The sequence below is a fragment of the Streptomyces sp. NPDC096310 genome (assembly GCF_044763125.1).
In the GTDB taxonomy this organism is placed as follows: domain Bacteria; phylum Actinomycetota; class Actinomycetes; order Streptomycetales; family Streptomycetaceae; genus Streptomyces.
Genome location: NZ_JBIWFO010000005.1, coordinates 170328 through 285670, shown reverse-complemented (window position 1 = coordinate 285670; position 115343 = coordinate 170328). Strand labels below are relative to the sequence as shown.

Sequence of the window (115343 nt, the reverse complement as noted above, 5' to 3'; positions counted from 1 at the left end):
CGGGCAACGGCGCGAACTGGCTGTTCACCGAACCGGGCCAGGAGTACCTGTGGCTCGGCCTGCCGATCGTCCTGGGCGCGCTGGTGCACGACATCGGTGACGCGCTGACCGTGTCGGGCTGCCCGATCCTGTGGCCCATACCGCTCGGCCGCAAGCGCTGGTACCCGATAGGCCCGCCGAAGGCGATCCGCTTCCGCGCCGGCGCCTGGGTGGAGGTGAAGGTGCTGATGCCCGTCTTCATGCTGCTCGGCGGGGTCGGCGCCGTGTTCGCCCTCAATCTGGTCTGAGCGGCCGGACCGCGGCGCCGGACCCGCGCGCGGACCGCTCAGGCGCGGCGCGCGGCCCACACGGCGCGTTCGGTACGGACCATGAGGTCGTCGCGGCGCAGGATGCTGCGGGGGCTGTCGGTGTCGAGCAGGTCGTCGAGTGCGGTCAGGTCCTCGGCGGCGAGGGTGGGGGCGGCGCCGCCGCGCAGCCGCTTCAGGCTGCTGAGCGCGTACGGGCCGACCTTCTCGTTCCGCGAGCCGTCGATGTCCACGGTGATCGTGCGCTCGCCCTCGACGCTGAATCCGGCGGCGGCGAGCTTGGGCCCCCAGTCGGCCCCCCGGTGCGGTACGTGCTCGGCGTGGAGGTGCGCGAGGGCGGCGTGGCAGCGCTCCTCAAGACCGGGCCGCTCCACCGGGGCGTTCGCGGGCAGGAAGCGCGGGAAGTCGGCCAGTTCGACGACGGCGAACAGACCACCGGGCGCGAGCAGGCCGTGGACCTCGCGCAGGGCCCGGTCGGGGTCGGCCATGTGGTGCATCGAGGCCGACGCCCACACCAGCTCGGGCCGGCCCAGTCCGGGCCACTCCGCGTCGAGATCGGCGGCCACCGTACGGACGCGATCGGCCAGACCAAGCGCCTCGGCCTTCTCCCGCAGACGGCGCAGATGGCCGGCCGAGGCGTCGACGGCGGTCACCTCCGCCTCGGGGAAGCGCGCGAGCAGGGCGAAGGTGCCGGTGCCGGTCCCGCATCCGAGGTCGACGACATGGCGCGGCGCCCGCTCGACCGGCAGCCAGGCGGTGACGGAAGCGATGTGCTCGGCGAGCACATCGGCGTCCAGGTCGAGGGTTTCCGCCTGGTCGGCGTCGGCCTGAGCGATCTCGGAGCTGGGGGTGTGCGGGAGAACGGGGCGCGCGTCATCGTGTGCCGCGTGCGACGCGGAGGCGTGAGTCATGACCGTCACGCTAGGAGGATCATGCCGTCGCGGCACCATCGTTCCCCGTATGCGCAAGGCGATGGCCCGTAGACCTGCCGAACGCGCAAGCAGCCGCCCTCGCGCGCCAGGCCCGACCGCTGTCTCAGGCGTCGTCCCCGCGCTGATGACCGCGGCGGGCGTCGCGGTCGAAGACGCCCAGGACCTCGCAGGGGCCGCCCTCCGCGCCGATGGCGTGCGGCAGCATCGTGGGGAACTCCGCCGCCTGGTTCGCCTCCACCCGGATCCGCCGGTTGCCCAGCAGCAGGACCGCGGTGCCGGACAGCACCACGAGCCATTCGCGGCCCGGATGGGCGCGCATGCGCGTGGGGCTGTCGGGCGGCGGGTTCGTCACACGCTGCCGTATGACGCTCATCCCGGACCACCCCTTCATGGGCCAGCGCATCTGCCCACGGGCTCCGTCGATCATCGGGCTGATGACCACATCGTCGGTGGCCGTCTCCACGAGCTGGTCCAGCGAGGTGTCCAGGGCCCGGGCGAGGGTGACGAGCTGGTCCAGGGCCAGTCGGCGCCGGCCGGTCTCGATACGGCTGAGCGTGGACTGGCTGAGCTGGGCACGGCCGGCCAGTTCCTCCAGGGACCAGCCCTGCGCCAGGCGCAGGGCCCGGATCCGTTTGCGCACCAGACTGTCCAGCTCGCCGTCCTCTTGCGTCATGGGCAGCATCGTATGCCTTGTCCGCAAGGCGTACGACGCCGGAGGCCGCCCCGACCGGGCGGCGGCGGTACGCGGAAAACGGCGAGGCGCCGGGGACCGCATCACGCGCTGTCCCCGGCGCCTCGTGCTTGTCGAAGGGCTGCCGTCAGTTCCGTCCTTCCGTCTCAGCCCTTCCGTCAGCCGTGCCAGGAGCGCCACAGCGCCGCGTACGCGCCGTCCGCCTCCACCAGTTCGTCATGGCTGCCCTGTTCGCTGATCCGGCCCTCCTCGACCACCACGATCACATCCGCGTCGTGCGCGGTGTGCAGCCGGTGGGCGATCGCGATGACCGTACGGCCCTCCAGCACCCGGGCCAGTGAACGCTCCAGATGGCGGGCCGCGCGCGGGTCCAGCAGCGAGGTCGCCTCGTCAAGCACCAGCGTGTGCGGATCCGCCAGCACCAGCCGGGCCAGCGCTATCTGCTGCGCCTGGGCGGGCGTCAGCGCCGTACCGCCGGAGCCGACCTCGGTGTCCAGCCCCTTGTCCAGCGCCCGCGCCCAGCCGTCCGCGTCGACCGCCGTGAGCGCGGCCCACAGCGACTCGTCCGCCGCGCCCGTACGGGCCAGCAGCAGATTGTCGCGCAGCGACCCCACGAAGACGTGGTGTTCCTGGTTGACCAGCACCACCTGTTCCCGCACCCGTTCGGCGGGCATCCGGGACAGCTCCGCGCCGCCCAGCGCGATCCGGCCCTGCCGCGGCCCGTAGATGCCCGCGAGCAGCCGCCCCAGCGTCGACTTCCCGGCGCCCGAGGGGCCGACCAGCGCCAGCCGGGTGCCGGGGCTGACGTCCAGCGTCACCCGGTGCAGTACGTCGATGCCCTCGCGGTAGCCGAAGTGCACCCGGTCGGCGGTGACGTCGCGGCCCTCGGGCACGACCGACGCGTCACCGGCGGCGGACTCGATGTCCCGTACGCCGACCAGCCGGGCGATCGACACCTGGGCCACCTGGAGCTCGTCGTACCAGCGCAGGATCAGTCCGACCGGGTCCACCAGCATCTGGGCGAAGAGCGCGCCGGTCGTGAGCTGTCCGACGGTGAGCCATCCCTGGAGGACGAAGACGCCGCCCAGCACCAGCGAGGCCAGGAAGATCGTCACATGGGTGAGGTTGATGACCGGGAACAGCACCGACCGCAGATACAGCGTGTACCTCTCCCACGCGGTCCATTCCCGTATCCGCTGCTCCGAGAGCGCCACGCGGCGCCCGCCGAGGCGGTGCGCCTCCACGGTCCGCCCCGCGTCGACGGTCTCGGCGAGCACCGCCGCGACCGCCGCGTATCCGGCGGCCTCCGAACGGTACGCCGAGGGCGCCCGCCGGAAGTACCAGCGGCAGCCGACGATCAGCAGCGGCAGCGCCACCAGCACCGCGAGCGCCAGCGGCGGCGCGGTCGCCGTCAGGGCGCCGAGCAGCAGGATCACCCACACGACGCCGATCGCGAGCTGTGGCACCGCCTCGCGCATCGCGTTCGCCAGCCGGTCGATGTCCGTGGTGATCCGGGAGAGCAGATCGCCCGTTCCCGCCCGCTCCAGCACGCCGGGCGGCAGCCCGACGGCCCGGACGAGGAAGTCCTCGCGCAGATCCGCCAGCATCTCCTCACCGAGCATCGCCCCGCGCAGCCGCACCATCCGGACGAACACCGTCTGGACGACCAGCGCGATCACGAACACCGTGACGACGCGCTCCAGGCGCAGGTCGCGCACGCCGCTCGACAGGTCCTCGACGATGGTGCCGAGGAGATACGGGCCGACCATCGAGGCGATCACCGAGACGGCGTTGACCGTGACGAGCACGATGAACGCCGTACGGTGCCGTCGCAGCAGCTCGCTCACATACGTCCGTACGGTCGCCGGTGTCCCGACGGGCAGGGTGGTCGCCGACTCCGGGGCCGCCGGGTCGTACGCCGGGGGCGCCAAGCCGATCACGCTGATTCCTCCATGTCGTTCGTGGTCCCGGCCAGTTGTGCCGCGACGGATGCCCTGACCTGTTCCGCTTCGCCTGCTCGTGCTCCTGCCCCTGCTCCCGCTCCTGCTCCGGCGGGGGCTTCCGGGCCGTTCGGCTTCCCGTCGGCCGCCGCCGTGTCGTCCGTCTCGCGGGTGACGACCGCCCGGTAGCCGGAGTCGCCGCCCAGCAGCTCCCGGTGCGTCCCCACGGCCACGGCCTCGCCCTCGTGGACGAAGACGACACGGTCCGCGTGGTCCAGCAGCAGCGGCGAGGAGGCGAACACCACCGTCGTACGACCGGCGCGCAGCTCCTTCACCCCGCGCGCGATCCGCGCCTCCGTATGCGAGTCGACGGCGGACGTCGGCTCGTCGAGCACCAGCACCTCCGGGTCGGTGACCAGCGAACGGGCCAGAGCCAGCCGCTGCCGCTGCCCGCCGGAGAGCGAGCGCCCGCGTTCGGTGATCCGGGAACGCAGCGGATCCCCGCTGCCGTCCACCGACGCCTGGACGAGCGCGTTCAGTACGTCCCCGCACTGCGCGGCGGCCAGCGCCGCGGCCGGGGCGACACCGCCGGAGGCCGGGATGTCCAGCAGTTCCGTCAGCGTCCCGGAGAGCAGCACCGGATCCTTGTCCTGTACGAGAACGCTCGCCCGCGCCGAGTCCAGCGGGAGATCGTCCAGCGCCACCCCGCCGAGCAGCACGGACGGGCTCTTCTCCGCCTCGGCCGCATGGCCGCCCAGTCGCTCGGCCAGCCGTCCCGCCGCGTCCGGGTCCCCGCACACCACGGCCGTCATCAGCCCGGACGGGGCGAGCAGACCGGTGGCGGGGTCGTACAGATCGCCCGTCGGCCGGGCGTCGTCGAGCCCGCCGCGCTCGTTCTCGTACGCCGTGCGCTCCAGGGACAGCACCCGGGCCGCGCGCTTCGCCGAGGGCCGGGAGAAGGAGTACGCCATGGCGATCTCCTCGAAGTGCCGCAGAGGGAAGAGCATCAGCGTCACCGCGCTGTAGACGGTCACCAGCCCCCCGACCTCGATCCGTCCGTCCAGGGCGAGCCGGGCCCCGTACCAGACGACCGTGACCAGCAGGACGCCAGGCAGCAGCACCTGGATCGCCGAGATCAGGGCCCACATACGGGCGCTGCGTACGGCGGCCTCGCGGACCTCCTGCGAGGCGGTGCGGTAGCGGCCGAGGAACAGCTCCTCGCCGCCGATACCGCGCAGCACCCGTAGCCCGGCGACGGTGTCGGACGCCAGCTCGGTGGCCCTTCCCGCCTTCTCGCGCTGGATGTCGGCGCGCTGGGTGGTCCGGGGGAGCAGCGGCAGTACGGACAGGGCGAGCACCGGCACGCCGACGGCGACGAGCACGCCCAGCTCCGGCAGGTACAGGACCAGGCCGACACAGATCAGGGCGATGGCGATGACGGCGGCCAGGAAGCGCGAGAGCGCCTCCACGAACCATCCGATCTTCTCGACGTCGCCGGTGGAGACCGCCACCACCTCACCGGCGGCGACCCTACGGGTCAGCGCGGAGCCCAGCTCGGCGGTCTTGCGCGCCAGCAGTTGCTGGAGGCGGGCGGCGGCCGTGATCCAGTTGGTGGTGGCGGTGCGGTGGAGCATGGTGTCGCCGACGGTGATGGCCAGGCCGAACAGGGCGATCAGACCGCCGGCCAGCGCGAGCCGGCCCCCGGAGCGGTCGATGACCGCCTGGACGGCGACTCCGGCGCCGACGGGCAGTCCGGCGATGCCCAGTTGGTGCAGCAGGCCCCAGGAGAGCGACTTGAGCTGTCCGCCCAACTGATTGCGCCCGAGCCACAACAGGAACCGGGGGCCTGACCGGACATCGGGAATCCCCGGATCGGGATACGGAAGGTCGCGAATCTGCATGATGTCCCATGACTCGTGGATGGCTCAAACCGTGCAAGGTTCGCGGTTTTCGAAGGCCCGAGGCAATGGGTTTTCCACGGGGGAGGCCGGTTCAGGCCGCGCGCCCGCGCTCAGCAGGGGCGCGCGGAGTCCCCGTCGACGAGGGTCGAGAGCAGCCCCCCGAGCACCTCGCGCTGCTCGGCGGTCAGCGGCGCCAGGACGTCCTCCGCCGCGGACCGGCGCGCGCCGCGCAGCGTGCGCAGCGTCGCACGGCCGGTGTCGGTCAGCTCGATACGGATCACCCGGCGGTTGGTCGCGTCGGGGGCGCGGCGCACCCAGCCGCTCGCCTCCAGGCTGTCGACCAGGGTGGTCACGGCGCGGGGCACCACTTCGAGCCGGGCGGCCAGATCGGTCATCCGCGGGGGTGTGTCGTAGAGCGTGAGGGCGCGCAGCAGCCGCGCCTGGGCCGGGGTGATGCCGATCGGTTCGAGCTGCTGCTTCTGGATGCGGTGGAGCCGCCGGGTCAGCCGCAGAAGCTGCTCGGCCAGCATGCCGTCGACATCGGGGGTGCTCATACCCGGAATATTATCAGGACCAAGGTGATTGTGAGCATAGGTAACAGTGAGCTGGGGTCGGTAAAGTTGCCCCGTCCCGCCTCTCCGGAGCCGGACCGCCCGAGCGTGTCGAACCCTTTCGCTCATCGAAGGAGCCCATGAAACCCGAACCATCCACCTGGACACCCCCGTCCCGCCCCGCCTCGGAAGCCTCCGACCGGCCGGACCGGCCGGGTCCGCCGGGGCCGGACCAGAAGCCGCAGCCGGGGCCGGAGCAGCCTGCCCAGCTACGGCGGATCTTCGGCCTGTTCCGCCCCTACCGCGGCCGGCTCGCCCTCGTCGGCCTGCTTGTCGCGGCATCGTCGCTGGTCACGGTCGCCTCACCGTTCATGCTGCGCGAAATCCTCGACACGGCGATCCCGCAGGGCCGTACCGGCCTGCTGAGTCTGCTCGCCCTCGGCATGATCCTCACGGCGGTCGTCAACAGCATCTTCGGCGTGCTCCAGACACTGATCTCGACGACCGTCGGCCAGCGGGTCATGCACGATCTGCGCACCGGCGTCTACAGCCGTCTCCAGAGCATGCCGCTCGCCTTCTTCACCCGGACCAGGACCGGAGAGGTCCAGTCGCGCATCGCCAACGACATCGGCGGTATGCAGGCGACGGTGACCTCCACCGCGACCTCGCTGGTCTCCAACCTCACGGCCGTGATCGCCTCGGTCGTCGCGATGCTCGCCCTGGACTGGCGGCTCACCGCCGTCTCGATGGTGCTGCTCCCCGTCTTCGTCTGGATCAGCCGCAAGGTCGGCCGCGAGCGCAAGAGGATCACCACCGAGCGCCAGCGGCAGATGGCCACCATGGCCGCGACCGTCACCGAATCGCTCTCCGTGAGCGGCATACTTCTCGGCCGCACGATGGGCCGCGCCGACTCGCTCACGCGCTCCTTCTCCGACGAGTCCGAGCGTCTGGTCGATCTGGAGGTCCGCTCCAACATGGCGGGCCGCTGGCGGATGTCGACCATCGGCATCGTCATGGCCGCCATGCCCGCCGTCATCTACTGGGCCGCGGGCATCGCGCTCGGCGCGGGCGGCACCCCCGTCTCCATCGGGACGCTCGTCGCCTTCGTCTCGCTCCAGCAGGGGCTCTTCCGGCCCGCCGTGAGCCTGCTCTCCACCGGCGTGGACATGCAGACCTCCCTCGCGCTCTTCCAGCGCATCTTCGAGTACCTGGACCTCCCCGTCGACATCACCGAGCCCGAGCGGCCGGTCAGGCTGGAGCGGATCCGCGGCGAAGTCCGCTTCGACGGCGTCGACTTCAGCTACGACGACAAGGACAGGCAGACCCTCAGCGGGATCGATCTGACGGTCCCGTCCGGCGGCAGCCTCGCCGTCGTCGGCCCCACGGGCTCCGGCAAGTCGACCCTCAGCTATCTCGTCCCCCGGCTGTACGACGTGACGGGCGGCCGGGTCCTCCTCGACGGGGTCGACGTCCGCGATCTGGACTTCGACACCCTCGCCCGGGCCGTCGGCGTCGTCTCCCAGGAGACCTATCTCTTCCACGCCTCGGTCGCCGACAACCTGCGCTTCGCCAAGCCGGACGCCACGGACGAGGAGATGCGGACGGCAGCGGAAGCCGCCCAGATCCACGACCACATCGCCTCGCTGCCCGACGGCTACGACACCCTGGTCGGCGAGCGCGGATACCGCTTCTCCGGCGGCGAGAAACAGCGCCTCGCGATCGCCAGGACCATCCTGCGCGACCCGCCCGTCCTCATCCTGGACGAGGCGACCAGCGCGCTGGACACTCGTACGGAACACGCGGTGCAGCAGGCGATCGACGCGCTCTCCGAAGGCCGTACGACCATCACCATCGCGCACCGGCTCTCCACGGTCAGGGACGCGGACCAGATCGTCGTCCTCCACGCGGGCGCCATCGCCGAACGGGGTACGCACGAGGAACTGCTCCGGCGGGACGGCCGCTACGCCGCACTCGTCCGCAGGGACGAGCGCCCCGCGCACGCGGACGAGCCCGCTGCCGACGATCTCGCACCGGCACCGGCACCGGCACCGGCACCGGCACCGGTGGCTCTCGACGTCCGGTGAACACGGCAGTGCCGCCGCTCCCTGGGACGGGAAGCGACGGCACCGCGTTCGGTGAAGGTGTGTCAGACGAGCCAACCCACGAAGTGGACGATGCCGGCGAGCAGGTTGGTGATGACGTTCATCGAGATGGTTCTCCTTGTACGTGACGCAACTGCGGGACAGCGCGCTTCACGGTCTGCAGCCCGTCGAACGCGCACCGTAAGCATCACCTGTCACATGGTCACACCGTACGGAAATCCGGTGCGATCACACGTTCCGGCGAGCGTTCGATCCTGTGTTCGTGCGTTCCTTCGGTGATGTCCGCCGACCGGGCGTCCGGCCGAACGCGTGCCATCCGTGTCGTCCTGCCCGAGATGCCGGAATCGTTGATCACTCCGGGTTAGCGTGCCCATATGATGAACGAGCCTCCGGTGGCACGCCCCGGGCGCGGCACCCGCCTGACCCGCCGTGGCCGGCTGGTGCTGATCGTCGGCGCCGCCCTGGTGGCCACGGCCGCGGTACTGGTACCGATGGCCCTGCTGAGCGGCGAGGACGAGACCACCCGGCGCGCGACCTCCCTGGTCGTCCCCGAAGGGCGGCGCGCGACCCAGATCTACGCGTCGGTCGACCGCGCGCTACATGTGCCCGAGGGCACCACCGGGAAGGCGGTCGCCGGTGCCCGGCTCCAACTGCCCGAGGCCGCCCGGTCCAACCCGGAGGGCTATCTCTTCCCGGCGACGTACCCGATCGTCCCCTCGACCACTCCGGCCGGACTGCTCGACTACATGGTCAGGACCGCGAACCAGCGGTTCGGCGGTGACCGGACCACCGCCGGCGCCCGCGCCCACGGGGTGTCGGCCTATCAGACGGTCACCATCGCCAGCATCGTCCAGGCGGAGGCGGCCACGACGGCGGACATGGCCCGGGTCGCCAGGGTCGTGCACAACCGGCTCGCCCTCGGCATGCCGCTCCAGATGGACTCGACGCTCAACTACGCGCTGAACCGCTCCACACTGGACACCACCCACGCCGACACCAGGGCGAAGAGCCCGTACAACACCTACGCACACAAGGGACTGCCGCCCACGCCGATCGGGAACCCGGGGGAGGAGGCGGTGCGCGCGGCGGTCAGCCCCGCGCCCGGGGACTGGCTGTACTTCGTCACGGTGAAGCCCGGCGACACCCGCTTCACGAACCGGTACGCCGAACACCGCGAGAACGTCGAGGAGTTCAACAGGCACCGCGCGAGCGCCTCGTAGGAAGAGCGGCCAGCCCTTCTCACGCGCGCACGGCCGCCGCCGGCTCGTCCCCCGCCACTGCCTCGCCCGCCGCCGTCCCCGCGCCGGGTGTACGCGCCAGCAGCCGCCCGATCTCCCGTACGGCCGCGCGACCGGCGCGATTGGCGCCGATCGTGGAGGCGGAGGGCCCGTACCCGACGAGATGGACCCGTTCGTCCCGGACGGCGCGCGTCCCCTCGATCCGGACCCCGCCGCCCCGCTCCCGCAGCCCCAGTGGCGCGAGATGGTCGATCGCGGGCCGGAACCCGGTCGCCCAGAGGATCACATCGGCGTCCACCGTCCGGCCGTCGTCCCAGGCCACGCCGGTCGGGGTGATCCGGTCGAACATCGGCAGCCGGTCCAGCACCCCCTCCGCGCGCGCCCGCGCCACGGCCTCGGTCACCGGCAGCCCGGTGACCGAGACCACGCTCCGCGGCGGCAGCCCCTGGCGCACCCGCTCCTCGACCAGTGCCACCGCCTCCCGTCCCCACTCCTCGGTGAACGGGCCCTCGCGGAAGACCGGCGGGCGGCGCGTCACCCAGGTCGTCCCCGCCGCGACCCGCGCGATCTCCATCAGATGCTGGGTGCCGGAGGCCCCGCCGCCGACCACGACCACCCGCAGCCCCGCGAACTCCTCGGGCCCCGGATAGTTCGCCGTGTGCAACTGGCGCCCCCGGAAGGTCTCCTGGCCCCGGTAGCGCGGCCAGAACGGGCGGTCCCAGGTGCCGGTGGCGTTGATCAGCGCCCGGGCCGACCAGGTCCCCTCCGAGGTCTCCACCCGCAGCCGCCCGCCGGCGCCCTCCCGTACCGCGTGGACATCGACCGGCCGGTGGACCCGCAGGCCGAAGCGCCGCTCGTACGCCGTGAAGTAGCCGCCGATCACCTCGGACGACGGCCGGCCGTCGTCGTCAGGACCGGTGACCAACTCCATACCGGGCAGCGCGTGCATGCCGTGGACCTTGCCGTACGTGAGCGACGGCCAGCGGAACTGCCAGGCGCCGCCGGGGCGCGGGGCATGGTCCAGGACGACGAACCCGCGGTCCGGTTCCAGCCCCGAGCGCCGCAGATGGTAGGCGCCGGACAGGCCCGCCTGTCCGGCGCCTACGACCACCACGTCGATGTCATGTACCCCGAAGTCGTTCACGGTTCTACCAACAGTCGGGGTGCCGGCAATCTTCCCGCGCGCGAGGGCCCCGTGCGCCCGCGCCCTCGCGTCCGCGAGGGTTCAGCGGCCCCCGGCCAGCAGCAGCGGCGCACCGCCCCCGCCCCCGGGCGCCTGTGTGCCGCCCGCCCCCGCCACCCCGAGCCGCGGGGACGCCGGAACCCGCGCGAGCAGCCCGCGCTCCGCCAGCACCGGCGTCACGCCCTCCCCGAACCAGTACGCCTCCTCCAGATGCGGGTAACCCGAGAGCACGAAGTGCTCGATGCCCAGCTCGTGGTACTCCTCGATCCGGTCCGCGACCTCGGCATGGCTGCCCACCAGCGCGGTGCCCGCCCCGCCCCGTACCAGACCCACCCCCGCCCACAGGTTGGGCGAGATCTCCAGATCGTCGCGGGAGCCGCCGTGCAGGGCGAGCATCCGCTGCTGGCCCACCGACTCGCTCCGGCCCAGCGCCCGCTGGGCCGCGGCCACCGTCCCGGGGTCGAGATCGTCCAGCAGCCGGCCGGCCGTGGCCCAGGCGTCATGCGCGGAGTCCCGCGAGATGGTGTGCATCCGGATACCGAACCGGACCGTACGGCCGCGCTCCTCGGCGAGCGAACGGATCCAGTCGATCTTCTCCTTCACCTGGGCCGGCGGCTCGCCCCAGGTCAGATAGACATCCGCGTGCTCCGCCGCGACCGGTCCCGCCGCCGCCGACGAACCTCCGAAGAAGATCTCCGGCAGCGGGTCCGGCGGCAGGGCGGTCAGCCCGCCCTCCACCTGGAAGTGCTCCCCGTCGAAGTCGTACGGACGGCCCTGCCACGCGCCCCGCACCACCGACAGGAACTCCGCCGTCCGCGCATACCGCCGGTCGTGGTCGAGATGGTCACCGAAACGCCGCTGCTCCGTGGCGTCGCCGCCGGTCACCACGTTGAGCAGCAGCCTGCCCCGGGTGATGCGCTGGTACGTCGCCGCCATCTGCGCCGCCAGCACCGGCGAGATCAGCCCCGGCCGGAAGGCGACCAGGAACTTCAGCCGCTCCGTCTGCTGCGCGAGCGCCATCGTCGTCAGCCAGGCGTCCTCGCACCAGGTGCCGGTCGGTGTCAGTACCGCCTCGAAGCCGAGATGCTCGGCGGCCTTGGCGATCTGCCCCAGATACTCGATGTCGGGCGCCCTGACCCCGCTCACCGGGGTGATCCTCGACCGCTTGATGCCGCCGTCGGTGTACGCGTGACGGTCCACCAGGGTGCGCCCGTCGCCGCCGGTCGGCAGGAACCAGTGCAGATGAACACTCATCGGGAAGAAACCTTTCCGTAGCTGTGTGCGGGCGAGGTCGACGGCGGCAGATCCTTGTTGAAGCGGTCGTCCACGTAGTCGGCGAAGTCGAAGCGGCGGGGGATGAGCTCCAGTTCGGCGAAGGTGTCGGCGATCTTCTGCTCGGAGGCGATCGCGGCCGCGTCCAGCGCCACCGGGACCCGCGTCCCCCAGGTCAGCTTCACCGCGTCCAGGGCCACGTCGTACGGCAGCCCGGTGTCCTTCGCCCAGACCTTCGCCCACGTCTCCGGATGGTGATGGACCCAGTCCTGGGCCCGGCGAAGCCGGTCGATGAAGTCACCGAGCGCCGCCGACTTCGCCTTGTCCTTGAGCGCGGCGTCCGAGGCGACCTGGAAGTTGAGCCCGTTGACCACCCCCTGACCATGCGTCAGCACCCGTCCCTGTCCGGCACGGAGCACCTGTGAGGTGTACGGGTCCCATACGGCCCAGGCGTCGACCCTGCCCCCGGCGAACGCGGCCAGCGCGTCGGCCGGCTGCAACAGGGTGACCTTGATGTCCTTGAGGGTGAGGCCGGCGCGCCGGAGCGAGGCGATCAACTGGTAGTGCGCCGAGCTGCCCTGGGCGACCGCCACCGTCTTTCCTCGCAGCTCCGCCGTCTTCCGCAGCTTCGAGTCCTTCGGTACGAGAATGGCCTCGCCCCGGGAGTCACCATGTGTGGCGCCCACCACCGTGATCTTCGACTTGGCACCGGCGGCGAACACCGGCGGGGTGTTGCCGACCGAACCGGTGTCCACGGCGCCGGCGTTGACCGCTTCGAGCATCGGCGGCCCGGAGGTGAACGTCGACCACTTCACCTGGTAGGGGAGGTCGTCGAGTTCACCGGCGGCCCGCAGAACGGCCTCGGCGCCGCCCTTCTGATCACCGACGCGGAGGGTCACCGGTCCCTTCCCGTCGGTGGAGCCGCCCGCCCCGCCGGAGTCGTCGGCGGACGAAGCGCCGGAGCAGGCGGTGAACAGCAGAGCCAGGGGCAACAGGACGGCGGGCAGAAGACGTTTCATGAGAGGTCTCTCAACGTGGGTGGAGCGGAGAGGAGTTACGGTCGCGACGCAGCCGGGGCAAGGACGCCGGCGGGTCGCCGGCGTCATCGATGCCCCACGTCATCGACCCCCAACTCGGCCAGCAGCCGGGCGCGGAGAGCCGCGAAGCCGGGATCGCCCACGGAACGCGGCCGGTCCAGCGCGACCGGTGTCTCGTAGGCGATGGCACCGTCCCGCATCACCAGCGCCCGGTCCGCGAGCAGCAGAGCCTCCTCCACATCGTGGGTGACGAGCAGCACCGCGCAGCCGCGCCGCTGCCACAACTCGGCGACCAGCCGCTGCGCCGTGAGCCGGGTCAGCGCGTCCAGCGCCCCGAACGGCTCGTCGAGCAGCAGCAGATCGGGTTCCCGTACCAGCGCCCTGGCGAGCGAGGCGCGCTGGGCCTCGCCGCCCGAGAGCGTCTTCGGCCAGGCGCCCGACCGGTGGCCCAGCCCGACCTCCGCCAACGCGCTCTCGGCCACGGCCCGTTCGGGCTTGCCGTCCAGACCGAGCAGCACATTGCGCCAGACCCGCTTCCACGGCATCAGCCGCGGCGCCTGGAACGCGACGGCCCGCCGCTTCGGTACGAGCACGGTGCCCTCGATCTCCCGGTCGAGCCCGGCCAGGACCCGCAGCAAGGTCGACTTGCCGCAGCCGCTGCGGCCCAGCAGCGCGGTGAACTCCCCTGGCCGCAGGGTCAGATCGAGCCGGTCGATCACCGGACGCCCGCCGAAGGACCGGGTCAGCCCCTCGACCCGTACCGCCGCCGCGCCGTCGAGTTCCGGCGCGCTTCTCACTGGCCCGTGAAGTTCGGTCGCCATTGCAGCAGCAGCCTTTCGAGAGTACGGACGACGGCATCGGCGACCAGCCCGAGCAGCGCGTAGACGACCAGGCAGACCACGATGACGTCGGTACGGAAGAAGTCCCTGGCCTGGTTCATCAGGAAGCCGATACCGGCGTCCGCGTTGATCGATTCCCCGAAGACCAGGGCGAGCCAGGCGGTGGCGAGTGAGTACCGCAGACCGGTCATCGCGCCGGGCAGCGCCCCCGGCAGGACCACATGCCGGATCAGCCCCCAGTGGCCCAGCCCCAACGACCGGCCCGCTTCGACGAGTTGTTCGTCGACGCCACGGATCCCGGCGTACACGTTGAGATAGAGATGGAAGGCGACCCCGAGCGAGATGAGCGCGATCTTGGGCGCCTCGCCGATGCCGAGCCAGATGATGAACAGCGGGATCAGCCCGACCCAGGGGACGGTGCGCAGCATCTGCACCGTCGCGTCGACCAGATCCTCACCGAGCCGGGAGAGCCCCGACACCAGGGCGAGGCAGACGCCTATCACCCCGCCGAGCAGCAGCCCGGCGGCGACACGCTGGAGCGAGACCCCCATGGCGGCGGGCAGGGTGCCGTCGGCGATCAGATCACCGGCGGCCCGGGCGATGGTGCCCGGCGAGGCGAGGATGTCACGGTGCAGCACCCCCGCCGCGCTGAGCGCCTGCCAGCAGACCAGAAGCAGCACAGGGCCGACCGTGCGGCGCAGCCACCGAGGGGCGGCGCGCAGCCGTGAGCCGCGCGCGGAGACCGGTGTCACGGCCTCCAGAACAGGGGAGGGGTGGGTGGATTCAGGGGATATGTCGGGCGGGGCGTGGCCGAGTGTCATGGAGGCTCCACGGACAGCGACAGAGTACGGGAGGGGGGAGGCGTCAGGACCCCGCCCCGGCGTCCGCGCACGGTGGTGCTACGGCACGGTCAGCCGGGTACAACGGGGTGGTGGGGAGACGCGGGGCCCGGGAAAGGCGGGCGCCGTAAGCCGGAAAGTGCTCAGCGGCCGCGACAACACGCGGCGGAGGCCACCCGCAGCAGGTCGATGTGACCGCGCGTGGTGAGCAGAGCTGATCGCGTCATGGCCCAGAACGTAGCGAGACTTTCCGGACCCGGTCAATGCCGTCTCGCCACACGGATGCGCGTTCTCGCCCGGCGGTCGGCAGGATGGGGGTATGGCTCACGCGTTCACCACCAAGGTCCTGCGTCTCACCACCGGTACCGAGGAGACGGTCACCGACCTGACCCACGCCTGCGCGGAATTCCTCCGGGAGACGGCGGCGGGCAGGGACGGCCTCCTGAACATCTTCGTGCCGCACGCCACCGCGGGGGTGGCGGTCATCGAGACAGGCGCGGGCAGCGACGACGACCTGCTCGCGTCCCTGCGCACCCTGCTCCCCGCCGACGACCGCTGGCACCACCGCCACGGCACCCCGGGCCACGGCAGGGACCATGTCCTCCCCGCCCTCGTACCGCCCCACGCGACGCTGCCGGTGGTCGCGGGCCGGCTGGAACTGGGTACCTGGCAGTCGGTCTGCCTGGTCGACACGAACAGGGACAACCCCGGCCGTCAGGTACGTCTGAGCTTCCTCGGGTAGCGCGTTGCCCCGGTAGGAGTGTGCGGGGGGAGTCCGGCCGCGCCGAATGAGCGGCGCGCGTGGATGCGGCGCGGCGCTGCTTCGTCGTCTGCGGCACGGGAGAAGCCCCGGGCCCCCTGTTCGTCACCCTCTTTGCTCCGCCGTACCGCCTTGCGGCTAGTTTGGGTGCAGGACAGGTACGCAGGCCCGTGGCGACAGAGGTGCACGGGGAACGAGAGGTCGGGAAGAGTGTCGCTGCGCGGAGGTGATCCCACCGAGATCGGCGGTTACCCGCTGGAGGCGCGGCTCGGCTCGGGGGGAATGGGCACGGTTTTTCTGGCCCGCACGAGCTCGGGGCGGCCTGTCGCGATCAAACTCATCCACCAGCAGTTCGCGGGGGACGACGAGTTCCGCATCCGTTTCCGGCAGGAGGTGGCGGCGGCGCGGCGCGTGAGCGGAGCGTTCACCGCCGCCGTGGTCGATGCCGCCCCCGAGGCGGAGCAGCCGTGGATGGCGACGACCTATATCGAGGGGCAGACGCTCGCCCAGCGCATCGCGACGCAAGGCCCGCTGGACGGAGCGGAGCTGAAGATGCTCGCCATCGGGCTGGCGGAGGCGCTGCGCGACATCCACCGGGTGGGGGTCGTCCACCGTGACCTGAAGCCCTCGAACGTCGTGCTCTCGCCCGAGGGCCCGCGCGTCATCGACTTCGGCATTTCGCGCGCCGTGGATCAGCAGACGCTGACGATGACGGGGCGGGTCATCGGTACGCCGCCCTTCATGTCGCCGGAGCAGTTGCAGGCGCCGCGTGGTGTGGGGCCGCGGTCCGATGTCTTCTCGCTGGGGACGCTGCTGGTGTACGCGGCGACGGGCCACGGGCCCTTCGACGCGGACAGCCCCTACCTGACGGCGTATCAGGTGGTGCACGAGGAGCCTTCGCTGGATGCCGTGCCGGAGGCGTTGCGCACGGTCGTCGAGTCGTGCCTGGCCAAGGAGCCGGAGGGGCGCCCCTCGGCGGACGAACTCCTCGTACTGCTGCGGGACCTGCCGACCGACCTCGGCGGGACCGACGGGCATGGGCAGGGCGCGGGCCGCACCCGCGACATGGACACCCAGCATCACTTCGCGGCGCGGGCCACCCCGGCGCCGACCGCCCCGGCCGGCGCCGATACAAGGAGTACCGATACAAGGAGTACCGATACAGGGAGTACCGGCACAGGGAGTACCGGCGCTCCCCTCGGCCGTCGTCTGCGTCGCCGATGGCGTCCCGTGCTCGCGACCGCGCTCGCGGTGGCCGCGATCGGCGGGGGAGTCGCCGCGCTGACGACAGGCGGATTCGGGACGGACAGCGGCGGACGCGAGAACAACAGCGTCGCGGCGCCGAGTGCCCCGCTTCAGGACGGCTTCGGGCCGTGGCTCAAGACGGTGCGGGGCGGTCGCGAGGACATCCCCGACGAGCTGCGTTGCGTCGCGCGCGGCGACGCGCTGTTCTGCGGGGGCGGCGGTGTTGTCGCGACCCGTATCAGGGTCCTGGACGGCTCGCGGGTGTGGACGGCGAAGAGTCCGGGCGTCCCCGTCCAGGGCATGCACCTGGTCGGCGCCACCGACGACACGGTGCTCGGTTACCGCTTCGCCGCCCAGGACGCCCCGCAGGACCCTTCCAGCGAGGTGGTGGCCATCGACGCGAGCAGTGGCCGGGAGCTGTGGTCCGTGCCGTCCGGCGCCCAGTCGAAGGCCGTCACGGGGCGGAGCCAGGACGCCGTTGTGGTCGGCTCCACCGTGGTGACGGTCGACGCCTCCAACTCCCGCTTCGAGGCCCGGGACGCGCACAGCGGTACGATCGCCTGGAGGACGGGGTTCCCGGCAGGCAGGCAGTGCGCTCCCGTCCCGGTGGGCCCGCGGCTCCTCGCGATGTGCGCGACGAATGCGGAGGTGGACGCCTCAGAGGTGCGCCACCCCACCCTGTACACGGTTGACCGTGCCTCGGGGACACTGGGCAGGCCCATCGCGGTTGACGGCCCCGCCGTGGCGATGGGCGTCGCCAACGGCAGGCTCGTACTCTTCCAGGCGCGCATGGAGGGAACGGCGCTCGCCGGCTACGACGGGGTGGCGCGGGTCGACCCGGCCTCGCGGAAGGTCACGTACTCCCGGCTGGCCAAGACATACCCGGGGACGCCCGGCATGGCGGACGGCGCCCTCTACGTGAGCCGGCAGACCGGTCTCGTCACAGCCATCGACCCGGCGACAGGCCGGGAGAAGTGGTCCCGGCAGACGGGCGTGGAAGGCGCGTCCGGTCCCGTGGCGGGAGCCGGCGCACTGTATTTCAGCTCGGCCACCGGCCGGGTGGTCGCGCTGTCGCCGTACGACGGCACATCCCTGTGGACAACGGATCCGCAGGCCGATGGTTTGACGGGCGAGCAGGGCGCGAGCCCGCGCGTGACCGTCGCGGGGCGTGCGGTGATCGTGGCCGCGGCCAAGAACACACTCTTCGCCTTCGACACGCAGAACCCGCCGAAGTCGGGCTGACCCTGGGGAGTGTGCCGCGCTCGGCCCGCACCCGGAGTCCGGGCAACAGGCCCTGGCCGAGGCTGCTTTCGCCCTCCTGATGGAATCCGCCACAACGCGTTCCGCGCCGTGCGTGAAGAATTTCCCCGCCGGACCCCTTCTGTTGGTCGTGCCTGGTTACTTTCAACCTCGCTGGTCTGGCGCAGGAGAGGTACGTCCATGAGCACCCCGGTGTACCGCACCTCAACTCGGCAGACCATGGCTGCCCTGAGTCCGACACGGCAGAGCCGGGAGGGTAGCCGGGCCGGGAGTCCGTCCGAAAACTCGGCGGAGCGCGCCTTCCTCGACATGCAGTCCGGCGCCGGCAACCGGGCCACGACCGCGGCGGTCCAGCGCGCCAGGGGCACGGCGAAGGGGAAGGCACCCGAGAACGGCAAGGCGTCCACCGGGTCGAAGAGTTATCGCGACCGGATCGCCGGGGTCCTCGACAAGCTCAAGAAGAATCTCGAATTCATCGACACCTTCGTCAAGGGCGTCCATGTCCCCGCCAACGCGGGCTTCTCCCAGCAAGCCTCCGCCACGGCCGATGACGCTCTCAAACACTCCGCCGCCTCCTCGGGGACCGCCGCCGCGTCGGAGAACCTCGTCACGGAGACCACCGGCGCCATGCTCAGTGGCATGGAGGCGGCCAAAGCCAAGAAGGACGCCAAGAAGCACCAGAGCGGGGCCGCCTTCCACGGAGCGGACAAGAAGGCCAACACCAAAACCGCCGACGCGGTCATCGGCGCCGCCGGCGCGGGAAGCTACGCCCTCGGTATCGCCAAGGAGCTGACGAAAGCGCAGAAGGCGGCGTACGCCATGACAGCGTCCGAGGCGAGCGGTATCGGCTCCAGTGCCGTCGGCGCGGTGAAGGGCGCCCGTGCGGCGGGCCGCTTCGGTCTGACGGCCCGCAAGTACCGTGCCCTGAAAGGGCTCGGGAAGACCGACCGTGTCGAAGAGGAGGCACTGGCCCGGCTGGACCAGGCGCGGCAGGACGCGGAATGGGCCGCGGCCGAAGCGTACGTCGCGCTGGATGCCCACTGGGGCCACGACGGCGAGGACCGGCTGGAGCGTGTTTCCGAGGCCATCGACGCGGCCTGGGCAGCGATGGGTGACGCCCGTGACGCGGCCAGAGACGTCCGGCGCGCCGAAGACGTGAACACGATGGACACGGTGCACACGTACGCGCTCGGCAAGCAGCGCAACAAGATGGGCAAGCAGGCGCTCACGGCCGTGGGCGAGTCCACCAAGGCCGCGGGCGGCATCGTGACGGCGGTCGCCGCCACAGCGGGAGGGGCCGGACTGGCGAGCAACCCGGTCGGCTGGGGCCTCGCCGCCGGTGCGGCCGGCCTCATCCTCGGCGTCACCGCCTACAAGGCGGGCCGCGCGGGGAAGAAGCGCTACGACGGGGCCCGCCACCCCGAACGCTGGGCGGAGGACGAGACCCGGGCGGAGCCCGCCTCCCGCGAGGACGCGCTGAAGGAGGCCCTGAAGTTCTGGAAGAAGGTGGAGAACGGCGAACGCCAGGCCATGGCCCGTAAACTCTACGGACTGGCGGCGGGCGCGGACATCAGCGGGAGCGGCAGCACATCGGCCGAAATGCGCAACTCGGCCAGAGCACTTCTCACCGCTCTCAAATCAGGCCCCGCCAGCCACCGACTGTCCCCGGAGGAGTGGGCGGACTCCCTCAACGACCCGGCAAAGAGCGCCGCTTGGGTCAAGGAGATAGCAGAACAGTTGTCCTCGGCCTGACCGGGAGGCACTACGGCGTCGCGTCACGTCGCGCTGCCTGTCACGTCAAGGGGGACGCGTGCGTTTCTACGAGGCGGAGAGTGTGGTGCGGGTGCCGCGGCGCCACACGTCACGCAGGTTGAGGGTGTCGCCGATCGCGGTGGTGGGGTCGCCGTCCACGAGCAGCAGGTCGGCCCGCAGGCCCTCGGCGATGCGGCCGCGGTCCTCCAGGCCGAAGCGGCGTGCCGGGGTGAGGGTCGCCGCGCGCAGGGCCTGGACCGGGGTGAGGCCGGCCTGGACGAGATACCGGAGTTCCTGGTGGACGCTGGCCCCGTGGACCATACCGCCCAGGAACGGGAGGGGAAGGGGGGCCGCGTCGGTGCCCGCCATCAGGTCGACACCGGCGTCGTGCAGGGCCTTGACCGAGGCCAGGACATCGTCCAGTTTGCCTTCCGGGTAACGGTTGTAGCTGCTGTTCAGGGTGTTCGTCCATGCCTCGTCGAGGCGTGAACCGACGCGTGGGTCCTCGGCGAGGGACGAGCCCGTGATGCCCGTCATGGAGGCGTTCAGGACGACGCAGGGGATGACGAACGCGCCGGATCCGGCGATGAGGTCGATGATCTCGGCGGTGTGCGGCTGATCCATGAACAGGTGGGCGAAGCCGTCGATGCCGGCCTCGATCGCCATCCGTGTCGCGTCGACGGTCAGGGTGTGGGCGACGGTGAGCATCCCGTGGCGGTGGGCCTCGGCCACACCGGCGGTCAGGGTCGCCTGGTCGAGCATGGGCAGACCGGGGTGGCCCTCGACGGTGCCGTCGTCGACCATGAACTTGATGTAGTCCGAGCCCGCCGCGACGAGTTGGGGGATGAAGGCGACCGCTTCCTCCGGGGTGGTGGAGAACGGCATCAGAGGCATCTCCCGCCGACCGGGGCGATCGTCCTGGTCGTCCGGTCCGCCATGGCCCCCCGGGCTGAAATCCTTGGGCATGAGTTCGCTGGGGTGGCCCCCGGGAGGAGTGATGCCGAACCCGGCGGAGCGGACGTCCGCGAGGGAGTCGTTCTCGGTGATGTGCGCGCGGCCGGGCCTGGTGTTCATGCCCTGCATCTCCAGTTCGGTGGTGATCCCGAACCGCAGCGCCAGTGCGAGCGCCTCGTCGGAGGTGTGCACATGGGCGTCGAACAGACCGGGCAGCAGCGTTCCGCCCCTGGCGTCGACGAGGGTGGCCCCGGCGGGCGGTTCACCTCCGACGGCCGCGATCCGCGTGCCGTTCAGCACGACGGTGGTGTCCCGCAGTACGTGCTCACCGTCGAACACACGGCCGTTGATGATGGCTGTGATCATGACTCTCTCTTCTCCGGGCGGGCCTGTCGCTCCGCTGGTGCCGAGTTCTCCCCACCGCGATCGCCACATTAATGCAACTTGCAATTCCATGCACATCGACATACATCTGTGGTCTGCAGATGTATGCGATAAGCTGCGAGGGTGACCAACTCGGACGCCTCGATGCCACAGGGCCAGGCCCTCCTGGACGCTGTCGGTACGGCATTCGCCCGGCTGAGACGCCGCACCATGCAGGCCCCGGTCGACCCTCCGGTGGGGCCCAAGGACCTCAAGCGCAACCTGGTCCTCAACATCGTCGACGAGGCGGCCGAGGCGGACACGGAGATGACGGTCGGCGGACTCGCCGACCACCTCCTGGTGGACCCGTCGGTGGCCAGCCGTATGGTGAGCGACTGCATTTCCCATGGTTACCTGGTCCGCGCCGCCTCGCAGCGGGACGGCCGCCGTACCGTGCTCCACCTCACCGAAGAAGGCACGGCGCTCCTCCACCGCTTCCGCCACCAGCAGCGGCAGGCGTTCGAGTACATCACCCGCGACTGGCCCGACGCCGAGCGACTCGAATTCGCGCGTCTCCTCCTCAAGTACGCGGACTCCACCGCCCGGCTGCCGGCCCCGGGCACCGTCAACGGCCCCCCGCCGCGCGACCTCTAAGGACGTCGCGCGACCGGGCCCGCGGCCGTACGGGGGTCAGCCTCGGCGGCCGGGGAGCATGGCCAGCGCCTGGGAGCGCTGTGCCACGAGGTCGTCGTACGTGCCGTCCCGCTCGGCCCAGCGGTGCATGAGGACCCGCTCGACCAGGATCTCGTCAGGGGTGGGGTTCTGGGAGAGCAACCCCATGACCTCGGTGGCGAAGTCGTCGAGCGGCAGCGCGTGCGGGTTCACCTTCTCCTGCCCTGCCGTGGCGACGGCCGGCGGAACGAGTTCGACGACACCGACGCCGGTGCCGGCGAGCTGCGCCCGCAGCGCCTCGGAGTAGGCGTGCACCGCGGCTTTCGAGGCGGCGTAGGTGGGCATGGGCGGGAACGGCAGGAAGGCGATACCCGAGGTGACGGTGACGAAAGTGCCGGCGCCGCGCCGGACCAGGTGTGGGGTGAAGGCGTCGATGACCCGGATGGTGCCGACCAGATTGGTGTCGATCGTCGTCCGCGCCGCCTCGAAGTGCCCCGCGGGGTCGCGCAGGTCCTCCAGGAGCATGACACCCGACATGGTCACCACGGTGTCCAGCCCGGGGTACCGGGCGAGTACGGCGTCGCGGGCACGTGTGACGGAGGCGCCGTCGGTGACATCGATGCCGAATGTGCCGATGCCTTCGTCGGAGAGTTCGGAGAGTTCGGAGAGTTCGGAGGGGTCGGAGGGGTCGGCGAGCGCCTGTGCGCTGCGACCTCCGACGGCCACGGTGCTGCCCGCCGCGGCGAACCGCCGGGCCAGTTCCCGGCCGATGCCGGACGTTCCACCGACGATGAGAACGGTGCGGTTGGAGAGATCCATGAGGTCTTCCCTTCAGCTCGGGGCGCCGACGGCGTTCAGCCCGTGGCGCCGGTCAACGATGATCTCTGTCCTTCTCGAACAGCGATGCCACGAACAGCGATGCCACAAGTCTTGACGGAAACTGCCGGGTGTGGCAGGGCCCCCGTCTTCCCTGGTCCTGACAGGGCCCCCGCTGAGCGGGGCGTACCGCATTACCGTGGCGGTATGAAGGACGAGGAATCCGACCACCGGCTCGGCGGCTACCTCCGCGCCCGGCGTGAGCTGGTCTCCCCGGAGCAGGCGGGGCTCCCGCCCGGCGCCAACCGCCGCGTACCCGGCCTGCGCCGTGAGGAGGTCGCCCTGCTCGCCGGCATCAGCGCCGATTACTACCTGCGCCTGGAGCGGGGCCGCGACAAGAACCCTTCGCCGCAGGTCCTCGAATCACTCGCGCGTGTCCTGCGCCTCGACGACGTCGAGCGGACGTATCTGCTCGGCCTCGCGGCGGCACGCCCCAGGGCACCGCGCCGCAAGCGCCCCGAACACGTACCGGCACGGGTGCACCAGCTCCTCGCCCATCTGGGGATTCCCGCGTTCGTCGAGGGCCGCGCCTTCGACGTCCTCGCCTCCAACGCCATGGCCGTCGCGCTCTCCCCGCGCTTGCGGCCCGGCCAGAACCGGCTCCGTTCCTTCTTCCTCGACCCCGAGGAACAAGCCTTCCACGAGGACTGGGCGAAAGGCGCCGCCGGCTTCATCGCCACACTGCGCACCACCATCGGGGACGACACCGACAACCTCCGGTTCGTCGAACTCGTCGGAGAGCTCGCGCTGTCCAGCCAGCGGTTCCGTACCCTGTGGGCCCGGCACGACGTGCGCGGCCTCGAAGGAGGCACCACCACCGTCCACCACCCCGTGGTCGGTGAACTGCGTCTCCACCGGGACAAACTCCCCGTCGACGACGTCATCCTGGTCGTCTACTACCCCGACAAGGGCAGCGACAGCGACGAGAAGCTGCAACTCCTCGCCGCGCTCTCGCAGACCGAACCCACCGACACGGCACACGGCAGACCGGCCGATACCCCGCATCCGAAGACTCCCTGACGAACACCGTCCGAGGGGCGGGGGCGGTTATGGTGGGGCCGGGCGGGTTGTGCGGCCGTCCTTCCCCGAGCCGCACCTTCCCCGAGCCGCACCTCCCCGTGCGGTCGCGGCCGTCGCCGGGAGCGGGGCGGCGAGGGCGAGGGCCGTACCGACCACTGCGAGTCCCACGGCCCGGTCACGAAGGCGCCGGATCGGGGGAGCGGCTGTCTCGGACATATGAAGATGTCTCCTCGGCTGGAGCACGCGGTGGACGGGGTGTCAGTTCGACCCACAAGAGCGGGGAACCCGTCTGTTCGGTTGCCTTGTCGATGATCTGTGACACCAGTGTGCGGATCCGCGATGTCCGTGACCGCCCGCGCCTGGACGCCCCCGCGCATTCCGACGCCGACCGTGCCTCAGGGGGCGGAGCGCTCGGTTTCCCGGGCGGGCAGGCGGGGCCAGGGCCTGCCGGTGAGTCGTTCGATGTCCGTGTTGAACTGCTGGAGGTCGTCGAGGAAGCGGCTGAGGCGTTCGGAGGGCCAGTCCGTGACCACGTCGGCCAGTCCCTTGACGACGCGGTCCCGGTCGGCGGCGACACGGTCCCTGCCGTGCTCGGTGATACGGAACTTACGGGCCACACCTCCGGCGGGGTCCAGCATGCGTTCGACCAGTCCGTCCTTGAGCAGGGCGGCGGTCTGCCGGGTGAAGGTGGAGGCGGCCAGTCCGAAGGCGTCGACGAAGTCGGCGACGGACATGGGGCCCTGCGTTTCGAGCCGGTTCAGCAGCACGTAGGCGCTGCGGTCGAGGGCGTCGCCGCCGTGCAGACGGCGGGGCGCCGTCATCTCGCGGTGCCGCGTGAGGATCAGCAGCTCCCGTTCGAGGCGCTCCCCGGCCTGTTCGGCATCCATGTCAACCGCCTTCGACTTCCGTAGGGACGCGTCCACAATACGCCACGAAGTGCACCATGCATTCCGCATGCATGCTGCACTTGTTGTGCATTATGCATTGCATGTGTAGCGTGCATTTTTATGAAGGCTTCCGCACCCGCGGCGCGCTCCGGCGCGGTCGTCGCCACCCTGGCCGCGGCGGGCATCGTGGCGTCCCTGATGGGGACGCTGATGATCCCGCTGATCGGTGAACTCCCGGGGCTGCTGCACACGTCCGCCTCCAGCGCCTCGTGGGTGATCACGGCGCCCCTGCTCACGGGGGCCGTCGCGACCCCGGTCTTCGGGCGCCTGGGCGACCTCTACGGCAAGCGCCGTCTGCTGCTGATCTGTGTGGCCCTGCTCGTCGCCGGGTCCCTGGTCTGTGCCCTGACCAGCTCCCTGATCCCCATGGTGGCGGGGCGGGCCGTGCAGGGCATCGGCATGGGCATCGTCCCGCTCGGGATCAGCACCATGCGCGATGTCGTGGCGCCCGAGCGGGTGGGCACGGCGGTGGCGCTCATGAGCGCGTCTCTGGGGATCGGCGGCGCGCTCGGACTGCCCCTGTCGGCGGCTGTCGCCCAGAACTTCGACTGGCACGCGCTGTTCTGGGGGTCGGCCGCCGTCAGCGCCCTGACCGGCCTCGCCGTCGCACGCCAGGTGCCGTACGTACCACCGGCCGCGCGCGGCCGTTTCGACATGCCGGGCGCACTCGGGCTCGCCGTCGGCCTCGTCTGCCTGCTGCTCGCCGTGTCCAAGGGCGCCACATGGGGCTGGACCAGTGCGACGACCGGGGGTTTGTTCGCGGCGGCCGTCGTCGTCCTCCTCGGCTGGGGACGGTTCGAACTGCGTACCGCCGACCCGCTGGTCGACCTGCGGGCCACGGCCCGTCGCCGAGTCCTGCTGACCAACCTGGCCTCGATCATGATCGGCTTCGCGATGTTCGCGCAGTCCCTCGTCGCGCCCCAGCTTCTGCAACTGCCCACGTCGCTCGGTTACGGCCTGGGCCGGTCCATGCTCGCGGCCGGACTGTGGATGATGCCCACCGGGCTTGTCATGATGGCCTTCTCCCCGCTCGGCGCCAAGCTGTCCGCCCGCTCGGGACCGCGGACCTCGCTGCTGACCGGGGCCCTGGTCGTCGCCTTCGGTTACGCCCTCGCGCCGCCCCTGATGGGCTCGGTCCCCGGCGTCGTGATCTTCGGTTGCGTCGTCAGTGTCGGTGTGGCCTTCGCATACGGTGCGATGCCCGCGCTCATCATGGCGAGCGTGCCCCGCTCCGAGACCGCGGCGGCCAACGGTTTCAACGCCCTGATGCGTTCCGTCGGGCTCTCGGTGTCCAGTGCCGTCACCGGTGTCGTCCTGGCCCGGATGAGCCATGACGTCGGCGGCCACGCCGTGCCCACGCAGGACGGCTTCCGTGCCGCCGTCCTCATCGGCGGCGGTGTCGCCCTGGCCGCGGCCCTCCTGACGCTCGCCATACCCCGCGACGCCCCGACTCCCGCCGGTCCGCCGCCTGCGGAGCCCGGCGCGAGCGGCCCCGTACACCCGCCCGGTCACGCCGACCGTGCGAGCGGAAAGGAGGGACCACCCGCAGGACCGAGCCGGACGACGGCATAGGCCGTCCGGCGGCGAGAACACCACCGTTGACGAGGGAGCTCCCCCATGAGCCAGAGCCAGAGCGAACCGACCGTGCGCTACCCCCTGCCCGTCGACGGAGCGCTGGAGGCGCCCGCCGACTGGGACCGTCTGCGCCGGCAATGCCCGGTCGCCGGCGTCGAGTTGCCCAGCGGCGACAGCGCGACGCTCCTCACCCGGCATCAGGATGTCAAAGCCCTGCTGGCCGACGCCCGCTTCGTCCGCCCCACCGCCGCCGACAACGCGGCCCGTCTCTCCTCCGAGGGAGGAGGCGGGGCCGCGGTCACCAACGGCGACAGCGCCCTCTCCCTGCCCACCAAGGGCGAACCGCACCAGCGGTGGCGGCGCCGGGTCAGCAAGTGGTTCACCGCCAAGCGCATGACAGCGCTGCGGCCCGGGATGACCGCCACGGCCGACCAGCTCATCGACGACATGGTCGCGCACGGCCACCCCGCCGACCTCAAGGCACACGTGGGTTTCCTCCTGCCCGTGTACGTCATCTGCGACATGCTCGGTGTGCCCGCCGCCGACCGGGACCGCTTCTCCCACTGGTCCGACGCGATGCTCAGCATCACCCGCTTCTCCCAGGCGGAGATCGAGACCGCGCACACCGAATTCGTCCGGTACATGTCCGAGCACATCACCGCCAAGCGGCAGAGCCCGGCCGACGATCTGCTCAGCATGATGATCAAGGAGAGCGAGGGGGAGGGAGAGGGGCTCTCCGACTCCGAACTCGTGGCCACCGGCATGGGCCTGCTGGTCGCCGGACACGAGACCACCGCCAACATGATCGGCAAAATGCTGGCCATGCTGCTGGCGGACCGCAGCCGCTGGGAACAACTCCTGGCCGACCCCGCGCTCGTACGTACCGCCGTCGAAGAAGCGCTCCGCTTCGACACCAACCTCGGCTTCGGCCTCCGGCGTTACCTCAGCGAGGACTACGAGGTCGGCGGAGAGACGGTCCCGCGGGGCACCACCGTGATCTGCAGCATGCCGGCGGCCAACCGGGACGCGGACGTCTTCGACGACGCCGAGGAGATGAACCTCGCCCGCACCCCCAACCCCCACCTGATCTTCGGCGCCGGCCCGCACTCCTGTCTCGGGCAGGCGCTGGCCCGTACCGAACTCCAGGTCGTCCTGGAGGCGCTGCTGCGCAAACTGCCCACCCTCGAACTGGCAGTGCCCACCGAGGAGTTGGAGCGGGTGGAGGGGCTCCTGGTGGGCGGGCTGCGCCAGGTGCCCGTCCGCTGGTGACCCACCGGCCCACCACCACCGTCGAAGAAAAAGGGAGCCCTCGTGAAGATCACCGTCGATGAGGACAAGTGCTGCGGCGCCGGACAGTGTGTGCTCGTCGCCCCGGAGGTGTTCGACCAGCGGGACGACGACGGAGTCGTCATCCTCCTCACCCCCGAACCCGACCCGGTGGAGCACGCCGCGGTCCGCGAAGCCGCCGCCGTATGCCCGGCCGCCGCGATCGCCGTCAGCGACGGGACGTGAGCACCGCACCCTCCGTCGGGCGGAATACTCCGGTGGTATGAGCGAACGAGGAATGCAGGAGCTGGCGCTGCTGCTGCTGACGGCGCTGGCGAACGCCCCTCGGCACGGGTACGCCGCGGCCCAGGAGGTCAAGGCCATCACCGACGGGCGGGTGACACCGCGCACCGGGGCCCTCTACGGGGCACTGGACCGACTGCTGGCGGAGGGTCTGATCCAGGTGGAGCGTGAGGAGGTGGTGGACGGCCGGGCCCGTCGTGTCTTCGCCCTCGCCCCCGCCGGACGCGAGCGGCTGGAGGCGGAGGCGGAGCGGCTGGCCGCCACCGCCCGGGAGGTCAGGCGGCGGCTGGCGGACGGCGCGGCGGCGCCGGCGTGAGCAAGGCCCTCGTCCGGCTGTATCCGGCCGCGTACCGGGCCGCCCACGGGCGGGAAATCCTCGCTGTGCACCGGGAGATGACGGCGGACCTGTCGCGTCAGGCCCGGCTGCGCGCGGACGCCGACCTGGCCGCGCACGCCCTGCGGGTTCGGCTGGGTCTCGACCCGGCGTCGCCCGCGGGGCGCTTCTTCGCCCTGGCCGCGCCGTTCGCGCTGGCGGCCGCCGCGGTGGACAGCGGTCTGTCTCTGACACGCTGGTACGCCGGGCTCGTGCTCTCACCGGCCCCGGTACGGATCCAGCTCGCCACCATGCACGGTCCGTGGATCTGCCGTTCATCCTGTCCCACCCCGCGGCGGTGCTGCCGCTGATGCGCCGTCCCTTCGTACCGGCGGCTCTGGTCGCGGGCGCCATGGCGCCCGACGTTCCGTACTTCCTGGCCGCCCTCGGCGTCGCCGAGACCAGCGCCCAGGACTGGTACGGGCCCCTCCTCAACGCCACGCGGAGCCACACGCCCGGCGCGGGCACACTGGTCGCCCTGGCCTGGGCCCTCGGTCTGGTCGCCGCCGGCCGGCTGCTGCGCGCGCCGCTCGCCGCCCTGCTCCCGGCCGGCCTCCGCCTGGCGGAGGCCGAGCGGACGAACGGCGCGCGGGCCAGGGCCCGGTACACCCTGTGGCTGCTGGTCTCCGCCCTGATCGGAATCGCCTCCCACGTGGCGTGGGACTCCTTCACCCATGGCGACGGCCTCCTGGTCACCCATGTGCCGGCGCTGCGCGCCCCGGTCGTGGGCGGACTGACCGCCGCCCGGCTGCTCCAGTACGCGAGCACCGCCTTCGGGCTGGCGGCCCTCGGCCGGCACCTCTGGCGGCGCCGGGGTCGTCCGCGGGCCCACGGCGACGACAACGGCGCCGTAGCCCGCCCGCGTTCCGTCGTGTGATGGGGTGTGGTGTCTCTGCTGATCGCGGCGCCCCTGCTGAGCGGCGCCGTCCACGCCCGTGAGGACTTCCACGCCCACCGTCAGGTGACCGAGGTGGACTACAGCCGGCCGGCCACCGTCGACCTGGGTGACGGCGCGAGCGAGACCAGCTATCCCTCCAGGACGGTCCCGGCTCCGTGGGGGACCCTCGCCGAAGGCGTGCTCACCGGTGCCGCCAAGAGAGCGGGTGCCTCGTTCGCGGTCGTCCTGCTCGTGCACTCCGTCCTGTGGCAGATCGGCGCCGTCCCGCGCCGACCGACGACGGGGCCGGCCGGTGTTTCATTCCCCGAGGAGCGGAAAGCCGACGCGGACACCCTTCCCACGAAAGGAGACACGCGATGAGCACGATCACCGAATCCGTGGACGTCGAGGTCCCGGTCCGTACCGCGTACAACCAGTGGACACAATTCGAGGAATTCCCGAGTTTCATGGAGGGGGTGGAGCAGGTCACCCAGCTCGACGGCCGCCACAATCACTGGGTCATGAGTGTCTCGGGTGCCCGCAGGGAGTTCGACACGGAAATCGTCGATCAACTCCCGGACGAGCGCGTCGCCTGGCGCACCGTCTCCGGAGAGGTGAAGCAGGAGGGCGTCGTCACCTTCGAGGAGTTGGACGACACCCGCACGCGGGTCCATCTCGCAATGATCGTCGAGCCCTCCGGCCTCGCGGAGAAGGCCGCCGACGCGGTCGGCATCATCGACCGCCGGGCCAAGGGCGACCTGCGGCGCTTCAAGCATTTCATCGAGGGGCGCGGCGGCGAGAGCGGTGCCTGGCGTGGCCATATCCCTCCGGTATGACCGGACCCCACGGTCCTGATCCGGCAGGGGAGACCCCGGCCGTGTAGGGCCGGGAATGCGGGGAACCCGAATATCAGGAGGTACTGATATGGTCCCGCTGCTTTTGGTTTTGCTTCTCGCTCTGGTTCTTTTCGGGGCGGGGTTCGCGGTGAAGGTTCTCTGGTGGATCGCCCTGATCGTACTGGTCCTGTGGCTGCTCGGATTTGTCGCACGCGGCGCCGGACCCGCCGGGGGCAGGTCACGCTGGTACCGGTGGTAGCCGTATCACCGGAGGAAGACACAGAACATTCGGAACCACACGGAACACTGAAGACGGCGAAGGGGCGGCGGAGACTCTCCGCCGCCCCTTCGCCGTTCCGGCACCTCCGGTCGTGAGGGCCCGCGCCTCGCACGGACCTGGAGGGGGGCGGGCGCCGGGAGGCCGACGCCGGGAACAACCTCCCGGAGTACGGACGGGGAAGCGGGGTACTCGCCCCTCGGCCGTACCTGCCTCCGGCCCACGACGAAGGGATTCCGTCTCATGCTCATGGCCCACCCCGCGGTGTTGCGCGACCTCATCGAGCAGTACGAGGCGTTGACGGTGCTGCAGGCAGAACAGGGCGGCGCGGAGGCTCGCCTGCGGATGGAGAACGTCGCCTACACGCTGTGCGTGGCGACGGGAACACGGGACGTGGACGCCGCGCTGATCGCGGCCCGGTTCCGGCTGCCGGGAGCGCGCGTGGAGGACGATTCCGTCCTCACTCCCTGACCGCGAAACGCGCTGAGTCCCGGGCCATGTCGTCGTACTCGCCGGGGGCGGGGGTAGAGGGCCGGTGGAACGCCCTTCCGAAGGACGTCATTTGGCAATTTCGGGGTTTGCCGACGCTCGGCTTATGATCTTGGTCATGACTTCGCAAACCGCCGAGAAGAGCCCGTCCCGTAAGCAGAAGCTCCAGGAGAAGCAGCGTCGCCAGCTAGCGGTGGTGGACACCGTCGACAAGGCCGAGGCCAAACTGCGCAAGGCCGAGGCGGAGCTGGCCGAGGCCGTGGCGGAAGCAGTCGAGGTCTTCGGCGGCGAACTGGAGGCCTCCGACGAACTCGAACTGTCGGTCGAGGCGATCCGTCACTTCCTCGACATCGCCGAGGGCGGCGCGGACGGCGATGATTCCGAGGACGCCGGGGAGGGCGCCGAGAGCGCTTCGGCCGGCAACTCGGCCAGGGCCGGGGCGAAGAGCAAGGCGGAGCCGAAGGCCGACGCCTCGGCCGCCGCTCAGGAGGAGGAGCGGGAGCAGGAACCCGCGATCGCCTAGGCTTGTCGTTCGGGTCTTGCTGGGCTCAGCCGGATCCAAACGAAAAACCCTGGTCCCGAGCCCGCGATCCCTTGATCACGGACCCGGGGGCCGCCTGGAAACGGAGCCGGTCGACGTGCACCCGTCGGCCGGCTTTCCCGTGCCCGGGCCAGGAGCGTACCCGCGCCTACTCCGCCGCGACGCCGCTCACGACGACGTACCGGCCCCGCACCGTCGTCCCGTCCGGGAGGCTCCACCCCGCGGTGACATGCCCGAGGGGTTCGGGCGCGCCGGCGGGGGTGTCCTGGTCGGCCAGAAGCGTCCGGTTGACGCGGAGGGTCAGCAGCCGGCCCGGTTCGTCGCCGGAGGCCGCGTCCGGCGCACCGGCGGGAGCCGTCCGTACGAGGAGATCGGTGCCGTCCGGCCCGTCACTCGCCGTCAGGGACGCGAACGCTCCCGTACGGCCGGCCGCCGCGAAGTGGCTGACGACGGACGGGTCAGGGGTGTCGCTGAGGCTCTGGGCCTGCGGCTCCGCGGCGCCGTCGAGCAGGGCGAGGAGCTGCGCGACGAGCACCGGGTCATGGACCCCGTCGTAGATCCAGCGCCGTCCCAGCACCCCGTGTTCGCTGGTCCCGACGAGCGCGTCGTCGGCCCCGTCGAGCGGCGCTCCCCGGTAGCTGAGCGGCACGTGGTACGTGAGCGGCCGGTCGCCCGACACATCGGTGACCGCCATGAACTCCATCCCCACCTCCCCCCGCGGATCGTCGAGCCGGAACCCACCATCGCGGCTCAGCTCCGGGACGCGCTCCCCACCGCGGAACCAGGGCCGCGTGGGAAGCCAGGAGCCGAGCAGCTCCAGCTTGGTGGGGGTCAGTGTGGTGCGGTGGACAACTGCCATGCGTCTGGACACCTTTCGCGTGTGCCACGTTCCGTGCCGGGGGCCGTGGGCCGTGGCCCGGTCGGTGCCATCCTGTCACCGGACTGCCCGCCGCGCACCGCTCTGACGTGCGACAACACCCTTCCTCTTCTCTTCTTCGTTGCGCGGCCCCCGATGGATTGGTCCGGCCGAAATTTATTTTGAGGAGGTCCGATCCGGCTACGACCCAGCCCTGCCATGGCTTCTTGCCCTCAGTGGGCTCCCGGCGCCCCGAAGTGCCGTGAACGAGACCGAACAAGACCGGGATCGCGCACGTAAGCACGTACAGCAAGCCGGAACGGCCCTGATGACGGATGAAGGACGGACTCGATGACCGCAATCACCAGAAGCGGGCGTACGTGGCGAGGACGCGGGAGCGTCGCGCTGCTCGCCTGTGGTGCGCTGGCCGCCGGCGGGGTCACCGCCACCGGCGTGGCCGCGCTGGTGCCACAGACCGCACACGCCTCCAGCCACCGCGAAGCGCCCCTGATCTCCGGGCAGCCCCAGTTCGACAACACGGACCTCTACGCGTTCGTCAGCCCGGACCACCCCGACACGACGACCATCGTCGCCAACGTCCTCCCCTTCCAGGAACCGGCGGGCGGACCGAACTTCTTCACGTTCGCCACCGACGCCCGCTACGAGATCCACATCGACAGCAACGGGGACGCCCAGGACGACCTCCTCTACCGGTTCACGTTCAAGGACCACCGCAAGAACGAGAACACCTTCCTCTACAACACCGGTGTCGTGGGGAGCCTGGACTCCCCGGAGCTCAACTTCACGCAGACCTACGACATAGAACTGCTGCGACTGGAGCACAAGAAGGTCGTCTCCCACCACAAGGTCGCCGAGAACCTGCCGGTCGCCCCGTCGAACGTCGGCAAGGCGTCGATGCCCGACTACCAGAAGCTCCGCGACCAGGCGGTGACGAAGGTCGCCGGCGGGATCAAGGCCTTCGCCGGCCAGGCCGACGACCCGTTCTTCGCCGATCTGCGGGTCTTCGACCTGCTGTACGGCGGTGACCTGTCGGAGGTCGGCAACGACACCCTCAAGGGCTACAACGTCAACTCGATCGCTCTCCAGGTCCCGAACTCCTACCTCCGCGAGTCGGAGGAGCAGCCGATCGTCGGCATCTACTCGACCACCGAGCGCCAGAACGCCTCGGGGGAGTGGACCCGGGTGTCGCGGCTCGGCATGCCGCTGGTCAACGAGGTCGTCAACCCGGTCAAGGACAAGGACAAGTTCAACGCCTCCTCGCCGGAGGACGACGGCGACTTCCTGAAGAACGTCACCGAGCCGGAGCTGCCCAAGCTCATCGAGGCGATCTACGACATCAAGGCCCCGGCGGAGCCGCGCGACGACCTCGTCTCGGTCTTCCTCACCGGTGTGAAGGACCTCAACCAGCCGCCGAAGGTCACCCCCTCGGAGATGCTGCGCCTCAACACCTCGATCAAGCCGGTCGCGAAGCCGAAGCGGCTGGGTGTGCTGGACGGTGACAACGCGGGCTTCCCCAACGGGCGCCGGCTGACGGACGATGTGCTGGACATCGCGCTCCAGGTCGTCGAGGGCGAACTCGTCGGCGCGAAGAACGACTTGGGTGACGCGGTCGACGCCAACGACAAGGAGTTCGACAAGAACTTCCCGTACGTCGGGCTCCCCAAGGCCGGTTCCGACGTCGACGCCACCGACGTGGCCACCAAGGGCGCGGCGACCGGGCTGACCGGCGGTATGTCCTCGCTCACCGCGTCGTGGTCCACCACCACGGTGATGCTCGTCTCCGCCGGAGCGGGCGCCGTCGTCGCCCTGCTGATCGGCCTCGGCGCGACATGGATACGGGCTCGCCGCTCACGCCCGTCCTGGGTCGGCTGACGCCGGCTCCGGTACGGAGAGCGGGGCTTGACCGGCCCCTGTGACCGGCCCGGCGGCGTCATCCGTCCCCCACGGGTTCCGCCGGGCCACCACCACCGTGAACCACTGCCACCGCGACCCACCACCACCGCGACCCACCACCACTACCACCGTGAACCACCGCCACCGCGACCCACCACCACCGCGACCCACCCACCACCCCCACCGAGAGATCCGAGGAAGGCGAGAGCGATGCTCGTACGGAAGCCGCAGTTCGCGCGACGGCGTGCGCGCGAGGGCGAGGTCGGGGCCGAGGGGGAGCGGACGACCACGGACACGGGACGCCGACGCCACATCCTCACCGTCACGGCCGCCGCCCTGGTGCTCACCGCGACCTCGGTGGCGTTCGGCGCGGTCGGCGAGGAGGACCGGAGCGTACGGAGCGCCCCCGCACTCGCGGCGAGCGCCCCCGTCGAACGGCTCACCTCGGGGGACCTCGCCCAGGGCATCGACTCCCTCCAGAAACACCTCAAGGCGCAGCCCAAGGACGCCACCGGCTGGGCGACCCTGGGCGCGGCCTATGTCGAACAGGCCAGGACCAGCGGCGATCCCACGCGCTACCCGCAGGCGGAGAAGGCGTTCGGACGCTCCCTCGCGCTGCGCCCCGCCGACGAGAACGACGCCGCACTCGCCGGGCGTTCGGCGCTGGCCGCCGCACGGCACGACTTCCCCGCCGCGCTGAACCAGGCGGACCGGGCGCTGCGCGTCAACCCGTACAGCGAACGCGCGCTCTCCACCCGGGTCGACGCGCTGGTCGAACTCGGCCGCTACGACGAGGCGTCGAAGGCCGTGGAACTCGCCGACCGACGCCGTCCCGGCCTCCCCGTCTTCACCCGGTACGCGTACGTACGGGAACTGCGCGGCGACGTCAAGGGCGCGCGCGAGGTGCTGCTGCGGGCGCTGAACTCGGCCTCCAGCACCGCCGACGTCGCGTACGTCGCCACCACGCTCGGCCAACTCGCCTGGAGCCAGGGGCAGTACGCCGACGCGCTGGACCACTACGCGACCGCGCTGCGCGCCGACCCGCGGTATGTGCCCGCGCTGGAGGGGCGCGGCCGGACCCGTGCCGCGCAGGGCAGGACCGAGGAGGCGCGCAGCGATCTCGAAGAGGTCGTACGCCGCTACCCCCTGCCGGGCCAGCTCGCCGCGCTCGGCGAGCTGTACGAGGCGTCCGGGCAGCGTGAGAAGGCCGAGGAACAGTACGAACTCATCGGCACCTGGACCAGGTTGGCCCGCGCCAACGGGGTCGCCACCGACCTGGAGTCCGCGCTCGTCGAGGCCGACCACGGCGACGCCGGACAGGCGCTCGAAGCGGCGCGCGCCGAGTGGTCCCGCCGCGAGAGCGTCCACACCGCGGACGCGCTCGCCTGGGCGCTCCACGCGGACGGCAAGGACCGCGAGGCGCTGACGTACGCGAAGAAGGCGACCGCCGCGTCGCCCGGCTACCGCAACGCCTCGTTCCTCCACCACCGCGGCATGATCGAGCGGGCCCTCGGTGACGACAAGGCCGCGCGCCGCTCCCTGACCGCCGCGCTCGACCTGAACCCGGGCTTCTCGCCCACCGGCGCGCGCGAGGCCACCGCCGCGCTGTCCGCGCTCACCGGATCCGGACCCCGGGAGGACTCATGACGGGACGGCGTACGAGCGGGCGGCGGGTACGGCGGCGTACCACCGCCACCGCGCTCGCCACCCTCGCGGCGGGCGCGGCGCTCGCGCTGCTGCCCGCCCAGGCCGCGCAGGCGCACCCGCTCGGGAACTTCACCGTCAGCCAGTACGACGGGCTGGTCGTCGCCCCGGGCACCCTGCGCGTGGACCATGTGGAGGACCTGGCGGAGATCCCGGCCGCGCAGGAACGCGGTCGCATCGACACCGACGGGAACGACGAGCTGGACACCGCCGAACTCGCCGCGTGGGCCGCGGAGCGGTGTGCCACGGCCGCCTCCGGCGCCCGGCTGCGGGTGGGGGAGGGCGGCGGAGCGCCCGCCCCCGTCACGGCGGGCGCCGCGAAGGCGCGGGAGCACCCGGGGCAGGCGGGGCTGCGGACGCTCCGTGTGACCTGCGCGCTGACGGCGCCGCTGCCGGACGACGCTCCGCAGCGGATCGCGTACCACCCGGCGGGCGTCGCGACCGGTGCCGGCTGGCGGGAGATCACCGCGCGGGGCGACCGGATGACGCTCACGGAGTCGGAGGACCTGCCGCGTGACTCCGTATCGCGGCGGCTGACCTCGTACCCGGGCGATCTGCTCTCCTCACCGCCCGATGACAGGTCGGCCGCTTTCACGGTCCGGGCGGGAGGCCCCGCGCTGTCCGGGGGCGAGGACGACAAGGGCGGTTCCCCGGTGGCCGGGGTGCTGCCGCGTGGGGCCGACCGCTGGGCGCAGGCGCTCACCGGGCTGGTGGCCCGGCATGAACTGACCGTCGGCTTCGCGGCGTTCGCGCTCGGGGTGTCCCTGCTGCTGGGCGCCATGCACGCACTGGCCCCGGGGCACGGGAAGACGATGATGGCCGCCGCGGCGACGGCGGGCGGACGCAGCTCCCTGCGCGATGTGCTGGCCCTCGGGTTCTCGGTGACCATGACGCACACGCTCGGTGTCTTCGCGCTGGGCGCGCTGATCGTGGCGGGTTCGGCGGCCGCGCCCACGGTGGTGTTCTGGCTCTCCCTCGCGAGCGGCGCGCTGGTCGCCGTCGCGGGCGCGCTGCTGCTGCGCAGGGCATGGCGACACCGGCGCGGCGAGCGGGGAGACCCGCACGGCCACAGCCACGGGCACTCCCACGGCCACACCCACGGGCACTCCCACCTCCACCCGCCGCACGGGACGGCACACGGGGCGGCCGACGAGGCGCGGGAGCCCGTACTCGCGTCGGGACACCGGCACGAGCACGCACCCGACCACACACACGGCCACGACCACGACCGGGCGCCGGCCACGGGCGGGGTGGCCACGCTCACGGCGGAGCGCAAGGACCACGCGCACGATCACGGACACACGCACGACCACGGACACAGCCACGGTCATGACGAGGCCGACGCCCACGCCGAGGCCCACGCGCTCGCCTACGCCCGCAGTCACCTCCCGCCCGCCCCCGGACTACGCGGGATCGTCCTCCTCGGCTTCGCGGGCGGACTGGTCCCGAGCCCGTCCGCCGTCGTCGTGCTGGTGGGCGCGGCGGCCCTCGGGCAGGCGTGGTTCGGGTTCCTGCTGGTGATCGCGTACGGGGCGGGGCTCGCCGTCACCCTCGCGGGGGCCGGGTTCGCGGTGGTACGGCTGCGCGAGACCACCACGCGCAGACTGGCCGCCCGCTCCCGGGGCCGCTTCCTGGCCCTGGCCCACCGGGCGGCCCCGTTCGCGTCGGCCGTCGTCGTTCTCGCCCTGGGCTGCGGGCTGCTGCTCCGGGGGATCCTGACCGGTCTGGGATGAGCCGCCGGGGGAGGCCGCTCAGGACCGGGCCCCGCTCAGGACCGGGCCCCGGCCAGGGACGGGGCCCGGTCGGGAACCGGCCCGGTCAGAAGAAGACTCCGCACCGCAGCAGCACATTCGCGTACGGCCGCGCCTCACCGGTCCGTACGATCAGCCGCGCGCCCGCCGACAGGGCCTTCAGCTCCTCGTGCGGGACGAATCCGAGATCCGGGAGCCGCGCCAGCAGCCTCGCCGCCTCCGGGTTCGCCTCCCGTACCTCGTGGGCGGCCGTCGCGCCCTCCACGACCAGCTCCTCCAGCAGCCCGTCCAGCACCTGGGCGAAGGACGGCACCCCGGCCACGAAGGCCAGGTCGACCACGCGGGGGCCGGCCGGGACCGGCATGCCCGCGTCGCAGATCAGCACGCCGTCGCCATGACCCAACTCCGCTGTGGCGCCCGCGAGATGACGGTTCAGGATGCCCGACTTCTTCACCGGGACACCTCCTGCGCCGATGACTCCCCGTCGTGCAGCGACGCCACCTCCGCCGCCGTCGGGAACGACACCTGGGCGCCCGCGCGGGTGACCGCCACGGCGCCCACCCGCGCGGCGTACGCGGCGGCCGCCGCCAGCTCCTCGCCCGCGCCGAGCCGCCACGCCAGCGCCGCGGTGAACGCGTCACCGGCGCCCGTGGTGTCCACGGCACGCACCCGCACGGACGGTACGAGCGTCGTCGTACGGTCGTCCGCGACCAGCGCGCCGCGCTCACCCAGGGTGATGACCACCGAGCGCGGTCCCAGCGCGAGCAACGCCCGTGCCCAGTCGGCCGGTTCGTCCGAGTCCCCGGCAGGGTCCGCCGAGGGCGCCTCCGCCGCGCCGAGCACGACCCGTGCCTCGTGCTCGTTGACGATCAGCGGGTCGCACGCCGCCAGGATCTCGGCGGGCAGTTCCACCGGAGGCGACGGGTTGAGGACGAAGCGGCTGCCCGGCGCCAGCCCCCGTACCACCTCGGTGACCGTCTCCAGCGGGATCTCCAACTGGGTGGAGACCACGCGCGAGGCGGCCAGCAGTGGCGCGGCGTCCCGTACGTCCTCGGGGGAGAGCCGGGCGTTGGCGCCCGGGGACACCACGATGCTGTTGTCCCCGGACGGGTCGACCGTGATCAGCGCGACCCCGGTGGGCGCCCCGCCGGACCGTACGCCCGCGGTGTCGACCCCGGCCGAGCGCTGCGAGTCGAGCAGCAGCCGGCCGTGCGCGTCGTCACCGACCCGCGCCAGCAGCGCCGTACGGGCGCCGAGGCGGGCGGCGGCGACGGCCTGGTTGGCGCCCTTGCCCCCCGGATGGACCGACAGGTCCGAACCGAGGACGGTCTCGCCGGGGCCGGGGCGCCGCTCGACGCCGATCACCAGGTCGGCGTTGGCCGACCCCACGACCAGCAGGTCGTAGTCGTACATCGCTGTCTCTCTCCGTTTCCTCGGGGTGCGGCGGTGCGGCGGTGCGGGGTGCGGGTCGCAGGGGTACGGGAACCACGCGGCGGTCAGGAGAAGTCGGCCACGTTCTCCGCCGTGACCACCTTCACCGGCACCTTCACCATCGCGTCGATCTTCTTGCCCGCCGCCGCCTCGATCGCGTTGCGTACGGCCAGTTTGCCCAGCTCGGCGGGTTGCTGCGCCACCGACGCGTACAGGGTGCCCGCCTTGACCGCCTTCAGTCCGTCGGGCGTGCCGTCGAAGCCGACCACCGGGACCGACGTGCCCGCCTTGCCGCCCAGCGCCTTGATCGCGCCGAGCGCCATCTCGTCGTTCTCGGCGAAGACACCGTTCACACCGGCGTGGGCCTGGAGCAGATTCGTCATCACGTCGAGGCCCTTGGTGCGGTCGAAGTCAGCGGGCTGTTTCGCGACGACCTTGATACCCGGGTATGCCTTGATGCCCTGGGCGAAGCCCGCGCCGCGCTCCCGGCTGGCCGAGGTGCCCGCCGTGCCCTGGAGGACCACGATGCGGCCCTTCCCGCCGAGCTTGTCGGCGAGGGTCCGCGCCGCCTGCTCGCCGCCCGCGACGTTGTCGGAGGCGACGAGTGTCGCGACATCCGCCTTGTTGACACCACGGTCGGCGGCGACCACCGGGATGTCCGCCTTGTTGGCGGCGCGCACCGAGGGGCCCGCCGCGTCCGAGTCGACCGGGTTGACGATCACCGAGGACATGCCCTCACTGGTGAAGTTCTGTATCTGGTTGGCCTGTTGGGAGGCGTCGTTCTGCGCGTCGGTGACGGTCAGGTCGACTCCCTTCGCCTTCGCCTCGGCCTGGGCGCCCGCCTTCAACTGCACGAAGAACGGGTTGTTGAGGGTGGAGACGGACAGGCCCAGCTTGGTCGTACCGCCGGAGGAGCCGTTGTTCCAGAAGGAGACACCGCCGATGACGGCGGCCACCAGCACCGCCGCGACCGTGTACTTCACGGCCTGCGCCTTTTTGCCCCCGGGCCCGCCCGCACCGGCCGCGCCGCCCGCGCCGCCCGTCACCGGGGTGGAACCGGCACGCCGGCGCACCGTGTCGAGCAGCACCGCGAGCGCGATGACGACACCGATGACGACCTGCTGCCAGAACGCCGACACCGACAGCAGATTGAGGCCGTTGCGCAGCACCGCGAGGATCAGCGCGCCGATCAGAGTGCCGGACGCCTTGCCGACCCCTCCCGACAGGCTGGCGCCGCCGATGACGACGGCGGCGATCGCGTCGAGTTCGTACCCCTGCGCGGCCTGCGGCTGCGCCGAGGCGAGCCGGGAGGCGAGGACGACGCCCGCGACGGCGGCGAACAGCCCGGACAGGGCGTAGACGGCGACCTTCTGACGCTTGACCCGCAGTCCGGAGAGGCGTGCCGCCTCCTCGTTGCCGCCGATCGCGTACATCGAGCGGCCGAGGTAGGTGCGGCCCAGGACCACCGCGGTGATCAGCCCCATCACGATCATCACCAGGACCGGCACGGGCAGCCAGCCGCCGAGGGTGTCACCCAGCCGCGAGACCGAGGAGGGGAAGGCGATCGGACTGCCCTGCGAGATCACCAGGGAGAGGCCGCGGCCCACCGAGAGCATCGCCAACGTGGCGATGAACGGCGGGAGTTTGCCGTACGAGACGAGCGCGCCGTTGACGAACCCGCAGGCTATGCCGGTGGCGACGGCGAGGATGACGGCCAGCCAGACCGGCACCCCCTCGGACGTCGCCGACCAGGCCAGGACGGTCGCGGAGAGTGCGGCCACCGAGCCGACCGACAGGTCGATGCCCGCCGTGACGATGACGAAGGTGACACCGAATGCGAGGATCGCGGTCACCGCGGCCTGCACACCGACGTTCAGCAGGTTCTGTGTGGTCAGGAAGTCGCCCGACAGCAGCGACATCGCCACCACCAGGACGACCAGGGCGCTCAGGGCGCCGTTGTCGAGGAGGAGACGGCGGAGCCCCGGGGCGCCACCGCCGCCTGTTGTGTTCTTCTCGCTCTGCAGCGTGTCAGTGGCCACGGGAGCCCTCCACTCCTTCTTCGTCGACTGTGGTGTCGGTTGTCGTGCTCGGTGTTGTGCTCGTGCTCGGTGTCGCACTCGCGGGCACGGTCACGGTGTCGGCCGCGGACGGCCCGGTGCTCACGGCGAGCGCCATCACCGCGTCCTGGGTGGCCTCGCCGGCGGTGAGTTCACCGGCGATCCGGCCCTGGGCCATGACCAGCACCCGGTCGCTCATGCCGAGCACCTCCGGCAGATCGCTGGAGATCATCAGCACGGCGTGGCCCGCGGCGGTGAGTTCGTTGATGAGCTGGTAGATCTCGACCTTCGCGCCGACGTCGATACCGCGCGTCGGCTCGTCCAGGATCAGCACCCGGACATCGGCCAGCAGCCACTTGCCGATGACGACCTTCTGCTGGTTCCCGCCCGACAGGGTGCCCACCCGCTGCTCAAGTCCCGCCATCCGTACGCCGAGTTGTCCGGCCATCCGGGCAGCGGCGATGTGCTGGGCCTTGCGGTCCACCAGCCCGCCACGGGTCGCGGAGCGCAGGGTGACCAGGCCCAGGTTCTCCGCCACCGAGGCGTCGAGCAGCAGGCCCTGGCCCTTGCGGTCCTCGGGCACGAGGCCGATCCCGGCGGCCATCGCCGCGCCGACGTCGTACCGAGGCAGGGGGACCCCGTCCACCCGCACGGTGCCGCTGTCGTAGTGATCGGCGCCGAAGACGGCCCGTACGACCTCGGTGCGGCCCGCGCCCACCAGCCCCGCGATGCCGACGACCTCGCCGGCCCGGACCTCGAACCCCACGTCGTGGAAGACGCCCTGGCGGGTCAGCCCGCTCACCCGGAGCAGCGCGGTGCCGGTCTCCGCGCGGCGGCGCGGGTACTGCTGCTCGATGCTGCGGCCGACCATGAGGCGTACGAGTTCGTCCTCGGGGGTCGAGGCGGGCACCTGGCCGACGCTGCGGCCGTCGCGCAGCACGGTGACCCGGTCGCCGAGCGCCGCGATCTCCTCCAGATGGTGGGTGATGAAGACGATGCCCACGCCCTCCTCGCGCAGGGTGCGCACGATCCGGAAGAGCTTCTCCACCTCCTCGGAGGTCAGCACGGCGGTCGGTTCGTCCATCACCAGCACCCGCGCGTCGAGGCTGAGGGCCTTGGCGATCTCGACCATCTGGAGCCGGGCGATGCCCAGTTCACGGACCTTGGTGTGGGGCGGAGTGGTGACACCGACGCGCTCCAGCAGGGCGGCGGCATCGTCCTCCATCCTCTTGCGGTCGATGAGGCCGAACCGGCGTGGCTGGCGCCCCAGGAAGATGTTCTCGGCCACCGTCAGATCGGGGACGAGGTTGAACTCCTGGTAGATGGTGGCGATGCCGAGCCGTTCCGCGTCCTGCGCGCCGTGGATACGTACCTCTTCCCCGCCGGCGAGGACCCTGCCGCTGTCGGGCCGGTACGCACCGGAGAGCATCTTGATGAGGGTGCTCTTGCCGGCGCCGTTCTCGCCGAGGAGGACATGCACCTCGCCGCGGCGCAGATCGAAGTCGACGCTGTCGAGCGCCACCACGCCGGGGAAGGTCTTGCGTATCCCTTCGACACGCAGCAACTCGTCCGGGTGACTCACGGGTCGCTCCTTTGCGATCGTGCTGATGGGGTTCGTTCCGGTGGGAGGGGGGCCCGCGGTTCCGGCGGTACGGGATCCGGCCGTTCCGGTGGGAGGGGGTCCGGCCGTTCCGGCGGGAAGGCCGCGCCGCACGAGCGGCGTACGACCAGCCGGGCGGGCAGCGTCACGGACGGCGGCTCGCGGCCCGCGATCCGATCCGCCAGCGCCCGAACGGCGGCCCGCCCCAGCTCGTCCGTGGGCTGCGCGATCGCGGTGATCGGCGGGTCCGTGTGCACGAACCAGGGGATGTCGTCGAAGGCGGCGAGCGCGATGTCCTCGGGGACCCGCAGCCCCCGGGCGCGGAACGCGTCGAGCGCGCCGAGCGCCATCAGGTTGTCCGCGGCGAACACCGCGTCCGGTGGCTCGGGCAGGGCGAGGAAACGCTCGGCGGCCCGGCGCCCGCTCTCGGCCTGGAAGTCGCCCTGGCCGATGTACGCGTCCGGCAGCGGCACCCCGTGCTCGGCGAGCGCCGCGCGGAACGCGTCGACACGCTCGCTGCCGGTGGTCGTGGCCGCCGGGCCCGCGATGATCGCCGGCCTGCGGTGGCCGAGCGCCAGCAGATGCCCGACCAGGTCCCGTACGGCGGCGCGCCCGTCCGCCCGGACGACCGGCACGTCCACCCCAGGGATCCACCGGTCCACGAAGACGACCGGCGTATCGGCGCGCAGCGCGTCGCCTATCAGCTTCGCCCCGCGGTCGGTGGGGGACAGCAGCAGTCCGTCGATCCGGCGGTCCAGCAGCGTACGGATGTGGTGGTCCTGCAGTTCGGGCCGCTCGTCCGCGTTCCCGATGATCACGCTGTAGCCGAGGGCCCGCGCCTCCTCCTCGACGGCCCGCGCCAGGGAGGTGAAGTACGGGTTGAGCACATCGCTGATGACCAGGCCGAGGGTGCGGGTCTCGTCGGTGCGCAGCGAGCGGGCCACGGCGTTGGGCCGGTACCCCAACGCGGCGACGGCGGCGAGCACCCGGGCGCGGGAGGCCGGGCTGACCGACGGATGGTCGTTGAGCACGCGGGAAACCGTGGCGGCGGAGACACCTGCCTGCGCCGCGACGTCCTTGATGGCCGCCATCGTCGGTCCACCTCCTTGTGGAATCGATTACACGGAGGATTGGAATCGATTTCACAGGGAGAAAGCAAGAGTCCGAGGGTGTCCTGAAACCGGATCGTGATGAAACCTGGCCGTTCACGCCCTGGGGAAGGGGCCAGGGCCCCTTCCCCAGGACACCGGCCCCGCTCAGCCGCGCAGGCCCGGCGCCTCCTCGACGAAGGTGTCCAGGACCCCGTCCGCCACCTTGATCGTGCCCTGCGGCCGGGTCGTCCCCGGGATCGTCCGGACAGCGGCGGCCTGCCGGGCCAGCGCGGCCGCCTCGGCGAAGGACCGTTCACCGCTGCCGCCGCCGAGTTGCTGCCGCAGCCCGTCCAGCGTGGCGTCCAGGGAGCCGCCCCACAGGTCGAGCGCGGTCAGCCACGGCGCCGTCTCCCGGAGGAAACCCTGGTCCGCCACCCCGTTTCGGATCAGCTCCGGCGCGTCGGCGAGCAGAGCGGCGTAGGCGGACAGCTCACGCAGCGCGGACCGCCGCTCGCGGTCGGAGCCGGTGGACCATACGGCGCGGAAGTCGCCCAGCGCCGCGCCCAGCACGGGCGCCTGCGGCTGCCAGTTCTCCGGGCCGAACGTCGGCGCGAGATGCTGGGTGTCGAAGAAGGCCAGCAGCGCCCGGGTGGTCATGGGGTCACCGTCCGCCAGATGGCCGGCCGCCGCGCGCCAGGTGCGTCCGGCGTCGTAACCCCGGTCGTTCCAGGCGAAGGACGCCCCGCCGAAGAGCGCGACCTTGCTCGCGGCCGCCTGGTTCATGGGGTTGAGGACGATACCGCTCAACTCCTCGTGCAGCCCGGCCTCGCGCCGGTCGTACGGCGCCATCAGCAGCCGGCCCGTGGTCTGCCCGTAGTCGTTGACCGGGTAGTTGTCCCAGAGGAACACCTTGCGTCCCCAGACCGCCGAGGCCGCGCGGGCGTCGGTCACACTGATCGAGGGCGGGACGACGTCGTTGCCCGTCCACTGCACGACCACCCGGGGATCGAGCTGCTCACGCAGGACCTTCTTGTACGGGGAGTCGGCCATGTCGGAGTACTCGGTGGGCACCATCTGGAGCGGCCGGGCGCCGTCGTGCGTGTCGATGAAGCCGCGCTGCACCGCGTTGAGCAGATCGGCCTGTGCCCGCCCGGCGGCGGCGCGACCCGGAGCGCCGTACGCCGCCTGGTCGGCGGGGCAGTTCCAGCTCGTGTAACTGATGTCGTCCAGCGCCACGTAGAAGCTGCGCGCCCCCTGCGCGTAGAGGCTTTCGAGTTTGTTCTCCAGGGCGCTCACGTCGTTCGGGTCGCTGTAACAGACCGACAGGCCGGGGGAGATGGCGTAGGTGAAGTCGACGTGGTGCGTGGTGGCACGGTCGATCAGCTCGCGCAGCTCCGCGAGCCGGTCGGCGGGGTACGCGTCGCGCCAGCTCTCCCGCAGGTACACGTCGTCCTTGGGGGCATAGATGTACGTGTTGGCCTTGACGGCGCCGTAGAAGGCGAGTTGGTCGAGCCGGTCGGCGTGCGACCAGGGCGCGCCGTAGAAGCCCTCGATACTGCCGCGCAGAGACATCAGGGGGTGGTCGGTGATCGACACGGCTGCGAGGGTTCCGCGTGCGGGGGTCACCAACTGCCGGAAGGTCTGTGCCGCGTAGTAGACGCCGTCCGCGTCGTTGCCCGCGAGGACGGCCGTGGCGCCGGTACGGCGGTCGCCCGCGCCGGAGGCGAGTGCGTACCCCTCCGCGACGAGCGTGCCGGGGACGCTTCCGCCCGCCGTGCGCAGGGCGCGGGCCACCGCCCGGTCCGTGACCGATCCGACCACGACGGTGAGGCGCGGGTCGCGTGCACCGGAGGCCGGGGCCGGGGTGGCTCCCGTGCCGGCGATCGGTACCTGGTCGATCCTGCGGGCCCCGGCGGAGGCCAGCGCCTTTCTGATCACATCGAGACCGGCGGCGTCGGCCCCCGCGCCGACGGCCAGCCGTACCCGGTCCGGTACGCGCAGCGCGCGCCCCGTGGCGGTCATCCGCTGCGGGGCGGGAGTGATGACCGGCAGCTGGTCCGTGGGGGCGGACGCGTCGGCGGGCGTACCGGCGGACGTACCGGCGGGTGCGGCGGTGAAGGAGGCGGGCGGAGTGAGCGGGTCGAGTGGGGCGAGGGGAGTGAGTGGGGTGAGCGTCAGTGCCAGGGCGCCGAGAAGAGGGAGGCCGAGAAGGGAGTTTCCGGGGTGGTGCCTTCGGGACCGACGGAGCACGGCAACTCCAAGGGAGGGCGGGGCCCGGTCACCGGCCGGTGACCGATTGGTCTAAACCACCATCCGGGCGAGTGCATGTCAAGATGGCGTGGTCGGGGGATCGGGTCAGGAACAGGCGCCGCGGGCCGTCAGCTCCAGCGCGGCAGATCCGTGCCCCAGCGCGTCGGCGGACGCGACCAGGTGACCGGCGCGCCCTCGTAGTGCACCGGTGTGAGCGCGTGGCGCAGCGGACCGTAGGCCGAGGGGGTCTCGGTGAGCCAGGGCGCGGGATCGTACGGGCCGCCCTCCACCGGTGTGTGCCCGACACCGTGCAACAGCCAGGACGCGGTGCCCGCGAGCGAGAACCGCAGATGCCGGCCCCCGCCGAAGAGTTGACGGTCTGTCAGGGACCGCAGGATCCCGGCGGCGATGAGATACCCCGTAGCGTGGTCGAGCGCCTGGGCCGGCAGGGCGCCCGGACTGCCGTCGGCCGCCGCCTCGCTCGCGGCGATGCCACTGGCCGCCTGCACCAGGCTGTCGAATCCGCGCCGCGCGGCCCACGGCCCGGACCAGCCCCAGGCACAGAGCTGCGCGACGATCAGGCCGGGGTGCCGGGCCGACAGCGCGTCGGGGGACAGCCCGTGCCGGTCGAGCGCGCCCGGCCGGTAGCCGGTCACCACGACATCGGCCGTGTCCAGCAGCTCCTCGAAGACCCGCCGGTCGGACGTGGCGGAGAGATCCAGCAGGGCCGAACGCTTGCCCGCCCCCGTGTCGGTGTGGGCGTCGGGCCGCTCCGGCAGGCGGGGCGAGTCCACCCGCAGGACATCGGCGCCCAGCAGCGCCAGGGTACGGGTGGCGACGGGGCCCGAGATGACCCGGGTGAGGTCCAGCACCCGTACCCCCTCGGCCGGAAGCGCGGCCGGTGGCAGCGGCGGCCGGCCCTCCCCGGCCGTCCCGGCCTCGCCCGCCCTGGCCCCGCCGGCCTTGACCCGGGCTCTCCCTTCCCCGGCCTCGACGGTCCTGATCTCGGCGAGCGGCGGCGCGCCACTGCCCGCGGACATCGGGACGGTCGGTTCCGCCGGCGTGGACGCCACCGCCACGGCCAGGCCGCCCGCCGCGTACACGGTCTCCTGGATCTCCCGGGCCGGGCGTGTCGCCACCTCGACCGCGAGCCGCCGGGTGGTCGCCGGGCCGTCGCCCGCGTCCCTGATGTCAAGGGCGTCCAGCAACCGGGCGCGGTGGTGCGGGTAGTTGGCGTGCGTACGGACCCAGCCGTCGGCCGCGCGCCAGAACCCGGAGAGCGGCGCGAACCCCGTGAGGGCCCGCCCGTCGATCCGCAGATACCGCTCGCTGACGAACGCCGTGGCGACGGCCCCCTCCCGTACCCGTACCGCCGGTACGGGTACACCGCGGCGGAGCGCGAGCAGTTCCGCGGCGGCCAGCGAGCACACGCCCACGGTCGCCCGCGCCAGTTCCCGCACGGGCAGCCGGGCCGCCAGCACCTCGCCCGCGCCTTCGTACGTCACCGATTCCGCGCGTCCGGCCCGGCCGCCGAGTACCGCCCACGCGTGAGCGGTCGCCGCGTCGTTTCCTTGCGTCATGCGGCCATTGTCCCGCGTCGGCGGCGCCGTTCCGGTACCCCCGCTCCGAGATCTCCGCTTCGAACCGGGTGAGAATCAGGGCCCGCGTCACCGTCGCGGGCCCCGGCCCGGCCGACCGGTCAGGTCACCAGGCGACGGGCAGCTCGTACAGTCCGCTGAAGAACTCCTTCGACCGCCAGCGCAGTTCGTCCACCCCGACGGCGAGCCGCAGCTCCGGCCAGCGGGTGACCACCTGCTCCAGGGTCACCTGGAGCTCCAGCCGGGCGAGGTGCGCGCCCAGGCAGTAGTGGGCACCGTGCCCGAAGCTGACATGGGGGTTGCCCGGACGGTCGAGGACGACCTCGTCCGGCTCGGGGAAGACCCCCGGGTCCCGGTTGGCGGCGGTCGGGGAGACGATGACGGGGTCGCCCGCGCGGATCAGCACACCGCCCAGCTCGATGTCCTCCATGGCGTAGCGCGGCAGGACCACTCCGTTGAGCAGAGGGACGAAGCGCAGCAGCTCCTCCACGGCCCTTGGGATGAGGCCGAGGTCGGCGCGGAGCCGGCTCAGCATGTCGTCGCCGTTCTCCTGGTGGAGCAGCATGAGCGAGAAGAAGTTGCCGATCTGGTTGGTGGTCGTGACAAATCCGCCGATGAGGAGTTCGCCGAGGATGTCGATCAGTTCGCCTTCGGTGATGAGCCCTTCCTCGTCACGGCCCCGGACCAGGATGGTGAGCAGATCATCGGCGGGCTCCCGGCGGCGCGCCTCCACCCAGCCCTCCATGCGGGCGTTGAAGAGCCCGGCTTCCTCCAGAATCGTCTCGGGCGGGGTGTTGCCCGAGCACACGACGTCCGCCCAGTGCCGTACATGAACGTGGTCGGCGTACGGGATGCCCACCAGTTCGCAGATGATCGTCATGGGTAGGGGGAAGGCATAGTCCTCGATCATGTCCGCGGGCGGACCGGTCTCCTCCATACGGTCGAGCAGCCCGTTGGCGGCCCGCCTGACCCGGTCCCGCAGGCGCTCGATCCGGCGCGCGGTGAACTCCTTGCTCAGCAGGGAGCGCATCCGGGAGTGGTCCTGGTCCGCGCTGGTGAGAAGGCCGCCGCTGATCCGGGGCATCCGCTCGATCCGTGGATGGTCGCGGTGGACCGCCTCGCCGATGCTGAACCGGGGATCGGAGAGGACGGCGCGGACGTCCTCGTGCCGGGTGGCCAGCCAGGAGTCCTCGCCGTAGGCCAGGCGCACCCGGGCCAGCGGCTGGTCCCACAGCCGCTGGTACCCGGGGTGCGGATCCAGACCGCCGAGGTTCCAGAAGGGGTAGGAGAGCGGTTCGGGGCGCTGCGTGGATTGCTGTTGCGGCTGGGGAGACATGGGTGTGTCCGCCTTTCCTGGCGCGGTCCTTGAGCGTTGTTTACGGGGTACGGGAGAGGCCCTGGGGGCCTACGGGCACGACGACGTGGGTGGGCGGTGGTGCGGTGTCGTCGACGGAGGCCGTGAAGTCGATGCCGTCGTCCCGGCAGATGAACTGCAGGACCTGCCGTCCGGCGGCGGCGGCCCTGATCAGGCCGCCCGTGGTGGCCCACACCCCGGAGAGGTAGAAGTTCTCCAGCCCTGGCAGGGCGGGCCCGTGCTTCTTGACCAGCTCCTCCATGGTCTCGCCGCTCTCGACGAAGGGCTGCCAGCCGAGGACGGTCCCGTTGTAACTGCCCGTGTACCGGATCTGGGTGAGCGGCGTGGAGGTGTCCCGTACGGCGATCGAGTCCCGCAGCCCCGGATACCGTTCCTCCAGGAAGTCGACGACGGTGTCCCGCACCCGGCGTTTGGCCGCCGAGTAGGAGCGGCCCCGCCGCACCGGCAGGGTGTGCAGCTCGCCGCCCCGGCGGAGCCGGCTGAACTGCTCGGGCCCCTCGCTCAGTTCACGCCAGGGCGCGACATCGGAGAAGTACGTGGCGTAGATGACGGTCGTGTTGTCCGGTGACAGCTCGGGATAGAACCGGCTGCGGAACTGCACGTTGATGCTCGGATGGCGGATACCGATGAGCTTGGAGGCCATCGTCTCGTCCAGGAGATGGGTGGTGGTGGGTTCCCCCTCGGGGAAGCCCGCCCGCAGCCCGAGGAACACACTGACATAGCCGGGGAAGACCATGCCCGGCTCCTCGATGGTCTTGGTGAACAGCCGCCGGTAGTCGTCGTCGAGATAGCGGCCTTCGAGGAGTTTCAGCAGGGTGGTGGGGCCGTCGCAGGCCGAGACGACGATGTCCGCGCGGTACTCCCGCCCGTCCACCATCCGTACCCCCACCGCGCGGTCGTTCTCGACGAGGATCCGCTCGACCTTGGCGTTGTACGTGATCTCGCCGCCCAGCCGCTGGTACCGGTCCGCGATGGAGCGGGCCAGCCCGAGCGAGCCGCCTTCCGGCACCCCGGCCGACCGGTTCGCCTGCGATGCCATCTGGAAGTAGAAGGGCAGCACGGGGAAGCCGGGGTGCTTCTCCAGCAGGATGTAGTTGAACGCCTCACGCAGCAGCGGGTCCTGGAACCGGGCCGAGTACTCCGTCATCAGGACGGACATCGACGTACGGAACAGATTGAGGTACGGGACGAAGCCGGCCAGCATCCGCCACCGCTCCCATCGGCTCATCAGCCCGACGGGCTTGAGGAACGGATAGGCGGGCAGCGCGGTACGGAACTTGCGCAGCCCGGCGCAGAACCCCCGGATGTGGCGGGCATCGGCGGGCGAGAGGGAGAGCAGATGGGCTTCGAGCCGGTCAGGGTCGGAGTAGAAGTACACGGCCCGGCCATCCTGGCCGCGCACGATGTTGAACACGTCGAAGTGGCGCATCTCCTTGCCCTGGAGGGCGCCCAGTTCGAGCCAGATCTGGTGCATCTCGTTGCCGGGCCCGTTGCCCAGCAGCCAGCTGATGCAGCAGTCGAAGGTGAAGTCGCCGCGGCCCCAGCCGGTGCAGCAGCCACCGGGGATCTCGTGCATCTCGAAGACCTGGCTGCTGTAGCCGTTCATCTGCGCGTAGCAGCCGGTGGACAGACCACCGAGTCCCCCGCCGACGACGATCATGGATTTTCTGCGGGGTCGGGCAGCCGGCATGCCGTGCGCTCCTCGGTGTTCTCGTCGGCTTTCGTGTGCGGGGTCCCGCCGGTGGGCCGCTGTGGCGCTCACCGCACCCCCCGCTGTTCGAGCTGCGGGAGTTTGCCCAGCTTTCCCGGGTGCCAGGGTTCCGTCCCGCCGCTCTCCCAGGCCTGGAACGTGAGCCCCAGCTCCTGGCAGAGGTACTGGGTGACGAACCGTCCGCTCGACGCGGCCTTGATCAGGCTCCCGCCGCCGAACCACTGCCCGGCCAGCGAGAAGCCGCGCAGCCCCGGCAGTCGCATCCGGTCCTTGTTGACCAGTGCCGTGACCACGTCGTCCGCGTCGGTGAACGACTTCCAGGCGAGGATGGAACCGCCCTGCACACCGGTGTACCGCTCGGTGGTCACCGGCGACGCCACATCGATGACCTCGATGGCCGGCCCGATACCCGGGTGGTGCCGCTCCAGGAAGGCACGGACGAAGTCGGCCACCTCCTGCTTACGCGCCCAGTACCCTTTGCGGTCCGTGCGCCGCAACTGCTTCCAGTACGCGTAGTCGCTGAAGTACGTGCAGTGGACGACGGACTTGCCGGGCGGCGCGAAGCCGTCCGAGTACCGCGACCGGAGCTGGACGACCAGGCTCTTCTGGCTCACGCTCGGCAGGGCGGCGCAGTCCTCCTCGGACAGCAGATAGGTGGTGCTGTGCCGCTCCCGCTCGCCGAACTCGCCCTTGAGGCCGACGAAGGCGGAGACGACCCCCGGGTAGAGCATCTCCGGGCGGTCCATCATCTCGCCGAAGAGGGTGTCGACCCTGGGGCTGGAGTACGCGCCGCCCAGCAGCTTGTTGATCGTGGTGTAGCCGTCGCAGGTGGCGACCACGTGGTCGGCGTAGTGCCGCTCCCCGCCGCGCAGCTCCACCCCGATCGCCCGGTCGTTCTCGATCAGGACGCGCTCCACCCGCGTCCGGTAGTCGACCCGCCCGCCCAGCGAGGTGTACCGCTCCTCCACCGAGCGCGCCAGCCCCAGCGAGCCGCCCTGCGGGAAGCCGGCGTTGCTGTGGTGGGCGCTGGCCATGTTGAACAGGTAGGGCAGGAGCGGGAAGACCTCGTGGTCCTGGAAGAAGATGAACGGGAACGCCCGGCGCAGCAGCGGATCCTGGAACCGCTCCGTGAACTGCTCCATCCGGGTCGCCGCGGTACGCCAGAACAGCAGGAAGTCCGGCAGGACGATCCGCAGCGTGGCGAGCTTCTCCCGGACCGACTGGAGCGGGGGCGGGGTGAGGAACGGATAGTGGTTGATGGCGATGAAACGCCGCAGGTCGCGGCAGAAGGCGCGGATGGGCCGGGCGTCCGCGGGCGAGATCTCCAGGAGGTGCGCCTCCAGCCGGTCCGGGTCGTTGTAGAACGTCACCGCCCGGCCGTCCACGTCGACGACGGTGTTGAACACGTCGAAGTTCGCGATGGTCTTGCCGTCGAGGGCGCCCAGCTCCCGCCACAACTGGTTGGCGTCGTTGTTCCGGCCGGTGCCGGTGAGCCATTCGATGCAGTAGTCGAAGACGTAGCCCTGCCGGGACCATGCCGTGCAGCACCCGCCTGGCAGGACGTGCCGCTCGAAGATCCGGGTCTCGGCGCCGCTCATCTCGGCGTAGCAGCCGGTGGACAGGCCGCCGATGCCGGCGCCGATGACGATGACGCGGGGGCGGTCGCCCGGCGCCCGCTCACGCGGCTGCCAGACGGGGCGGTTCTCACGCGACATGGGACTCATCTCCGGCGAGGTCGGTGACTCCGGTCATGACGGCGAGGGTGAGTTCGGCGTTCCGCGCCAGGTACTTCTCGTCGAGCATCTCGGCGTGCGTGCCGTGGCCGCGCAGCAGCTCCGTACGGCTGGTCGAACTGCCGTGCCAGGTACCGCGCTGTCCCGCCGCGTAGAACGCCGCCTTCCGTTCGTCGGAGATCACACTGACGGTCCCCGAGACCGTGCCGGTGTTGGGAGTGCGGCCGCAGAAGTCCAGGTACTCCCTGGCCTGGGCGAGGGTCGCGTCGGCGACGGTCGTGGAGCCGGTGTGGCGGTGGAGATGGCCGCGCAGCTCGTTCTCGAACGCCTCGATGTGCTCGTCGGCGAGCGCGTGGGCCTCCTGGATGCGGTACGAGTCCATGATCACCACATGGGGGACGGCGCGCCCGCGCCCTTCGAGTTCCTTGGCGACCTCGAAGGCGAGATTGCCGCCGAGGGAGTATCCGAAGACCGGGCAGGGACCGTCGGGGCGGAGCGATTCGATGAGGTCCGCGTAGCGGAGCACCTTGTCGTCGCCGTCGACATGGTTGAACGCGACGACTTCGTGATGAGGCAGGTGCTCGGCGAACTTCCGGTAGACGAGCCCGTGCCCGCCGGCCGGCGGGAAGCAGAACAGGGTCGGTCCCCGGCCGGTGTTGAAGGTCAGATACGGGCTGCCGCCGGAGATCTCGCCGGTGATGATGGACTCGACCGTCCGCGCCATGCCGTGCAGTGTGGTGACCTTGAAGAGCAGACTGACCGGCACGGTGATGTTGAACTCGGCCTGGAGCCGGTGGATCAGCTCGATCAGCTTGATGGAGCTGCCGCCCGACGCGAAGAAGTCGCTGCGCAGTCCGGCCTGTTCCAGGGAGAGCAGGGACCGCCAGTGCGCCGCCATCCGCTGCTCGTAGAGGGTGACCGGCGGCTCGTGGGTCTCCTCGCCGGACTCGGCCGGCGGCTCGGGCAGCGCGGCGACGTCGACCTTGCCGTTCGCGGTGAGCGGCAGGGCGTCCAGCGCGGTGAAGCGGGCCGGGATCAGATAGGTGGGCAGGCGGGTGGCGAGATGACGGCGCAGCTCGCCCGTGCCCGGCTCGGCCCCTGCCTCCGGCACGTAGTACGCGCACAGGACGGACTCGCCGCCCGCGTCGGCGCGGACCGTGACGACCGCCTGGCTCAGACCGGGCAGGGACATCAGCAAGGATTCGATCTCGCCCGGCTCGATGCGGTGGCCCCGCACCTTGAGCTGGGCGTCGGCGCGGCCGAGGAGATGGATCAGGCCCCGGGCGTCCCGCCGGGCGAGGTCACCCGTGCGGTAGAGCCGTTCGGGGGCCGCCCCCGGGCCGCGGCCCAGCGTCAGCTCCACGAAGCGCTCCGCGGTCTGCCCGGGGTCGCCCGCATAGCCGAGGGCGAGCCCCGCGCCGCCGACCCAGAGTTCGCCGGTGACACCGGGCGGTACGAGATCGCGGTTCGCGTCGAGGATGTGCAGGGAGCAGTTGGGCAGGGGCTTGCCGATCGGAACGAGCTGGTTGGGGGCGAGCCCGTCCGTCGGCCCCTCGAAGTACGCGCTGTCGACGGCCGCCTCCGTCAGGCCGTACGAGTTGATGACACGGGTCCCCGGGCCGCACAGGGCGCGCAGCCGTTCGTACTCCTCGACCTTCCAGGCGTCGGAGCCGACGATCATCAGTCGCATGAAGTCCAGCCGGTGGCCGCCGTGGGCGCAGTGCTCCATCAGGGCACGGGCCACCGCGGGCACGAACTCGGCGCAGTCGACGCCCTCGGCGGTCATCGTCCCGTACAGCCGGGCGGTGTTGAGCAGCAGATCGCGGCCGATCAGGACCAGCCGGCCGCCCGAGCACAGGGCCCGGACGAGATCCCCGGTGAACACGTCGAACGAGACGCCCGCCATCTGGAGATGGACGCCCGGCGCCGCGCCGAGACCGTACTCCTCGTGCCAGGCGGCACGGACGGCCGCGAGGGCCCGGTGGCTGACGCGTACCGCCTTGGGACGGCCCGTCGACCCCGAGGTGTGGATGACGTAGGCGGGCGCGTCCAGGTCGACGGGCGCCTCGTTCGTCTCCGGCACCGCGGCGTCCGCGGACCCGGCCGTCTCCCCGGGGACATCGGTGACCAGGGGGACGTCCAGCGCCGCGAACCGGTCCCGCTCCCCGGGGGCGGTGACCAGGAGTGCCGCCTCCGCGTTCTCCGCCATGAGGGCGAGCCGGTCGGTGGGATGGCCCGGGTCGAGCGGCAGATAGGCGGCGCCCGCCTTGAGGACCGCGAGCAGGGCGACGATCAGCTCGGGCGACTTGTCGAGGCAGACCGCGACGACGTCCCCGCGCCCGATGCCCCGCGCGCGCAGCCGGCCCGCCAGCAGCCGGGCCCCGTGCTCCAGCGCCCCGTAGGTGAGGTGCCGGGTCCCGCCCGACTCGGACGGTACGGTGACCGCCACGGCCTCCGGCGTCCGTGCCGCCGCCTCGGCGACCAGCCGGTGCACGGGCAGGTCGTGCGGGAGCGCCCGGCCCCGCGCGGCCGGCGCGTTGAGGATCCGGGACCGCTCCCGGGCCCCGAGCAGATCGAGGCGGGCCACCGGCTCGTCGGCGGGAACGCTGGTGAGGGCGTCCAGGACATGGACGTAGTGGGCGGCCATCCGCTCCACGGTCTCCGCCAGGAAGATGTCGGTGTTGTACTTCAGCACGCAGTGGAAGCGCTGCTCCGCCTCGTCCTCGTACGCCGACAGCGTCAGGTCGAACTGGCCTTCCTCCTCCGGCAGTTCGATGTATTCGAGCCGGTATCCGTACTGCTCGGCGGCGACCTTGTGGGCCAGCAGGATGAACATCGCCTGGAAGACCGCCGACCGGCTCGGGTCGTGCTGGAGCCCCAGCTCCTCGACGAGCAGGACGAACGGGTACTCCTGGTTGTCGAGCCCGCCGAGGACGACCTGACGGACCTGCGCGAGAAGGGCGGCGACCGATGGGTCGGCCGACAGATCCGCGTACAGCGGCAGTGGATTGACGAAGTAGCCGTAGACCGAGCCGAACTCCTCCTCCGTACGGCCGGTCACCGGCGAACCCACGATGATGTGGTCCTGGCCCGAGTAGCGGTGCAGCAGGACGTAGTAGGCGCTCAGCAGCACCATGTACACCGTGACGTCGTGCTCGCGCGCCAGGGCGTGGACACGGGCGCTGAGGTCGGTGTCGAGGACGAAGAACTCGGACGCGCCGTTGTGGGTCTGCACGGCGGGCCGCGGCCGGTCCGTGGGCAGGTCGAGCGCGGGCACCTCGGCGGGCAGAGCGGCCCGCCAGTGGTCCAGCATGCGCCGCGCCTCGGGCGAGGCCAGGAACCGGTTCTGCCAGTTGAGGAAGTCGAGGTACCGGGCGCGCACGGGCGGCAGCTCCACGGCGGCGCCCCGGCCCAGCCCTTCGTACAGGGCGAGCAGCTCCTCGATGAAGGTGAACGTGGAGATCGCGTCGGAGATGATGTGGTGCACGGCCTTCATCACGACCCAGCGGTCCGGCCCCCGCTTGAACAGCCGGAACCGCACCAGCGGATCGCACTCCAGGTCGTACGGACGGCGGTACTCGCGGACGATCATGTCGTGGATGTCGTCCCAGGCGCGGCCCTGCACGTCGAAGAAGGCCACATCCGGGTCGTTCCCCGCCGAGACGCGCTGGACGGGCTGCCCGTCCTCCATGGTGAAGTTGGCCCGCAGCATCGGATGCCGCTCCACCAGCGTGCGGAACGCCGTGAACATCCGCTCCGGCTCGATCCTGGTCCTGATCTCGACGGCTCCGCCGATGTTGTACGCGAAGCCCTCGGGGTTGAGCTGCTTGAGGAACCAGAGGGCCTTCTGGTTCTGCGTCAGCGGGTGGCGGGACTCGTCCTCATGGATCTCCACCGCGGCCACCGCGCCCGCCCCGTCCGCCGCCTCCGCGACCAGGACGGCAGCGGCCTGGTGCAACTGCTCGCTCAGTTCGCCGGCCGTTGCGCCGCTGAGCAGCGCCACCAGGGGCAGGGCCACACCGGTCTCGGCGTGGACCCGGGCGCGCAGCTCCATCGCCAGGAGCGAGTCGAGACCGAGGGCGGCGAGGCTGCTCGTCCCGTCGATCCGGTCGGAGGGCACCCGCAGCACCGTCGAGGCCACCGCCGAGAAGCGCTCGGCGACGAGTGCGGCGCGGCGCTCCTCGTCCGCCGTACGGAACAGGTCCAGGAAGCTGCTGTGTTCGGCGGCCTCCGCGCCGCCCGCCGCGTCCGCGGCGAGCTCCGTGACGAGCGGGGGCGGCGACGCGTACCAGGCGAGGAAGACCTTCCAGTCGACCACCGTCGCCACCAGCAACTGGGCCCGGTCCTGGCCGAGCACCCGCTCCAGAACGGCCATGCCCGCGTCGGGGGAGAGCGAACTCATGCCCCGGCTGGTGCGGTAGTGCCGTACCAGACCCAGCTCCTCGATCATCCCGGTCGCCCACGGGCCCCAGTCGACGGAGAGCGCGGGCAGCCCGCGGGAACGGCGGTGATGGGCCAGGGCGTCCAGGAAGGAGTTGCCCGCCGCGTAGTTGACCTGACCCGCCGTGGTGAGCAGCGAGGCGATGGAGGCGAACAGGACGAAGTGGTCCAGCGGCTCGTCGCGCAGATGACGGTGGAGCAGCCAGGCGCCGGCGGCCTTGGGGGCGAGGACGGAGTCGAAGGCGGTCCTGTCCATGGCGGGCACAAGGGTGTCCCTGACGTGCCCCGCGAGATGGAACACACCGCGTACGGGCGGGGCGTCCTGAGCGCGGTATGCGGTCAGCCACGCGGTCAGCGCCCGCTCGTCGGTGGTGTCCAGGCAGGCGTGGACCGGGTGCGCGCCCAGCGCCTCCAGCTCCTTGACGAAGCGGGCGCCCCGGCCCGCCGCGGAGGCGGGGTCCAGCGCGCGCCAGGTGGCGCGGTCGGGCAGCGGTGTACGGCCGACCAGGATGAGATGGCGGGCGCCGCGCCGGACGAGATAGCGGCACAGGAGCTGCCCCAGCGCACCGAACGCGCCGGTGACGAGATAGGCGCCGTCCGGGCGCAGCCGGGGCGCGAGGGGACGGGTCAGATCCTGGGGACGGGTGAGCCGGCAGATGAGACGGCGCTCCCCGCGCAGGGCGATCTCGTCGTCGTACGGGCCCTGTTGCGCGGCGGCGTGCAGGACCTCGTCCAGCACGGCCCGCGCCTCCCGCGCCCGGTCGTCCGTGCTCGTGCCGTCCTCTGTGTCCGTGACCTCCGGGGCCAGGTCGATCAGTGTGCCCCGGTGCGCGGTCAGCTCCTGATGGCGCAGCACCCGGCCGATGCCCCAGGCGGGAGCGCCCAGCGGCTCGACGGGCTCGTCGGCGTCGACGGGCTGGGTGCCGCGCGTGACGATGTGCAGGGCGGCGGGGGAGGCGAGCTGGCTCCCGTCCTCCTGGAGCGCCTGCGCGAGGGCCACCAGCGAGTACGCCCCGAGGGCGCTGTGCTCCTCCAGACGGTCCCGCCCGCTGTCGTCCAGGGCGGGCAGATCGAGATTCCATAAGTGGACGATCGCGTCGAGACCCGTGGCGTGCCCCGCATCGGAGGCCCGCCGATCCGCCGCGTCCTCGGCCAGATCGGCGAGAAGCCGGCGCAGATCGTCGGTGCGGCCGGGCACCACCGTCGAGGTGCCCGTGTCGGTCCGGGTGGCATACGCCCCGCCCGGGCGTACGAGATGGCAGTGGCCGCCGCGCGCGGTGACGAGCTCCGCCAGCGCGTCCGCCACCCCGCCGGGCGCGTCCGCGAAGAGCAGCCAGCGGCCCGGGGCCGCCGTGTCGAGCGGTCCGGTGTCGACGGGGCTCTCGGCCCAGGTGGGTTCGGCGAGCCAGTTGTCGATCGTGGTGAGCGCCACGCTGGTCGACGCCTTCTCGACATCGGCGGCCCGGAACCCGCCGATATGGCCGAGGGGCAGGCCTTCGTCCCCGTAGAGCGTGATGTCACCGACGAGTTCACCGGCCGGCCGCCGGGTGACGGTGGCGTGCACCCACAGCGGCCGGTCGCCGACCGGGCCGGTGTGCACCTCCTCGATGGAGAGCGGCAGCAGGATGCCCGTCGACCCGTCGGCGCCGTCGTCGGCCGCACCGTCCCCGAGCCCCGCGGTCAGCAGGGTCTGGAAGCAGGAGTCCAGCAGGACGGGGTGGAGGTGGTGGGTCGCGGCGTCGTCACCGATCGCCTCGGGCGGCCGGATCCGGGCCAGCGCCTCGCCGGGGCCGGTCCACACCTCCTCGATGCCCTGGAACGCGGGCCCGTAGTGGTAGCCGAGGCCGCTCAGTGCGGCGTAGCAGGCCGGGCCGTCGAGCCGGCGCTCGCCACGCGCCCTGACCCCGTCGAGGTCCAGCGGCGCGGACGGCGCGACGCGGTGCGCGGCCCGGACCACGCCGCTCGCGTGGACGGCCCGCTCCTCACCCGGGCCGGAGCCCGTCGCGACGGTGAAGGCGGCGCTCTCGGGTGCGTACGCGAGCTGTACGGTGCGGGACGCGTCGTCCGGGAGGAAGAGGGCCTTGCGGAACTCGACGGAGCCGAACGCGGCCTCCGTACCGCCCGTCAGCGCCCGTACCGCCTGGGCGGCCATTTCGAGATAGCCGGCGGCCGGGAACAGAGCTCGGCCCTGGATCCGGTGGTCGGCGAGATAGGGGGCGCGCTCCACATCGAGCTCCGCCTCCCACACGGGGTCCGTGGTGGCCAGCCGCCGGCCGAGCAGTGGATGGTCCACCCGCCCGAGCCTGACCTGCGCCACGGGGTGCGGCTCGGTCCAGTACCGGTCGCGCTTCCACGGGTAGCGCGGCAGCGGTACGGTCCTGCCCTCGGGCTGCAGCACGTCCCAGGCGATCTCGGTGCCCAGGTTGTGCAGTGCGGCGAGCGAGGCGGTGAACCGGGCCGGCTCGTCCTCCTCCCGGCGGATCGACGGGAGCGTCACCACCTCCGCGCCCGGCTCGGGCGGCCTGCTCTCCAGGCACTCCTTGATGGAGTGGGCGAGCACGGGGTGCGGGCCGATCTCCAGGAAGACGCGGTGGCCGTCGTCGGCCAGGCGCTCGATCGCGGGCCGGAAGCGGACGCTGTCACGGACGTTGCTCCACCAGTAGTCCGCGTCGAGTTCCGTCCCGTGCGCCCGGCCCTCACGCCCCGTCAGATGGAGCGGAACCTGGGCGGGGCGCGGCTCGATCCCGGCGAGGCAGTCCAGGAGTTCGTCCTTGATCTGCTCCATGAGGGCGCTGTGGTACGGCACCCGGACGGAGAGGAAGCGGGCGAAGACCTGGTCCGCGCGCAGCTCCTCGGCGAGCGCGGTCAGGGCCGTCTCGTCCCCCGCCAGGGTGAGGGAGGTGGGGCTGTTGACGGCGGCGACGGACACCTGGCCCTCGTACGGCAGGATTCGGCGCTCCGCCTCCTCCTCAGCGAGCCCCACGGCGAGCATCGTCCCCGTGCCCACCAGACGCTGCTGGAGGCGGCTGCGGTGCACGATGATCCGTACCGCGTCGCGCAGGCTGTAGACCCCGGCCTCGTAGAACGCGGCGGCCTCACCCGTGCTGTGGCCGACGATGGCGTCGGGCCGTACCCCGTGGGCGCGCCACAGCGCGGCGAGTCCGAGCTGCACGGCGAAGTTGGCGGGCTGGGCGAGCCAGGTCTCTGCCATCCGCGAGCTGCCCTCGTCCGCGTTCATCTCCTCGACCAGGGACCAGCCGGTGAGCGCGGCGATCTCGCGGTCGCACCGCTCGACGGCCTCGCGGTAGACGGGCTGGGTGGCGAACAACTCCCGGCCCATGCCCCACCACTGCGGCCCCATACCGGTGAACACCCAGGCCAGTCGCCGCTGATGGGGATCGCGCCGGTGGCCGGTGACCACCCGGGGGTGGGCCTCGCCCCGCATCTGCGCGGAGAGCGCTTCGGCCAGCTCCTCCCGTGAGGTGTAGACGACGGAGAGCCGGGCGTCGTGGTGCTGGCGGCGGTGCGCGAGGGTGTGCCCGAGGTCGGTGAGGGAGGTCAGGGGCGCGCCGCCCGGGGCGGTGGCCGTCAGCTCCCGGTGGATCTCCTCGGCCAGGACCGGCAGGGCGGAGGCGTCACGCGCGGTCAGCGGGAGGACGGTGCAGCGGGGGCGGTCCGCTGCGGGCCGCTCGTCCACGGGGGAGGCGGGCGGTGCCTCCTCCAGCAGGACATGCGCGTTCGTGCCGCCGAAGCCGAACGAGTTGACGCCGGCGCGCGCCGGACCTTCGTGCGCGGGCCACCGGGTGACCTGCGTCGGGATGGTGAACGGGGCGGCGGCGAGGTCGATGGCGGGGTTGATCCGCTCCAGGTTGATGTGCGGTGCGATCGTCCGGTGCTTGAGGCTGAGGGCGGTCTTGATGAGCCCGGCGATCCCGGCGGCCGACTCCGAGTGCCCGATGTTGGTCTTGACCGAACCGACGTAGCAGGCGGCATCCGGTTCCCGGCCGACGGCCAGCGCACGGGCGAGCGCGGCGGCCTCGATGGGGTCGCCGACCGGTGTGGAGGTGCCGTGGGCCTCCACGTACTGGAGGCTGCCGGGCGCGACCCCGGCCTCGGCGCAGACCCGCTCGATCAGGGAGACCTGGGCATCGGCGCTGGGCACGGTGATGCCGTTGGTACGGCCGTCCTGGTTGACACCACTGGCGGTGATCACGGCGTGTACGGGGTCGCCGTCGCGCACGGCGTCCGACAGGCGCTTCAGCGCGATGACACCGACCCCCTCGGCGCGTACGTAGCCGTCGGCGGCGGCGTCGAACGTGCGGGAGCGGCCCTCGGGGGAGAGGAATCCGCCCTTGGTCTCGGCGATCGTGTACTGGGGCGTGAGGTGCAGCAGGGTGCCGCCCGCCAGCGCGAGGGTGGACTCGCCGCGGCGCAGGCTCTCGCAGGCGAGGTGCACGGCGACCAGGGACGAGCTGCACGCGGTGTCGATGGAGAGACTGGGGCCGCGGAAGTCGAAGCAGTGCGAGATCCGGTTCGACACCATCGTCATCATCGTGCCGGTCGCCGTGTGGGCGGCCAGGGTGTCGAAGCGCAGGTCGGCGAATTGGACGATCTTGTAGTCCAGGGTGAACGCGCCGATGAACACACCGACATCGCTCCCCGCCAGCTCGGCCGGCTTCTGGCCGCCGTCCTCCAGCGCTTCCCAGGACACCTCCAGCAGCTTCCGCTGCTGTGGGTCCATGTGCTCCGCCTCGCGGGGGCTGATGCCGAAGAAGGCGGGGTCGAACTCGTCGAAGCCGTCGATGTAACCGCCCCTGCCGCCTACCAGACGGCCAGGCTTGGCCTTGTCCCGGCTGCCGAGCGTGGTCACGTCGTACCGGTCGCGTGGCGTCGGTCTGATGCAGTCCTTCCCGTCGAGCAGGTTCTGCCAGAAGGCGCGGTGGTCACAGGCGCCGCCGGGGAAGCGGCAGCCGATGCCGATGATCGCGATCTTCTCAGGAGGCGTGGTGCGGAGCGATTCAGCCATGTCGGCTCCTTGGGTCGTCAACACGCAACGTGCGCGAAGGGCAGGCGCGGGCTTCCATGCCTCCGCCGGTGGACCGGCGGGACCGGATGCGGTGCGCGTGAACGCGAAAGCGGATTGCGATATTGCGGGGAGGGATGGTGCGGGGAGAGGTGGTACGGGAAGGTCAGTCGGTGCCGCGGCCGGTCTTCGCCGTCCAGCGCACCGGGTGTACGAAGGTGGCGACGATCGCACCGGTCCCGGGGAAGGAACGCGGGTCCACCAGGCCGACCGCGGCCGGCTCGCGCCCCGGCCGCCAGGTGAAGCTGCCGAACGCCCGGTCCCAGATGGACAGGTCGGAGCCGTAGTGCCCGGCCTCGGCCAGATCCGTGCTGTGGTGCAGCCGGTGCTGCTCGGGCCCCACGAACACATGGTTGAGCCGACCGAGACCGACGGCGATGTTGGCGTGCACGAAGTACCCCTGGGCGACGACGAACAGGCCCGCGCCGAAGACGGTCGTCCCGGAGAACCCGACGATCGCCAGGGACATTTGGACGAACGCCTGGGAGACGAAGACATCGGCGATGTGATTGACACCGTTGTTGGCGACATTCACCTTGTCGGGGACGTGGTGCACACCGTGCAGCCGCCACAGCCACCGGTTGGTGTGCCCGAGCCGGTGCACCGTGTAGCCGGCCAGTGAGCCGAGCAGCACGGCGAGGGGTATCTCCGCCCATAGGGGGAGTACGGGGTCGGTCGTCGCGAGCTCGCCGGCCGCGACCACCACCATCGACTGCGCCAGGGTGCCGCCCACCGTCGTGAGGACGAAGTACACGCCGTACCAGCGCCACTCACGGCGGCTGGGGTGCCAGGCCCGCTCGTACGGGATCACCCGCTCCAACGCCGCGAGGTAGCAGATCAACGAGAGCTGGAAGGCGAACGTGACCCGGCCGGTGTCCCAGCCGTACCGCGTGGTCAGGGCGAAGACCACCCCGACCGAGAGCAGCAGAAGGGGGTGGCAGGTACGGGAGAGCAGCGCTCCCACCCCGGCGCGCGGGGCGATCCCGGGCCCTGGCAGGCCCGCGCCACTCACCGTTGAACCAGACATGTCGCACCCTTCGCTCATGGGGACGTGGGCAAGGACCAGACAGCACTTTCCCCTGGCATTTCACCGGCCAGGGGCCACGTAACAGCATGCGTTGGATCAACTACGGGCAGCAATATCGTCTGACCGGCGCGCGGGGGCTCATCGGCCCAGTACGCCGTCGGTGCGCGCCCCCGGCGCAACCCCGTCGAGGGTTACTTCCTGGCATGAACGCGTTTGCGGTGGGCCAGGCGGCCGGTCCGTGTTTACCCGTGGAGAGCGCTGTCACCCGGAAGAGCGGCCGCTCGCCCGTTACATGAGCGGTGTGGCGGGTAGGGGGCGGCGCCAACCCCCCGGCGCGTTCCGTCCCGGTGCCGCGTCTCAGCGCGGTGTGTCGGACGCGGCGCGGCCCACCGACTCGACCAGGGGCAGCAGCCGGTGCGCCACCCGCTCGCGCAGCGCCATCTCCGTCCGTGTACGGACCACCCCCGGCAACTGGATCAGCCGCTGGACGACGTCCTCCAGATGGCCGTTGTCCCGCGCGACCACGCGGGTGAGCAGATCGCCCGCTCCTGTGATCGAGAACGCCTCGATGATCTCGGGGACTTGGGCGAGCGCGTCGCCGACCTCGTCCAGATGCCCCTGCGTGACCTCGATATGGACGAAGGCCAGTACCGGATGGCCGAGGGCGGCGGGGGAGAGGTGGGGACCGGTGCCCGTGATCACACCGTCCCGCTCCAGCCGGTCGAGCCGGGCCTGCACCGTGCCCCGTGCGACCCCGAGGAGCCGCGCGTACTCCCGCACGCTGCTGCGCGGCCGCTCGATGAGCAGTCGCAGAATGCGGGTGTCGAGGGCGTCCACCGGCATGGTCCTTCGGCCTCCCGCCGTACTGTGCGTCGCGCCGCTCCGCGTACGCCGCGCCGCTCCGCGTACGTCGCGCCGCTCCGCGTACGCCGCGCCGTTCCGCGACGACTGTACCGATGGCCGGGCCTGGCGCCGTACCGCCGTACCGCCGGCCCGCCCTCCGTGGTCGTACCTGTCGCCGTGTCACCGGCCCGCCGCAGCCGTCAGGACCCGAAAGAGGACGCGCCCTGCGCGTCGCGCCCGGCCACCGGATCCCGCGTGATGAAAAATCGCGCCGGAGCGGATCGGACGGAACGGCGGAACCGGTACGGGGTACGACGGAGGAGCGGCACATGAGGAGAACCGGTGGACGAGGAAATCCGCGTCGCCCGCTCTGGGCCCTGTCCCTGCTGTCCCTCTGCGCGGTCGTCGGAGTGCTGGCCGCGCCGCCCCGGACCCCCAGGGCGGCGCCCTGTGAACGCGTCCTGGTGGGGGTGGCCCATCAGGACGACGACCTCCTCTTCGTCAATCCGGAGATCCGGCGGACCCTTCGCGCCGGATGTTCGGTCAGTACGGTCTATCTGACCGCCGGGGACGCCGGTCACCCCTTCCGGGAGAGCTACTACGTGAGAAGCCGGGAGGACGGTGTACGGGCGGCGTACGCCGAAATGGCGGGCACCGCGGACCGCTGGAAGAGGGACGATGTCGTCCTGGGCGACCGCAGGCTCCTGTCGTACACCCTGGCCGCCGGAGCGGACGTCCGGCTCACCTTCCTCCGGCTGCCCGACGGACTGCCCCGAGGCAGCGGCACCACCACCAACCGGCACCAGAGTCTGCTCAAGCTCTTCCGCGGGGAGATCAGGACGATCAGGCCCGTGGACGCGGAGCGCGCCTACACCGAGGGCGAACTGCTCACCACCCTGACGGAGTTGGCCGACCGGGAGAAGGCACGCCGCGTCCGTACCCTCGACTACGACAACCACTCCTTCGGCCACCACGACACGCGAACCGTCGACCACAGCGACCACAGCGACCACGCGGTGGCGGGACGTTACTTCCGAAGGGCCGCCTACGACGCGGCGGACCGGCCCCCCGTGACGCCGTACCTCGGGTACAGCATGTCCCTCCTGCCCGCCAATCTGACACCGGGGCAGAAGAAGACGAAGGAAGCGGTGTTCGAGACCTACTACCGGCACCGGGGATGCGTACCGAGGAAATGCCCCGCGTACCTCCCGTACGGCGCCGGCTACCGGAACTGGGTGGGCAAGGAGTACCGCAGAACGCACCGTGCGCCCCGCCCCGGCGAGATCATGTCGGCGATCGCCACGACGAACTCCGCCCGCACGGTGGAACTCTGCCTCACCGCGGAAGGTGGCGCGAAGGGCGCCGCCGGGGTCGCGACGCGCGCGTGCGACGGTGCGCGGACCCAGGCGTGGACGTTCGACGCCGGCGCCGTCCGGACCGCGGTGGGCGGACGTTGCCTCACCGCGCCGTACGGGAACTCCTCGACCCCCGCCCTGTCCGTGTGCGACGGGTCGCCGGGCCAGCGCTGGTGGCGCGACGCGGGGGGACGCATCGGCTCCGAGGAGGGCTGTCTGACCCAGGACGACATGGTGATTCTGCGCCCCCGGCTCCACCTGGCGCGGTGCGCTCCGTACCGCCCGGAGGTTCGCTGGTACGGGTGAACCCGTACGGATGTTCCCCTGTTTTCGACGGAAATCGCGCGGAAGCCTCTCTTCCGTCGAAAACCGGCACTAGTGTCCGGTGCATGGCGGAGGCAGAGCGGGTGCGCACACGAAGAACGCTGATCACGATCGTGGGGGCCGTCGCCGCGGCGAGTCTTGGGATCGGCGGAGCGATCGCGGCGGGGTCGGGGGAGGACCACGCCGCGAACGTCGGTACGACGGTGGCTCCGGCGGCCGACGAGACGGTCGCCCCCGAGACGGCTGGTGGCATTACGGACGGTGGCACCACGGACGACAACACGTTGACCGGCGGCACCACGGACGGGGGCGGCGCGGGCAACGGCGGTACGGACGCCGGCGGCGTGAGCGGGTCCGGAGGCGCCGAACCCGGCCCGGAGGAGTCGGGCGGACTCCCCTCGCCCGACCCCACGAGCGCCCCTGACCCCACGAGCGCCCCTGACCCCACGAACGACCCCACCGGTTCTCCCGGTTCTCCCAGCTCCCCGGCGGACCTCGAAGACCTCACCCGGCGCATCGACGAACTCGACAAGAAGGTCGACCGGCTGCCCACCAAGAAGGAACTGGCCGACGCGCTCCGCGCCTTCGCCGACCAACTGGACGCCCAGGACTGAGGCCGGCGGCCCGGCCCGGCGCCCCTGCGCACCACCCTGGTCCGTTGGCCCCCACCGGCCGGCAGAACAGCGCTTCGACTGAGCCAATGGCACAGTAATCCGGACAAGTGTTGAGCCATCGCGCCGCCGGATGCTTATCTGTGCCTCTGTGAAAAGCATGTTCGTGGCCCCGGACCCGGGGCGTCTCAGGCTCAGGAACGCGCTGCGCGCCGTCCTCGGCATCGCCCTCGCCGTCGCGGTGTGCGGGGCGGCCGGGCTCTCGCTGACCGCGTCGGTCTTCGGCGGCCTGGCGGCGCTGCTCGCGCTCTTCACCGTCCTCGACCCGACCGTCCGCGCCCAGCGCCTGACGACCGCGCTGCTGCCCGCCGTCGGCCTCCCGGTCCTCGCCCTGGCCACGGTCCTGCACGGGGTGCCCCTCGCCCGCGACACGGCCTTTCTCGCCGTCGTCCTCGCGGGGGTCTACGCCCGGCGCTGGGGCCCGCGCGGCCACGCGCTCGGCATCTTCGCCTTCATGAACTTCTTCGGCACCCAGTTCCTGCACGCAGTCCCCGCCCAACTGCCCGAACTGGCCGCCGCCACGGCGCTGGCCCTGCTCATGGCCGGCACCGTCCGCTTCGTCCTGTGGCCCATCGAACGGCGCACCCCGCCCGCCCCCGTCCCGCCCGCGCCCACCGGCACCGGGCTCGCGCGGACCACCACCCGGCAGGCGCTCCAGTCCACCGTCGCCTGCGCGTTCGCCCTCGTCATCGGCCAGGCGCTCTCGGACGACCGCTGGTACTGGGCCGTCGGTACCGTCTGGTGGATCTTCGTCAACACCGCGTCGCGTGGCGAGACCCTGGTCCGCGGCTTCCGGCGGGTCCTCGGCACAGTGATCGGCCTCGTCGTCGGGGTGCTCGTCGCCGTCCCGCTGCACGGCGCCCCCGTCCCCACGGCCGTCCTCGTAGCGGTCTGCGTCTTCGGCATCTTCTACACGGCCCAGGTCTCCTACAGTTGGATGGTCCTGTCGGTGACCGTGATGGCCGGGCTGCTCTACGGGCTGCTCGGCGTCCTCGACCCCGCCCTGCTCGCGCTGCGCCTCGCGGAGACCGGCGCAGGGGCCCTCGGCGCGGCGCTCGCCGTCGTCCTCGTACTGCCCGTGACCGTCCACGCCACCACCGACGCCTGGATCCGCCGCACACTGCACAGCGTCCACGCCTGTACGGCCGAGGCCGCCCGCCGGCTCGCCGGGGACACGGCGGCGGACCCGGCGCCGTACGGAGCCGAACTGGAGCTGCTGCTCGGCCGCGTACGGATGTCCCTCGCCCCGCTGGTCCATCCGCTCAGCCCGCTGCGGGCCCGCAAGGCCCGCGCCCGGCAGGTGCTCGGCCTGCTCGACGACTGCGCGCGCGAGGTGAGGGGGTTCGCCGCCGTAGCCGCCGACCCGGCCGCCTCGCACGACGCCCGGCTGTCCGCCGCCTGCGAGCGGATCGAGGCCGCCGTGCGCGCACTGGTCGCCCCCGGAGCGGAGTTGACCGGTACGACGGCGGCCCCGATCGCCGCCCCGCACCCGGCCCACCATCCCGGGGCCGAGGCCGCGCTGGCCCATCTGCACGGCCTGGAGCGGGCGCTCACCGGGCTCTCCGCGCCCCTGCGCACCGCGCCGCGCGCCCCGCTCGCACCCGCCTGACCCACCCGGCAGGGTGCACCGCGACCGCTCCCGTACCTCCTGCTACGGTCGGCCGGGCGATCGGCGGATCGGGCGGCGCGCTACCAGACCGGGCGGCGCGCCCACCGGGCCGGGCGTCGTGAACGCCGGGCCGGACAGCGGAAGACCGGTCCGCGGGACGGGACGAGAGGGCGGCACACACGGTGAGTGGCGACAACGGCGGACGCAAGGGCGGACGGGCCTTCATCGGATCGTTCACCTCGGCAGGGGGCCTCGGTGTGCTCGCCGCCGCCGTGGACGCGCGGACCGGAGCGCTCACGGCGGGCGGCGCGACGGACGCCGTGGCGGATCCCTCGTACCTCGCGCTCTCGCCGGACGGCAGCGTCCTCTACGCGGTCTCCGAGACCGACGAGGGCGCCGTGGCCGCCTTCCGCACCCCGGACATCGCATCCGGGGGACACCCGGCGCCGCGCCTGCTCACGGACCCCGTGCCCGTCCATGGCGCGGGACCGACCCATCTCACCTTCGCCGACGGGCATCTCCTCACGGCCAACTACGGTTCCGGCAGCGTCTCCGTCCTGCCCGTCGCCGCGGACGGACGCCCGAAACCCGTCACCGGGGTGCTCCGGCACGAGGGATCAGGACCGCACCCCGACCGGCAGCGCGGCCCGCACGCCCACCAGGTGGTGGCCGCGCCCGGCGGGCGCTGGATCCTCAGCACCGACCTGGGCACCGACAGCGTACGGATCTCCTCCCTCTCCATCGCCACCGGCGAACTGGTCCCGCACGGCGAGACCGCGCTGCGCCCCGGCAGCGGCCCCCGCCACCTCGCCTTCCACCCGGCGGGCCGCCATGTCTACGTCCTGGGCGAGCTGGAACCGGTCCTCACCGTCTGCCGCTGGGACCCGGCGAACGGCGTGCTCGAACCGGTCGGCCGGACCGCCGTCCTGCCCGAAGGCATGGAGGGCGGGTGCTACCCCTCCGAGGTGGTCGTGGCGCCGGACGGACGGTTCCTCTGGGTCGCCAACCGGGGCCACGACACCATCGCCGTCCTCGCCCTCGACCCGACGTACGAGAAGCCGGAACTCCGCACCACCGTGCCGTGCGGCGGGCACTGGCCGCGCGATCTCGTGCTGGACCCGACGGGCCGCAGGCTGTACGTGGCGAACGAGCGCTCCGGCGACGTGACCTGGTTCGACATCGACCCGGCCGACGGCGTCCCGGCCCTGGCCGGCGCCCTGCGGGCCCCCGCCGCGTCCTGCGTGATCTTCGGCTGAGCGGCCCCCGCGCGGGGACAGGGCGGCCGCAGGCGGCACGGGAAGGGCCCGCCCGGGAGCGATCCGGTGCGGGCCCTTTCCCCACGTACGTCCACGCGTACGGGGGCGGGAGCGGAGCCCCGTCCGTGCGCGGGCGCGTGTCAGTGCGCGGGCGTTCCCTGCGGCTGCGGGGTGATGCCCAGCGTGGTGGCGTACTTCGACAGCACCAGCTTGCCGATGGCCGGGTACGGGCCGAGCGGCTCGGCCGTGGCGCAGTCGGCCTCCTTGACGGCCGCGTCGAGCAGCCCCGCGGGCAGCTCGGGACCGACCAGGTAGGGCGCGAGCGCGAGCTGCGTCGAACCCGACTCGCGAAGCTGCTCGGCGATCGCGACGACCGAGCCCTCCGTGTCGAGCGCGGCGGCCATCACCGGCACGGCCAGCCGCGCGGCCAGCAGCATTCCGGTGATCCCCGCGGTCTGGACCGCCTCCTCGCCGCCCACCGTGGCCAGGATGATCCCGTCGGCCGCCGTGGCGACCGTGAAGAGCCTGGCGCGGTCGGCGCGGGCCAGACCGGCCTCCGAGAGGCGGACGTGCAGGCCCTCGGCGAGCAGCGGGTGCGGACCGAGGACATCGGTCAGCTCGGCGGTGGCGCCGCTCTCCGCCACGGCCGCGCCCATCCGCTCGATCAGCGTGCTCTCCGGGCCCGCCAGCAGCGGCACGACCACGGCGGTGGGGCCTTCGGGCTCGGTGACCTCACGGCCGGCGGCCTTGGCCAGCTCGTAACGCTCCGTGCGCAGTGCGGCGGTCCCGGCCAGTACGGCCTGGAGCGTCGGGTACTCGGTGTCGTCGCCGTCCAGGTAGCCGATGTAGGCGTCGAGGCCGGGCAGCTCGGAACGGGCGATGCTGACGACCTCTTCGGCCAGCCCGCGGACGGCGCGGGACGGGGGCCCGGGAACGGCGAGAACCAGCGCGGGCGCACCTTCGGGGGCCGCGACCGGTTCGGGACGGCGGTGGCGCCCCGACTGGCGGGGTCGCGGCATTCGTACAGGCAGGCCGGATGCGGGCCCAGTGGGGGTGCTCATGGCGTCGAATGCTACTGGTTTTGTGGGCGCGGCTGTTCGGGGAGGGGGCCGCTGCGAGCCATCTGTCCTTATATATCCGTTAGGTATTTTTCAGCTCATCTGTGCTGTTCTGTCGAGACGTTCAGCAGGTGCGGCTCGGACGGCAGCCGGAGCGATCCGGTGGCGAGCGCCGCCGCGATGAACAGCGCCCCACCCAGCGGATCCGTGGCCGGGGAGACCACCGTGGCATGCGGGAGGCGGGCGGACAGCTCGGCGCGCACCGGCGCGAGGAGCGGTTCGCCGAGCTTGAACAGTCCACCCGTGAGGGCGACTTCACATTCACCCGATGGTGGGCAGACGGCCACGGCGGCATCCGCGATGTGCTCCGCCGCCTGCGCGAGAATCGACCGCGCGACCGGATCGCCGGCCGCGAGGCGGGCCACCTCCGGGGCGAACGAGGCGAGGACGGCGGGCCGGTCCGCGCGCGGGTAGAGCAGCCCGGGAAGCTCGCTCGCGGGCCCGAAAAATGTTTCCGTGCCGGACAGCAGTGCGGCCGATCCCCCGCGCCGTCCGTCGTGGGCCCGCAGGGCGGCCTCCAGCCCGGCCCGGCCGATCCAGGCCCCCGAGCCGCAGTCTCCGAGGAGATGGCCCCAGCCGTCGGCGCGGCGCCAGCCGGCCGGGGTCGTACCGAGCGCGATCATGCCCGTACCGGCGGCGACGACGGCGCCGGGGCGCTGGCCCAGCGCGCCCGCGTACGCCGTGACCGCGTCGGCGGCGAGCGCCAGACGCCGTACCCCGAGGGAGCGCTCCAGCGCTGCGGGCAGCTCGGCGCGCAGCCCGTCACCGAGCGTCGCCATCCCCGCGGCGCCGATCGCGACCGCCGACAGGCCCTCGTGACGGGCCTCCGTACCGGCCTGTGCCAGCAGGGTCCGCGCGGCGGGCAGCAGCCGGGCGAGAAACTGCTCCGGGTCGATGCCCGCCGCTCCGGTACGCACCGGCTCGGCGGAGTGGGCGGACGACACGGCCGTGACCGTCCCGTCCGGCTCCACGGCGCCGAGCGCGAACCGTACGCCCGAGCCGCCGGAGTCGACGCCCAGGACCCAGCTCACCCGGGCCCCCGGCTCATCGGCCGTCCCGGCGCACGGCGGTCACCGGCCCGCTCACGGCAGTTGCCAGTCGACCGGCTGCGCCCCCTGGCCGATCAGCAGGTCGTTGGCCCGGCTGAACGGGCGCGAGCCGAAGAAGCCGCGGTCCGCCGACATGGGGGACGGATGGGCCGACTCGATCGCCGGGTAGTCGCCGAGCAGCGGACGGAGGTTACGGGCGTCGCGCCCCCACAGGATGGACACGAGCGGCTTGCCACGGGCGACCAGCGCGCGGATGGCCTGCTCGGTCACCTCTTCCCAGCCCTTGCCGCGGTGCGCGGCGGGCTTGCGGGGCGCCGTGGTGAGCGCCCTGTTGAGCAAGAGCACGCCCTGCTGTGCCCAGGGCGTCAGATCACCACTGGTGGGCCTGGGTGTACCGATGTCGCGATGCATCTCCAGAAAGATGTTCTCCAAGCTGCCCGGGAAGTTACGCACATCACGCGCTACGGCGAAGCTGAGTCCGATAGGCATTCCCGGCGTAGGGTAAGGATCCTGCCCGACAATCAGGACTCGAACGTCCTCAAAGGGCTGCTGGAAGGCGCGGAGCACGTTCGGGCCAGCGGGCAGGTACGTCCGGCCAGCAGCGATCTCGGCCCGGAGGAAGTCCCCCATGGCGCCGACTCGTTCAGCTACGGGTTCGAGAGCTGTCGCCCATCCGGGTTCAATAAGCTCGTGCAAGGGTCGTGGTGCCACGGCCGGTCACTCTACTAGCTTGCGGAGAGGACAAGCCCCCTCTAACGAGGCCACCTTCAAAGCGCTCCCCTTCCTCATCGCCGAGATCATCAAGCCGCTCGAGCAGATTGCGCAGTTGCTGCTCGGCGACTACCCGGCGACTACCCGGCGATCGAGTCGGCCCATCCGTCCCCCACGTCGACGGATCGCGGCTTCTTCGGCTCGCGGCCCTTCAGCCGGGCCAACGACCTCCTTGCCGGGCAGGGAGCCCAGCCAGTGGAGTGGCGGCTGCCGTAGGGCATGGTGGGCGTGATGGCTTGGAGCGTGGCGGCCCTCCTGTCCGGGGCACCGGGCACTTGCCGGGCGTTGTCCATGACTCTGGTCGAGCGAGAGTTCCCACCCGACCGTGCCGTCGGCATGTTCTTGATGACGCACCACGTGGAGTGCGTGGCGATCCTTGAAGCCCGCCGGAAGGGTCGCCTGACCTGTGGTTTTCGTCCCGTGTGCGTTATGTGTACCGCGGGCTTGGACGAGCAGCACCTGTCAGGCCGATTCCGCCTCGTTCGCCGGCGCGATCGGACGGCCTCGACCTGTTCGGCAGCGATCTGATCGTGCCCCTGGTCAAGGCGCACCCGAAGATCCTTCTCGACGGGATGTCTGTGGACAACCCGTACTGCTCGGGCAGCGGCAGCGGGGACTGAGTCCAGGCTGTCTCTCCTCTCCCCCGGGACAGGAGGCGAGGGGCGGCCCCACGCTTTAGCGTGGGGAGTGTGGTGGAGCGCCTTCGATGAACTGGTCTCTACCGGATTCCTACCGTGTGGCGACCGGATCCTCGTGCGCGCCCTCTTCCGCGGCCACGGCGAGCGGGACCGCCTGCTGGTGCCGTTTCTCGTCGCAGGCCTACGGGATGGTGCCCGCTGCGGTTCGCCACCGAGGACACGGGCCGTTGGTGCCGCGCCCTGTTGGCTGCCGCATGAGTAACACAGGCCCCTGACAAGTTCTACGAGTGAGTGAGACATCTCGACACTGCGGACGCGGATGTGTCCGCGTCCGAGGAGGGAACACCTCATGGCCAGAGCAGTCGGTATCGATCTGGGGACCACCAACTCGGTCATCGCGGCATGGGAGGGCGGTGATGCGACGGTTCTGGCCAGTGCCGAGGGCACCCGTACGATCCCGTCTGTCGTCGCCTTCACTGACACCGGTGAACGGCTTGTCGGCCAGCTCGCCCGCCGCCAGACGATCCTCAACCCCAAGGGCACCGTCTACTCGGCCAAGCGCTTCATCGGCCGTCGCTACGACGAGATCTCCGACGAGGCGAAGGCGGTCGGCTTCGACGTCGTCTCCGACGAGCAGGGCAACGCCCGGTTCGACGTTCGCGGAAAGCTGTACGCGCCGGAGGAGATCAGCGCGCTGGTGCTGCGCAAGCTCGCCGACGACGCGGCGAAGCAGCTGGGAGAGCGGGTCACTGAGGCGGTCATCACCGTGCCCGCCTACTTCAACGACGCGCAGCGCACCGCCACCAAGGATGCCGGCCGGATCGCCGGCCTGGACGTCTTGCGCATCATCAATGAGCCGACGGCAGCGGCGCTGGCCTACGGCCTGGACAAGAAGGGCCACGAGAGTGTCCTGGTCTTCGACCTCGGTGGAGGCACCTTCGACGTGAGCATCCTCGACGTCGGTGACGGCGTCGTGGAGGTACGGTCCACCGCGGGCGACAGCCATCTGGGTGGCGACGACTTCGACCGGCGCCTGGTGGACCATCTGGCGGACAAGTTCCAGCAGGAGAACGGCATCGACCTGCGCAGTGACCCTCAGGCGCTGCAACGTCTCTTCGAAGCGGCGGAGAAGGCCAAGACGGAACTCAGCTCGGTCACCCAGACGCAGGTCAGCCTGCCGTTCATCACGGCCGACGCGGCCGGTCCCAAGCACCTCACCGAGACCGTCATGCGGTCCACCTTCGAGCAGATCACGTCCGACCTGGTCGAGCGGACCCTGGAGCCGGTGAAGCAGGCGATGGCCGACGCCAAGATCGGCGAGAACGACATCGATGAGGTCATCCTGGTGGGCGGCTCCACCCGGATCCCCGCGGTGCAGAGCCTGGTCCGTCGGCTGACCGGCGGCAAGGACCCGAATATGAGCGTCAACCCCGACGAGGTGGTGGCGGTCGGTGCTGCGATCCAGGCCGGGGTACTCAAGGGCGAGGTCAAGGACGTCCTGCTGCTCGACGTGACCCCGCTGTCGCTGGGCGTGGAGACCCGCGGCGGCGTCATGACGAAGATCATCGAGCGGAACACCACGATCCCGGTCCGTCGTACCGAGACCTTCTCCACCGCCGAGGACAACCAGTCGGCCGTGGACGTCGTGGTCTTGCAGGGCGAGCGCGAGAGGGCGGCGGACAACCGTGTGCTCGGCCGCTTCCGGTTGGAGGACATCCGGTCCGCGCCGCGCGGCGAGCCGCAGGTCGAGGTTACCTTCGACATCGACGCCAACGGCATCTTGAACGTCACCGCACGCGACCGGGACACCGGCCGCGAACAAGGCATCACCATCAGTGAGGGTTCCAACCTCGACAAGACCGAGGTCGAGCGGATGGTCCAGGAGGCGGAGCAGTACCGCGGCGAGGACCGGGCGCTGCGCGAGACCGTGGACGCACGCAACGAGCTCGATTCGGCGGCATACCAGGTCGAGCGCCGAGTGAACGAGCTGGGCGACGCGGCCCCGGCGCACGAAAAGGCCCGCGCTGAGATGCTCGTCGGCGACGCCCGGGCAGCCGTCAAGGAGGAGGCGCCGCTGGAGCGGGTGCGCTCGCTGACCTCCGAGCTCCAGCAGGTCTACGCCGCACTGGCGGCACGTCAGGCGGGCGCGGGCCCGGCGGAGGGCGGCCCGGGCGAGTCCCGACCGGCTGACGAGGACGTGATCGACGCCGAGTTCGACAAGAGCTGAGGTCCGTATGCCTACCGAACCGGAGCCGATGACACCCCCTCAGCGACAGACAGCGCCTTCGCACGGGACGCCCGGATCAGCGCCGCCGTCAGGGCCGCAGAAGCATTCGGCCCCCTCCGAAGGAGCCGACGACAACCGGACCACGGAGACCGGTGGCGACCCCCCCGTGGCAGTCGGCGGAAACCACTCCTCCGAAGAACCGGACCAGAGCACCGCCGAGCAGCTCGACGAACTCCGGGACCGCTGGCGCCGCGCCCTGGCCGACCTGGACAACCTCCGCAAGCGGCAGGCCAAGGAGCTGGCCCGCGTCCGGGCCGACGAGCGCGTCCGTACCGCGGCGGCCCTGTTGCCCGTGCTGGACAACCTGGAACTGGCCCTGGCGCACGCCGGGTCCGACCCGTCCGCCGTGCTCAAGGGAGTCGAGGCGGTGCGCGACCAGGCAGTCGACGTGCTGCGCGGGCTCGGCTACCCGCGCGACGCGGAGACCGGAGTGCCCTTCGACCCGGCTCGGCACGAGGTCGTCGGCGTCCTCGACGATCTGGGTGCCGAGCCGAACACCGTGACCGAGGTGGTGCGCCCCGGGTACGGCAGCGGTGCGGAACAGTTGCGTCCCGCATCCGTCGTGGTCAGCAAGCGGCAGGAGTGACGCCCCATGGCACGGGACTATTACGACGTGCTCGGGCTGCGGCGGGACGCCTCCACGGAGGAGATCCAGCAGGCCTTCCGCCAACTGGCCCGAGAACACCACCCCGACATCAACAAGGACCCCGGTGCCGAGGAGCGCTTCAAGGAGCTCAACGAGGCGTACAGCGTGCTCTCCGACCCCGCCACCCGGCGCCGCTACGACCGCTTCGGCGAGAACTTCCGACAGGTTCCCGAGGACTGGGAGGAGCGGGTCAGTGCCGGTACCGGGGCGGGGGCGCGAGGTGGACCTGGGCGGACCGGCGACGGCGGCCGTCGGGTCAGGTACGGCACCGGTTTCGGTGGAGGCGGCCCGGACCTCGACGTCGAGGACCTCTTCGGTGGGCTCTTCGGCCGGGGCGGGGGCTTTGGTCCGATGCCCGGCGCCGACCAGGAGGCCGAGCTTGCGCTGAGTGTGGAGGAGGCTTACCGAGGCGGCCGGCGCAGCGTCACCCTCGCCGGGCCCAAGGGTGAGCGGTCCTACAACGTCGATGTGCCCCGCGGCGTGCTGGACGGTCAGCGTATCCGGCTGGCCGGTGAAGGCGGACGGGGCAGCGGCGACGGACCTCAGGGTGACCTGTACCTGCGGGTGCGGATCAAGCCCGACCCCCGTTTCCGGATGGACGGCCGCAACATCCATGTGTCGATCCCGGTGACGCCCTGGGAGGCGGCGCTCGGCGCCTCGGTGCCGGTGCCCACACCCGGTGGCACCGCCAAGGTGACCGTGCCGGGTGGCTCCTCCAGCGGGCGGCGGCTGCGCCTGCGGGGCGAGGGCATGCCTGCCCCGCAAGGCCGCGACGGGGACCTCTACGCGGAGATCCGGATCATGGTGCCACCCGAGCCCAGTGACGAGGAGCGCCGGCTTTTCGAGGAGCTGGCGGCCGTGTCCACCTTCGACCCGAGGGAGCCACGATGACCAACAATTCGCGGGCCGACGCCCCGCGGGCCCAGGATCCACGGCAGGCGGCCCGGCCGGCGGCGGCACCGCGCGGCCCCAGCGTTGTGGCCGGTGGTTACGCCCTTGTGCCGGTGACTCGCCGGTTCAGTCTGGACGTGACCGCGCGGCGCTGCGGCTTGCACCCAGAGCTGATCCGCAGGCTGGTCGCGCTCGGGCTGGTGGACGCCGGGCACGACGCCGACGGCCGGCTGTGGTTCGGCCCCGGCGCCCCGGCCACGCTGGCCCGCGTCCAGCGGCTGCGGGCCGGGCTCCACCTCAACTACGCCGCCGTCGGTGTGGTGGTGCACCTGCTCGACCGCATCGGCGAGCTGGAGGACGAGGTGCGGCGCGCTGACACCGGCTCCAGGAGGGATGAATCGTGGATATGAACCAGCTCACCCAGAAGTCCCAGGAAGCCCTCCAGGAGGCGCAGACCATCACCGGGCGGCTCGGCCAGACCGAGACCGACGGCGAGCACCTGCTGCTGGCGCTCCTAGAACAGCCGGACGGGCTGGTTCCTCGGCTCAGCGCCCAGGCGGGGGCCGACACCGAGGCCCTGAAGTCCGCGGTCTCGGCGGAACTGTCCCGCAGGCCCAAGGTGACCGGCCCGGGTGCCACCCCCGGTCAGGTGTACATCACCCAGCGGCTGGCCCGACTGCTGGACGCCGCCGAGCAGGAGGCCAAGCGATTGAAGGACGAGTACGTGTCCGTCGAGCACCTCGTCCTGGCCCTCGCCGATGAGGGGTCCGGGACCCCTGCGGGCCGCCTGCTGAAGGAACACGGCCTGACCAAGGAGACGCTGCTGTCCGAGCTGACCCGGATCCGCGGCAACCAGCGCGTCACATCGGCGACGCCCGAGGCCGCCTACGAGGCACTGGAGAAGTACGGCCGCGACCTGGTCGCCGACGCACGCAGCGGGCGAATGGACCCGGTTGTCGGCCGGGATGGGGAGATCCGGCGGGTGATACAGATCCTCAGCCGGAAGACCAAGAACAACCCGGTGCTGATCGGCGATCCCGGCGTCGGCAAGACCGCCATCGTGGAGGGCCTGGCGCAGCGGATAGTACGTGGTGACGTGCCGGACGGGTTGCGCGACAAGACCGTCTTCGCCCTTGACATGAGCTCCCTGGTGGCCGGCGCCAAGTACCGCGGAGAATTCGAGGAGCGCATGCAGGCCGTGCTGAACGAGGTCAAGGCCGCCTCGGGCCGCATCCTGCTGTTCGTCGACGAACTGCACACCGTCGTCGGGGCCGGCGCCGTGGAGGGCGCTGTGGACGCCGGCAATATGCTCAAGCCGATGCTGGCGCGCGGCGAGCTGCACATGATCGGCGCCACCACGCTGGACGAGTACCGCAAGCGCATCGAGTCCGACGCCGCCTTGGAGCGCCGCTTCCAGCAGGTCATGGTCGACGAGCCCAGCGTGGTCGACACCATCTCGATCCTCCGCGGCCTGCGGGAGCGCCTTGAGGTGTTCCACGGCGTGAAGATCCAGGACACCGCACTGGTGGCCGCCGCGACCCTCAGCCACCGCTACATCACCGACCGGTTCCTGCCCGACAAGGCCATCGATCTCGTCGACGAGGCCTGCGCCCGGCTGCGCACCGAGATCGACTCCATGCCCGCCGAGCTGGACGAGGTCACCCGTCGGGCGACCCGTCTGGAGATCGAGGAGGCCGCGCTCGCCAAGGAGGACGACCCGGCCAGCCGCAAGCGGCTGGAGGAGCTCCGTCGTGAGCGGGCGGATCTGCGCGCCGACGCCGATGCCATGCACGCCCAGTGGGACGCCGAACGACAGGCCATCCGGCGCGTGCAGGAGCTACGTCAGGAGCTGGAGCAGGTCCGCCAGGATGCCGAGGAAGCGGAACGCGCCTACGACCTCAACCGTGCCGCTGAGCTGCGCTACGGCAGGCTCCAGGAACTGGAGCGGCGGCTGGCCGCCGAGGAGGACGCCCTCGCCGCCAAGCAGGGCGAACAGCGGCTGCTGCACGAGGTGGTCACCGAGGACGAGATCGCCGAGATCGTGGCGGCCTGGACCGGCATCCCGGTGACCCGGCTCCAGGAGGGCGAGCGGGAGAAGCTGCTGCGGCTCGACGAGATCCTCACCGAGCGAGTGGTCGGCCAGGACGAGGCCGTCAAGCTGGTCTCCGACACCATCATCCGGGCCCGCTCCGGCATCCGCGACCCGCGCCGGCCGATCGGCTCGTTCATCTTCCTCGGCCCCACCGGCGTCGGCAAGACCGAGCTGGCCAAGGCGCTCGCCGCAGCCCTGTTCGACTCCGAGGAGAGCATCGTCCGCCTGGACATGAGCGAATACCAGGAGCGGCACACCGTCAGCCGGCTTCTCGGCGCCCCGCCCGGGTACGTCGGCTACGAGGAAGGCGGCCAGCTCACCGAAGCGGTGCGCCGCAAGCCGTACTCGGTGGTCCTTTTCGACGAGATCGAGAAGGCGCACGCCGACGTCTTCAACACCCTGCTCCAGGTGCTCGACGACGGCCGCATCACCGACGCCCAGGGCCGCACCGTAGACTTCCGCAACACCATCCTGATCATGACCTCCAACATCGGCTCGACCCATCTGCTCGACGGGGCCACCGCCGACCGGGAGATCAAGCCGGACGCCCGAGCCCTGGTGATGGGCGAGCTGCAAAGCCACTTCCGCCCCGAGTTCCTGAACCGGGTCGACGACGTGGTGCTGTTCAAGCCGCTGGCCCGCGAACAGATCCAACACATCGTCGAGCTGCAGTTCGACGACCTGCGCCGACGGTTGGCCGAGCGGCAGATGACCGTCGAGCTGACCCAGGCGGCCCGCGAGCACATCGCCGATCAGGGCTTCGACCCGGTCTACGGCGCCCGGCCGTTGCGCCGCTACATCTCGCACGAGATCGAGACGCTGGTCGGCCGGGCCCTGATCCGCGGCGACGTGCAGGACGGGGCGACGATCCGGGTGGATGAGCAGAACGACGAGCTGGTCGTGACCTACGACAGGCCGTCGCAGGCCGAGACGGGAAGGGCCGCGTGAGATCCGATGGCGCGCCTGTGGAACAAGAACGTCAGCTGCACGACATGCGGCCGCACCAACCGCGTGCCGGCAGCGGCCGAGGGCACCCCGCGCTGCGGTGCCTGCGCAACGGCGCTGCCGTGGATCACCGATGCCGGTGACGTCGACTTCGCGCAGATCGCCGAACAGGCGGATCCGTTCGTGCTCGTCGACCTGTGGGCCACCTGGTGCGGCCCGTGCCGCCGCGTCAGCCCCGCGCTGGAACAGGTCGCACGCGAACTGGCCGGCCAGGTCAAACTGGTCAAGGTCGACGTCGACGCCTCTCCCCGGCTCGCCCAGCGCTTCCAGGTGCAGGCTGTGCCGACCCTGCTGATCCTCGATCACGGAACGGAGATCGCCCGCCAGGCCGGCGCCGCGCCGGCGACCGAGCTGCGCCGGTGGGCCGAAGAGACCATCGCAGGCCGCCGGACGGCCCACCCGGCGGCATGAGGAGACGTACAGGAGGACGCCGATGACCACCTTCACCGACCCGCATCTCTCACTTGTCCGTCCGGTGGAGCCGCGCACCCCGCAGGGCTGCGAGGAGTGCCTGGCCGTCGGCACCCCCTGGATGCACCTGAGGATGTGCCTCACCTGCGGGCACGTCGGGTGCTGCGACTCCTCGCCGAACCGGCACGCGGGCACCACTGCCCGCCCCATCGTCCAGTCGTTCGAACCGGGAGAGGACTGGCGCTACTGCTTCATCGACGAGGCCGTGGTCTGATGGCCGCCAGCTCCGCCACTGCCGCGACGCCTCCTGAGACGCCCGATCACAGCGGCGCCTATCCCCGGCTGACCCCACAGCAGTTGGACGTACTGACGCGGCGCGGTGATCGGCGGCGGGTCTCCGCGGGGGAGATGCTGTTCCGCGAAGGCCGGCCGTGCGAAGAGTTCCTCGCCGTCGTCAGCGGCCTGGTCGAGGTGATCCACGATCACGGCGGCCCTGACGAGCGCACGGTGGCCGTGCACGGCCCGGGAAGGTTCCTGGGTGAGCTGGGCCTGCTGGAGGGCCAGGCTGCCTTCGACACGGCGATCGTGCGTGAGCCCGGCGCGGTGCTGGCCGTCCCGGTGCAGCGGCAGCGGGAACTGATTGCCCGTGACCCGGTCCTGGGGGACCTGGTGCTCCGCGCCTACCTGGGCCGCCGCCAGCTGCTCATCGGCATGGGCGCCGGTTTCCGGATCCTTGGTTCGCGTTTCTCGCCGCGGACCCGGCAGCTGCGCGAATTCGCCGTGCGCAACCGGTTGCCGCACCGGTGGATCGACCTGGAAAGGGACCGGGACTCCGAGGCGCTGCTGCGCAGATTCTCCATCCGGCCGGAAGAGACCCCCGTGGTCATCTGGCAGGGACAGCAGGTGCTGCGCAACCCCCACCCCGCGAACCTGGCCCGACTCGTCGGGCTCCCCGCGCCCGCGCCCGACGTCACAGAATGCGAGCTGCTGGTCGTAGGCGCGGGTCCGGCCGGGCTTGCGAGCGCCGTGTACGGAGCCTCCGACGGGTTGTCCACCGTGATAGTGGACAGCCTCGCCACCGGCGGCCAGGCCGCGTCCTCCGCACGCATCGAGAACTACCTAGGCTTCCCCTCCGGCATCTCCGGCGGCGAACTCATGGACCGCTCCGTGCTCCAGGCCCGCAAGTTCGGCGCCCGGATCACCCTGCCGCTGGAAGCGGCCGGGCTCGCGCCGCGGGACGGGTACTGCGCCGTACACTTCACCGACGGCACCAACATCCAGGCCCGCGCCGTCGTGCTGGCGCAGGGTGTGCGCTACCGTCGGCTCCGGGCGCCCGGCGTGGAACGCCTTGAGGGCCCCAGCGTGTTCTACGCCGCGACGCTGCATGAGGCCCAGGCCTGCGGCACGGACCCGGTCGCCGTCGTCGGCGGCGGCAACAGCGCAGGCCAGGCCGCTCTCTTCCTCGCGGAGTATGCGTCCGAGGTGCGCCTGCTGGTGCGCAGCGGCTTCCTGGGCAAGGACATGTCCCGCTACCTGGTGGACCAGGTGGAACGGCACCCGAAGATCGACGTGTTGCTGCACAGCGAGGTGCACCGGGTCACCGGCGAGGACGTCCTGAGGTCGGTGGAGGTGTGCGACACCGTCACCGGCCGGCTCGGCGAGATCCCTGCGCGGGCGCTGTTCGTGTTCATCGGGGCCCGCCCGCACACCGAGTGGCTGGCCAGTGCGCTCGCTCTGGACCCCCGGGGCTTCGTGCTGACCGGCGCCGCCGCAGCCGCCGCAGCCGATACAGGCGGGGAAGGCCCCTGGGCTCCGCTGGGCCGCGGGCCACTGATGCTGGAGACCACCCAGCCGGGCGTGTTCGCCGCGGGCGACGTCAGAAGCGGTTCCGTCAAGCGGGTGGCGTCGGCCGCCGGCGAGGGTGCGATGGCCATCCGCCTCCTCCACGAACACCTCGCCCAGGAGGGCGACCTCGTCCGCACCCCCGCGGCCGGCGCCCACCAGCCGGCCACCGGCTGAGGCTCAACTCCGCATCTCTCGCCGAGACGCCGGCCCGCGTGACAACTGCCGCTGACCACCGGCAGGGGCCGAGCGCGGTGCCGGAGGTGTGGGCCCAGTTGAAGCATCCGTCAAAGAGCCTTTCCCAGACGCTCCCCGCCTGGAACACGTCCGCGTTGCCGACGAGCGACATCAAGTCGTAGTGCTCGGTCGCTTCGTGGACGGCGGTGCCGCCCGCGCTCCACAGCGCGGGGCGCTGTGGCACCCGCGCCATGTAACTCGGGAAATACGCCTTCGCGCAGCGCTCCAAGACGTCCTTCGCGCTGTGCGAGAGGTGCTTGGGCTGCCGGATCTCACCCGGCTCGCGTGGCGGGTTGCTCACGGTCCGGCCTCCCGATATAGGTGACGATCACCACCGGCTGAGGGGTGACAGATCCGCACGTCCTCGGCCTTGACGAACGCGAGGCTCTGGCCCTTGCCGGTGCGGAGCTGGACCGAGAACCAGCGCCCGTCCTCCCTCTGGCGGCGGTAGTGCGCATCGGTGATGCGCCCGGCACGGCGGACCCAGGCGTGGCGCCTGCCAGGGAGCGCGGGGAACGGCGCCTGCGGCGCGCTCCCGGGCTCCGGGAGCGACAGGCCACGACCGCTGCGGGCGGCTGCGCGTTCACCGTGCGGTGCGTGACCCACTTATCGGTCAACAGCTCTCCGAGCCGGTCATCGATGCCGGTCATCGCGTGGATGCGCGTCCATCCGTAGCCCTGCTCGCGCGGGTGCTCCAGCGCCTCGCCCCAGGCGAGGCGTTTCTGTTCGGGCCGGCGCTTCGCCTGCTGGGCGAGCTTCGTGCGGATCAGGTAGCGCTGGCGCTCGTCACGCCCGCCCCACACGCCGTACTCCTCCCCGAGGGAGTTCCGGCGGCACTCCGCCATGACGGGGCAGCGAGCGCAGGTCTTCTTGGCCTCGTCCCAGCCGGCCCGTTGTGCCTCCGTCGGCTGAAAGGCTGGGGAAGGGGCGCCGTCCACGAAGAAGCGAGACGCAGCCACCGTGCGACAGCTTGCGTGGCTGACCCATCGCCGGGTCGGGTCGAACGGCACGGCGCCCCCTATCGGTATCGCAGCCACAGCGAGACGGCCATTACGCCGGGCGCCACGCCGATCAGCCCTTCGGCCACGGCCCAGCCGAGGCGGCGCACGACGTGCGTGTGTACTCATGCGTCCTCCAACGCGCAGAGCCCCCGGCGGTTGCCAGGGGCTCTCGGTGTGTTTGTGCTGGTCAAGCGGCCAAGTGCATGTGAAAACAGAGGACACTACGCGGAGGCTGCTGCCACGGGGCGCCACTCTACTGGTGCACGGGGTGGGCGTTCGCACGTACCCGAGAAGAGACCGTCCACGGTCCGACCACCCGTCAGGTCCCCGGTGCCGGGCCCCCCGGGTGAGGAAGCGTTCCGTCCGCCGTCAGGTCCCGCTCCATCAGTACGGTGTCCACCCACCGCCCGTGCTTGTACCCCACCTCGGTCAGCCGCCCGGCGTGCGTGAAGCCGAAGCGCCGGTGCAGGGCGGCCGAGGCGTCCTGGCCGGTGTCCGCGATGACGGCGACCATCCGGCGCCGGCCCGCCCGCGCACACCGCTCCACGAGGGCCCCCAGCAGCGCGCCGCCCAGGCCCTTGCCGGTGTGGCCGGGGGAGAGGTAGACCGTGTCCTCCACGGTGTTCCGGTAGGCGGGTTTGGGGCGCCAGGGGCCCGCGTAGGCGTAGCCGGCCACCTCACCGGCCGCCTCGGCGACCAGGAACGGGTCGTCCCGGGAGGCGATGTCGTGGAAGCGGCGCAGCCAGTCGTCGGCCGTCGGCGGCGCCTCCTCGAACGTGATCACGCTGTGGAGGACGTAGTGGGCGTAGATTCCGGCCACCGCGTGGAGATCCGCGGGCGCCGCCGACCGGACGACGGTCTGCGGAGCAGACGCTCCCATGGCTCGTTCCCCCTGTTCGCGGGCGGCCCGGCCGGAGCGCCGGGCCACGACCGCGTCATGGTACGTCGCCCGGCCGTGCTCTCAGACGGCGCGGTGGTACTGCGGAGGGGTGTGGACCGTACCGCCCAGCTCACCGGCGGCGCGGCGGGCCCAGGACGGGTCGCGCAGCAGCTCCCTGCCGAGCAGTACGGCGTCGGCCTCGCCGTTGGAGAGGATCTTCTCGGCCTGCTCGGGCTCGGTGATCAGGCCGACCGCCGCGACGGGCAGCCGGGTCTCGGCCCTGACCCGCGCCGCGAACGGCACCTGGTAGCCGGGGGTGACCGGAATGCGGACGCCGGCGGCGTTGCCGCCGCTGGACACGTCGAGCAGGTCCACGCCGTGCGCCAGCAGCTCGTCCGCGAGGCGCACCGTGTCGTCCACGGTCCAGCCGCCCTCGTCGAGCCAGTCGGTGGCGGAGATCCGGAAGAAGACGGGCAGCTCGTCGGGCCACTCGGCACGGACGGCGTCCACGACCTGGAGGGCGAAGCGGGCGCGGTTCTCGAAGGAGCCGCCGTAGGAGTCCGTACGCCGGTTGCTGTGCGGCGAGAGGAACTCGCCGATCAGGTAGCCGTGGGCCCCGTGGACCTCGGCGACCTCGAACCCCGCCTCCCGGGAGCGCCGGGCCGCCGCCGCGAACTGGCCGACGATCTCCTCGATCTGCTCCACCGTCAGCTCGGCGGGGAGGAGATGGCCGTCCGCGAAGGGCACCGCGCTGGGCGCCAGCGGCTCCCAGCCGCCCGCCTCGGCGCCGACCGGACCGCCGCCCTTCCAGGGCCGGTCGGTGGACGCTTTACGGCCGGCATGTGCGAGCTGGATGCCGCTGACGGTGCCCTGCTCGGCGAGGAAGCGGGTGATCCGGCGGAACCCCGCCACCTGGGCGTCGTTCCAGATCCCCAGGTCGGCCGGGCTGATACGGCCCTCCGGGCTGACGGCCGTGGCCTCGGTCAGGATCAGCCCCGTACCCCCGGAGGCGCGCGCCGCGAGATGGGCGAAGTGCCAGTCACCGGGCACCCCGGCCTCGGGGCCCGTCTCCTCCGCGCTGTACTGGCACATGGGCGCCATCCAGATACGGTTCGGAACGGTCAGGGACCGCAGGGTGTACGGCTCGAACAGTGCGCTCACAGCAGGTTCCATTCACCACGTCGGGGAGAGGCCGGTACGGAAGGGGTGGGCCGACCCATGCTTCGTACGGTACCCACCGTAGTACGGTAAATGTCAAACTACGAAGGGTCTCGTACCATGGAGGTACGTCCGAAAACGAGTGGAGCCGCCGTGACCGCCGCGACCAGCACCCGTGAACTCGCCCACCCGCCCTGTACGGAGATCCGTCTGGAGGGTGTGCTCCATGCGCTCGCCGACCCCCTGCGGCTGCGGGTCGTCCGCGACCTGGCCGCCGCCGACGCCGAGTTGTCCTGCTCGCACTTCGACCTCCCCGTCACCAAGTCGACCACCACCCACCACTTCAGGGTGTTGCGCGAGAACGGGGTGATCCGGCAGGTCTACCGGGGGACGGCCAAGATGAACGGGCTGCGCCGCGAGGACCTGGACGCGCTCTTCCCGGGGCTGCTCGGCAGTGTCCTGGAGGCCGCCGCCGCACAGGAGGGCAGGCTCGACGCACGGGTGCTGTGAGCCCGTGCCGGTGCTATGAGCCGACAGGGTGCCGTACGGACCGGCGTGTGCGCGCCATAACCATAGGGGCGGATTGCCTGATTAAGTTGCGAATGTGTCGGAATACAGACTGATGTCCGCCCAGGAACCCCACGACCGCGCGTGGCCCGTGTGGGAAGTGCAGGGGCACGGCACGGTGACCGCCGTGGGAGACCCCCGGGACGGCGCCGAGCGGCACGAGATCCTGCCGCCGTGGGTCGATGTCCGCCTGACGTTCCAGGACGGTGCCCGGATCGACGTCCTCGCGGTGGTACGGGACGGCCGGATCGCCATCGAGGACGCGCAGGCCGATCCGCCGCTGGAGCTCGACGGTTTCGCGGCGCTGGCCGACGCGATCGAGGCACCGCTCCGGAACGCCTGCCAGGTGGTCGCCGGGCCGCACCGGCCGCCCGTACCGCAGCCGGCTGCCGCGGTCCCGTGCGAGGTGCTGCCCGACGCGGTGGAGCCGGGGGAGGCGCCTGCGGAAGCCCTCGATCCCCGCCCCGACGCTCCGGCGCGCGCGGACCGCCCCGAGCCGGAAGCCGCGCCGGAACCCGGGCCCGCGCCCGCTTCCGCGCCGGCTCCAGGGACGACGGATGTCGAAACGGCCCCCGACGCGGCCCGTGAGGCACCCGTCGAGGGCGACCACGTGCCCGCGGAATCAGGCCGCCACCGCGCCCGTACCTCCGCCCCGCGCGGTGTCGACGCGCGGCGCGGGGTCGCCGAGATCTACCGCGCGGCCCAGAGCGCCGGCCAGGACCCCGTGCTCGCCGTCATGTCCGCCACCGGGTTCAGCCGCCGCAAGGCGCTCAGACTGATCGCCGGGGCCCGCGACGACGGACATCTCAGCCCCCGGCACCACCGCCGCTGACCTCGCGCGGAGTCACCGGGCGCCGTCCGGGCTCACATCGAGCGCATCCGGTTCATCTCGACGGTCTGCTGGGAGATGACCTCGTTGGCCATCTCCCCGACCAGGATGTTGTTGCCCTCGGAGACCGCCTCGGTCGCCATCGTGACCGCGCCTTGGTGGTGAGTGATCATCAGCTTCAGGAACAGCTCGTCGAACGCCTTGCCCTTCGCCGCGCGCAACTGCGTGAGCTGGGCCTCGGTCGCCATGCCGGGCATCGTTCCATGGTCATGGCTGTGCTGATCCTTTGCCCCGCCATTGTTTTTCAGCCACGCTTCCATGACGTCGATCTCCGGCTTCTGCGCGGCGGATATCCGCGCGGCGAGCCGTTTCACCTGGGTCGAATCGGCTCTCTCCGGGGCGAGTACGGTCATGTCCAGCGCCTGGGAATGGTGGACGATCATCATCTGCGCGTAGGTGAAATCGGCCGAGTTGGGGGTGTCGTCGGGCGCGGCCTTCTTCGCCTCCTCCGGGGACAGCGTCTTGGCCGGTTCGCCCGGTTTTCCGGGCGCCACCACGCCAGGGCCCTGCTCCGCCTTGGTCTCGGCGGCCTTGTCGTCCCCCGAGTCGCAGGCTCCCAGGGCCAGTACGGCGAGGGCCACCGCCGCCGCGACGGCGGACCGGCGGGCCCGGGGGTTCCGGTGGCGGATCAACACAGTGACCTCCTACGACACATGGGCAGGACTGAACACGTTCCTAACACGCTTCCGCATGTGAGTGATCAAAAACTTTCATTACGTCTCTGTTGCCATCTGTTGATATGTACATGGGAGGGACGATACTGCCGAGGTCCGAGACCCGTTCAACTCTGGACGGATACAAGGGAGGACGTAGTGACCTCGTTGCACACCACTCGCGTGCGGCGCAGACGTCTGGGCGTGGCGGCAGCCGCGGCCGGGCTCTTCGCGACGCTGCTGACCGCCGGTCCGGCGGTCGCCACCCCCGACCCCGGCGACGCCCCGGCCAAGGAGAAGGTCTCCAGGAGCCAGGCCGCCGAGGTGAAGGAGGCCATCGCGCAGGGTGACATACCCGGCGTGGACGAAGTCGTCCACAGCTCCAACATCACCCACCTGGCCAACGTGCCGAAGGACCTGATCACGGGGACCAACTCGGATCTGGCCTTCCAGGGCAAGTACGCCTTCTCGGGGAACTACGACGGCTTCCGGATCTTCGACATCAGCAACCCGAAGTCCCCCAAGACCGTCGCGCAGGTTCTCTGTCCCGGATCGCAGAACGACATCTCGGTCTCCGGCAACCTGCTCTTCCTCTCCACCGACTCCTCCCGCAGCGACAACTCCTGCAACAGCGTCGCGCAGTCCGCGGCGGTCAAGGAGTCCTGGGAGGGCATGAAGATCTTCGACATCAGCGACAAGCGGAACCCCAAGTACGTGGCCGCCGTCGAGACGGCGTGCGGCTCGCACACGCACACGCTGGTGCCGAAGAAGAAGGACGTCTACGTCTACGTCTCGTCGTACTCGCCCAGCACGTCCTTCCCGGACTGCCAGCCGCCGCACGACGGCATCTCCATCATCAAGGTGCCGCGCAAGGCCCCGCAGAAGGCCGAACTCCTCAAGTTCGAGGTGCTGTTCCCCGAGGGCGGCAACCCCGGCGCGCCCACCAACCCGGGTGTCTCGGCGACCACCGGCTGCCATGACATCACCGTGCTGCCCTCCAAGGACCTGGCGGCCGGTGCCTGCATGGGCGACGGCGTCCTGATGGACATCAAGAACCCGGAACGCCCCAAGGTGATCGACCAGGTCCAGGACAACGTGAATTTCGCGTTCTGGCACTCGGCCACGTTCAACCAGAAGGCCGACAAGGTCATCTTCACCGATGAGCTGGGCGGCGGTGGCGCCGCCACCTGCAACGCGGAGATCGGGCCGAACCGGGGTGCCGACGGCATCTACGACATCGTCGGCAAGGGCGACCAGCGCAAGCTGGTCTTCCGCAGCTACTACAAGATCCCCCGGCACCAGGCCGACACCGAGAACTGCGTCGCCCACAACGGCTCGCTGATCCCGGTCAAGGGCCGCGACATCATGGTCCAGTCCTGGTACCAGGGCGGTGTCTCCGTCTGGGACTTCACCAACTCCTCGAAGCCGAAGGAGATCGCGTACTTCGAGCGCGGTCCCATCTCGGCCGAGACGCTGGTGGGCGGCGGCACCTGGTCCGCGTACTACTACAACGGTCACATCTACTCGAACGACATGGTCAAGGGCTTCGACGTGCTGAAGCTCGACGACCGTCTCACCGACCCGGCGAAGCGGGTGCGGATGGACGAGCTGAACGTCCAGACGCAGCCCGACTACTTCGGCGGCTCAGGCCACTGAAGGACGATGCCCCGAGATGTTCCGCCGGGCGGCCGCACGCCCGGCGGAACACCCAACTCCCAGTCGAGGTGGTAGCGGTCGAACAGCTCGGCCCGCAGCCGGGACAGCGGCATCGGTGCGCCCGGCATCAGCGCCGCGAAGACCGCGCCCATCAACAGGGCGCGCAGCATCGGATAGTCGCTGTCCGGATCCGCCGACCCGTACCGCCGCACCGTCTCGCGCAACAGTCCCGCCAGCCGCTGTTGCTCCGGGCACTGCACGAACCCCTCCGTCTGCAGAACGCCGGCCATATGGGTCCGCATCAGGACGGGTCGGTCCACCGTGAGTCCGAGGATCGCGTCGATCGCCCGGGCCATCCGCTCCCGGCCGTCCCGCGTGCACGGCTCGCGCTCCAGCGCGGCGGCGAGCGTTCGGTGCATCAGCCGGTGCACGGCGGACTGGAGAAGCTGCCGCTTCCCCGGAAAGTAGTACGAGATGAGTCCACGCGCCGAACCGGCCCGCTCCGCGATGTCAGCGAGCTTCGTGGCCTCGTAACCCCGCTCGGCGACCAGCTCCACCGTCGCCTGGAGCAGCCGCTCCCGTGAACGGCGGCGCAGCTCTTCATTGACCGACGCGCTCCGCGGGGACATGCTCGACTCCTGCGTTGACTGGCTCCAAGCCAGTATAATCAGGACGTCCCGTCGAGGCCTCCGGGCCCGCCGCACGGGGCTGCGCCGGTCTTGGGCGACGCGGGGGATCGCCCAAGGCCTGCGGCACCTGGCTGTGCTGGCTGTGCTGGCCTGCGTCCGGTCGCGACCGGACGGAGCGGTCCGCGGACCGGTGACGAGGTTCGTTCCGTGTCACGTTGAGCGTGTCGGGACCGGGGCCGGATGGGGGTGCACACGGCAGTCGCGTGCACCCCTTCAGTGCTGGAGCGCCGAGGATCGAAGTGTGCGGCCTGACGAAACGCTACGGCGAGGTCCTGGCAGTCGATGACCTGACCTTTTCCGTGCGATCCGGGGAGGTGACCGGCTTCCTGGGGCCCAACGGCGCCGGCAAGTCGACGACGCTGCGTATGGTGCCGGGCCTGGACGCCGCTACTTCCGGCACCGCGACCGTGGGCGGGCAGCCGTACGCCGCGCAGCCCGCGCCGCTGAAGGCGGTCGGGGCGCTGCTGGATCCAGGCGGGGTGCTGCCCGGCCGCACCGCCTGTCCCCACTTGCTGGCGCTCACGGCCGGAAACGGGATCCCGCGCGCCCGGGTGGACGAAGCGCTCGCGGAAGTCGGCTTGGAGAAGGTGGCCCGGCGCCGTGCGGGGACGTTCTCGCTCGGCACTCGTCGAGCCGCGCCACGACGGGCGCGGTGGCGAGGGCCGTACAAATGCCGTCCTGGTCATCGCAGTTGCGCAGGGCCAGATGCCTGAGGGCCGGCAGCCGGGTGCCGGCCAGAATCGGCGCGAGGTCCGCCACCTCGTAGTGACCGCCCCACGCCGAGGCACCGAGCCACAGATCCAGGTGTTCGAGTGCGGGCAGGTCGCTGGCCGCCACACCGCGGACCACCTCGACGGGCATGGCACTGGTCTCCACCACCAGCTTGCGCAGCCGTTCGTGGCGCACCGCGGGAAAGCTCAGGTCGGTGTCGCCGCGTACACCGAATTCCTCCAGCTCCGTGAAGGCGTTCAGCAGCGGGGTCACCTCACCCTGGGTGAGGTGGGAGGTCCAGTACGACTCCTCGCTGATGCCGCAGTCCCCCAGCAACTCCTCGTTGATGTCGCCGAGGAACAACGCACGCAGGGCGGGCAGTTGGTCACGCGTCGACACGAGGAGTTTGATCACCTCCTCCGGACCGTCGGAGGGGCCCCCAGCAACCCACGATCAGGGCGCACACCTGGGAGGCGTGGACGGCGGCGAGAAACCGGTCGAAGACCACGCCCCAATCGTCTCCTTCATAGGGGTTCGCCACGCTGATCCTCCAGGCCACCGACTCGGGAGCCGGCAGACCGGCGGCGTCCCCCGTATCCCGCACCGAAGCAGGGAAGTCGAAGACCGGCAGGCCGTGGAATTCCTGCAGCCGGTTGATGAGGCCCATGTGCGCCCGCTCTCTCGGTGTGTCCATGGATGGTTCCGCTCGTCGAACGCCCCGCATCCTGCCGTACTCGACATGTCTCACGCCCCCGCCGAACGGATCCCCGCGCAGGCTAACCTGTCCGACCTACCGGACCTGCCGGACCTGCCCGAGCCCCCGGACTGCCCCCGCGTCCTCTCACGGCACGGTGGCCGTGGGGCTCCCGGTCAGGTGCCGTGCGAGGGCCAGGCGTGCGGAGGCGGCCATGGCCTCGTCGACCATCTCCCCCTCGAACGTCACCGCGCCCGTCCCGTTCCGCTGTGCCGCCTCGACCGCCTCGATCAGCCGGGCGCAGCGGGCGAGTTCGGCGAAGCCGGGGGAGAACACCTCGTTGATCACGGGGACATGTGACGTATGGCTCGCCAACATCCCCTCGTAGCCGAGGGAGCGGTTCTGCCCCGCGAAGGCGCGCAGCCCCGACAGGTCGGTGATGCGTGTCCACACTCCGCTGACCGGGTGCGGGACTCCGGCTGCCCTGGCGTCCAGCAGGACGCGGGAGCGCAGGACCACGGTTTCGGTTCCTTCCGCGCTCCAGCGGTAGCCGAGGGCGCGTTCATCGAGGCAGGCATCGCGGCAGGGGTCCCGCATACGGACCGGCCCGAGGTCGGGGTCGTCCACGGTGATGATGTCCTCGCGTTCGGCGTACACGGGGTCGGCCGCGATGTCCGCCGCGTCGAACACCCGTGAGGCCACGACTTCGGCGCGGGCGAACTCCTCCAGGCACTCGGCGGTGGTGCGCTCCGCCACCCGGTTCCGCAGGCTCTCGTCCAACTCCCCGCGCCGCTCGTGCCGCTGCCCTACCGTGGCGAATTCCTGTTCGGGGAGTCCGAGCAGGCGTTACGTACCGAGCGCGGCGTCGCGGACGTCACCGTGAGCCATTCGCCGTCGCGGGAGCGGTAGGTGTTGATCACGGCCGCGGGGGCGACCGAAAGCTGGTTGCCGGAGCGTTCGGGTACGTGTCCCAGTTGGTCGTGGACGATGACCTGCCACTCGACGAGGCGGAACAGGGGCTCGAAAAGAGCGAGGTCGATCCATTCGCCGGCCAAGCCGGGGTCGTGGTCCCGGCGGTGGAGGGCGGCGAGAACGGCGTAGGCGCCCATCAGGCCGGTCACGGCGTCGCCGTGGGAGAAACCGGTGGGTACGGGAGGCCCGTCGGGGAAGCCGGTCAGGTGGACGACTCCGCTGCGCGCCTCGCCCACCTTGCCGAAGCCGGGAGCGTCCGCCTGCGACGAGGTGGCCCCGAAGCCGGAGATCTGCAGCAGTACGGCCCGCAGGGTGACGATGACGACGTCCGTCCAGGCGTCGAGCCGGCGAGCGACGGCGCGGCCGGCCTCATGGTGCAGATCGAGGGTGACCGCGCGCTTGTCGCGGCCGGCGACCTTGAACCACAGGGGGACGCCGTCGCGTCGGGGCCCCATCGTGCGGGCCGCGTCCCCGGCTCCGGGGGGTTCCACGTGGACGACGTCGGCTCCTTGGTCCGCGAGCAGGGAGCCCGCGAGTGGCCCGGCCACCACATGGGCGAACTCGACCACTTTCAGCCCGCGCAACTGGCCCTGGCGGTGGTGTTCCGTTGGTCGTCCGACACCGGTGTTTTCCCTCGCCACTGCTGTTCCCCATGCGGCTCCGACGCCTGTCGTCGGCGTTGGTGCGGCACGGTCCGTCGCCGTCAGGGGCTTCAGATTGCAGGAGTCGAGAAATACCTGTCCAGCAAGAGAAGGCCATCAATCAATGCGAAGAACGCATGAATCGGGAGGAGGCGTGGCTGCGCGGCGAGATGTGCTGCGAGAGCGAGATGTGCTGCGAGAACGCAGGCTCCGGCACGGCCGGGTGCGGCCTCACGGTCGCCCCGGCCACGGCTTCACGCCCAGGACACCCCGGGCGGAAGAGCGCGCCCCTGGACGCGGGATTCCTGGAGCGTCCGAAGGAACCGCTCCGTCACGGTCGGGAGGGTGCGCCGCGCACGCAGCGCGATGTCCAGACGCCGGTCCACCACGGGGTCGACCAGAGGCCGGAAGACGATGGGCCCGGTCCCCATGAGCGGGAGCACAAGGGCGGGCACCGCCGACACCCCGAGGCCGGCGGCCACCAGTCCGCCCACCGTCGCGACGCTGCCCGCCTCGGCCGCCGGTGCCGCGCGGGCGTCGATCTGGGCGAACGCCGCATCGGTGAGCCGGCGCACGCTCGAATCGCGCCCCACGGCGAGGAAGGGCCGGCGGGCCAGGTCGTCCCAGGCGATCTCGTGGCGGTCGGCGAGCGGGTGACCTTCCGGCAGGACCGCGACGAAGCGGTCCCTGACCAGGGGGCGGTGCTCCAGCTGTTCGGGCGGGTCCCCGACGGTGGTGATCGCGAAGTCGGCGTCGCCGGACAGGACCCGGCCCAGTACCAGCCGCTCCAGGCCGTCGAGGATACGTATCGCCACCTGCGGGCGCTGCTCGCGGAAGTCGGAGATCACCTGCGGCAGCAGAACCGCGGCGACCGAGGGCAGGGTGGCCACGCGGACCGTTCCAGACTCACCGAGCAGGTACCGGCTGAGCTCCTTCATGCCGGCCCGGTGAGCGGTGACGATCTGCTCGGCGATACGCAGGGCCTCCACGCCCGCCGCGGTCAACCGCACGTTCCGGGTGTCCCGTTCGAGGAGCTGGACGCCGAGCAGTCGCTCCAGGTCCGCGACCGCGCGGCTGAGCGAGGACTGCGACACATGCATCTCCGCGGCGGCCGCGGTGAAGCTCGTGGCCCGGGCGACGGCCGCGTACGCCGCCAGTTGACGCAGGGTGGCTTCCATGGCGGATGAGCATAGGGCGTCTCCGCGTCCTTTGATGCGCTGATCGCATGGATAGATCTCGGTTTGATGCTGGACACCGATCCCGTGGTGCTCCGAAACTCTCGCGTAACACATCAGCGCGTCTCGCCCCCGGGCCCCGCTCACTCGCCGCCGAGGGCCGTCCCCCGAGAAAGCGAGCACCGCAATGCTGGCCGCCCTGGTCTTCACCCCGGACGCCTACTACTTCGGCGTACTGCCCGTACTCGCCGAAACCGCGAACGGATTCGGCACAGACCCGGCCGAGGCCGCCCGGGCCGCCATTCCCGGCCAGATGACCACAGGATTCCCGCTCAGCCCGCTCACCGCGTCCACCTTCATCCTGGTCGGCATGAGCGGTGTGTCGCTCGGCGAACACCAGCGCTTCATTTTCCGGTGGGCTTCGCCACCACCCTCGTCATGACGGCCGGAGCCCTGGTGACCGGCGCCTTCTCCCTGTGACACCGGCCCCGTCCCCCGCACACCCCCGTACGGCTCCTGCCCGCCGCATCCCTCGCGGGCTGCGGACCCCCGCCACCACCGCCACCGCCGGAACCACCGGCCAAGTCGTCGACCGAGACGAGGACCCATGAGAAGGATCAGCAGACGTACGGCGCTCACCCTCACCGCGGGTGCGGTCACGGCGCCGGCCGTCAGTACGGCAACCGCCGCGGCGGCCGGCACCACGACCGCCGCATCCCCAGGACAGCCATCATCCTCCGGCCCCGATCCGGTCCTGCGGACCGACCTCGTCACGCGGGTGACACCGAGGAACAACTGGCTGGTGACGGCCGTCGCCCTCCGGTACGGGCGGCGCATCGACCTACGCGGCGGTGTGATCCCGCCCGCCACCTTCCAGGTGAACGCCACGGTGGGCGGGCAGACGGCGGCTCGCACCGTGACCCGGGTCTACTCCAACACCACCGCGGCGGTGGACGACCGGCTCCGCCCCGGACGGCCGGGGCCCCATCTGATCGTCGAACTCGACCCGGACGACCCGAACGCGCGGGCTGCCGGCACCGATCCCCTTCCGCTCGACCGCGCCTACAGAATCAGGCAGGTGGCCGACATACGGGCTCCGGGAGGCGAACCGATACTCAGGGCGGGCCCGTTCGCGAGCCGGAACGACGGCGTCATCAATCCCGTCGTCGACGACTTCACCGCCGGGTCCTTCACCGACTCCGCGGGCTTCGAGCTGGACTTCCGGCTCTACCAGCCGGAGCCCTTCGTACGGAACCCTCAGGCGCGCACCCGGTACCCGCTCGTCGTCACCCTGCACGGCGGTGGCGAAGTCGCCGACAACAACATGACCCAGCTGACGGGCAACCGGGTCGCGGTGACCTTCGCGAAACCCGAACGGCAGCGCCGCGACCCGGCGTTCGTCCTCTCCCCGCAGATCCCGCTCCCGCGCCCCATGGAAGGACCCGACGGCACGGACTGGACCGACGCCAAGGTCCAGGCCGCGCTGATCGAACTCATCGACGCCTTTGTGCGGGAGCACCGCCGGAACGTGGACACGGACCGGCTCTACCTCGTCGGCCTGTCATCAGGCGCGCGCGGAATCTACAGCCTGCTGCCGAAGCGGCCCGAACTGTTCGCCGCCGCCCTGGCCACGGCCGGCTGGGGCGACACGGCCACCGTGGACAGGATCGGGCACATTCCGATCTGGGCCGACCACTCCGTCGACGACCCGGTCGTCCCCTACCGGGAAGGCCGGTTCGGGCGACCCGGCACCTGGACCCTGATGAACGCGCTGGAGAGCGCCGGCACCCGGGTCACCCGTGGGGAGTGGGCCAACGATCTGCCGAAGGAGCAGTTCGAGGCGCGCTCCCGCGCGCTCCTGCACCAGGCCAGGAGCGCGGGCAGTCACACACTCTTCACCAGCTACACGTCCGGCACGACACCGGTGAACCCTCATCTCGCATGGGCCCAGACGTACGAGAACGATGTGGTCGTCGACTGGCTCCTCGCGCAGTCCCGGTAGCCGGCCGCACACCGCCGACACTCCATGGTCTCATCCGTGAATCCTGTTCAGGTCATTGTCAGTGGTTCCCCGCAGCTCTACGCTCTCAGCTCGCACGGTCTCGTTCGTGAACCCCGTTCATATATCTGATGGGAGAGTTCGATGAGCGGAAGACCACATCGCCGTCCCGGCGCCCTGCCGATCAGCGTGATCACCCTCCTCGCCACCCTCGCGGCGATCCTGCTCGTCCCGGCCTCCGCCTCCGCGGCGACACCGCACCACGGGGACGGTCCCGCCGCCGTCCCGTCCCCTCGGACGGTCGTCATCGACGGAGCCCGGTTACGGCAGGCCCGTATCCGCCTCGACCGTGGTGACCCCGAACTGCGCGCCGAGGTTGCCGCGTTGACCCGGAAGGCCGACTCCTGGCTCGGCCAAGGCCCCTGGACCGTCACCGACAAGCCCGCGCCCGCTCCCGGCGGTGACCCGCACGACTACCTCAGCCAGGCCCCCTACTGGTGGCCCTCCCAGCCCAGGACCGACGACAACCCGTGGGGCTGCCCGTACGTCTCACGCGACGGGGAACGCAACCCCGAGGTCGACACCGGCACCGACCGGCCCGACATCGGCAAAGTCGTCAACTCCACCACCACGCTGAGCCTCGCCTGGTACTACACCGGTGACCGGCGGTACGCCCAGCACGCGGCCCGGATCCTGCGTACCTGGTTCCTCGACCCCGCGACCCGGATGAACCCCCATCTCGACCACGCGCAGTTCATCCCCTGCAAGTACGACGGCCGCGCGATCGGCATCATCGACTTCTCCCAGCAGTACACCAGCGTGCTCGACGCCGTCGCCGTCCTCGACACCGGCGCCCCCGGCTGGTCGGGCGGCGACCGTTCCCGGATGCGCCAATGGAACAAGGACTTCCTCGACTGGCTGCTCCACTCGCCCTTCGGCAAGGAGGAATCGGAGGCCGACAACAACCACGGCACCTTCATGGACATGCAGGTCGCCGCGCTCGCGCTCGCCACCGGCGACCGCGCCCTGGCCCGGGAAACGGTCCTCGCCGCCCGCACACGACGCATCGACACCCAGATCGCGGCGGACGGCGGCCAGCCCGGAGAACTCGCCCGCACCCGTAGCTGGCACTACTCCACCTTCAACCTCGTCGCCCACGCGCGCCTCGCGGCGATCGGCCACAACGTCGGCGTGAACCTGTGGGCCCACCAGGGGCCACAGTCGCAGAACCTGTTCGCGGCGGTCGGCTATCTGCTGCCCGCGGCGACCGGGACCGCCGCCTGGCTCCATCCGGAGCTCGAGTTCTACCGCTACGCGGCCTTCGACATCGTGCGTGCCGCGGCGGACGCCGGAGACCGCAGGGCCCGTGCCGCCGTGCCACATCTCCAGCCGCCACCCGGCGGAGACCTCTGGGAACTGCGGCCCGCCGCCGAGCAGCTCGACTCGATCGCGGGCTGAGCCGCCCACGCCCACCGCACAGCCGACAGACCTCGTGCCCCTCCCGTACGAGAGGCCCTAGCGGGCCCGGCTGTGGTCGGTCCGGTCGACCCCGGGGCCGACCGGACCGACGAGGCGGTCGGCTCGCTCGTCGTCGTAGAACTGGCGTTCCACCACGGCGCGGGCCCGCCGGGTGGTGCGGCGGTAGTCCTCCAGCATCTCGCCGACGTGGCTGGGGCCGTAGCCCAGGTAGCGGCCCACCGCGGCCAGTTCTCGGATGTCCGTCGGGAAGGTGTCGCCGGGGCGGCCGCGGACCAGCATGACGGCGTTGCGGACGCGGCTGGCCAGCACCCATGCCTCGTCGAGGGCCTGGGCGTCCTCGGTGGGGATCAGCCCGGCTGTGTGGGCGGCGGCCAGGGCCTCGCGCGTGCGGGTGGTGCGCAGACCGGGTTCGGCCCAGCCGTGGCGCATCTGGAGCAACTGGACGGTCCACTCGACATCGCTGAGACCGCCTCGGCCGAGCTTGGTGTGGGTGGTGGGGTCGGCGCCGCGCGGCAGCCGCTCGGACTCCATGCGGGCCTTGAGCCGCCGGATCTCGCGGATCGCGTCCTCGCCGAGGCCCTGGTGCGGATAGCGCAGCGGATCGATCAGCTCGATGAAGCGCGCGCCGAGGCCGGGGTCGCCCGCGACCGGTTCGGCGCGCAGCAGCGCCTGGCGCTCCCAGACCAGCGCCCACCGGCGGTAGTAGGCGGTGTACGAGGCGAGGGTGCGCACCAGCGGACCGGACCTGCCCTCGGGGCGCAGGCCGGCGTCGATGACCAGGGGCGGGTCGACGGTGGGGAACTGGAGCAGCCGTCGCATCTCGTTGGCCACGGCGAACGCGGCGCGGGCGGCTTCCTGTTCGTCGGCCCCGTCGCGCGGCTCATGGACGAAGAGCACGTCCGCGTCCGAGCCGTAGCTGAGCTCGTGGCCGCCGAAGCGGCCGAGGCCGATGACGGCCAAGCGGGTGGGCGGGTCGTCGCCCCAGGTGTCGCGGACGGCGGCGCGCAGGGCGCCGGCGAGGGTCGCGGCGTTCAGATCGGAGAGGGCGTCGCCGACCATGTCGACCAGCACCCCCGGACTCGCGGGCTCCTCGGACAGCGCCGTACGGATCGGGGGGCGGGCCGCGACGTGGGGCTCGGAGTCACGCGGCGCGCCGGGCACCCCGTTCACCAGCCGCGCACTCTCGATCACATCCGCCGCCGCCGTACGGAACAGCTCACGCTGCCGCACGCCACGCGCCACCGCGACCGCCTGCTCGGCGCTGTCGGCGCGCCCCACCGCGGCCAGTACCTCCCGCTCCAGATGGGCTCTCCCACGCGGGCGCAGCCTTGCCGGGTCGCCGAGGAGGACGACCGCCTCGCGGGCGCGCAGCAGCAGGTCGGGGGCGAGCCGCCCGGTGGAGAGTATCCGTGCCAGGTTCTCCACGGCGGCGCCCTCGTCGCGCAGCAGCCGCAGGTACCAGGGTGTCGTGCCCAGCGCGTCGGAGACCCTGCGGAAGCCGAGCAGCCCGGCGTCCGGGTCGGCGGAATCGGCGAACCATCCCAGCAGTACCGGCAGCAGTGAACGCTGAATGGCCGCTTTCCGGGTCATCCCGGATGCCAGCGCCTCCAGATGACGTAGGGCGGCGGCCGGGTCCGCGTAACCCAGTGCCGCCAGTCGCCGGCCCGCCGCCTGCGTGCTCAACCGGGCTTCCCCGGACCGTAGTTGCGCCACCGCGTCCAGCAGCGGCCGGTAGAACAGCTTCACGTGCAGCCGCCGCACCTCGCGCGCGTACCGTCGCCACGCCGTGGCCAGCTCGCTCACCGGTTCCGTGCGGCGGTCCCAGTGGTACAGGGCGCCGAGCGACCGCCCCAGTCGCCGCAGAGCCGCCTTGTCCTCCGCCACGAGAAGGGTGCGGCGCAGCCGGTGGAGCTGGACGCGGTGTTCCATCGAGCGCAGGAAGCGGTACGCCTCGTCCAACGCGGCCGCGTCAGAACGGCCCACGTAGCCTCCCGCTCCCAGCGCCGCGAGCGCGCCCAGCGTGGTGCCGACGCGCAGCGACTCGTCGGACGGGCCGTGCACCAACTGCAGAAGCTGCACGGCGAACTCCACCTCGCGCAGGCCCGCGGGTGCGCGGTCGGCATCGACGGCGGGGGTGTTCTCCCCGAGGCGGCGGCGCATCTGCCGCATGTACGGCACGAAGTCCTCGCGCTCCGCCGCCGACCAGACCATGGGCGCCAGCGCGTCCACGTACGCCTGCCCGAGCGCGCTGTCACCCGCCACCGGCCGAGCCTTCACCAGCGCCTGGAACTCCCCTAACCTGGCCCGCCGCCGGTAGTACGCCAGATGGCTGGAGAGTGTCCGCACCAGCGGGCCGTCGCGCCCCTCCGGGCGGAGGCCGGCATCGACCGGCCGGATGGTGCCCTCGGCCGTGACGTCCGAGCAGATCCGCATCAGCCGGGAGGCCAGCCGGGCGGCCGCCCGCAGCGCCCTGGCCTCCTCCGTCCCGTTTACGGCCTCGGCGACGAAGATGACGTCCACGTCCGAGACGTAGTTCAGCTCGCGCCCGCCGTACTCGCCCGCCCCGATCACCGCCAGCCGGCAGGCCGCGGCGTCCTCCGGCAGCTCCTCCGCCGCGATCTCCAGCGCGGCCCGCAGCGTCGCCGTCGTCAGGTCCGACAGTTCGGCGGCGGACCGGGTGACATCGGTGATGCCGCACACATCGCGCGCGGCGATGGCCAGCAGAGCCCGGTGGTAGCCCACCCGCAGCGCGTCCGGCCGCGGCAGCCCCGCGCCGGGCTCGCCCCGGACGCCCTCGGTCAGCGCCTGCTCGAAGCCGGAGGTGGTCGGGCGCGGGGCCGCCGCCTCGTACGTCGCCAGCGCCTGCCAGTGCCGCGGATGCCGGGCCAGATGGTCGCCCAGCGCCTCGGACGCCCCCAGCACCCCGAGCAGCCGGTCGCGCAGCGGCTCGGCGGTGACCAGGGAGTCCAGCAGCGCCTGCCGGGAGTCGGCGCGCTCCTTGTCGTCCCCGTCCTCCGGCGTCTCCGGGAGCGCCCGGACCAGCCGTACCAGCCCGCGCAACGCGAGATCGGGGTCGGCGGTCGCCCCCAGCCCGTCCAGCAGCGCCGAATCGCCGCGCACCCCGGCCAGCTCAGGCGCGTCCAGCAGCCGCTGGGCCGCCGAGGCGTCGGTGAAACCGTGGCGCAGCAGCCGGCTGGGGCTACTCCTCCTGCGTCCTTGTGGTAAAGCCATGCGCGCCGCCTCCGTCCCTGGCCGACATTCCCGCACTGCCATGATCAAGGCCCGCAGAGGAGCACGAGCCCGAGCGAACGCCATTGCGATGCCGACCCAGATAAATCCCAAAATAAAATTTTACTTAGTGATGCTCACACCGTGCCGGCCGGTTCATGTCGAGCCGTCACGGAATCCCCTTGTGTCAAATGATCCGCATGCCGACCGGGCCGGACGGCTGCGTTTTCACGGAACCGTCCTCTAAGCCCTGCGACTCGGAGGCCACCACGCTCCGGATTTGCCTGGTTGGCAAAACAGAGGCCACCAATGACCTTGTGAGCTCTGTCATCTCATCCTCTTGTTGGTTTTGCGGCACGCATTTTTCGTTCCCGCATCAAGTAAAACTTTTGAATGCGGCGGCAAGAACGTAAGAGGCGCTGTCGGCGCCGGTCAAGACTGTGGCAATAAAACGCTGACTGATGCATTGATGTGCGAATTAGGGCAAAGTGGATTCACTTGGTGCTGCATACATGGAGTTTTGGACAGCTCCTTCTCCGGTGGGTTCCGTCACCTTCCGGCCTCCCTCTGTGGATCTTTGGTCAATATTCACCAAATGTTTATCCGTGTTTTGGTTTACGCTGGACCCGGCCGCCGTTCCCGATCCGATCGCCGACGTTAGTTCCCTGCGGCCAGTAAAGGGATTCCCATCGCAGTAAAGGAATTCTTATCGCCGTGGCGGCGATGGCTCAGGTTCCACGGGACGCGGACCGAAGGGGGGCTGGCCGGAAAACGAGGTGCGAGACATGGCGCGATGTGAACGCGCTGACACAGAAAGCGAAGGCGTCAATCCTTCCGGGTCATGAACAGACGGGCCATCAGCGCCGGCCCGAGCGGTCGCGGTGGGCCAGTCCTCTCTGGAGATGGGACAGGGCGCCGGTACGCTGCCGGCGCAGGGCGGCCCGTGCGGCGTTGGCTCCGGGGGCGCCGTGAACGCCCCCGCCCGGGTGCGCGGAGGCGGAGGCGAGGTAGAGACCGGGAACGGGCGTCTCCGGGCGGCCGGTGCCGGGGGTGGGGCGGAAGACCAGTTGCTGGTGCATGGCGGTGGTGCCGCCGTTGATGGCGCCTCCGTGGAGGTTGGCGTCCATGCTCTCCAGGGTGGGCGGGGCGAGGATGCGCCGGGCCCTGATGAGGCCGCGGAAACCGGGGGCGTGGCGCTCGACCCGCGCCTCGACACGGTCCGCCATCACCTCCTGCTCCCGGGAGTCCCACGAACCGGTCAGCCCGTCGTCGCCGGCGTCGCCCCGTACGCGGTGCGGTACGTGCGTGTACGCCCACGCGGACTCGGTGCCCCGGGGCGAGCGGCTGGGGTCGGCGGTCGTCATCTGGCCGAAGAGGGCGAAGGGCTCGTCGGGGACCCGGCCCATCGCGATCTGCGCGGCGAAGCGGGTGAGGCCGTCCACGCCTTCCGCGAGATGGACGGTCCCCGCCCGCGCCGCCTCCGGGCAGGTCCAGGGCACCGGGCCGTTCAGCGCCCAGTCGACCTTGAACGTGGCGAAGTCCCACTGGAAGCGCTTCAGATCGGCGAGCAGCCGCCCGGGGAGGTGCCGTTCGGCCACCAGGGAGCCGTAGAGAGCGGGCGCGGACACATCGGCCAGGACCGCCTTGCGGGCCGCGACCCCCTCGCCGCCCGCGGTACGGACGCCGACGGCCCGGCCGCCGCGGACGACGACCTCGGTGACCCGTTCCCCGCAGCGGACGGCCCCGCCGCGCCGCGCCAGCCGGCGCACGAGAGCGGCGGTGAGCGCCCCGGCGCCGCCCGTGGGCACGGGGAATCCGTAGGTCTGGCCGAGCATGGACATCAGCCAGCCGAAGCCACCGCTGCCCGTCGCCTCCGGGGCGAGGTCCGCGTGCAGGGCGTTGCCCGCGAGCAGGAGCCTGCCGCCTTCGCCGCGGAACTCCTCCTCGCCCAGACGCCGTACGGGCAGCGCCATCGTCCTGGCCAGGCGCAGCCCGCCCGCCCCACGCAGCCGCAGCGCCAGCCGGGCCCCCGCGCGGACCGGAGGGAACGGGGTGAACATGGCGTCGAGGATGCCGGGCCGCAGCGCCTCCCAGACCTCCCACAGCCCCTTCCAGACGGCCCCGTCCCCGGGGGCGAACGCCTCCAGGCTCGCCGCGGTCTCCTCCAGGTCACGGCTGAGAACCGCGCAGCGACCGTCCCGCAGGGGGTGGGCGAGCACCTTCGGGGCATGGCTCCAGCCCAGCCCCTCCCGCTCCAGGTCGAGGCCGGCCAGGACCGGGGACGCCGCGGCCAGCGGATAGAAGGCGCTGAAGAGGTCACTGGCGAACTCGGGGTCGACACCCCGGTCGTGCCGGACCGCTCCTCCCGGCTCGTCCTGGGCCTCCAGGACCTCCACGCTCCAGCCCGCGTCGACCAGGAGGTTCGCCGCGACCAGCCCGTTGGGGCCCGCCCCGATCACTACAGCGTCCGGCATGGCTCGCTCCCGGCTCGGTGGGTGGCGCCGCGCCATGCGCGGCGGCTCTCTCCAGGTCCCGGCGCAGGTCAGGCCCCGCGCGCCCGCGCACGCCCGGGAGCGGCACGGGCCGTGCCCTCGTCCTGCTCGCACAGCCGGGCGAGACGGCGCAGCATCGCGCGGTGCCGCACCTGCTGCGCCGCGTCCAGAAGGCCGTTGTGCAGGGCGCCTCCGGCACCGCGCAACGGATGTTCGTCGAGGATGAGCAGTGTGTGCCCGCCCCAGGGCCGCAGCTCCATCGCGATCCTCGCGGTCCCCAGCGGCCCGCTGTGCGCCTCCAGTTCGAGTACCGCGTTGGGCTCGCTGCGGCGTACGACGGTGCGGTTGTGCAGGGTGAAGGGCCCGATCCTGACCTCGTAGCGCAGGGCCGCCCCCAGTTCGGGCCAGCGCGCGTCGTCGTGCTCGACCCGTGAGGTACCGACGACCCACTCCCCGTACCGTTCGCCGTCGGACAGGATCTTCCAGACGTCCTCGGGGGGCTTTCTGATCAACCGGTGCCGTACGGCCATGCGTTCCTCCGCCGTTCGAAGTGGCGCGTCCCTCGGCGCGCGTTCTCACGCTAGGCCCGGGCACACACTCCCGCACGGGGACGGCGACCGGTGGAGGGCCCGCGGACGGCGCGAGGCTCCGCCCGCTCCGTCCGCGTCGCACCGAGCCGCGCCGCGCGTACGCTGTCCGCATCGGCGGTCCTCGTCGGCTCGCCCGGGATGCCGTCGCCGTACCGCCGCCCGGCCCGCACGTTCCTCGACCGTATGGGCGACGCTTCCGCGCAGGGGGTTTCGGCCAGGAGAGAACCGATGACCGCTTCGATGATCCGCAGGGCCGTGATCCCCGCCGCAGGGCTGGGCTCGCGCCTGCTGCCGCTGACGAAGGCGACGCCGAAGGAGATGCTGCCGGTCGGCGACAAGCCGGTGATCGAGCACACCGTGCGCGAGCTGGTGGCATCCGGGATCACGGACATCACCATCGTGGTCTCGGGCGGAAAGTCCCTGATCCAGGATCACTTCCGGCCCAACCCGGCCCTCGTGGAGCAGCTTCGTGCCGACGGCAAGACCGCCTACGCGGACGCGGTCGAGGAGGTCGCCGAGCTGGCCAGGCAGGGCCACATCACCTATCTGGACCAGCACGGCCCGTACGGCAACGGCACCCCGGTGCTCAACGCCGCCCGGCACCTCGGGGACGAGCCGATGCTGGTCCTGTGGCCCGACGACGTCTTCGTGGCCGAGGTCCCCCGGGCCCAGCAGCTCATCCGCGCGTACGAGGCGACCCGCTGCCCGGTGCTGGCCGTGATGCCCATGGCGCCGGAGGACTCCCAGCGCTACGGCGTCCCCGTCGTCGAGGAGGACCTGGACGACGGCCTGCTGCGGATCACCGGCCTGGTGGAGAAGCCGAAGCCGGTGGACGCGCCGTCGGCGTTCGCGGCCATCGGCGGCTACGTCGTCACCCCCGGCATCATCGACGAACTGCGCGAGCAGACCAGGCGCTGGTACGAGCACCGCACCGGCGAGGTCTACCTGACCGACGCGGTCAACGCCTACGCCGCCACCCGCGCCGTCTACGGCCAGGTCATCCAGGGCCGCTGGTACGACACCGGCAACCCCGCGGACTACCTGGTCGCCCAGTTCGCCTCGGCCCTCGCGCATCCGGAGTACGGACCCCTGCTGCGCCGGCTCGCCCACGACCTGGACGGCGACCCGACGCCCGGATCCGCCTGATCCCCCCACTCGCCCGCGAGACCCGCGAGACCCGCGAGACCCGCGAGACCCGCGAGGGTCCCGAGCGGCGGGGAGACCGGACGCGCGTCACTTGGACGTGACGCGTCCGAGCGGGTCGGCGCCGGCCATCAGCGCGGCACACGCGTCCGGCCAGGCGGAGTCCCCCGGCTGGAACACCGTACGGAGGTAGGCCCAGGTGAGCCGCTGGACCGCGGCCACCCGCCCGGGATGCTCGTCGGTGGTCTCCGCGACGTCGTATCCGGAGATCCCGCCGAGCCCGTGCCCCGCGTCGAACAGGGTGAGCAGGGACTTGGGGCCGGGGGAGAGGGAGTACGGATCGGCGTGCCAGTCCGGGCCCCGGACCGTCAGATGGGCGGAGGCGTCCTGGTCGCCGGCGACCACGAGCGTGGGCGTCGCCATCCTGGAGAAGTCCGTGCTCAGGAAGAAGGAAAAGTTCTCGGCCGTGGTCCGGCTGAGGGCGTCGCCGCCCCTGCCGGGCGCGGCGAGCAGGAGACCCGCCGTGATCCGGGCGTCGGACAGGTCCACCTCCGTACCGTCGTCCGGGTCGGTGAGCCGCGCGCCCAGCAGCAGACTCGCGGTGTGGCCGCCCATCGAGTGCCCGGCCACGGCGACCTTGGTGTGGTCCAGACGGCCGAGGAGCTGCGGGACGGCGGCCTCGATCACGTCGAGCCGGTCGAGAACGAGCTTCATGTCCTCGGCCCGTGACCGCCAGTACAGAGGCGCCCCGGGGGTGTCGGGGGCCAGATTCAGCGTCCTGGAGCTGAGGTGGGTGGGCTGGACGACGACGAATCCGCGCGCGGCCCAGTAGTGGGCGAGCGGAGCGTAGCCGTTCAGCGAGGAGAGGTGGTTCGAGTAGCCCTGGCCGTGCGAGAGGAGGATCACCGGCAGATCGCTCCCGGTCACCGGCGCGGAGACCCGGACCTCCAGGTCCACGGCGCGGCCGGGGGCGGGCAGCACCACCGGGCTGACCGAGAGGACGGGAACGGGCGACCCGAAGGTGTCGGTCGGGTGCGTCGATTCACTCATGGTGCAGAGGTCCCTTCACTGGACTCCGCCGCCGGTTTCAGCCGCGACGGAAGCGGAACGTTGTTCCGTTAAGATATGGAACCTCGTTCCGCTTTGTCAACGATCAGGGGACAGGGGACAGGGGCACGGCGTACGGGTCGTACGGAACGTGCCCCTGCGGAGTGGGTTACGGGAGAGGGTCGGCGCCCGCGAGGCTGATGACCGGGCGCAGACCCGCGGGGCGCTCCTCCACCGGAAGATGGTCCACGAAGTGGACCGAGCAGCCGAGTTCGGCCGCGCCGCCGTCCGCGTGCCGGTCGTCGCCGACCATCAGCACATCGTGCGGATCCTGGCCCAACTCCTCGCAGGCGGCCCGGAAGAGGCGGGTGTCGGGCTTCTGGATGCCGTGTTCGTAACTGAGCACGTACGCGTCCACGAGGGCGTCCAGACCGTGGGCGCGGAAGACGGGGCGCAGGTCCCAGCCGATGTTGCTCACCACCGCGACGCCGATGCCGCTGCTCCGCAGCGCGCCCAGGACCTCGGCCGCGTCCGCGTAGGGGCGCCAGGCGTCCGGTGTCATGTGCCGGTCGTAGAGCGCGTCGTACAGGTCGGGGCTGGGCAGTTCCACCTGCCGGGCGACCCCGGTGTACGCGGCGCGGTGGCGTTCGGCGCTCTCGTCACGGGTCGCCCACAACTCGGCCAGATCCGGCGGTACCTCCTGCGGGGAGGGCAGGCCGGGCAGCGCCCCCACCACGGCCAGCCGCATCGCGTACCGCCGTACCTCGATGGGGGATACGGCGACACCCGCCTCGTCGAGCACGGCACGCAACCATGAACTCGCGGATTCGATACGGAAAAGAGTCCCGGAGAAGTCGAAGAGCACAGCCTTGAAGGTCATGTACCCGATCCTTCCCGCGTCATGGCTCCCTGGACAAGGTCACGCGCCTGAACAGCGCGATCGAGAACGCGACCAGGGCGCCACCGAGCAGCCAGCCACCCAGAACGTCCGAACTCCAGTGCACGCCCAGCCACAATCGGGTGATTCCCACGCCGGCGACCGACACCGCCGCGACCGCCACGGCCGCCCGCCCGAGCCGAACGCCCACGCCCCGGCGCCACGTCAGCCACAGCAGCAGCCCGCAGGTCACCGTGGCCGTCATGGCATGCCCCGAGGGGTACGCGGCGAAGTGCGCGGAGTCGATCGGGTCGGGCCACTGCGGACGCTCCCGTCCCACGGCCCACTTCAGACCCTGGGAGACGGCCGCGCCCAGCGCGCTCGACCCCGCCACCCACAGGGCGAGCAGCCGCTCGCCGCGCAGCCACACCGCGACCACGGCCACCGCCGTCAGCAGCCGCATCGTCCAGGGGTCCCAGGCCCAGTCGGAGAGCAGCCGGTTGACCTGGGTGAGTCCAGGACCGGCCACCGCCCGGCGGTGCAGCCCGTCCGCGACGGCCTGGTCGAACGCGACCAGCGGCCCCCACCGTACGGCGACGAGCGCCGTCAGCAGTACCGCGACGACGCTCAGCAGCGCGGCCGTACGGCCCGGTCCTGTCCACCGTGTTCTCCGGGGACGCGGCGTGTGCGGGGGAGTGGGGGCGGGCGGAGCGGGCGTCGGTGGGGGGTGCATGAGGTGATCCTCGCTGACGCGGGGCGCGGCGGGCTACCCGGTGGGCCCCGGGCGCGTTATCCGGGCGCGTTATCCGAGCGCGCGCAGCGCCGGTACGAAGGCGATCAGCAGCGGGACCACCGGCACCAGCGCGGCCGCCGCCGTCAGCCGCAGCCGACGCCCCGCGGTCAGCCGGGGAACGGGCGTCAGCAGCCGGTGCACCCGCTGCGGCACCTGTGCGTCCGGCGTGTTGCCGGGGCCGAACACCCCCCGGTCCTCGTTGAGTTCGACCAGGGCGAGGGCGATCGTCAGTCGGCCGAAGCGCCGTGAGGCGACATCGTCCGCGGCCAACTCGACCAGCCGGTGCATCTCGTCGCGGAACGCGGCGAAGACCGGGATCTGCGGGAAGCCGTTCGCGAGCGCACCCGAGCAGTGCAGCAGCCAGTCGTGCCGCGCCCGTGCGTGGCCCTGCTCATGGGCGAGTACGGCATCGAGCTGACGGCCCTTCAGGCGGCGCAACGCGGCCGTGGTGATGACCAGTTGGGGCGCCGTGCCCGGCAGCCACCAAGCGCCGGGGCGCTCGCCCTCCAGCACCACGAGCGGTTCGCCGCCGGGCTCCTCGCCGGGCAGCACCGGGGCGCGTACGAGCAGTTCCCTGCGACGCTGCCGGCGCCTGCGGCGGGCCCGGTGGATCTCGCGGGTGAGCATCGCCACCGTCCACAGACCGCCGCCCGCCAGCAGGACCGCGAGGACGGCGGACCACGACCGGTTCGGTCCGAAGGCGTACGCCTCCACCACACCGCTCGGCGCGGGCGCGAACACATGCCCCCGTACGGCCAGCCAGGCGGCGGCCGCGCTGAAGACCATGGAGAGCGCGAAACTCAGCAGGACGGCCGCCACGACGCACTGCCAGACCCACAGCGCCACCACGGGCTCACGCTCGGGCCATTCGGCACGGGACAGAATCCGCGGCGCGATGATCGCGGCCAGTGCACCGAGCAGCAGCAGCGCCAAGGAGACCGTCATGGCCCCCAGCGTATGAGGGTCGCGGCCCCCAAGGGTATGACCTTGACCGGCAAGTGACCCACGACACGTTTCACTCCGGGTCCGGCCGATCCCGGAACCGGAGTGAACCGGCCGAAATCAGAGCGTGAGCAGCATCGCCAGCATCGCGATCCCCATCGACAGCCGGCAGGCGGGCACCAACTCCGTCCGGTCGGCCCAGCCGACGGCCCCCGAACCGCCGTGCGCCGGGACGGCGACTCCACCGGACGTGGCAGCCCGCGCCGGGCCGGGCGCCGGACCCGACAGGGCGGGCAGCGGCAGCAGCCGGGCGCCCGCCCACAACACGTAACCGGCGTAGTAGATCAGCAGCGCGGCGGTGACCGGCGGGATCCCCGCATCGGTGTGCGCGGCGTGCGGCCCGCCCGTCATGGTGGCCATGGCGCCCGCCATGTAGACCATCGCGAGCATGCCCAGCAGATGGTGCGCCTGGTGCGCCGAGCCCCGGTCCGCGGCCAGCGCACGCACCGCCGCGGCGCCGAAGACCACCGCGTAACCCAGCCAGACCCAGCGCGGCGGCGTCACCACCGTGGCGGGCACGGCCATCGCCGCCATCCCGAACCCCATCAGCGCCTCACCGCCCACCGTTGCGTGCCGGGCCGCGCCGCCGGCCCGTAACCTGAGCAGACAGTACGCCCCGGCCGTCGCGCAGAGCGCGACGAGCAGCCAGCCGGCCGCCGAGGATCCATGCACCGCGCACCTCCCCCCCGTTCCGTGGTGTCGGCGAAGTGATGCCCGGCGCGGCGGGTGCGCAGACACGCGCAGAGGGACACAGGGGGCGCGCAGGACCCGGCGGGGGGACAGGGCGTGCGGGGACACGGACCGCGCCGCGCCCCCTCGTACCCCAGTCGTACTCCAGCGGCTGCCGCCGTACGGCTACCGCGCCACCGGCTCGGGGCGGGCGCAACTGCTCGCCACCCGCAGCGCCTTGTCCTCCCGCGCCGAGTCGAGCAGCGTCAGCATGATGTCCAGGACATGCCGCGCCACCTCGGCGGAGGCCCGGTGCGGGCGCCCCTCGGCGAGCGCCCACGCCAGATCCGCGAGCCCGGTGCCGCGCCCGGCCCCCGCGTACCCCGCCGAGACCGGCAGGGTCTCCCACCGCCCGGCGGACCCGTGGAGTTCCACGGCTCCGTCGAAGCCGTTCGGGTCCGGTACGGAGAGGGAGCCGCCGGTGCCGTACACCTCGATGCGCGGCAGGCGCGCGGCGTGCACGTCGAAGCTCATCACCAGCGTGGTGAGCGCGCCGTTCGCGTGCCGGAGCACCCCGCTGACATGGGTGTCCACCTCGACGCCGAACCGCTCGCCCGCCCGTGGCCCGCCGCCGATCTCCCGCTCGGCGCGGGGCCGGGAGGCGGCGCCGGTCACCTTGACGACCGGGCCGAGGAGATGGACGAGCGCGGAGAGGTAGTACGGGCCCATGTCGAGCAGCGGTCCGCCGCCGGGCCGGTAGTAGAACTCGGGCGCCGGGTGCCAGCGTTCGTGTCCCGCCGTGGTCATGAAGGCCGTCGCGGCGACCGGGACGCCGATCAGTCCGTCGTCGACCGCCTTGCGCGCCGTCTGGACCCCCGTGCCCAGGACGGTGTCGGGGGCGCAGCCGAGCCGCGGGCCGCCCGCGTCCGCGGCGGCGGCCAGCAGCGCGTCGGCCTCCTCCCGGGTGGTGGCGAACGGTTTCTCCCCGTAGACGTGCTTGCCCGCGGCGAGCGCCGTCAGGGCGACGTCCGCGTGGGCCGCCGGGATCGTCAGATTGAGGACGGCGTCGACGTCGTCCCTGGCCGCCAGCTCGGCGGCGGAGCGGGCGACGGTCGCTCCGGGCACCCGGGCCGCGACGGCCGCGGCGCGGTCCGGGTCGAGATCGGTGACGGCGGTGAGCGTCACGTTCGCCAGTCGCTCCAGGGTGTCCAGATAGGCGCCGCTGATCGTGCCCGCGCCCACCATGCCGATCCTCAGCGGCTCGCCCACAGCAGTCCCCTCTCGGTGAGTGTCCGTACCTCGGGTACGTCGAAGTCGTCCGGCTTGTGGCCGACGGCCGAGACGAAGACCCGTCCCGAGCCCCAGTTCCTGGTCCACACAGCGGGCATGGTGACCGGCCGCGCGCGGTCCTCGTCCGCCGCGAACCCGACCGTGGCGAGCACGTCGACGAGCGGATCGGTGGCCACCCAGTACTTCTCCGTATGCACCTGGAAGGCGCCGAGGCCCGCCATGACGGGGTGGTCCGCGCGCTCCTCGACCGGGGTGACCTCGTGGTCGGAGAAGCCGGCCGGGTGCATCAGGAACTGACCGCCGGTCAGAAGCTGGTAGCCGAGGTCCCCGCGGAAGGAGTCGACGATCCCGCCGTGCCAGCCGGCCAGTCCGGTCCCGGCGCGTACGGCGGCGGCGAGCCCCGCGCTCTGCTCCCCGGTGATCTCGCCCATCGTCCAGCACTGGACGACCAGATCGGTGGCGGCGAGCAGTTCGGCGTCGGCGTAGACGTCCAGGGTGCCGGAGATCCGTACGTCGTAGCCGTGGGCGCGCAGGAAGGGCAGGAACAGCTCCGTGATCTCCACGGGGCGGTGTCCCTCCCAGCCGCCCCTGACGACCAGAGCCCGTCGGGTGTCGGATGTCTCGCGTGTCACAGTCGTTGCACACTCCCATCGGTGTCGCGGGCCCGCCGGGGAGACCGGGCGGGCCGGTACGTCCGTACCGGCCACGTACCGCCGCCCCCTCGCACCCCGTTGTGCCCATCCGTACCCGCGTTAGGCTGCTGCTGCCCCACCACCGGCCCACCGGCTCGCCGGCCGTCCGCGAGGAGACCGCACACCATGGACACCGTCCCGGGCCCCGTCGGGGCGCTCACCTACCGCGATGCCACGGCTGCCGACGCCGAGGCCCTGGTCGCGCTGATCGAGTCGGCCTACCGGGGCGACAGCAGCCGTACGGGCTGGACCACCGAGGCGGAGCTTCTGGAGGGGCAGCGGACCGACCGGGAAGGGGTGCTCGCGGTGATCGAGGCGCCCGGCAGCCGGCTGCTGGCCGTCGAACGGGACGGCGCGCTGATCGCCTGCTGTCAGCTCGAACACCGCGGGGACGCCGCCTACTTCGGCATGTTCGCCGTGGCGCCCGGCGCGCAGGGCGGCGGACTCGGCCGGCTGATCATCGCGCAGGCGGAGCGCACGGCTCGCGAGAGCTGGGGCGTTCAGGAGATGCATATGACGGTGATCCGGCAGCGCGAGGACCTGATCGCCTGGTACGAGCGGCGCGGCTACCGCCGTACGGGAAAGCTGTTCCCCTTCCCGTACGGCGACGAGCGCTTCGGTATCCCGCTCCGGGCCGACCTGGAGTTCGAGCTGCTGGTCAAGCCGGTGACCGGGCCGTAGCGGTGACCGGGCCGTGGATCCGGCCCGGCCCCGCGGGGGCGTACCCGGGCGCCGTGCTCAGGCGGTGAAGCGGCCGGTGCGCCGGATCTCCGGGAGGTCGGTGGTCACCGCGTTCAGCTCGAAGGCGCGTGCGAGCCGTAGCTGCTCCTGCGTGTTCACCACCCAGCCGATCACCCCGAGACCTCGCCCGTGCGCGCGCTCCACGACCTCCAGGGTCAGCCTGCGCAGATTCAGGGCGAGCGAGGCGGCGCCCACCGCCGTCGCCCGGTCCACCACGTCCTCGCCCCAGCGGCCGGCGATCAGCACCGTCCGTACGCCCGGCACCAGCGCGGCGATCTCGGCGACCGCCTCGTCGTGGAACGACGACACCTCGACGCGCTCGACGAGGCCGCGCTCCCGCATCACCCGGGCCAGCGCGCGGGCCGCCGCCACGTCCTTGATCTCGGCCTGGAGCGGCGACCGGACGGCGTCCAGGACCTCCTCGAAGACCGGGACGCGCTCGCCGTCGCCCGCGTCCAGCTCCCGCAGCTCCGCGAGTGTCCGCTCGGCGATCGCGCCCGTTCCGTCGGTCGTACGGTCCACCTCGGTGTCGTGCATGACGACGAGGGCGCCGTCCTTGCTCAGATGCAGATCCAGCTCGATGGCGTCCATACCGGCACGCTCCGCGTGCGTGAACGAGCGCAGGGTGTTCTCCGGCTCGACACCCATCACTCCACGATGACCGATGATCTGGAAAGTCAAGACAGTCTCACTTTCGTCGACAGCGGCTCCCGCGCGCAGCCTAGAGGCGATGGGCGGCCCTGGCTTCCCCCGCCGTCCCCATGCCGGGTGAAGTTTCCCGGGCTACGCTGAATCGAGGCGTCAAACCCTGGAACCGCAGGAAAATCAGCGGTGTCCAGGGGGTTTCGGCAGGACGATTTGTTTGATCTTCGCTTGTGGTGGAGATCAGGACACCTATACAGTTCCTTGACTGTCTTGACGCCAAGATATTCTGCGGAGGAAGTGACATGACGGAAATTCTTGTGCAGGACACCCCTGAGCCCGGCATAAATGACGCCGACCGTGTGATCGCGCACCCGGCGTGGCCTCAACTCAAGAGTGCTGTCGAGGAGATCCGCCCCTGGCAGTCCGCGGACGGCTCGATCGACTTCGACGCCGACGGCGCCCCGGAACGCGCCCGCGCCGACGCGGCACTCGACCGGGTGATCGCGGCGGTCGAGCAGCTCTCCCCGCTGCTCCCGCACGACGCCGCCTACCATGCGGCGCTCCGCTCCGACCTGCGTAAATGGGCGGACGACGGCTTCGCGGTCCCGGACTTCCTGGACTCGCTGCTCGCCTTCGGGCCCGCCGCCGACCGTACGGACGGCCGCCAGCATCTCGCCGTCTTCCCCATGTACACGCAGAACGGCAACCCGGACCGCAACCTCGAAGCCGTCGTGGTCCGCATGGTCTGGCCCGAGTGGCTGGCCGAACTGGAGCGCACGCGCTACGACAACCCGCTCTTCTGCGGCATCACCTTCGAGGACTTCACCGCCGGGTACGACACCAACTCCGCGGTGTTCTTCCCCGAGACCATCGCCGTGCGCGAGGCGCCCGAGCGGTTCACCTGGGGCGGGATCTTCTGCGACCGTGAGGCCGCCCGCTTCCGCCGGGTCATCGACGCGGCCGTCGCCACCCTCGGGGTCGACCTGCCCGACGACATCCGCGCGCTCGTCGCCGACCAGGACCGCTGCCAGCACGCGTTCGTCCTGTGGGACATGGTCCACGACCGCACCCACAGCCACGGCGACCTGCCCTTCGACCCCTTCATGATCAAGCAGCGCCAGCCGTTCTGGATGTACGGACTGGAGGAGCTGCGCTGCGACCTCACCGCCTTCCGCGAGGCCGTACGGCTGGAGGCGGACGGCTTCCCGCAGGGCCGCGACGTCCAGTACGCCGTGCTCTTCGACCGGATGTTCCGCTTCCCCGTCACCGGCGCGCGCGAGCGCAACTACGACGGCCTCGGCGGCCAGCTCCTCTTCGCCTACCTCCACCAGCACGACGTGGTGCGCTGGACGGACAACACCCTGCGCATCGACTGGGAGCGCGCGCCCCAGGTCACCAACCAGCTCTGCGCGGAGATCGAGGAGCTGTACCGGGCGGGGATCGACCGGCCGAAACTGGTCCACTGGTTCGCGGCGTACGAGCTGGTCTCGACGTATCTCGCCCCGCACCCCGGATCCCGCTGGGCCAAGGGCCCCGACGCCCTTGACCTCTCCCAGCCGCCCAGGAAGCTCGTGGACGACGTGCTTCCCGACGAGTTTCCGCTCAGCATGTTCTACGAGGCGCTCGCCAAGAAGCTCAAGCACGTGATCGCCTCGACCCGGGGCATCACCCGGGAGACCCCCGAACGGGAGACCCCCGAACCCGCCGGAACCGCCGCGAACGCGGCGACGGCGGCGACCGACCGGACGGCGGCGTGAGCGCCCCGAGGCAGGAGACGGCGCCCATGACGGCGGACCAGGAAGCGAACACCGAGCCGGCCCCCGGCACGCGCACGGACCGGGGCGGCGCCCTGGCCGGTGCCGTCGTCGCCGTGGCGGGCGCGGGCGGCCCCGCCGGGCGGGCCACGGTGCTCCGGCTCGCCGAGGCCGGCGCGACCGTCGTGGCGGCGGACGCGGACCCGGAACGCCTCGCCGAGGCGGTCGACGCCGCCCGGTACGCGCACGGCGGGGCGACGGTCACCGGTGACTCCGTCGATCTCTTCGACCTCGCCGCCACCCGGGCCTGGGCGGCCAGGACCGAGAAGGAGTTCGGGCGGGTCGACGGGCTGGTCCATCTCGTCGGCGGCTGGCGCGGCAGCGCCACCTTCGCCGAGTCCGATCCGGCCGACTGGGAGCTGCTGGAGAAGCTGCTCATCCGTACCGTTCAGCACACCTCCCTGGCCTTCCACGACGGGCTCCTGCGCAGCGACCGGGGCCGGTATCTGCTGATCAGCGCCGCGGGCGCCACGAAACCCACCGCGGGCAACGCCGCGTACGCCGCCGCCAAGGCCGCTGCCGAGGCCTGGACGCTCGCCCTCGGCGACGCCTTCCGCAAGGCGGGGGGCGAGGAGGGCCCTCGGGCCGCGGCTGCCATCCTGGTGATCAAGGCGCTGGTCCACGACGCGATGCGCGCCGAGCGACCGAACGCGAAGTTCGCGGGCTTCACCGACGTCACGGAACTGGCCGAGGCCATCGCCGGGGTCTGGGACAGGCCCGCCCGGGAAGTGAATGGAAACCGCCTGTGGCTGACCCCAGGACCGTGAGGTCCCGTACGACGGACGCGCGCCGCCACCACGACCCCGAGGTGCGCGGCTTCGCCAGCGACAACTACGCGGGCGCCCACCCCGAGATCCTGGCGGCCCTCGCCGTGGCCAACGGCGGCCACCAGGTCGCCTACGGGGAGGACGAGTACACCGGCCATCTCCAGCGGATCATGCACAGCCACTTCGGCCCGACGGCGGAGGCGTTCCCCGTCTTCAACGGCACCGGCGCCAACGTCGTCGCGCTCCAGGCGCTCACCGACCGCTGGGGCGCCGTGATCTGCGCCGAGTCCGCGCACATCAACGTGGACGAGGGAGGCGCGCCCGAGCGCGTGGCCGGGCTCAAACTGCTCACCGTACCCACACCCGACGGCAAGCTCACGCCCGAGCTGATCGACCGGGAGGCGTACGGCTGGGACGACGAGCACCGGGCCATGCCCCAGGCCGTGTCGATCACCCAGAACACCGAACTGGGCACGGTCTACACGCCCGACGAGATCCGCGCCCTGT

At 71.6% G+C, this 115343-nt stretch carries 96 protein-coding genes and 3 pseudogenes (2 of these 99 cut by a window edge); 47 read left to right on the top strand and 52 right to left on the bottom strand.

The annotated features are described in order from the left end of the window. A protein-coding gene (locus ACIQ7D_RS14830) for a metal-dependent hydrolase (RefSeq protein ID WP_403937430.1) crosses the window boundary here: on the top strand, positions 1 to 287 show its 3' portion. Its footprint begins 505 nt before the window's first position; only the last 287 of its 792 coding nucleotides appear in the window; the start codon falls outside the window, past its left edge; it ends in the stop codon at positions 285 to 287. 38 nt (positions 288 to 325) lie between these two features. Here the strand turns inward: ACIQ7D_RS14830 and ACIQ7D_RS14825 are convergent, their stop codons facing one another. The 5 genes from ACIQ7D_RS14825 to ACIQ7D_RS14805 form a co-directional block, all read right to left on the bottom strand. Beyond that, the gene (locus ACIQ7D_RS14825; RefSeq protein WP_403937427.1) at positions 326 to 1216 is read right to left on the bottom strand and encodes a class I SAM-dependent methyltransferase; all 891 of its coding nucleotides are present in this window, start codon (positions 1214 to 1216) and stop codon (positions 326 to 328) included. 124 nt (positions 1217 to 1340) lie between these two features. Next, positions 1341 to 1910, bottom strand: coding sequence for a helix-turn-helix domain-containing protein (locus ACIQ7D_RS14820; RefSeq protein WP_403937425.1), 570 nt, complete (start codon positions 1908 to 1910; stop codon positions 1341 to 1343). A gap of 176 nt (positions 1911 to 2086) precedes the next feature. After that, on the bottom strand, positions 2087 to 3868 hold the full coding sequence (locus ACIQ7D_RS14815) for an ABC transporter ATP-binding protein (RefSeq protein ID WP_403937423.1): 1782 nt from the start codon (positions 3866 to 3868) through the stop codon (positions 2087 to 2089). Beyond that, on the bottom strand, positions 3865 to 5769 hold the full coding sequence (locus ACIQ7D_RS14810) for an ABC transporter transmembrane domain-containing protein (protein WP_403937421.1): 1905 nt from the start codon (positions 5767 to 5769) through the stop codon (positions 3865 to 3867). Before ACIQ7D_RS14810 ends, ACIQ7D_RS14815 begins: the two co-directional genes overlap by 4 nt. A 110-nt stretch (positions 5770 to 5879) precedes the next feature. Further along, entirely contained in the window at positions 5880 to 6323 is a 444-nt protein-coding gene (locus tag ACIQ7D_RS14805) for a MarR family winged helix-turn-helix transcriptional regulator (protein ID WP_403937419.1), read from the bottom strand. A 137-nt stretch (positions 6324 to 6460) separates the two neighbouring features. On the opposite strand from ACIQ7D_RS14805, the gene ACIQ7D_RS14800 reads away from it, so the two are divergent. After that, positions 6461 to 8404, top strand: a complete 1944-nt coding sequence (locus ACIQ7D_RS14800; RefSeq protein WP_403937418.1) for an ABC transporter ATP-binding protein — start codon at positions 6461 to 6463, stop codon at positions 8402 to 8404. Between the two features lie 392 nt (positions 8405 to 8796). Beyond that, positions 8797 to 9642, top strand: coding sequence for an endolytic transglycosylase MltG (gene mltG / locus ACIQ7D_RS14795; protein ID WP_403937416.1), 846 nt, complete (start codon positions 8797 to 8799; stop codon positions 9640 to 9642). A gap of 19 nt (positions 9643 to 9661) precedes the next feature. Here mltG and ACIQ7D_RS14790 read toward each other — a convergent pair whose 3' ends face one another. The 6 genes from ACIQ7D_RS14790 to ACIQ7D_RS14765 form a co-directional block, all read right to left on the bottom strand. Next, positions 9662 to 10804 carry an NAD(P)-binding domain-containing protein gene (locus ACIQ7D_RS14790; RefSeq protein ID WP_403937414.1) on the bottom strand — a complete coding sequence of 381 codons (1143 nt, stop codon included), beginning with the start codon at positions 10802 to 10804 and terminating at the stop codon, positions 9662 to 9664. Between the two features lie 81 nt (positions 10805 to 10885). After that, positions 10886 to 12097 (bottom strand): LLM class flavin-dependent oxidoreductase, encoded by a 1212-nt coding sequence (locus tag ACIQ7D_RS14785; protein WP_403937412.1) that lies wholly within the window; start codon positions 12095 to 12097, stop codon positions 10886 to 10888. Then, complete coding sequence (locus ACIQ7D_RS14780) at positions 12094 to 13134, bottom strand: ABC transporter substrate-binding protein (protein WP_403937410.1); 1041 nt, start codon at positions 13132 to 13134, stop codon at positions 12094 to 12096. The genes ACIQ7D_RS14785 and ACIQ7D_RS14780 overlap by 4 nt, the downstream gene beginning before the upstream one ends. An 83-nt stretch (positions 13135 to 13217) precedes the next feature. Further along, positions 13218 to 13973, bottom strand: coding sequence for an ABC transporter ATP-binding protein (locus ACIQ7D_RS14775; protein ID WP_403937408.1), 756 nt, complete (start codon positions 13971 to 13973; stop codon positions 13218 to 13220). Continuing rightward, on the bottom strand, positions 13946 to 14812 hold the full coding sequence (locus ACIQ7D_RS14770; RefSeq protein WP_403937406.1) for an ABC transporter permease: 867 nt from the start codon (positions 14810 to 14812) through the stop codon (positions 13946 to 13948). Before ACIQ7D_RS14770 ends, ACIQ7D_RS14775 begins: the two co-directional genes overlap by 28 nt. Positions 14813 to 14973: 161 nt before the next feature. Next, positions 14974 to 15057 (bottom strand): putative leader peptide, encoded by an 84-nt coding sequence (locus ACIQ7D_RS14765; protein ID WP_403937486.1) that lies wholly within the window; start codon positions 15055 to 15057, stop codon positions 14974 to 14976. Between the two features lie 92 nt (positions 15058 to 15149). On the opposite strand from ACIQ7D_RS14765, the gene ACIQ7D_RS14760 reads away from it, so the two are divergent. From ACIQ7D_RS14760 to ACIQ7D_RS14750, 3 genes are all read left to right on the top strand, one after another. Further along, complete coding sequence (locus tag ACIQ7D_RS14760) at positions 15150 to 15572, top strand: YjbQ family protein (RefSeq protein WP_403937404.1); 423 nt, start codon at positions 15150 to 15152, stop codon at positions 15570 to 15572. 228 nt (positions 15573 to 15800) lie between these two features. After that, the gene (locus tag ACIQ7D_RS14755) at positions 15801 to 18077 is read left to right on the top strand and encodes a protein kinase (protein ID WP_403937402.1); all 2277 of its coding nucleotides are present in this window, start codon (positions 15801 to 15803) and stop codon (positions 18075 to 18077) included. Between the two features lie 198 nt (positions 18078 to 18275). Beyond that, a complete protein-coding gene (locus ACIQ7D_RS14750; RefSeq protein ID WP_403937400.1) occupies positions 18276 to 19847 on the top strand; it encodes a hypothetical protein in 1572 nt (523 codons plus the stop codon). Between the two features lie 66 nt (positions 19848 to 19913). Here ACIQ7D_RS14750 and ACIQ7D_RS14745 read toward each other — a convergent pair whose 3' ends face one another. After that, positions 19914 to 21167: an amidohydrolase family protein gene (locus ACIQ7D_RS14745; RefSeq protein ID WP_403937398.1), complete on the bottom strand. Its 1254-nt coding sequence runs from the start codon at positions 21165 to 21167 to the stop codon at positions 19914 to 19916. 141 nt (positions 21168 to 21308) lie between these two features. Between ACIQ7D_RS14745 and ACIQ7D_RS14740 the strand changes: the two genes are divergently transcribed. Beyond that, positions 21309 to 21818, top strand: coding sequence for a MarR family winged helix-turn-helix transcriptional regulator (locus tag ACIQ7D_RS14740; protein WP_403937396.1), 510 nt, complete (start codon positions 21309 to 21311; stop codon positions 21816 to 21818). A 36-nt stretch (positions 21819 to 21854) separates the two neighbouring features. Here ACIQ7D_RS14740 and ACIQ7D_RS14735 read toward each other — a convergent pair whose 3' ends face one another. Continuing rightward, on the bottom strand, positions 21855 to 22655 hold the full coding sequence (locus ACIQ7D_RS14735; RefSeq protein WP_403937394.1) for an SDR family oxidoreductase: 801 nt from the start codon (positions 22653 to 22655) through the stop codon (positions 21855 to 21857). A 204-nt stretch (positions 22656 to 22859) separates the two neighbouring features. Between ACIQ7D_RS14735 and ACIQ7D_RS14730 the strand changes: the two genes are divergently transcribed. Continuing rightward, the gene (locus ACIQ7D_RS14730) at positions 22860 to 23732 is read left to right on the top strand and encodes a helix-turn-helix transcriptional regulator (RefSeq protein WP_403937392.1); all 873 of its coding nucleotides are present in this window, start codon (positions 22860 to 22862) and stop codon (positions 23730 to 23732) included. Between the two features lie 395 nt (positions 23733 to 24127). Here ACIQ7D_RS14730 and ACIQ7D_RS14725 read toward each other — a convergent pair whose 3' ends face one another. After that, positions 24128 to 24619 carry a MarR family winged helix-turn-helix transcriptional regulator gene (locus tag ACIQ7D_RS14725; RefSeq protein ID WP_403937390.1) on the bottom strand — a complete coding sequence of 164 codons (492 nt, stop codon included), beginning with the start codon at positions 24617 to 24619 and terminating at the stop codon, positions 24128 to 24130. Between the two features lie 120 nt (positions 24620 to 24739). On the opposite strand from ACIQ7D_RS14725, the gene ACIQ7D_RS14720 reads away from it, so the two are divergent. The 11 genes from ACIQ7D_RS14720 (at position 24740) to ACIQ7D_RS14670 (ending at position 31198) form a co-directional block, all read left to right on the top strand. Continuing rightward, the gene (locus ACIQ7D_RS14720) at positions 24740 to 26251 is read left to right on the top strand and encodes an MFS transporter (protein WP_403937388.1); all 1512 of its coding nucleotides are present in this window, start codon (positions 24740 to 24742) and stop codon (positions 26249 to 26251) included. 45 nt (positions 26252 to 26296) lie between these two features. Next, positions 26297 to 27523: a cytochrome P450 gene (locus tag ACIQ7D_RS14715; protein ID WP_403937386.1), complete on the top strand. Its 1227-nt coding sequence runs from the start codon at positions 26297 to 26299 to the stop codon at positions 27521 to 27523. Positions 27524 to 27565: 42 nt separating this feature from the next. Further along, positions 27566 to 27766 (top strand): ferredoxin, encoded by a 201-nt coding sequence (locus ACIQ7D_RS14710; protein ID WP_403937385.1) that lies wholly within the window; start codon positions 27566 to 27568, stop codon positions 27764 to 27766. Between the two features lie 37 nt (positions 27767 to 27803). Further along, a complete protein-coding gene (locus tag ACIQ7D_RS14705) occupies positions 27804 to 28139 on the top strand; it encodes a PadR family transcriptional regulator (protein WP_385005666.1) in 336 nt (111 codons plus the stop codon). Next, positions 28136 to 28507 (top strand): hypothetical protein, encoded by a 372-nt coding sequence (locus tag ACIQ7D_RS14700; protein WP_403937383.1) that lies wholly within the window; start codon positions 28136 to 28138, stop codon positions 28505 to 28507. Before ACIQ7D_RS14705 ends, ACIQ7D_RS14700 begins: the two co-directional genes overlap by 4 nt. Next, positions 28459 to 29073, top strand: a complete 615-nt coding sequence (locus ACIQ7D_RS14695) for a DUF4184 family protein (RefSeq protein ID WP_403937381.1) — start codon at positions 28459 to 28461, stop codon at positions 29071 to 29073. Before ACIQ7D_RS14700 ends, ACIQ7D_RS14695 begins: the two co-directional genes overlap by 49 nt. Before the next feature lie 9 nt (positions 29074 to 29082). After that, complete coding sequence (locus ACIQ7D_RS14690) at positions 29083 to 29454, top strand: hypothetical protein (RefSeq protein WP_403937379.1); 372 nt, start codon at positions 29083 to 29085, stop codon at positions 29452 to 29454. Then, positions 29451 to 29909, top strand: coding sequence for an SRPBCC family protein (locus ACIQ7D_RS14685; protein ID WP_403937377.1), 459 nt, complete (start codon positions 29451 to 29453; stop codon positions 29907 to 29909). The genes ACIQ7D_RS14690 and ACIQ7D_RS14685 overlap by 4 nt, the downstream gene beginning before the upstream one ends. An 88-nt stretch (positions 29910 to 29997) precedes the next feature. Next, entirely contained in the window at positions 29998 to 30168 is a 171-nt protein-coding gene (locus ACIQ7D_RS14680; RefSeq protein ID WP_403937374.1) for a hydrophobic protein, read from the top strand. Positions 30169 to 30429: 261 nt separating this feature from the next. Then, positions 30430 to 30657 (top strand): DUF5133 domain-containing protein, encoded by a 228-nt coding sequence (locus ACIQ7D_RS14675; RefSeq protein WP_403937373.1) that lies wholly within the window; start codon positions 30430 to 30432, stop codon positions 30655 to 30657. Between the two features lie 136 nt (positions 30658 to 30793). Further along, on the top strand, positions 30794 to 31198 hold the full coding sequence (locus ACIQ7D_RS14670; RefSeq protein ID WP_403937371.1) for a hypothetical protein: 405 nt from the start codon (positions 30794 to 30796) through the stop codon (positions 31196 to 31198). 166 nt (positions 31199 to 31364) lie between these two features. On the opposite strand, the gene ACIQ7D_RS14665 is transcribed toward ACIQ7D_RS14670, so the two are convergent. Further along, positions 31365 to 32075, bottom strand: a complete 711-nt coding sequence (locus ACIQ7D_RS14665; protein WP_403937370.1) for a 1,4-alpha-glucan branching protein — start codon at positions 32073 to 32075, stop codon at positions 31365 to 31367. A 348-nt stretch (positions 32076 to 32423) separates the two neighbouring features. On the opposite strand from ACIQ7D_RS14665, the gene ACIQ7D_RS14660 reads away from it, so the two are divergent. The 3 genes from ACIQ7D_RS14660 (at position 32424) to ACIQ7D_RS14650 (ending at position 37423) form a co-directional block, all read left to right on the top strand. Then, positions 32424 to 33965 (top strand): DUF4331 domain-containing protein, encoded by a 1542-nt coding sequence (locus ACIQ7D_RS14660; RefSeq protein WP_403937368.1) that lies wholly within the window; start codon positions 32424 to 32426, stop codon positions 33963 to 33965. Positions 33966 to 34196: 231 nt separating this feature from the next. Beyond that, complete coding sequence (locus ACIQ7D_RS14655) at positions 34197 to 35633, top strand: tetratricopeptide repeat protein (RefSeq protein WP_403937366.1); 1437 nt, start codon at positions 34197 to 34199, stop codon at positions 35631 to 35633. Next, on the top strand, positions 35630 to 37423 hold the full coding sequence (locus tag ACIQ7D_RS14650; protein WP_403937365.1) for a nickel transporter: 1794 nt from the start codon (positions 35630 to 35632) through the stop codon (positions 37421 to 37423). Before ACIQ7D_RS14655 ends, ACIQ7D_RS14650 begins: the two co-directional genes overlap by 4 nt. Before the next feature lie 85 nt (positions 37424 to 37508). Here ACIQ7D_RS14650 and rbsD read toward each other — a convergent pair whose 3' ends face one another. The 13 genes from rbsD to ACIQ7D_RS14585 all read right to left on the bottom strand — a co-directional run bounded on the left by rbsD (position 37509) and on the right by ACIQ7D_RS14585 (position 63680). Continuing rightward, positions 37509 to 37895: a D-ribose pyranase gene (gene rbsD / locus ACIQ7D_RS14645; protein WP_403937363.1), complete on the bottom strand. Its 387-nt coding sequence runs from the start codon at positions 37893 to 37895 to the stop codon at positions 37509 to 37511. Beyond that, positions 37892 to 38854, bottom strand: a complete 963-nt coding sequence (locus ACIQ7D_RS14640) for a ribokinase (protein ID WP_403937362.1) — start codon at positions 38852 to 38854, stop codon at positions 37892 to 37894. Before ACIQ7D_RS14640 ends, rbsD begins: the two co-directional genes overlap by 4 nt. Before the next feature lie 83 nt (positions 38855 to 38937). After that, on the bottom strand, positions 38938 to 40911 hold the full coding sequence (locus ACIQ7D_RS14635) for a substrate-binding domain-containing protein (protein WP_403937359.1): 1974 nt from the start codon (positions 40909 to 40911) through the stop codon (positions 38938 to 38940). Further along, a complete protein-coding gene (locus ACIQ7D_RS14630) occupies positions 40901 to 42511 on the bottom strand; it encodes a sugar ABC transporter ATP-binding protein (protein ID WP_403937357.1) in 1611 nt (536 codons plus the stop codon). The genes ACIQ7D_RS14635 and ACIQ7D_RS14630 overlap by 11 nt, the downstream gene beginning before the upstream one ends. Then, a complete protein-coding gene (locus ACIQ7D_RS14625) occupies positions 42508 to 43620 on the bottom strand; it encodes a LacI family DNA-binding transcriptional regulator (protein WP_403937355.1) in 1113 nt (370 codons plus the stop codon). Before ACIQ7D_RS14625 ends, ACIQ7D_RS14630 begins: the two co-directional genes overlap by 4 nt. 165 nt (positions 43621 to 43785) lie before the next feature. After that, on the bottom strand, positions 43786 to 45870 hold the full coding sequence (locus ACIQ7D_RS14620; protein ID WP_403937353.1) for a beta-N-acetylglucosaminidase domain-containing protein: 2085 nt from the start codon (positions 45868 to 45870) through the stop codon (positions 43786 to 43788). Positions 45871 to 45998: 128 nt separating this feature from the next. After that, entirely contained in the window at positions 45999 to 47450 is a 1452-nt protein-coding gene (locus ACIQ7D_RS14615; RefSeq protein WP_403937351.1) for a CoA transferase, read from the bottom strand. 124 nt (positions 47451 to 47574) lie between these two features. Further along, positions 47575 to 48804 (bottom strand): cytochrome P450, encoded by a 1230-nt coding sequence (locus ACIQ7D_RS14610; RefSeq protein ID WP_403937349.1) that lies wholly within the window; start codon positions 48802 to 48804, stop codon positions 47575 to 47577. 40 nt (positions 48805 to 48844) lie between these two features. Then, on the bottom strand, positions 48845 to 50503 hold the full coding sequence (locus ACIQ7D_RS14605) for a phytoene desaturase family protein (RefSeq protein WP_403937484.1): 1659 nt from the start codon (positions 50501 to 50503) through the stop codon (positions 48845 to 48847). A gap of 98 nt (positions 50504 to 50601) precedes the next feature. Next, on the bottom strand, positions 50602 to 52269 hold the full coding sequence (locus tag ACIQ7D_RS14600) for a phytoene desaturase family protein (protein ID WP_403937347.1): 1668 nt from the start codon (positions 52267 to 52269) through the stop codon (positions 50602 to 50604). After that, the gene (locus tag ACIQ7D_RS14595; RefSeq protein WP_403937345.1) at positions 52259 to 61753 is read right to left on the bottom strand and encodes an amino acid adenylation domain-containing protein; all 9495 of its coding nucleotides are present in this window, start codon (positions 61751 to 61753) and stop codon (positions 52259 to 52261) included. The genes ACIQ7D_RS14600 and ACIQ7D_RS14595 overlap by 11 nt, the downstream gene beginning before the upstream one ends. A 163-nt stretch (positions 61754 to 61916) precedes the next feature. Beyond that, positions 61917 to 62837 carry a sterol desaturase family protein gene (locus ACIQ7D_RS14590; protein ID WP_403937344.1) on the bottom strand — a complete coding sequence of 307 codons (921 nt, stop codon included), beginning with the start codon at positions 62835 to 62837 and terminating at the stop codon, positions 61917 to 61919. Positions 62838 to 63194: 357 nt separating this feature from the next. After that, complete coding sequence (locus ACIQ7D_RS14585) at positions 63195 to 63680, bottom strand: Lrp/AsnC family transcriptional regulator (protein ID WP_403937343.1); 486 nt, start codon at positions 63678 to 63680, stop codon at positions 63195 to 63197. Positions 63681 to 64009: 329 nt separating this feature from the next. Here ACIQ7D_RS14585 and ACIQ7D_RS14580 point away from each other — a divergent pair, with 329 nt between their 5' ends. The 4 genes from ACIQ7D_RS14580 to ACIQ7D_RS14565 all read left to right on the top strand — a co-directional run bounded on the left by ACIQ7D_RS14580 (position 64010) and on the right by ACIQ7D_RS14565 (position 68895). Beyond that, complete coding sequence (locus ACIQ7D_RS14580) at positions 64010 to 65341, top strand: ricin-type beta-trefoil lectin domain protein (protein ID WP_403937341.1); 1332 nt, start codon at positions 64010 to 64012, stop codon at positions 65339 to 65341. An 83-nt stretch (positions 65342 to 65424) separates the two neighbouring features. After that, positions 65425 to 65973, top strand: coding sequence for a hypothetical protein (locus ACIQ7D_RS14575; protein ID WP_403937339.1), 549 nt, complete (start codon positions 65425 to 65427; stop codon positions 65971 to 65973). 157 nt (positions 65974 to 66130) lie between these two features. Next, complete coding sequence (locus ACIQ7D_RS14570) at positions 66131 to 67639, top strand: FUSC family protein (RefSeq protein ID WP_403937337.1); 1509 nt, start codon at positions 66131 to 66133, stop codon at positions 67637 to 67639. Positions 67640 to 67821: 182 nt separating this feature from the next. Continuing rightward, positions 67822 to 68895 carry a lactonase family protein gene (locus ACIQ7D_RS14565; RefSeq protein WP_403937335.1) on the top strand — a complete coding sequence of 358 codons (1074 nt, stop codon included), beginning with the start codon at positions 67822 to 67824 and terminating at the stop codon, positions 68893 to 68895. Between the two features lie 140 nt (positions 68896 to 69035). Here the strand turns inward: ACIQ7D_RS14565 and ACIQ7D_RS14560 are convergent, their stop codons facing one another. From ACIQ7D_RS14560 to ACIQ7D_RS14550, 3 genes are all read right to left on the bottom strand, one after another. Further along, on the bottom strand, positions 69036 to 69956 hold the full coding sequence (locus ACIQ7D_RS14560; protein ID WP_403937333.1) for a sirohydrochlorin chelatase: 921 nt from the start codon (positions 69954 to 69956) through the stop codon (positions 69036 to 69038). A gap of 95 nt (positions 69957 to 70051) precedes the next feature. After that, positions 70052 to 71044, bottom strand: coding sequence for an N-acetylglucosamine kinase (locus tag ACIQ7D_RS14555; protein ID WP_403937331.1), 993 nt, complete (start codon positions 71042 to 71044; stop codon positions 70052 to 70054). A gap of 51 nt (positions 71045 to 71095) precedes the next feature. After that, positions 71096 to 71773, bottom strand: coding sequence for a uracil-DNA glycosylase (locus tag ACIQ7D_RS14550; protein ID WP_403937330.1), 678 nt, complete (start codon positions 71771 to 71773; stop codon positions 71096 to 71098). 123 nt (positions 71774 to 71896) lie between these two features. Between ACIQ7D_RS14550 and ACIQ7D_RS14545 the strand changes: the two are divergent. The 9 genes and pseudogenes from ACIQ7D_RS14545 to ACIQ7D_RS14505 form a co-directional block, all read left to right on the top strand. Beyond that, a pseudogene (locus ACIQ7D_RS14545) lies at positions 71897 to 72049 on the top strand (uracil-DNA glycosylase); the annotation flags it as partial. 771 nt (positions 72050 to 72820) lie between these two features. Then, complete coding sequence (gene dnaK, locus ACIQ7D_RS14540; RefSeq protein WP_403937328.1) at positions 72821 to 74698, top strand: molecular chaperone DnaK; 1878 nt, start codon at positions 72821 to 72823, stop codon at positions 74696 to 74698. A 7-nt stretch (positions 74699 to 74705) separates the two neighbouring features. Further along, positions 74706 to 75344 (top strand): nucleotide exchange factor GrpE, encoded by a 639-nt coding sequence (locus ACIQ7D_RS14535; RefSeq protein ID WP_403937326.1) that lies wholly within the window; start codon positions 74706 to 74708, stop codon positions 75342 to 75344. Positions 75345 to 75350: 6 nt separating this feature from the next. Continuing rightward, positions 75351 to 76295, top strand: a complete 945-nt coding sequence (locus ACIQ7D_RS14530; RefSeq protein ID WP_403937324.1) for a DnaJ C-terminal domain-containing protein — start codon at positions 75351 to 75353, stop codon at positions 76293 to 76295. Next, on the top strand, positions 76292 to 76705 hold the full coding sequence (locus ACIQ7D_RS14525) for a chaperone modulator CbpM (protein ID WP_403937322.1): 414 nt from the start codon (positions 76292 to 76294) through the stop codon (positions 76703 to 76705). Before ACIQ7D_RS14530 ends, ACIQ7D_RS14525 begins: the two co-directional genes overlap by 4 nt. Continuing rightward, positions 76696 to 79335, top strand: a complete 2640-nt coding sequence (gene clpB, locus ACIQ7D_RS14520) for an ATP-dependent chaperone ClpB (RefSeq protein WP_403937320.1) — start codon at positions 76696 to 76698, stop codon at positions 79333 to 79335. The genes ACIQ7D_RS14525 and clpB overlap by 10 nt, the downstream gene beginning before the upstream one ends. Positions 79336 to 79341: 6 nt before the next feature. Beyond that, positions 79342 to 79803 (top strand): thioredoxin, encoded by a 462-nt coding sequence (gene trxA / locus ACIQ7D_RS14515; RefSeq protein ID WP_403937318.1) that lies wholly within the window; start codon positions 79342 to 79344, stop codon positions 79801 to 79803. Positions 79804 to 79825: 22 nt separating this feature from the next. Further along, positions 79826 to 80077: a UBP-type zinc finger domain-containing protein gene (locus ACIQ7D_RS14510; RefSeq protein WP_403937317.1), complete on the top strand. Its 252-nt coding sequence runs from the start codon at positions 79826 to 79828 to the stop codon at positions 80075 to 80077. After that, positions 80077 to 81822 (top strand): FAD-dependent oxidoreductase, encoded by a 1746-nt coding sequence (locus ACIQ7D_RS14505; protein ID WP_403937316.1) that lies wholly within the window; start codon positions 80077 to 80079, stop codon positions 81820 to 81822. The genes ACIQ7D_RS14510 and ACIQ7D_RS14505 overlap by 1 nt, the downstream gene beginning before the upstream one ends. 332 nt (positions 81823 to 82154) lie before the next feature. Here the strand turns inward: ACIQ7D_RS14505 and ACIQ7D_RS14500 are convergent, their stop codons facing one another. The 3 genes from ACIQ7D_RS14500 to ACIQ7D_RS14490 form a co-directional block, all read right to left on the bottom strand. After that, entirely contained in the window at positions 82155 to 83009 is an 855-nt protein-coding gene (locus tag ACIQ7D_RS14500) for a WhiB family transcriptional regulator (protein ID WP_403937314.1), read from the bottom strand. A gap of 193 nt (positions 83010 to 83202) precedes the next feature. Continuing rightward, on the bottom strand, positions 83203 to 83763 hold the full coding sequence (locus tag ACIQ7D_RS14495; RefSeq protein ID WP_403937313.1) for a GNAT family N-acetyltransferase: 561 nt from the start codon (positions 83761 to 83763) through the stop codon (positions 83203 to 83205). 81 nt (positions 83764 to 83844) lie between these two features. Further along, positions 83845 to 84924: an NADH:flavin oxidoreductase/NADH oxidase gene (locus ACIQ7D_RS14490; RefSeq protein ID WP_403937311.1), complete on the bottom strand. Its 1080-nt coding sequence runs from the start codon at positions 84922 to 84924 to the stop codon at positions 83845 to 83847. 150 nt (positions 84925 to 85074) lie between these two features. Here ACIQ7D_RS14490 and ACIQ7D_RS14485 point away from each other — a divergent pair, with 150 nt between their 5' ends. Next, entirely contained in the window at positions 85075 to 85431 is a 357-nt protein-coding gene (locus ACIQ7D_RS14485) for an ArsR/SmtB family transcription factor (RefSeq protein WP_403937310.1), read from the top strand. Between the two features lie 94 nt (positions 85432 to 85525). Beyond that, positions 85526 to 86320: a DUF6214 family protein gene (locus tag ACIQ7D_RS14480; protein ID WP_403937308.1), complete on the top strand. Its 795-nt coding sequence runs from the start codon at positions 85526 to 85528 to the stop codon at positions 86318 to 86320. 32 nt (positions 86321 to 86352) lie between these two features. Here ACIQ7D_RS14480 and ACIQ7D_RS14475 read toward each other — a convergent pair whose 3' ends face one another. After that, the gene (locus tag ACIQ7D_RS14475; RefSeq protein ID WP_403937483.1) at positions 86353 to 87006 is read right to left on the bottom strand and encodes a DUF305 domain-containing protein; all 654 of its coding nucleotides are present in this window, start codon (positions 87004 to 87006) and stop codon (positions 86353 to 86355) included. Positions 87007 to 87189: 183 nt separating this feature from the next. On the opposite strand from ACIQ7D_RS14475, the gene ACIQ7D_RS14470 reads away from it, so the two are divergent. Beyond that, positions 87190 to 88686, top strand: coding sequence for an LVIVD repeat-containing protein (locus ACIQ7D_RS14470; protein ID WP_403937306.1), 1497 nt, complete (start codon positions 87190 to 87192; stop codon positions 88684 to 88686). Here ACIQ7D_RS14470 and ACIQ7D_RS14465 read toward each other — a convergent pair. Further along, positions 88662 to 89315, bottom strand: a complete 654-nt coding sequence (locus tag ACIQ7D_RS14465) for a TetR/AcrR family transcriptional regulator (protein ID WP_403937304.1) — start codon at positions 89313 to 89315, stop codon at positions 88662 to 88664. The genes ACIQ7D_RS14470 and ACIQ7D_RS14465 overlap by 25 nt on opposite strands. A gap of 293 nt (positions 89316 to 89608) precedes the next feature. Between ACIQ7D_RS14465 and ACIQ7D_RS14460 the strand changes: the two are divergent. Next, positions 89609 to 90007 (top strand): annotated as a pseudogene (locus ACIQ7D_RS14460) (ATP-binding cassette domain-containing protein); the annotation flags it as partial. Here ACIQ7D_RS14460 and ACIQ7D_RS14455 read toward each other — a convergent pair. The 5 genes from ACIQ7D_RS14455 to ACIQ7D_RS14435 all read right to left on the bottom strand — a co-directional run bounded on the left by ACIQ7D_RS14455 (position 89895) and on the right by ACIQ7D_RS14435 (position 93571). Further along, a complete protein-coding gene (locus ACIQ7D_RS14455; RefSeq protein ID WP_403937490.1) occupies positions 89895 to 90500 on the bottom strand; it encodes a hypothetical protein in 606 nt (201 codons plus the stop codon). The pseudogene ACIQ7D_RS14460 and the gene ACIQ7D_RS14455 overlap by 113 nt on opposite strands. Further along, positions 90472 to 90753 (bottom strand): hypothetical protein, encoded by a 282-nt coding sequence (locus ACIQ7D_RS14450; protein WP_403937302.1) that lies wholly within the window; start codon positions 90751 to 90753, stop codon positions 90472 to 90474. Before ACIQ7D_RS14450 ends, ACIQ7D_RS14455 begins: the two co-directional genes overlap by 29 nt. A gap of 174 nt (positions 90754 to 90927) precedes the next feature. After that, complete coding sequence (locus ACIQ7D_RS14445; RefSeq protein WP_403937300.1) at positions 90928 to 91560, bottom strand: CoA transferase; 633 nt, start codon at positions 91558 to 91560, stop codon at positions 90928 to 90930. Positions 91561 to 91586: 26 nt separating this feature from the next. Continuing rightward, complete coding sequence (locus ACIQ7D_RS14440; protein ID WP_403937298.1) at positions 91587 to 92393, bottom strand: CaiB/BaiF CoA transferase family protein; 807 nt, start codon at positions 92391 to 92393, stop codon at positions 91587 to 91589. Between the two features lie 254 nt (positions 92394 to 92647). Further along, the gene (locus ACIQ7D_RS14435) at positions 92648 to 93571 is read right to left on the bottom strand and encodes a LysR substrate-binding domain-containing protein (protein ID WP_403937296.1); all 924 of its coding nucleotides are present in this window, start codon (positions 93569 to 93571) and stop codon (positions 92648 to 92650) included. A 184-nt stretch (positions 93572 to 93755) separates the two neighbouring features. Between ACIQ7D_RS14435 and ACIQ7D_RS14430 the strand changes: the two genes are divergently transcribed. From ACIQ7D_RS14430 to ACIQ7D_RS14420, 3 genes are all read left to right on the top strand, one after another. Then, on the top strand, positions 93756 to 94010 hold the full coding sequence (locus tag ACIQ7D_RS14430; protein ID WP_403937294.1) for a hypothetical protein: 255 nt from the start codon (positions 93756 to 93758) through the stop codon (positions 94008 to 94010). A gap of 165 nt (positions 94011 to 94175) precedes the next feature. Beyond that, positions 94176 to 95570 (top strand): phospholipase, encoded by a 1395-nt coding sequence (locus ACIQ7D_RS14425; protein WP_403937292.1) that lies wholly within the window; start codon positions 94176 to 94178, stop codon positions 95568 to 95570. Between the two features lie 141 nt (positions 95571 to 95711). Further along, on the top strand, positions 95712 to 97025 hold the full coding sequence (locus tag ACIQ7D_RS14420) for an alginate lyase family protein (protein WP_403937290.1): 1314 nt from the start codon (positions 95712 to 95714) through the stop codon (positions 97023 to 97025). A 135-nt stretch (positions 97026 to 97160) separates the two neighbouring features. Here the strand turns inward: ACIQ7D_RS14420 and ACIQ7D_RS14415 are convergent. The 3 genes and pseudogenes from ACIQ7D_RS14415 to ACIQ7D_RS14405 all read right to left on the bottom strand — a co-directional run. Continuing rightward, positions 97161 to 100277: pseudogene (locus ACIQ7D_RS14415) on the bottom strand (bifunctional [glutamine synthetase] adenylyltransferase/[glutamine synthetase]-adenylyl-L-tyrosine phosphorylase); the annotation flags it as partial. An 854-nt stretch (positions 100278 to 101131) separates the two neighbouring features. After that, positions 101132 to 102748, bottom strand: coding sequence for a phytoene desaturase family protein (locus ACIQ7D_RS14410; RefSeq protein WP_403937287.1), 1617 nt, complete (start codon positions 102746 to 102748; stop codon positions 101132 to 101134). A gap of 68 nt (positions 102749 to 102816) precedes the next feature. After that, positions 102817 to 103296, bottom strand: a complete 480-nt coding sequence (locus ACIQ7D_RS14405) for an SRPBCC family protein (protein WP_403937285.1) — start codon at positions 103294 to 103296, stop codon at positions 102817 to 102819. A gap of 288 nt (positions 103297 to 103584) precedes the next feature. Here ACIQ7D_RS14405 and ACIQ7D_RS14400 point away from each other — a divergent pair, with 288 nt between their 5' ends. Then, a complete protein-coding gene (locus tag ACIQ7D_RS14400) occupies positions 103585 to 104502 on the top strand; it encodes a UTP--glucose-1-phosphate uridylyltransferase (protein ID WP_403937282.1) in 918 nt (305 codons plus the stop codon). An 87-nt stretch (positions 104503 to 104589) separates the two neighbouring features. Here ACIQ7D_RS14400 and ACIQ7D_RS14395 read toward each other — a convergent pair whose 3' ends face one another. The 7 genes from ACIQ7D_RS14395 to ACIQ7D_RS14365 form a co-directional block, all read right to left on the bottom strand. Continuing rightward, entirely contained in the window at positions 104590 to 105549 is a 960-nt protein-coding gene (locus ACIQ7D_RS14395) for an alpha/beta hydrolase family protein (protein ID WP_403937281.1), read from the bottom strand. 166 nt (positions 105550 to 105715) lie between these two features. Then, positions 105716 to 106426 carry an HAD family hydrolase gene (locus ACIQ7D_RS14390; RefSeq protein WP_403937280.1) on the bottom strand — a complete coding sequence of 237 codons (711 nt, stop codon included), beginning with the start codon at positions 106424 to 106426 and terminating at the stop codon, positions 105716 to 105718. Between the two features lie 19 nt (positions 106427 to 106445). Next, positions 106446 to 107156: a phosphatase PAP2 family protein gene (locus ACIQ7D_RS14385; RefSeq protein ID WP_403937279.1), complete on the bottom strand. Its 711-nt coding sequence runs from the start codon at positions 107154 to 107156 to the stop codon at positions 106446 to 106448. 69 nt (positions 107157 to 107225) lie between these two features. Further along, positions 107226 to 108161 (bottom strand): M56 family metallopeptidase, encoded by a 936-nt coding sequence (locus ACIQ7D_RS14380; RefSeq protein WP_403937277.1) that lies wholly within the window; start codon positions 108159 to 108161, stop codon positions 107226 to 107228. A gap of 117 nt (positions 108162 to 108278) precedes the next feature. Beyond that, a complete protein-coding gene (locus ACIQ7D_RS14375; RefSeq protein ID WP_403937275.1) occupies positions 108279 to 108890 on the bottom strand; it encodes a DUF5134 domain-containing protein in 612 nt (203 codons plus the stop codon). Between the two features lie 183 nt (positions 108891 to 109073). Next, positions 109074 to 110156, bottom strand: a complete 1083-nt coding sequence (locus ACIQ7D_RS14370) for a Gfo/Idh/MocA family protein (RefSeq protein WP_403937273.1) — start codon at positions 110154 to 110156, stop codon at positions 109074 to 109076. Beyond that, a complete protein-coding gene (locus tag ACIQ7D_RS14365; protein WP_403937271.1) occupies positions 110141 to 110809 on the bottom strand; it encodes a ThuA domain-containing protein in 669 nt (222 codons plus the stop codon). Before ACIQ7D_RS14365 ends, ACIQ7D_RS14370 begins: the two co-directional genes overlap by 16 nt. A gap of 186 nt (positions 110810 to 110995) precedes the next feature. Between ACIQ7D_RS14365 and ACIQ7D_RS14360 the strand changes: the two genes are divergently transcribed. Next, positions 110996 to 111550 carry a GNAT family N-acetyltransferase gene (locus ACIQ7D_RS14360; protein WP_403937269.1) on the top strand — a complete coding sequence of 185 codons (555 nt, stop codon included), beginning with the start codon at positions 110996 to 110998 and terminating at the stop codon, positions 111548 to 111550. Between the two features lie 57 nt (positions 111551 to 111607). On the opposite strand, the gene ACIQ7D_RS14355 is transcribed toward ACIQ7D_RS14360, so the two are convergent. Beyond that, positions 111608 to 112258: a glycerophosphodiester phosphodiesterase gene (locus tag ACIQ7D_RS14355; RefSeq protein WP_403937267.1), complete on the bottom strand. Its 651-nt coding sequence runs from the start codon at positions 112256 to 112258 to the stop codon at positions 111608 to 111610. 299 nt (positions 112259 to 112557) lie between these two features. On the opposite strand from ACIQ7D_RS14355, the gene ACIQ7D_RS14350 reads away from it, so the two are divergent. The 3 genes in view from ACIQ7D_RS14350 to ACIQ7D_RS14340 are tightly spaced (at most 26 nt apart) and all read left to right on the top strand, a layout consistent with a single transcriptional unit that may run on beyond the window. Next, complete coding sequence (locus ACIQ7D_RS14350) at positions 112558 to 114012, top strand: DUF6421 family protein (protein WP_403937265.1); 1455 nt, start codon at positions 112558 to 112560, stop codon at positions 114010 to 114012. Positions 114013 to 114038: 26 nt separating this feature from the next. Beyond that, positions 114039 to 114836, top strand: a complete 798-nt coding sequence (locus ACIQ7D_RS14345) for an SDR family oxidoreductase (RefSeq protein WP_403937263.1) — start codon at positions 114039 to 114041, stop codon at positions 114834 to 114836. Continuing rightward, positions 114815 to 115343 carry the beginning of a threonine aldolase family protein gene (locus ACIQ7D_RS14340; protein WP_403937261.1) on the top strand. Its footprint extends 560 nt past the window's final position, so only the first 529 of its 1089 coding nucleotides appear in the window; the start codon lies at positions 114815 to 114817; the stop codon falls past the right edge of the window. The genes ACIQ7D_RS14345 and ACIQ7D_RS14340 overlap by 22 nt, the downstream gene beginning before the upstream one ends.

Bases quoted from the DNA above. Each gene is read 5' to 3' on its own strand.
- ACIQ7D_RS14825 (WP_403937427.1), bottom strand. From the start codon at position 1,216: ATGACTCACGCCTCCGCGTCGCACGCGGCACACGATGACGCGCGCCCC.
- ACIQ7D_RS14820 (WP_403937425.1), bottom strand. From the start codon at position 1,910: ATGACGCAAGAGGACGGCGAGCTGGACAGTCTGGTGCGCAAACGGATC.
- ACIQ7D_RS14810 (WP_403937421.1), bottom strand. From the start codon at position 5,769: ATGCAGATTCGCGACCTTCCGTATCCCGATCCGGGGATTCCCGATGTC.
- ACIQ7D_RS14805 (WP_403937419.1), bottom strand. From the start codon at position 6,323: ATGAGCACCCCCGATGTCGACGGCATGCTGGCCGAGCAGCTTCTGCGG.
- ACIQ7D_RS14800 (WP_403937418.1), top strand. From the start codon at position 6,461: ATGAAACCCGAACCATCCACCTGGACACCCCCGTCCCGCCCCGCCTCG.
- mltG (WP_403937416.1), top strand. From the start codon at position 8,797: ATGATGAACGAGCCTCCGGTGGCACGCCCCGGGCGCGGCACCCGCCTG.
- ACIQ7D_RS14785 (WP_403937412.1), bottom strand. From the start codon at position 12,097: ATGAGTGTTCATCTGCACTGGTTCCTGCCGACCGGCGGCGACGGGCGC.
- ACIQ7D_RS14780 (WP_403937410.1), bottom strand. From the start codon at position 13,134: ATGAAACGTCTTCTGCCCGCCGTCCTGTTGCCCCTGGCTCTGCTGTTC.
- ACIQ7D_RS14775 (WP_403937408.1), bottom strand. From the start codon at position 13,973: ATGGCGACCGAACTTCACGGGCCAGTGAGAAGCGCGCCGGAACTCGAC.
- ACIQ7D_RS14770 (WP_403937406.1), bottom strand. From the start codon at position 14,812: ATGACACTCGGCCACGCCCCGCCCGACATATCCCCTGAATCCACCCAC.
- ACIQ7D_RS14765 (WP_403937486.1), bottom strand. From the start codon at position 15,057: ATGACGCGATCAGCTCTGCTCACCACGCGCGGTCACATCGACCTGCTG.
- ACIQ7D_RS14760 (WP_403937404.1), top strand. From the start codon at position 15,150: ATGGCTCACGCGTTCACCACCAAGGTCCTGCGTCTCACCACCGGTACC.
- ACIQ7D_RS14750 (WP_403937400.1), top strand. From the start codon at position 18,276: ATGAGCACCCCGGTGTACCGCACCTCAACTCGGCAGACCATGGCTGCC.
- ACIQ7D_RS14745 (WP_403937398.1), bottom strand. From the start codon at position 21,167: ATGATCACAGCCATCATCAACGGCCGTGTGTTCGACGGTGAGCACGTA.
- ACIQ7D_RS14735 (WP_403937394.1), bottom strand. From the start codon at position 22,655: ATGGATCTCTCCAACCGCACCGTTCTCATCGTCGGTGGAACGTCCGGC.
- ACIQ7D_RS14730 (WP_403937392.1), top strand. From the start codon at position 22,860: ATGAAGGACGAGGAATCCGACCACCGGCTCGGCGGCTACCTCCGCGCC.
- ACIQ7D_RS14725 (WP_403937390.1), bottom strand. From the start codon at position 24,619: ATGGATGCCGAACAGGCCGGGGAGCGCCTCGAACGGGAGCTGCTGATC.
- ACIQ7D_RS14720 (WP_403937388.1), top strand. From the start codon at position 24,740: ATGAAGGCTTCCGCACCCGCGGCGCGCTCCGGCGCGGTCGTCGCCACC.
- ACIQ7D_RS14715 (WP_403937386.1), top strand. From the start codon at position 26,297: ATGAGCCAGAGCCAGAGCGAACCGACCGTGCGCTACCCCCTGCCCGTC.
- ACIQ7D_RS14705 (WP_385005666.1), top strand. From the start codon at position 27,804: ATGAGCGAACGAGGAATGCAGGAGCTGGCGCTGCTGCTGCTGACGGCG.
- ACIQ7D_RS14685 (WP_403937377.1), top strand. From the start codon at position 29,451: ATGAGCACGATCACCGAATCCGTGGACGTCGAGGTCCCGGTCCGTACC.
- ACIQ7D_RS14680 (WP_403937374.1), top strand. From the start codon at position 29,998: ATGGTCCCGCTGCTTTTGGTTTTGCTTCTCGCTCTGGTTCTTTTCGGG.
- ACIQ7D_RS14675 (WP_403937373.1), top strand. From the start codon at position 30,430: ATGCTCATGGCCCACCCCGCGGTGTTGCGCGACCTCATCGAGCAGTAC.
- ACIQ7D_RS14670 (WP_403937371.1), top strand. From the start codon at position 30,794: ATGACTTCGCAAACCGCCGAGAAGAGCCCGTCCCGTAAGCAGAAGCTC.
- ACIQ7D_RS14665 (WP_403937370.1), bottom strand. From the start codon at position 32,075: ATGGCAGTTGTCCACCGCACCACACTGACCCCCACCAAGCTGGAGCTG.
- ACIQ7D_RS14660 (WP_403937368.1), top strand. From the start codon at position 32,424: ATGACCGCAATCACCAGAAGCGGGCGTACGTGGCGAGGACGCGGGAGC.
- ACIQ7D_RS14655 (WP_403937366.1), top strand. From the start codon at position 34,197: ATGCTCGTACGGAAGCCGCAGTTCGCGCGACGGCGTGCGCGCGAGGGC.
- ACIQ7D_RS14650 (WP_403937365.1), top strand. From the start codon at position 35,630: ATGACGGGACGGCGTACGAGCGGGCGGCGGGTACGGCGGCGTACCACC.
- ACIQ7D_RS14640 (WP_403937362.1), bottom strand. From the start codon at position 38,854: ATGTACGACTACGACCTGCTGGTCGTGGGGTCGGCCAACGCCGACCTG.
- ACIQ7D_RS14625 (WP_403937355.1), bottom strand. From the start codon at position 43,620: ATGGCGGCCATCAAGGACGTCGCGGCGCAGGCAGGTGTCTCCGCCGCC.
- ACIQ7D_RS14615 (WP_403937351.1), bottom strand. From the start codon at position 47,450: ATGACGCAAGGAAACGACGCGGCGACCGCTCACGCGTGGGCGGTACTC.
- ACIQ7D_RS14610 (WP_403937349.1), bottom strand. From the start codon at position 48,804: ATGTCTCCCCAGCCGCAACAGCAATCCACGCAGCGCCCCGAACCGCTC.
- ACIQ7D_RS14605 (WP_403937484.1), bottom strand. From the start codon at position 50,503: ATGATCGTCGTCGGCGGGGGACTCGGTGGTCTGTCCACCGGCTGCTAC.
- ACIQ7D_RS14600 (WP_403937347.1), bottom strand. From the start codon at position 52,269: ATGTCGCGTGAGAACCGCCCCGTCTGGCAGCCGCGTGAGCGGGCGCCG.
- ACIQ7D_RS14595 (WP_403937345.1), bottom strand. From the start codon at position 61,753: ATGGCTGAATCGCTCCGCACCACGCCTCCTGAGAAGATCGCGATCATC.
- ACIQ7D_RS14590 (WP_403937344.1), bottom strand. From the start codon at position 62,837: ATGTCTGGTTCAACGGTGAGTGGCGCGGGCCTGCCAGGGCCCGGGATC.
- ACIQ7D_RS14585 (WP_403937343.1), bottom strand. From the start codon at position 63,680: ATGCCGGTGGACGCCCTCGACACCCGCATTCTGCGACTGCTCATCGAG.
- ACIQ7D_RS14580 (WP_403937341.1), top strand. From the start codon at position 64,010: ATGAGGAGAACCGGTGGACGAGGAAATCCGCGTCGCCCGCTCTGGGCC.
- ACIQ7D_RS14575 (WP_403937339.1), top strand. From the start codon at position 65,425: ATGGCGGAGGCAGAGCGGGTGCGCACACGAAGAACGCTGATCACGATC.
- ACIQ7D_RS14570 (WP_403937337.1), top strand. From the start codon at position 66,131: ATGTTCGTGGCCCCGGACCCGGGGCGTCTCAGGCTCAGGAACGCGCTG.
- ACIQ7D_RS14560 (WP_403937333.1), bottom strand. From the start codon at position 69,956: ATGAGCACCCCCACTGGGCCCGCATCCGGCCTGCCTGTACGAATGCCG.
- dnaK (WP_403937328.1), top strand. From the start codon at position 72,821: ATGGCCAGAGCAGTCGGTATCGATCTGGGGACCACCAACTCGGTCATC.
- ACIQ7D_RS14535 (WP_403937326.1), top strand. From the start codon at position 74,706: ATGCCTACCGAACCGGAGCCGATGACACCCCCTCAGCGACAGACAGCG.
- ACIQ7D_RS14530 (WP_403937324.1), top strand. From the start codon at position 75,351: ATGGCACGGGACTATTACGACGTGCTCGGGCTGCGGCGGGACGCCTCC.
- ACIQ7D_RS14525 (WP_403937322.1), top strand. From the start codon at position 76,292: ATGACCAACAATTCGCGGGCCGACGCCCCGCGGGCCCAGGATCCACGG.
- trxA (WP_403937318.1), top strand. From the start codon at position 79,342: ATGGCGCGCCTGTGGAACAAGAACGTCAGCTGCACGACATGCGGCCGC.
- ACIQ7D_RS14510 (WP_403937317.1), top strand. From the start codon at position 79,826: ATGACCACCTTCACCGACCCGCATCTCTCACTTGTCCGTCCGGTGGAG.
- ACIQ7D_RS14505 (WP_403937316.1), top strand. From the start codon at position 80,077: ATGGCCGCCAGCTCCGCCACTGCCGCGACGCCTCCTGAGACGCCCGAT.
- ACIQ7D_RS14500 (WP_403937314.1), bottom strand. From the start codon at position 83,009: ATGAGTACACACGCACGTCGTGCGCCGCCTCGGCTGGGCCGTGGCCGA.
- ACIQ7D_RS14495 (WP_403937313.1), bottom strand. From the start codon at position 83,763: ATGGGAGCGTCTGCTCCGCAGACCGTCGTCCGGTCGGCGGCGCCCGCG.
- ACIQ7D_RS14465 (WP_403937304.1), bottom strand. From the start codon at position 89,315: ATGTCCCCGCGGAGCGCGTCGGTCAATGAAGAGCTGCGCCGCCGTTCA.
- ACIQ7D_RS14450 (WP_403937302.1), bottom strand. From the start codon at position 90,753: ATGGGCCTCATCAACCGGCTGCAGGAATTCCACGGCCTGCCGGTCTTC.
- ACIQ7D_RS14435 (WP_403937296.1), bottom strand. From the start codon at position 93,571: ATGGAAGCCACCCTGCGTCAACTGGCGGCGTACGCGGCCGTCGCCCGG.
- ACIQ7D_RS14430 (WP_403937294.1), top strand. From the start codon at position 93,756: ATGCTGGCCGCCCTGGTCTTCACCCCGGACGCCTACTACTTCGGCGTA.
- ACIQ7D_RS14425 (WP_403937292.1), top strand. From the start codon at position 94,176: ATGAGAAGGATCAGCAGACGTACGGCGCTCACCCTCACCGCGGGTGCG.
- ACIQ7D_RS14420 (WP_403937290.1), top strand. From the start codon at position 95,712: ATGAGCGGAAGACCACATCGCCGTCCCGGCGCCCTGCCGATCAGCGTG.
- ACIQ7D_RS14410 (WP_403937287.1), bottom strand. From the start codon at position 102,748: ATGCCGGACGCTGTAGTGATCGGGGCGGGCCCCAACGGGCTGGTCGCG.
- ACIQ7D_RS14405 (WP_403937285.1), bottom strand. From the start codon at position 103,296: ATGGCCGTACGGCACCGGTTGATCAGAAAGCCCCCCGAGGACGTCTGG.
- ACIQ7D_RS14400 (WP_403937282.1), top strand. From the start codon at position 103,585: ATGACCGCTTCGATGATCCGCAGGGCCGTGATCCCCGCCGCAGGGCTG.
- ACIQ7D_RS14395 (WP_403937281.1), bottom strand. From the start codon at position 105,549: ATGAGTGAATCGACGCACCCGACCGACACCTTCGGGTCGCCCGTTCCC.
- ACIQ7D_RS14390 (WP_403937280.1), bottom strand. From the start codon at position 106,426: ATGACCTTCAAGGCTGTGCTCTTCGACTTCTCCGGGACTCTTTTCCGT.
- ACIQ7D_RS14385 (WP_403937279.1), bottom strand. From the start codon at position 107,156: ATGCACCCCCCACCGACGCCCGCTCCGCCCGCCCCCACTCCCCCGCAC.
- ACIQ7D_RS14380 (WP_403937277.1), bottom strand. From the start codon at position 108,161: ATGACGGTCTCCTTGGCGCTGCTGCTGCTCGGTGCACTGGCCGCGATC.
- ACIQ7D_RS14360 (WP_403937269.1), top strand. From the start codon at position 110,996: ATGGACACCGTCCCGGGCCCCGTCGGGGCGCTCACCTACCGCGATGCC.
- ACIQ7D_RS14355 (WP_403937267.1), bottom strand. From the start codon at position 112,258: ATGGGTGTCGAGCCGGAGAACACCCTGCGCTCGTTCACGCACGCGGAG.
- ACIQ7D_RS14350 (WP_403937265.1), top strand. From the start codon at position 112,558: ATGACGGAAATTCTTGTGCAGGACACCCCTGAGCCCGGCATAAATGAC.
- ACIQ7D_RS14345 (WP_403937263.1), top strand. From the start codon at position 114,039: ATGACGGCGGACCAGGAAGCGAACACCGAGCCGGCCCCCGGCACGCGC.